91 protein-coding genes and 3 pseudogenes (2 of these 94 running past the window's edge) are annotated in these 115343 nt (G+C 68.3%); 53 read left to right on the top strand and 41 right to left on the bottom strand.

The features are described from left to right. Positions 1 to 240, bottom strand: the 5' portion of a protein-coding gene (locus tag NL1_RS00740) for a hypothetical protein (RefSeq protein WP_067832809.1). Its footprint begins 219 nt before the window's first position; 240 of the gene's 459 nt are visible here — the first part of the coding sequence; the start codon lies at positions 238 to 240; the stop codon falls past the left edge of the window. 69 nt (positions 241 to 309) lie between these two features. After that, positions 310 to 1092, bottom strand: a complete 783-nt coding sequence (locus NL1_RS00735; RefSeq protein ID WP_067832806.1) for a response regulator — start codon at positions 1090 to 1092, stop codon at positions 310 to 312. A 171-nt stretch (positions 1093 to 1263) separates the two neighbouring features. Between NL1_RS00735 and NL1_RS00730 the strand changes: the two genes are divergently transcribed. The 3 genes from NL1_RS00730 (at position 1264) to mgtE (ending at position 3795) form a co-directional block, all read left to right on the top strand. After that, the gene (locus NL1_RS00730) at positions 1264 to 1476 is read left to right on the top strand and encodes a type II toxin-antitoxin system VapB family antitoxin (protein WP_067832804.1); all 213 of its coding nucleotides are present in this window, start codon (positions 1264 to 1266) and stop codon (positions 1474 to 1476) included. A gap of 76 nt (positions 1477 to 1552) precedes the next feature. Beyond that, positions 1553 to 2071: a hypothetical protein gene (locus NL1_RS00725; RefSeq protein ID WP_156094584.1), complete on the top strand. Its 519-nt coding sequence runs from the start codon at positions 1553 to 1555 to the stop codon at positions 2069 to 2071. A gap of 359 nt (positions 2072 to 2430) precedes the next feature. Then, entirely contained in the window at positions 2431 to 3795 is a 1365-nt protein-coding gene (gene mgtE, locus NL1_RS00720; RefSeq protein WP_067832800.1) for a magnesium transporter, read from the top strand. Between the two features lie 3 nt (positions 3796 to 3798). On the opposite strand, the gene NL1_RS00715 is transcribed toward mgtE, so the two are convergent. The 3 genes from NL1_RS00715 to NL1_RS00705 all read right to left on the bottom strand — a co-directional run bounded on the left by NL1_RS00715 (position 3799) and on the right by NL1_RS00705 (position 7048). After that, positions 3799 to 4728, bottom strand: coding sequence for a DUF3558 domain-containing protein (locus NL1_RS00715; protein ID WP_067832797.1), 930 nt, complete (start codon positions 4726 to 4728; stop codon positions 3799 to 3801). 266 nt (positions 4729 to 4994) lie between these two features. Next, a complete protein-coding gene (locus NL1_RS00710; RefSeq protein ID WP_067832795.1) occupies positions 4995 to 5975 on the bottom strand; it encodes a hypothetical protein in 981 nt (326 codons plus the stop codon). A 116-nt stretch (positions 5976 to 6091) separates the two neighbouring features. Next, complete coding sequence (locus NL1_RS00705; RefSeq protein WP_067832792.1) at positions 6092 to 7048, bottom strand: hypothetical protein; 957 nt, start codon at positions 7046 to 7048, stop codon at positions 6092 to 6094. A gap of 470 nt (positions 7049 to 7518) precedes the next feature. Here NL1_RS00705 and nrdF point away from each other — a divergent pair, with 470 nt between their 5' ends. Then, positions 7519 to 8481: a class 1b ribonucleoside-diphosphate reductase subunit beta gene (gene nrdF, locus NL1_RS00700; RefSeq protein WP_067832791.1), complete on the top strand. Its 963-nt coding sequence runs from the start codon at positions 7519 to 7521 to the stop codon at positions 8479 to 8481. Between the two features lie 89 nt (positions 8482 to 8570). Here nrdF and NL1_RS00695 read toward each other — a convergent pair whose 3' ends face one another. The 5 genes from NL1_RS00695 to NL1_RS00675 all read right to left on the bottom strand — a co-directional run bounded on the left by NL1_RS00695 (position 8571) and on the right by NL1_RS00675 (position 12827). Continuing rightward, positions 8571 to 9419 carry a dioxygenase family protein gene (locus tag NL1_RS00695; protein WP_245673029.1) on the bottom strand — a complete coding sequence of 283 codons (849 nt, stop codon included), beginning with the start codon at positions 9417 to 9419 and terminating at the stop codon, positions 8571 to 8573. A gap of 356 nt (positions 9420 to 9775) precedes the next feature. Beyond that, positions 9776 to 10306 (bottom strand): GumC domain-containing protein, encoded by a 531-nt coding sequence (locus NL1_RS00690; RefSeq protein WP_067832786.1) that lies wholly within the window; start codon positions 10304 to 10306, stop codon positions 9776 to 9778. Next, positions 10303 to 10620: a hypothetical protein gene (locus tag NL1_RS00685; protein WP_156094583.1), complete on the bottom strand. Its 318-nt coding sequence runs from the start codon at positions 10618 to 10620 to the stop codon at positions 10303 to 10305. The genes NL1_RS00690 and NL1_RS00685 overlap by 4 nt, the downstream gene beginning before the upstream one ends. Positions 10621 to 10861: 241 nt before the next feature. Next, a complete protein-coding gene (locus NL1_RS00680; protein ID WP_067832975.1) occupies positions 10862 to 11950 on the bottom strand; it encodes an ABC transporter substrate-binding protein in 1089 nt (362 codons plus the stop codon). 79 nt (positions 11951 to 12029) lie between these two features. Next, positions 12030 to 12827 carry a VOC family protein gene (locus NL1_RS00675; protein WP_067832782.1) on the bottom strand — a complete coding sequence of 266 codons (798 nt, stop codon included), beginning with the start codon at positions 12825 to 12827 and terminating at the stop codon, positions 12030 to 12032. Positions 12828 to 13100: 273 nt separating this feature from the next. On the opposite strand from NL1_RS00675, the gene ctaD reads away from it, so the two are divergent. The 9 genes from ctaD to NL1_RS00630 all read left to right on the top strand — a co-directional run bounded on the left by ctaD (position 13101) and on the right by NL1_RS00630 (position 22984). Beyond that, entirely contained in the window at positions 13101 to 14843 is a 1743-nt protein-coding gene (gene ctaD / locus NL1_RS00670) for an aa3-type cytochrome oxidase subunit I (protein ID WP_084510188.1), read from the top strand. 99 nt (positions 14844 to 14942) lie between these two features. Further along, positions 14943 to 16169 (top strand): phosphoserine phosphatase SerB, encoded by a 1227-nt coding sequence (gene serB, locus NL1_RS00665; protein WP_156094586.1) that lies wholly within the window; start codon positions 14943 to 14945, stop codon positions 16167 to 16169. Between the two features lie 118 nt (positions 16170 to 16287). Then, a complete protein-coding gene (locus NL1_RS00660; protein WP_156094582.1) occupies positions 16288 to 16749 on the top strand; it encodes a protease inhibitor I42 family protein in 462 nt (153 codons plus the stop codon). Then, the gene (locus NL1_RS00655; protein WP_067832775.1) at positions 16750 to 17526 is read left to right on the top strand and encodes an aminoacyl-tRNA hydrolase; all 777 of its coding nucleotides are present in this window, start codon (positions 16750 to 16752) and stop codon (positions 17524 to 17526) included. A 349-nt stretch (positions 17527 to 17875) separates the two neighbouring features. Continuing rightward, positions 17876 to 18709 (top strand): ABC transporter ATP-binding protein, encoded by an 834-nt coding sequence (locus NL1_RS00650; protein WP_067832971.1) that lies wholly within the window; start codon positions 17876 to 17878, stop codon positions 18707 to 18709. 123 nt (positions 18710 to 18832) lie between these two features. Continuing rightward, complete coding sequence (locus NL1_RS00645) at positions 18833 to 19603, top strand: NUDIX hydrolase (RefSeq protein ID WP_067832773.1); 771 nt, start codon at positions 18833 to 18835, stop codon at positions 19601 to 19603. Positions 19604 to 19729: 126 nt separating this feature from the next. After that, on the top strand, positions 19730 to 20506 hold the full coding sequence (locus NL1_RS00640; protein WP_067832770.1) for an enoyl-CoA hydratase-related protein: 777 nt from the start codon (positions 19730 to 19732) through the stop codon (positions 20504 to 20506). Between the two features lie 282 nt (positions 20507 to 20788). Next, on the top strand, positions 20789 to 21766 hold the full coding sequence (locus NL1_RS00635; RefSeq protein ID WP_067832769.1) for a class I SAM-dependent methyltransferase: 978 nt from the start codon (positions 20789 to 20791) through the stop codon (positions 21764 to 21766). Further along, a complete protein-coding gene (locus NL1_RS00630; protein ID WP_067832767.1) occupies positions 21767 to 22984 on the top strand; it encodes a THUMP-like domain-containing protein in 1218 nt (405 codons plus the stop codon). It abuts the gene before it with no gap. Positions 22985 to 22996: 12 nt separating this feature from the next. On the opposite strand, the gene NL1_RS00625 is transcribed toward NL1_RS00630, so the two are convergent. Then, positions 22997 to 23536, bottom strand: coding sequence for a DUF1697 domain-containing protein (locus NL1_RS00625; protein ID WP_067832968.1), 540 nt, complete (start codon positions 23534 to 23536; stop codon positions 22997 to 22999). A 47-nt stretch (positions 23537 to 23583) separates the two neighbouring features. Then, positions 23584 to 24333 (bottom strand): acyltransferase, encoded by a 750-nt coding sequence (locus NL1_RS00620; protein WP_067832763.1) that lies wholly within the window; start codon positions 24331 to 24333, stop codon positions 23584 to 23586. Between the two features lie 348 nt (positions 24334 to 24681). On the opposite strand from NL1_RS00620, the gene NL1_RS00615 reads away from it, so the two are divergent. Further along, positions 24682 to 26013 (top strand): outer membrane protein assembly factor BamB family protein, encoded by a 1332-nt coding sequence (locus NL1_RS00615; RefSeq protein ID WP_245673024.1) that lies wholly within the window; start codon positions 24682 to 24684, stop codon positions 26011 to 26013. Positions 26014 to 26026: 13 nt separating this feature from the next. On the opposite strand, the gene NL1_RS00610 is transcribed toward NL1_RS00615, so the two are convergent. Genes NL1_RS00610 through NL1_RS00600 form a run of 3 tightly spaced genes read right to left on the bottom strand, consistent with a single transcriptional unit; the run spans position 26027 to position 29687 of the window. Then, entirely contained in the window at positions 26027 to 27289 is a 1263-nt protein-coding gene (locus NL1_RS00610) for a glycosyltransferase family 4 protein (protein WP_067832761.1), read from the bottom strand. An 11-nt stretch (positions 27290 to 27300) separates the two neighbouring features. After that, positions 27301 to 28881, bottom strand: coding sequence for a 1,4-alpha-glucan branching protein domain-containing protein (locus NL1_RS00605; protein ID WP_067832758.1), 1581 nt, complete (start codon positions 28879 to 28881; stop codon positions 27301 to 27303). Continuing rightward, positions 28878 to 29687, bottom strand: coding sequence for a class I SAM-dependent methyltransferase (locus NL1_RS00600; RefSeq protein WP_067832756.1), 810 nt, complete (start codon positions 29685 to 29687; stop codon positions 28878 to 28880). Before NL1_RS00600 ends, NL1_RS00605 begins: the two co-directional genes overlap by 4 nt. Before the next feature lie 193 nt (positions 29688 to 29880). Between NL1_RS00600 and NL1_RS00595 the strand changes: the two genes are divergently transcribed. Both NL1_RS00595 and NL1_RS00590 read left to right on the top strand, forming a co-directional pair. Further along, positions 29881 to 30666, top strand: a complete 786-nt coding sequence (locus tag NL1_RS00595; protein ID WP_067832754.1) for an electron transfer flavoprotein subunit beta/FixA family protein — start codon at positions 29881 to 29883, stop codon at positions 30664 to 30666. A gap of 38 nt (positions 30667 to 30704) precedes the next feature. Next, complete coding sequence (locus NL1_RS00590) at positions 30705 to 31661, top strand: electron transfer flavoprotein subunit alpha/FixB family protein (RefSeq protein WP_067832751.1); 957 nt, start codon at positions 30705 to 30707, stop codon at positions 31659 to 31661. A 175-nt stretch (positions 31662 to 31836) separates the two neighbouring features. On the opposite strand, the gene NL1_RS00585 is transcribed toward NL1_RS00590, so the two are convergent. After that, a complete protein-coding gene (locus NL1_RS00585; RefSeq protein ID WP_067832749.1) occupies positions 31837 to 32694 on the bottom strand; it encodes a LysR family transcriptional regulator in 858 nt (285 codons plus the stop codon). A 112-nt stretch (positions 32695 to 32806) separates the two neighbouring features. Between NL1_RS00585 and NL1_RS00580 the strand changes: the two genes are divergently transcribed. The 3 genes from NL1_RS00580 to NL1_RS00570 all read left to right on the top strand — a co-directional run bounded on the left by NL1_RS00580 (position 32807) and on the right by NL1_RS00570 (position 36259). Continuing rightward, a complete protein-coding gene (locus NL1_RS00580; RefSeq protein ID WP_067832747.1) occupies positions 32807 to 34078 on the top strand; it encodes an NAD(P)/FAD-dependent oxidoreductase in 1272 nt (423 codons plus the stop codon). A gap of 229 nt (positions 34079 to 34307) precedes the next feature. Next, positions 34308 to 35135, top strand: a complete 828-nt coding sequence (locus NL1_RS00575; protein ID WP_067832745.1) for a GNAT family N-acetyltransferase — start codon at positions 34308 to 34310, stop codon at positions 35133 to 35135. 5 nt (positions 35136 to 35140) lie between these two features. After that, positions 35141 to 36259: a lysophospholipid acyltransferase family protein gene (locus tag NL1_RS00570; RefSeq protein WP_245673023.1), complete on the top strand. Its 1119-nt coding sequence runs from the start codon at positions 35141 to 35143 to the stop codon at positions 36257 to 36259. 197 nt (positions 36260 to 36456) lie between these two features. Here the strand turns inward: NL1_RS00570 and NL1_RS00565 are convergent, their stop codons facing one another. Both NL1_RS00565 and NL1_RS00560 read right to left on the bottom strand, forming a co-directional pair. Next, positions 36457 to 37782 carry a family 1 glycosylhydrolase gene (locus NL1_RS00565; protein WP_067832741.1) on the bottom strand — a complete coding sequence of 442 codons (1326 nt, stop codon included), beginning with the start codon at positions 37780 to 37782 and terminating at the stop codon, positions 36457 to 36459. A 151-nt stretch (positions 37783 to 37933) separates the two neighbouring features. Continuing rightward, positions 37934 to 38977, bottom strand: coding sequence for an alpha/beta fold hydrolase (locus tag NL1_RS00560; protein ID WP_084510187.1), 1044 nt, complete (start codon positions 38975 to 38977; stop codon positions 37934 to 37936). A 651-nt stretch (positions 38978 to 39628) separates the two neighbouring features. Here NL1_RS00560 and NL1_RS00555 point away from each other — a divergent pair. The 6 genes from NL1_RS00555 (at position 39629) to NL1_RS00530 (ending at position 47391) form a co-directional block, all read left to right on the top strand. After that, positions 39629 to 40858: a cysteine desulfurase family protein gene (locus tag NL1_RS00555; protein ID WP_067832737.1), complete on the top strand. Its 1230-nt coding sequence runs from the start codon at positions 39629 to 39631 to the stop codon at positions 40856 to 40858. Continuing rightward, entirely contained in the window at positions 40858 to 41976 is a 1119-nt protein-coding gene (gene mnmA / locus NL1_RS00550) for a tRNA 2-thiouridine(34) synthase MnmA (protein WP_067832735.1), read from the top strand. The genes NL1_RS00555 and mnmA overlap by 1 nt, the downstream gene beginning before the upstream one ends. 192 nt (positions 41977 to 42168) lie before the next feature. Next, complete coding sequence (locus NL1_RS00545) at positions 42169 to 43227, top strand: methionine synthase (RefSeq protein WP_067832962.1); 1059 nt, start codon at positions 42169 to 42171, stop codon at positions 43225 to 43227. A gap of 70 nt (positions 43228 to 43297) precedes the next feature. Continuing rightward, complete coding sequence (gene ligA / locus NL1_RS00540) at positions 43298 to 45412, top strand: NAD-dependent DNA ligase LigA (RefSeq protein ID WP_067832732.1); 2115 nt, start codon at positions 43298 to 43300, stop codon at positions 45410 to 45412. A 100-nt stretch (positions 45413 to 45512) separates the two neighbouring features. Next, entirely contained in the window at positions 45513 to 46205 is a 693-nt protein-coding gene (locus NL1_RS00535; RefSeq protein WP_067832960.1) for an SDR family NAD(P)-dependent oxidoreductase, read from the top strand. Positions 46206 to 46269: 64 nt separating this feature from the next. Then, the gene (locus NL1_RS00530; RefSeq protein ID WP_084510196.1) at positions 46270 to 47391 is read left to right on the top strand and encodes an S-adenosylmethionine:tRNA ribosyltransferase-isomerase; all 1122 of its coding nucleotides are present in this window, start codon (positions 46270 to 46272) and stop codon (positions 47389 to 47391) included. A 142-nt stretch (positions 47392 to 47533) separates the two neighbouring features. On the opposite strand, the gene NL1_RS00525 is transcribed toward NL1_RS00530, so the two are convergent. Both NL1_RS00525 and NL1_RS00520 read right to left on the bottom strand, forming a co-directional pair. After that, a complete protein-coding gene (locus tag NL1_RS00525; RefSeq protein WP_156094581.1) occupies positions 47534 to 47887 on the bottom strand; it encodes a hypothetical protein in 354 nt (117 codons plus the stop codon). 116 nt (positions 47888 to 48003) lie between these two features. Further along, positions 48004 to 48552 carry a Uma2 family endonuclease gene (locus NL1_RS00520; RefSeq protein WP_067832728.1) on the bottom strand — a complete coding sequence of 183 codons (549 nt, stop codon included), beginning with the start codon at positions 48550 to 48552 and terminating at the stop codon, positions 48004 to 48006. Positions 48553 to 48732: 180 nt separating this feature from the next. Between NL1_RS00520 and NL1_RS00515 the strand changes: the two genes are divergently transcribed. From NL1_RS00515 to NL1_RS00505, 3 genes are all read left to right on the top strand, one after another. Next, positions 48733 to 49980 carry an AAA family ATPase gene (locus NL1_RS00515; protein WP_067832955.1) on the top strand — a complete coding sequence of 416 codons (1248 nt, stop codon included), beginning with the start codon at positions 48733 to 48735 and terminating at the stop codon, positions 49978 to 49980. Positions 49981 to 50046: 66 nt separating this feature from the next. Next, the gene (locus NL1_RS00510) at positions 50047 to 50391 is read left to right on the top strand and encodes a hypothetical protein (protein ID WP_067832726.1); all 345 of its coding nucleotides are present in this window, start codon (positions 50047 to 50049) and stop codon (positions 50389 to 50391) included. Positions 50392 to 50437: 46 nt separating this feature from the next. Next, positions 50438 to 50944, top strand: coding sequence for a GNAT family N-acetyltransferase (locus NL1_RS00505; RefSeq protein WP_067832724.1), 507 nt, complete (start codon positions 50438 to 50440; stop codon positions 50942 to 50944). Positions 50945 to 50983: 39 nt separating this feature from the next. On the opposite strand, the gene NL1_RS00500 is transcribed toward NL1_RS00505, so the two are convergent. Next, positions 50984 to 51634: an ACT domain-containing protein gene (locus NL1_RS00500; RefSeq protein ID WP_067832722.1), complete on the bottom strand. Its 651-nt coding sequence runs from the start codon at positions 51632 to 51634 to the stop codon at positions 50984 to 50986. Between the two features lie 363 nt (positions 51635 to 51997). Here NL1_RS00500 and gatC point away from each other — a divergent pair, with 363 nt between their 5' ends. Both gatC and gatA read left to right on the top strand, forming a co-directional pair. Continuing rightward, complete coding sequence (gene gatC / locus NL1_RS00495) at positions 51998 to 52297, top strand: Asp-tRNA(Asn)/Glu-tRNA(Gln) amidotransferase subunit GatC (protein ID WP_067832951.1); 300 nt, start codon at positions 51998 to 52000, stop codon at positions 52295 to 52297. Further along, positions 52294 to 53820 (top strand): Asp-tRNA(Asn)/Glu-tRNA(Gln) amidotransferase subunit GatA, encoded by a 1527-nt coding sequence (gene gatA / locus NL1_RS00490; protein WP_067832720.1) that lies wholly within the window; start codon positions 52294 to 52296, stop codon positions 53818 to 53820. The genes gatC and gatA overlap by 4 nt, the downstream gene beginning before the upstream one ends. A gap of 82 nt (positions 53821 to 53902) precedes the next feature. Here the strand turns inward: gatA and NL1_RS00485 are convergent, their stop codons facing one another. The 4 genes from NL1_RS00485 to NL1_RS00470 form a co-directional block, all read right to left on the bottom strand. Beyond that, positions 53903 to 55147 (bottom strand): SGNH/GDSL hydrolase family protein, encoded by a 1245-nt coding sequence (locus tag NL1_RS00485; protein ID WP_067832718.1) that lies wholly within the window; start codon positions 55145 to 55147, stop codon positions 53903 to 53905. Positions 55148 to 55238: 91 nt separating this feature from the next. Beyond that, positions 55239 to 55685, bottom strand: coding sequence for an SRPBCC domain-containing protein (locus NL1_RS00480; protein ID WP_067832715.1), 447 nt, complete (start codon positions 55683 to 55685; stop codon positions 55239 to 55241). An 88-nt stretch (positions 55686 to 55773) separates the two neighbouring features. Further along, the gene (locus NL1_RS00475; protein ID WP_084510186.1) at positions 55774 to 57198 is read right to left on the bottom strand and encodes an alpha/beta-hydrolase family protein; all 1425 of its coding nucleotides are present in this window, start codon (positions 57196 to 57198) and stop codon (positions 55774 to 55776) included. Then, entirely contained in the window at positions 57195 to 57965 is a 771-nt protein-coding gene (locus NL1_RS00470) for a hypothetical protein (RefSeq protein ID WP_067832713.1), read from the bottom strand. Before NL1_RS00470 ends, NL1_RS00475 begins: the two co-directional genes overlap by 4 nt. 169 nt (positions 57966 to 58134) lie before the next feature. On the opposite strand from NL1_RS00470, the gene NL1_RS00465 reads away from it, so the two are divergent. Both NL1_RS00465 and NL1_RS00460 read left to right on the top strand, forming a co-directional pair. Further along, positions 58135 to 59355 carry a sensor histidine kinase gene (locus NL1_RS00465; protein ID WP_067832711.1) on the top strand — a complete coding sequence of 407 codons (1221 nt, stop codon included), beginning with the start codon at positions 58135 to 58137 and terminating at the stop codon, positions 59353 to 59355. A 126-nt stretch (positions 59356 to 59481) separates the two neighbouring features. Beyond that, positions 59482 to 60147 carry a response regulator gene (locus NL1_RS00460; protein WP_067832709.1) on the top strand — a complete coding sequence of 222 codons (666 nt, stop codon included), beginning with the start codon at positions 59482 to 59484 and terminating at the stop codon, positions 60145 to 60147. Here NL1_RS00460 and NL1_RS00455 read toward each other — a convergent pair whose 3' ends face one another. Continuing rightward, positions 60148 to 61020 (bottom strand): serine hydrolase, encoded by an 873-nt coding sequence (locus NL1_RS00455; protein WP_245673020.1) that lies wholly within the window; start codon positions 61018 to 61020, stop codon positions 60148 to 60150. A gap of 452 nt (positions 61021 to 61472) precedes the next feature. Here NL1_RS00455 and NL1_RS38840 point away from each other — a divergent pair, with 452 nt between their 5' ends. Further along, a complete protein-coding gene (locus NL1_RS38840) occupies positions 61473 to 65006 on the top strand; it encodes a serine/threonine-protein kinase (protein ID WP_176580412.1) in 3534 nt (1177 codons plus the stop codon). Between the two features lie 450 nt (positions 65007 to 65456). On the opposite strand, the gene NL1_RS00435 is transcribed toward NL1_RS38840, so the two are convergent. The 3 genes from NL1_RS00435 to NL1_RS00425 are packed head-to-tail and all read right to left on the bottom strand — an operon-like array spanning position 65457 to position 69053. Next, on the bottom strand, positions 65457 to 67949 hold the full coding sequence (locus tag NL1_RS00435; RefSeq protein WP_067832700.1) for an FtsX-like permease family protein: 2493 nt from the start codon (positions 67947 to 67949) through the stop codon (positions 65457 to 65459). After that, entirely contained in the window at positions 67946 to 68698 is a 753-nt protein-coding gene (locus tag NL1_RS00430; RefSeq protein ID WP_067832698.1) for an ABC transporter ATP-binding protein, read from the bottom strand. The genes NL1_RS00435 and NL1_RS00430 overlap by 4 nt, the downstream gene beginning before the upstream one ends. A 34-nt stretch (positions 68699 to 68732) precedes the next feature. Then, positions 68733 to 69053 carry a hypothetical protein gene (locus NL1_RS00425; protein WP_067832942.1) on the bottom strand — a complete coding sequence of 107 codons (321 nt, stop codon included), beginning with the start codon at positions 69051 to 69053 and terminating at the stop codon, positions 68733 to 68735. A gap of 191 nt (positions 69054 to 69244) precedes the next feature. Between NL1_RS00425 and NL1_RS00420 the strand changes: the two genes are divergently transcribed. From NL1_RS00420 to gatB, 9 genes and pseudogenes are all read left to right on the top strand, one after another. Then, the gene (locus NL1_RS00420; protein ID WP_067832696.1) at positions 69245 to 70621 is read left to right on the top strand and encodes a sensor histidine kinase; all 1377 of its coding nucleotides are present in this window, start codon (positions 69245 to 69247) and stop codon (positions 70619 to 70621) included. Next, complete coding sequence (locus tag NL1_RS00415; RefSeq protein WP_067832939.1) at positions 70618 to 71307, top strand: response regulator; 690 nt, start codon at positions 70618 to 70620, stop codon at positions 71305 to 71307. Before NL1_RS00420 ends, NL1_RS00415 begins: the two co-directional genes overlap by 4 nt. Before the next feature lie 33 nt (positions 71308 to 71340). After that, a pseudogene (locus NL1_RS40365) lies at positions 71341 to 72192 on the top strand (serine/threonine-protein kinase); the annotation flags it as partial. A 1807-nt stretch (positions 72193 to 73999) separates the two neighbouring features. Beyond that, on the top strand, positions 74000 to 74425 hold the full coding sequence (locus NL1_RS00405; protein WP_156094580.1) for a hypothetical protein: 426 nt from the start codon (positions 74000 to 74002) through the stop codon (positions 74423 to 74425). A 525-nt stretch (positions 74426 to 74950) separates the two neighbouring features. Further along, the gene (locus NL1_RS00400; protein WP_067832690.1) at positions 74951 to 75835 is read left to right on the top strand and encodes a serine hydrolase; all 885 of its coding nucleotides are present in this window, start codon (positions 74951 to 74953) and stop codon (positions 75833 to 75835) included. Positions 75836 to 75984: 149 nt separating this feature from the next. Next, entirely contained in the window at positions 75985 to 77019 is a 1035-nt protein-coding gene (locus NL1_RS00395) for an ATP-dependent 6-phosphofructokinase (RefSeq protein ID WP_067832687.1), read from the top strand. 32 nt (positions 77020 to 77051) lie between these two features. Next, the gene (locus NL1_RS00390; RefSeq protein ID WP_067832685.1) at positions 77052 to 77480 is read left to right on the top strand and encodes a hypothetical protein; all 429 of its coding nucleotides are present in this window, start codon (positions 77052 to 77054) and stop codon (positions 77478 to 77480) included. Positions 77481 to 77583: 103 nt separating this feature from the next. Further along, the gene (locus NL1_RS00385; protein ID WP_067832683.1) at positions 77584 to 78963 is read left to right on the top strand and encodes an alpha/beta hydrolase family protein; all 1380 of its coding nucleotides are present in this window, start codon (positions 77584 to 77586) and stop codon (positions 78961 to 78963) included. 65 nt (positions 78964 to 79028) lie between these two features. Next, positions 79029 to 80534, top strand: a complete 1506-nt coding sequence (gene gatB, locus NL1_RS00380) for an Asp-tRNA(Asn)/Glu-tRNA(Gln) amidotransferase subunit GatB (RefSeq protein ID WP_067832681.1) — start codon at positions 79029 to 79031, stop codon at positions 80532 to 80534. 97 nt (positions 80535 to 80631) lie between these two features. Here the strand turns inward: gatB and NL1_RS00375 are convergent, their stop codons facing one another. Beyond that, positions 80632 to 81735, bottom strand: coding sequence for a PQQ-dependent sugar dehydrogenase (locus tag NL1_RS00375; RefSeq protein ID WP_067832679.1), 1104 nt, complete (start codon positions 81733 to 81735; stop codon positions 80632 to 80634). Positions 81736 to 81914: 179 nt separating this feature from the next. Between NL1_RS00375 and NL1_RS00370 the strand changes: the two genes are divergently transcribed. Further along, on the top strand, positions 81915 to 82754 hold the full coding sequence (locus NL1_RS00370; protein ID WP_067832936.1) for a DoxX family protein: 840 nt from the start codon (positions 81915 to 81917) through the stop codon (positions 82752 to 82754). 64 nt (positions 82755 to 82818) lie between these two features. Here the strand turns inward: NL1_RS00370 and ilvD are convergent, their stop codons facing one another. Together ilvD and NL1_RS00360 are read right to left on the bottom strand one after the other, a co-directional pair. Beyond that, positions 82819 to 84660: a dihydroxy-acid dehydratase gene (gene ilvD / locus NL1_RS00365; protein WP_067832677.1), complete on the bottom strand. Its 1842-nt coding sequence runs from the start codon at positions 84658 to 84660 to the stop codon at positions 82819 to 82821. Positions 84661 to 85147: 487 nt separating this feature from the next. Beyond that, positions 85148 to 85696 carry a PH domain-containing protein gene (locus NL1_RS00360; RefSeq protein ID WP_156094579.1) on the bottom strand — a complete coding sequence of 183 codons (549 nt, stop codon included), beginning with the start codon at positions 85694 to 85696 and terminating at the stop codon, positions 85148 to 85150. Between the two features lie 347 nt (positions 85697 to 86043). On the opposite strand from NL1_RS00360, the gene NL1_RS00355 reads away from it, so the two are divergent. From NL1_RS00355 to ilvC, 3 genes are all read left to right on the top strand, one after another. After that, a complete protein-coding gene (locus tag NL1_RS00355) occupies positions 86044 to 87978 on the top strand; it encodes an acetolactate synthase large subunit (RefSeq protein ID WP_067832674.1) in 1935 nt (644 codons plus the stop codon). Beyond that, complete coding sequence (gene ilvN / locus NL1_RS00350) at positions 87975 to 88478, top strand: acetolactate synthase small subunit (protein WP_067832673.1); 504 nt, start codon at positions 87975 to 87977, stop codon at positions 88476 to 88478. The genes NL1_RS00355 and ilvN overlap by 4 nt, the downstream gene beginning before the upstream one ends. A gap of 176 nt (positions 88479 to 88654) precedes the next feature. Next, a complete protein-coding gene (ilvC, locus tag NL1_RS00345) occupies positions 88655 to 89668 on the top strand; it encodes a ketol-acid reductoisomerase (RefSeq protein ID WP_067832930.1) in 1014 nt (337 codons plus the stop codon). A 53-nt stretch (positions 89669 to 89721) separates the two neighbouring features. Here the strand turns inward: ilvC and NL1_RS00340 are convergent, their stop codons facing one another. Beyond that, on the bottom strand, positions 89722 to 90027 hold the full coding sequence (locus NL1_RS00340; protein WP_156094578.1) for a hypothetical protein: 306 nt from the start codon (positions 90025 to 90027) through the stop codon (positions 89722 to 89724). A gap of 487 nt (positions 90028 to 90514) precedes the next feature. Here NL1_RS00340 and NL1_RS00335 point away from each other — a divergent pair, with 487 nt between their 5' ends. From NL1_RS00335 to NL1_RS00310, 6 genes are all read left to right on the top strand, one after another. Further along, positions 90515 to 91879, top strand: a complete 1365-nt coding sequence (locus NL1_RS00335) for a DUF2252 domain-containing protein (RefSeq protein ID WP_067832668.1) — start codon at positions 90515 to 90517, stop codon at positions 91877 to 91879. Positions 91880 to 91959: 80 nt separating this feature from the next. Next, on the top strand, positions 91960 to 92841 hold the full coding sequence (locus NL1_RS00330; RefSeq protein WP_067832666.1) for an AAA family ATPase: 882 nt from the start codon (positions 91960 to 91962) through the stop codon (positions 92839 to 92841). Continuing rightward, positions 92838 to 94265 (top strand): vWA domain-containing protein, encoded by a 1428-nt coding sequence (locus NL1_RS00325; protein ID WP_084510184.1) that lies wholly within the window; start codon positions 92838 to 92840, stop codon positions 94263 to 94265. The genes NL1_RS00330 and NL1_RS00325 overlap by 4 nt, the downstream gene beginning before the upstream one ends. A gap of 165 nt (positions 94266 to 94430) precedes the next feature. Further along, on the top strand, positions 94431 to 95906 hold the full coding sequence (locus tag NL1_RS00320) for an ATP-binding protein (RefSeq protein WP_245673019.1): 1476 nt from the start codon (positions 94431 to 94433) through the stop codon (positions 95904 to 95906). Positions 95907 to 96013: 107 nt separating this feature from the next. Continuing rightward, complete coding sequence (locus NL1_RS00315) at positions 96014 to 98851, top strand: Z1 domain-containing protein (protein ID WP_245673018.1); 2838 nt, start codon at positions 96014 to 96016, stop codon at positions 98849 to 98851. A 62-nt stretch (positions 98852 to 98913) separates the two neighbouring features. Next, entirely contained in the window at positions 98914 to 100086 is a 1173-nt protein-coding gene (locus tag NL1_RS00310) for a DNA cytosine methyltransferase (protein WP_067832659.1), read from the top strand. Positions 100087 to 100422: 336 nt separating this feature from the next. Here NL1_RS00310 and NL1_RS40360 read toward each other — a convergent pair. After that, a pseudogene (locus tag NL1_RS40360) lies at positions 100423 to 100949 on the bottom strand (IS1634 family transposase); the annotation flags it as partial. On the opposite strand from NL1_RS40360, the pseudogene NL1_RS36050 reads away from it, so the two are divergent. Further along, positions 100943 to 101183 (top strand): annotated as a pseudogene (locus NL1_RS36050) (IS3 family transposase); the annotation flags it as partial. The pseudogenes NL1_RS40360 and NL1_RS36050 overlap by 7 nt on opposite strands. 50 nt (positions 101184 to 101233) lie before the next feature. Here NL1_RS36050 and drmB read toward each other — a convergent pair. The 7 genes from drmB to NL1_RS00265 form a co-directional block, all read right to left on the bottom strand. Further along, the gene (gene drmB, locus NL1_RS00295) at positions 101234 to 103072 is read right to left on the bottom strand and encodes an MrfA Zn-binding domain-containing protein (RefSeq protein ID WP_067832651.1); all 1839 of its coding nucleotides are present in this window, start codon (positions 103070 to 103072) and stop codon (positions 101234 to 101236) included. Then, complete coding sequence (locus tag NL1_RS00290; RefSeq protein WP_067832648.1) at positions 103069 to 106308, bottom strand: helicase-related protein; 3240 nt, start codon at positions 106306 to 106308, stop codon at positions 103069 to 103071. The genes drmB and NL1_RS00290 overlap by 4 nt, the downstream gene beginning before the upstream one ends. Continuing rightward, the gene (locus NL1_RS00285) at positions 106305 to 108248 is read right to left on the bottom strand and encodes a UvrD-helicase domain-containing protein (protein ID WP_067832646.1); all 1944 of its coding nucleotides are present in this window, start codon (positions 108246 to 108248) and stop codon (positions 106305 to 106307) included. The genes NL1_RS00290 and NL1_RS00285 overlap by 4 nt, the downstream gene beginning before the upstream one ends. 5 nt (positions 108249 to 108253) lie before the next feature. Then, the gene (locus NL1_RS00280) at positions 108254 to 113044 is read right to left on the bottom strand and encodes a DEAD/DEAH box helicase (protein WP_067832643.1); all 4791 of its coding nucleotides are present in this window, start codon (positions 113042 to 113044) and stop codon (positions 108254 to 108256) included. 505 nt (positions 113045 to 113549) lie between these two features. Beyond that, on the bottom strand, positions 113550 to 113891 hold the full coding sequence (locus NL1_RS00275) for a hypothetical protein (RefSeq protein WP_067832641.1): 342 nt from the start codon (positions 113889 to 113891) through the stop codon (positions 113550 to 113552). A 135-nt stretch (positions 113892 to 114026) separates the two neighbouring features. Next, positions 114027 to 115040, bottom strand: a complete 1014-nt coding sequence (locus tag NL1_RS00270; RefSeq protein WP_067832638.1) for a Gfo/Idh/MocA family protein — start codon at positions 115038 to 115040, stop codon at positions 114027 to 114029. A 48-nt stretch (positions 115041 to 115088) separates the two neighbouring features. Beyond that, positions 115089 to 115343, bottom strand: partial view of a LacI family DNA-binding transcriptional regulator gene (locus tag NL1_RS00265; protein ID WP_067832924.1) — the end only. It continues 753 nt past the right edge of the window; only the last 255 of its 1008 coding nucleotides appear in the window; its start codon lies beyond the right edge, outside the window; it ends in the stop codon at positions 115089 to 115091.

Genomic DNA, 115343 nt, shown 5'->3' with positions numbered 1-115343 from the left:
CCAGGGGAACTCGTCGATGAGCGCTCGTGCGGCGACATCGTGGGGCAGGTGCACCAGCACGTTGCGCAGGGCGCGAGCGGCGGTGATCGACCCTTCCGACTCCGATTGCGCACGGTCCTCGCGGATCAGCAGCAGCGGGGCTCCGTCGCGGCGGCGGACGCGGACGGCTCCCTGATCGGCGAGCTGCGCCACCTGCTTGGGGTCGCGCTGTAGCTCGCTCCACTGCACCTCGGTAACCATGAAACTATTCTGAATTTTTTCAGAAGTTGGCGCAAGTGCCGGGAAGCGCGTGGCGGGCCGGGGTGCGCTCTACCGGGGGAGGAGGCCGAGGGTGGCGAGTTCGCCGGTGAGGTCGGTGGGGGAGGAGGTGACGGAGCGGGCGCCTGCGGCGAGGGCTCGGTCGCTGTTGTCACCGCAGGCGGTGTGGGCGCTGGTGAAGACGACGATGGGGGTGGTGAGGCCGCGGGCGCGGACGGTTTCAGTGAGGCGCAGGCCCGCGTCGGGCACGGCGGTGCCGTTTTCGGTGCGGCTCATGTCGGTGAGGATCGCAGCGTAGCGGCGGGTGGACAGCAGGTCGGTGGCGGCAACGGTGGTGAGGGCGGTGTCGACGCGAATTCCGTTGCGTTCCAACCGATCGATGAGAAACGCGTTGTTGGAGGGGTGGTCGTCCACCCACAGGATCGCGCTTGCGGCAGGTGATTCCGGAAGGGAGCGCGGCGGCGGGGCCGCGCCGAAGGCCGGGCCGGGGTCCACGGGACTGCCGACGTCCGCCGCGGCGCCGGATCGGGTGTCGTCCCCGACGCCGGGCAGGCCGTCGACCTGACTCACGCCGGGGCCGGGCGCACGTTCGGCGGTGAGCTGATCGACCTGTTCGCGCAGTCTGCGGACCTGGACCTGCAGATCCTCGATCATGTTCTCCTGCTGCTCGCTGACCTGCTTCATGTCCAGCTCTTGCCCGCCGATGCGCAATGTGAACTGCCTGCGCGCCGCCGAACTGATCACCCGCGCCAACGGGCCGCGAAACATACACAGCGCGGCCGCCGCAAGCAACGGCCACAGCAGCGCCGCGACAGCATCGATCGTCTCGTTCACAGCTCCCCCTTGTGACGTGTCCCCAACGAGCGCAACGTTTTTCGCCAGAACCCCGCCCGACTATAGGGTGCCCCCGCATCCCTCACAACCCGGACCACGGCGAATACCACTGTCCACGGCACGGGAATTCGGCCTACGATTCGAAGAGGGGCCGATTTGTGGGAGGTGCGCATGTCGCAGACATCGATCGATGTGGATGATGCCGCCCTGGCAGTGGTTGGTGTGCTGCTCGGTACGACGAACACCGAGGACACGGTGAACGCGGCACTGCACGAGGTGATCGCGCAACGCAAGCGACTGGCGATGCTGGAGCGGATGATGGTCCGTTCCCGCGAGAAGGTCGACCAGGCACCGGACCCGTGGCGCAAGGCCGCCTCCTGGTAACCGAAAACGTGGGAAAGCCCAGCGCTGGAACGAAATTCGGTGGCCGGGCTGCTCGGCCGAGGTCATGCTTGGTGCGATGAACAACGAACGACAGTATCGACTCGGCGTGGACTTCGGCCGGGTCATTCAGGGGGCTGCGCTGCCCTCCGGCGACGCCGACACCGTCTTCCTCGGCGGCGGCGACGCGGACGCCATGCGAACTCCGCCGAGCCCCAACGCTTTCGAGGTGCTCGCGCGATTGGTCACGCTGTTCGAGCGGCGCGCCTGGATCATCTCCAAATGTGGTCCGCGCGTGGAACAGCGCACCCAGCGATGGCTCGACCACCACGATTTCTACGAGCGGACCGGAATCCCGCGCGGCAACCTCCGCTTCTGCCGGGAACGCTCCGACAAGGCGATTCACTGCGCCGAACTCGGCATCACGCACATGATCGACGACCGTCTGGAAGTGCATCGTGCGCTGCGCGGTCTGGTGCCGCATCTGTACCTTTTCGGCGTGCAATCCGAACCGATCCCGGAATGGGTCGAACACGTGCCGACCTGGGCGGAAACGGAACCGGCCGTGGTGTCCTCGCTCACGCCTCCACCTCGCTGACGCTCGGCTCCGGCGTGCGCGAGGCGCGCTGGCACATGGTTCGCTCACTTCGTTCGCTCACGCCGCGACCCGCGGAAGGGTGACGACACGCCGCTCGCCGTGAAACATGGGGTTGAAACATGTATCCTTCACGAGGACGCATTCGCGTTCGAATTCTGTTGACCAGGTAGACGGCGCGCGACCGGTCGGTCGCGGCGGGGACGATCAGGAGGTGGGTTGCCATGCGCAGTGAACCTCCCAGTCGAAGGCCGCGCGGCGCCGCCCCTTCGCATACCTGGTAGGTCTGCGTCGCCCGGGTGGGCGCCTCGCGGTGTGAAACTTCGTGCACTTTTCACCCCACGCTGTGCTGAGGACCTCCCATGTCGCAGACCGATCTCATCGAAGCACGCCCGGTTCCGACCGAGTCCCTGCTGGACTTCGTCGCCGAGCACCGTGTCGACGCCGCACTCGACTGGCTCGACAAGCACCCGCCGCACTTCATCGCCGACCAGCTGGCCCGGATGGACGCCGTCCAAGCGGGCATGGCCTTCCGGCTGCTGGACAAGGATCTGGCGCTGGCCGTGTTCGAGGAACTCGAGCCGGTCGACCAGCAGCAAATCCTGCAGGGCCTGCGCGACCAGAGCTTCCGCGAACTGGTCGAGGGCATGGCCCCGGACGACCGCGCGCGCATGCTGCGCGAAGCGCCCGCCAAGGTCGCCAAGAAGGTGCTGGCCGGCCTGAGCCCGCGGGAGCGGCGGATGACCGCCGCGCTGCTCGGCTATCCCGAAGGCTCCGCGGGCCAGTACATGACGCCCGAGGTGGTCGCGCTGCCGCGCAACCTGACCGTCGCGGCGGCGCTGGCCACCGTGCGCGCCAAAGGCACTGGCGCGGAGACCGTGTACACGCTGCCCGTCGTCGACTCGGGCCGCAGGCTCACCGGCGTCGTCGAGTTGCGCGAACTGGTGCTGGCCGGGCCCGACACCATGGTGTCGGAGCTGGTCGTCACCGAGCCCGCGTTCGCCCGCGCGACCGACTCCGCGGAGAAGGCCGCCCGGTTGATGCGCGAGACCAACGACATCAACCTGCCGGTGGTGGACAGCGAGGACCGCCTCGTCGGCCTGCTCACCATCGACGACGCGGTCGAGGTCATCGAGGCCGCCGACAGCGAGGACGTCGCCCGCCAGGCCGGTTCCGCGCCGTGGGAGGGCCACTACATGGCCGCCGGGGTCTTCCAGCTGGCCCGCTACCGCGCGCTGTGGCTGATGCTGTTGCTCCTCGCGGCGACGCTCACGGTGAGTGTCACCGATTTCTTCGAAGGCACCCTGCAGCAGGCCGCGCATCTCGCGCTGTTCATCCCGTTGCTGATCGGCGCGGGTGGCAACGCTGGCGCCCAAGCCGCCACGGCCTGTGTGCGTGCGCTCGCCGTCGGCGAGGTGCGGGTCTCGGACCTGCTCCAGGTGATCTGGCGCGAATGCCGGGTCGGGCTGGTGCTCGGATCCCTTTTGGCCAGTGCGGGATTGGTGATCGGCGGGCTGTTCGTCGGTCCGCGCATCGCGGTGGTTGTCGCGATCACCCTGGTGCTGATCTGCGCCTGGGCCGCGACCATCGGCGGCACCATGCCGCTGCTCGCCAAGAAGCTGCGCATCGACCCGGCGGTGGTGTCGGCGCCGATGGTGACGACGCTGGTGGACGCCACCGGGCTGATCATCTACTTCACGACGGCAAAGCTGGTCCTCGGAATCTGACCGCTACCGCTCGGGGAACAGGGCGAGCACCTGGGCCGCGACCTCAGCGGCCACCTCGTCGGACGCCGCGGTGACCTCGACGACAGGTACCCGAGGACCGTGGGCGGTGCTTCCCGGTGGCAGTGCGGGGCCGACTTGGGCGGTGAAGATCGGAATGGTGTTGTCGTAGACCGAGACCGAGCGACGGACGGGGCGGCCATCGATGCGCACCTCGGTGCCCTGCTGAGCGAGGTAGTCGGGAATCCGGTACTCGTAGCCGACGGTGACGACTTCGTCCCGATAGCGGAACCGGCACGCGGTCAGGCGCGCTTCGCCGGTATCGGTGGTGCCGGACAGCCGGGTACGCACCGCGCAGGGGTCGGCGCCGAGCAGGACGGTGCGCACGGTGTCGGGTGACGTGCCCTGGACCGGCCCCGCCCGCCACCGGTCCAGCATCCCGGGAATGAGCCGCTCGGCGAGCGCGCAGGGATCGCTCGCCGTGACGCCGAAATAGAGGGCGGCGCCTGCCGGAAATCGGCTGGTTGTCCCGCACGCTTGCGCCGGTCCGGTCTCGCGGTCGGGGACGACGCGCACGCTCACATCACCGATCTGCTCGGTCGGGTCGATCTGCTCGGCCAGCAGCGTCGGTGACCAGTACGCCTTGACGACGTCCGCCTCCCCGTTTCGATCGACCTCGGCGGTGCACGAGTACAGGTCGGTCGTCACCGTGCGCACTTGGCCCAGGTCGGCCAGGACGTCGCGGGGGATCAGCGCGCACACGTCGATCTGACGGGCGCCGTTGGCGACCTCCTGCCGTTGCTGTTCGGTGTGCGCGGGCTGCGACCAGAATTCCGGGGAGTGCGCGGGCCGGACGGTGGGGGCTTCGTCGCTCGAACCGCCGCAGCCCGCCACGGCGAGCAGCGTGGCGGCGGTCAGGACGAGTGTGCGGTGCATCGGAGCCTCCGTCCGAGATGGCCGTCCTAGATCGAGTCTGCCGCCGGAGCAATCTTTGCGCAAACATCTCGTTGTTGCCTGACAAGGCAAACACCTGACTCGTCACGTCCTGGACGACCTCGCCGGTGTCCGCGAGGACGTCGACGGTGGGCGGGCCGATGGTGACGACGCTGGTGGACGCCACCGGGCCGATCATCTACTCCACGACAGCGAAGCTGGTTCTGGGAATCTGAGAAACGTTGCACCGCAACGTTTTCGGCTCCCGATCACGGAAACATCGGCAACAACCGCTGCAGTACGTCGTGGGCGGCCTCGGGCTTGCCCACCGCGGAGACGACGGGGATGCGGTTCGGCAGCGCCGGACCGGTCACGGCGGGGCGCAGCGGAGGACCGACCGGGGCCGTGTAGACCCGGGTCTCTCCGGCCGTCGCGACCTCGTGCACGGGGCGCGGGCCGACCATGAACGCGGGCTCGCCGGGGCCCGCGGGGCTGGCGTCCTGATACTCGTAGCTGATCACGACGGTGCTGCCGCGTTGGGTGACCTCGCACTTGTGCAGCTGCTGTTCGCCCGCGGGCACGGAGATGCCGAGAGCGGGCGCGACCGCGCACGGGTCGTGTCCGGTGAGCATGCTGCGGGCCGTGACCGGAGAGGTGCCGTGCGGTGGCTCGATACGCCACTCCGCCAATGCCGTGCGCACCAGCGAACGGGCCACCGCGCACGGCTCGCTGCCGATCGGGCTGTGTACGTCGAGCCAGAATTCGGCCGTGGCGGGGAAGCGCGCTTCGGCGTAGCAGGTGTGATTGCCCTGCTCGCGGATCTGCTCGTCGGTCATGAGGTTCCGGTCGTCGAGCAGTGAGACGGTGACGTCACCCAGCTGCTCGATCGTCGCGTCCCTGTCCTCCCACGGAATGCTCGTCGGGGGCGCCACCACGTGCCACAGCAAGGTCGTCCCCTGGCCCGGCTCGGCGGAACCGACGATCGCCTTGCAGGTGGACGGCTGCGTATTGTCCACGGACACCACCGCCCCGAACTCACCGAGCTTCCGATTCGGCAGCAGCGCACACGGGTCGATGTTGCGCGCCCTGCGCAGCATCTCCAGCCGCTGCCCGTCGGTCTGCGGCGCGGTGGACCAGAATCCGCCTGTCGCGGCCGAGTCCGTGGTCGCGGCGGAATCGGACGCCGGTGCGTTCTGGCAGCCCGCTGCGGTCAGCGCCAGTGCGGCCACGAGCAGTAGTCGACGCAGCATGAGTCCCCCTTCGTCACAACGGATCCGCGTGGGTACGGCTCGGCTCCCGCGAACTGTCGCCGCCGAGTGTGCCCTATCGCCGCGATGTGGCAAAACGGAGCGAATGCCGGGTGGCGTCACGCGGCAGGGAACAACGCGACCGCGCGGCGCAGGACCTCTTCCACTACCGCGGCGTCCCGGCCGAACACGTTGACGACCGGAAGGTTCGGTCCGAGGAACGACTCGGGTTTGGGCGACGGCACGACAGGTCCCACTATCGCGTTGTACGAAGCGAAATCGGTGGCGTCCGGATCGCCGTACCCGGGATGCCCGTTGATGGTGAAGATCGGCTCGCCCTCGACGACCAGCTTCTCCTGTTCGTAGGTGTACTCGACCTCGATGTCGTCGTCGCGGTAGCGGAAGGAGCACCGCCATCCCCTCTGTTCCGTCACCGTCGTGGTGACGCCGAGGTCGTTCGCCACGGCGCAGGGGTCGCGGCCGAGCAGGACGGTCCCGGGGGTGTCGGGCGAGGTGCCGTGCGCGGGTTCTTTGTCGAGCTGGGCGAACAAGGTCGGCAGAACCGCCTCGCCGACCGGGCACGGCTCGGTGCCCAGCGGGGTCGTGACGAAGAGCATCACGGCTGCGGTCGACGGGAAGCTCGCGCTCACGGTGCAATTGCGCTGTACGAGCTTGCCTTGGTGGTCCGGGTTGGCGTCGAGATCGCTGACGGTGCCGACCGTGATGGCGCCGATCTTCGTCGTCCGACCGCTCTCGTGCGGTGTGATACCACCGGGGGCGACGAACAGCGACCAGCTCAGGTCGGTTCCTTTTCCGGATTCGGTCGAACCCATCTGCGCTTCGCACCAGTCGGGCTCGCGGACGTCCACCCAGATCACGGTGTCGATCTTCGCCAGTTCGATGCGCGGGACGAGCGCGCACGGATCGATCGCGCGGACCTTGCGCAGCACTTCCCAGCGCTGATCATCGGTCTGCGGCGCGGTGGACCAGTATCCGCTGGAACCGGCAGGCGCGGTCGGTAGATCGTCCTGACAGGCCGTGACGCCCAGCAAGACGAGTACGGCGGCAACAGCCATGGTGAATCTGCGCAAAACAGCGAACCCCCTCCGTCGGCGCGCCGAATGCGACGTGCCGGTCGGTGCAGGAGTCTGCCCGCTCGCCGCGCTCGCCGCAAACGGCCTCGATGCGTTCTGCACCGCGGACGGATCGGTGGGGCGGTCCATGTCGGTCGGCGGCGTGCGGGCCGGCAAACGGTCGCCGACGAGCCGACCACTGTCCCTCCCGCGGGCGGCGCCGCCCGCTAACTGCTGGCGATGGCTAACTGCTGGCGATCGATCGGCGCTGGTCCGGTACCCGTGCGGTCGCGCGCGAGGCTGTGCCGCACAATAGGTGCCGCACGCGGTGGTCCCACGGCGAACGATCGTCCGTGACGTGCGCCGCAGTGACACAAGGTGTTGTGCTGCATGGAGTTCTGAGCCACTAGGAGTAGTGTTCGGTAGTAGGAACTCCGTGACGGCAGCGTGCTCGGGAAAGGTGTGGAGGCAGGATGAAACTGATCGATCGGGTGTCGGCCATCAACTGGAATCGGGTGCCCGACGAGAAGGATGCCGAAGTCTGGGACCGGCTGACCGGCAACTTCTGGCTGCCAGAGAAGGTCCCGGTGTCCAACGACATCCCCTCGTGGAACACGCTGACCGCCGACGAGAAGCAGCTGACCATGCGGGTCTTCACCGGCCTGACCCTGCTGGACACCATCCAGGGCACCGTCGGCGCGGTGAGCCTGATCCCGGACGCGCTGACCCCGCACGAGGAGGCGGTGCTCACCAACATCGCGTTCATGGAGTCGGTGCACGCGAAGAGCTACAGCTCCATCTTCTCCACGCTGTGCTCCACCAAGGAGATCGACGAGGCCTTCCGCTGGTCCGAGGAGAACCGGAACCTGCAGCGCAAGGCCGAGATCGTGCTGGCCTACTACAACGGTGACGACCCGCTCAAGCGCAAGGTGGCCTCCACCCTGCTGGAGAGCTTCCTGTTCTACTCCGGCTTCTACCTGCCGATGCACTGGTCCTCGCGCGCCAAGCTGACCAACACCGCCGACATGATCCGCCTGATCATTCGTGACGAGGCCGTGCACGGCTACTACATCGGCTACAAGTACCAGAAGGGCCTCGAGCTGGTCTCCCAGGCCGAGCGCGAGGAGCTGAAGAACTACACCTTCGAGCTGCTCTTCGAGCTCTACGACAACGAGGTCGAATACACCCAGGACCTCTACGACGAGGTCGGCCTCACCGAGGACGTCAAGAAGTTCCTGCGCTACAACGCCAACAAGGCGCTGATGAACCTCGGCTACGAAGGGCTGTTCCCGAAGGACGAGACCGACGTGAATCCGGCCATTCTCTCGGCCCTTTCGCCGAACGCGGACGAGAACCACGACTTCTTCTCGGGCTCCGGTTCGTCGTATGTGATCGGCAAGGCGGTCAACACCGAGGACGAGGACTGGGAGTTCTGAGCGTCCACGCGTGACCCGGGGCCCCGCCGATGCGGGGCCCCGCGTCGTTTCCAGGTTCGCGCGGCTCAGCTGGTTTCCGAGCTCGCGGCTCAGCGGCCGGGCGGCGGACCGCCGGGTCGGCCACCGGGCGGCGGGCCGAAACCGCCTCCGGGGGAAGCGTTCTCGGATTTCGCGGCGACGCCGATGGTGAGTGCGACCGTGAGGCCGGAGGCGGGTGTTCCGGTGACGGTGGCCAACTCGGCATCCCAGCCGTCGCCGAACACGTTGTCCGAGGCGAGCGAGACGCCGGACATGTTGCCGATGCTCTGGGCGTAGCCGGAGTCGTGCGCGAAGACGGCCTCGCACGCGTCCTGGGGGAGGGCGATCTGCGAGGTGAGGCGGGCGTTGCTGCCCGCGACCGCGGTCTCCAGCGAGTCGTAGACCTCGAAGTGGATGTGCGGCCAGCGGCCCGAGTAGCAGGCCGGGAAGATCGAGGTGAAGGTCACCGTTCCGGTCGAGTCGGCGACCTGAACGCCGCGCAGATAATTCTGGTCGGTGACGCCCGGGCTGTAGAGCGAGTACGCGCCGGACCGATCGCAGTGCCAGACGTAGACGGCCATGCCGGAGCCCGCGGCGCCGTTCTTCGTGAGATCTTGCAGCGAGAGCTTCAGCGTCATCGGAACACCCTCCGCGACACCGGAATACGAGCCGAAGCTGGTGGTGACGTCGGAGCGGACCACGCCGGACTCGATGAGGACGTTGGGTCCGTTCGAGCCGTCGCCCGGGTACGGGCCTGCCGTCTCCTGCGGCGCCGCGCCCACCGCGCCAGTGGTGCTGGCGGCCGCGCTCGTCGTACTCGTTGTGCTCGATGTGCCGGTCTGCGCCGCCGTCGCGCAGGCACTCGCGGCCGTCGCCGCCCCCGCGATCCCGAGAAAGGTCAGCGCCCGTTGCCGCGACATGACCCGCAGGTCGTGCGCCAGACCGAGATCGTGCTCGTGCACCTCACCATTCCTATCCACCACGCTTCTCCTCTGCTCGTTCGTCGACAGCGAAGGTATGGGGCGGTGCTCGGACAGCCCTGGGACATCGCTGGGAGTCCGCTGTGAGCAGCGGATTTCCCGGCTCTGCGTGAGCGCTCCGTCCGGCGGGAGCCCGTGTCGGGGATACCGACGGTGACCGTGATCGGCGACGACCAGCAGGTTGTCGAGGAGGTTGTCGCGGCGGTTCTCGCGCAGTTCGGCTGACGGATGCGAACTGCTCCGCCCAAGCCCGCCGCCGCGAATTTCGCGACGGCGGGGTCGCTCTTTCGACGGATCTACCGCCTGCCCTCCCGCAGTAACTGCAGAATCTGGCCGACACCGACGTTCAAGGTGGCAACCTCGGTCTTGAGCTCGGCGACGTCGGATTTCAGCTCGGCGACATCGGCTTTGAGGATCCGCACGTCGGTCTCGAGCGCGCTGACCTTGGCCTTCACCACCGCCATATCGGTCTTGAGTATCGCGACGTCCGTCTTGAGTGTGGCGACGTCGGCCTCCAGCGTGCCGACTCTCCCCTTGAGCTCGCTGACATCCGACTTCAGCGAGCCGATCTCCTCCGACATCTCGCGACGGAAGCTCTTCATCTCGACGTCCGCCGAGATGAGCCGAGAGATCACCGAACGCTTCTCGACGTCGCCGATGTCACCGCGAAGATTGGTCACCGCCCTGTGCGCGGCGAGGACGTTCGTATTGATCGTTGCCAACTTCGAGTTGAACTCGGTCACCATGACAGTATCGCGGATGATCTGAACGCTCTGCCAGCGTTCGAGCGCGACCAGCCGGCCTTCGACGTTGTTCCCGTACGTCATGCCCGATCGTGTTCCTTCTGGGTGAGCAGGTGGACCAGCCTGCCGACCTCGGAACTCAGTGTGGTGAGGGTGGATTCGACCGTGTCGAGTCGCCGAATCACCTGACCGTGGCTCTCCGTCAGCGCCGCGACGTTCTTGTCGGCCCCCTCTTGACTCTCCTGTACCAGCACCATCCGGGAGTCGGCGTGCTCGACTGCTATCTCGAGTCGCTGGAGCAATCGGCTCCACGACTCGAGTTCGAGCTGCCTCCTGACCTCGATCCAGTCCTCCATTCGGGTGATGCGCCGGTCCAGAGATCCTCCGCATTCGCTCATCGTCGACTACTCCTCCCGCGTAGTTGTTGCTCGAAAACGTGTTCGGAGATTAGTCGCGGACGGCTGGCTTATGCCATCGGGAAAAGCGGCACGCCCGGTCATCGCCAGCGTGTCGCGTGTGAACCGAATTCGTGTCGTGGACTTGGGGATTCGCGCGCAAGAGGTGGACGAATGCCCAGTGCGAACGGTCAGGGGCCGCCGAAGGTGTTGTGGCAGGCGGACCCGAGGGTTGGCCGTGTCCTCAGTCGGTGACGTACCCGTTGAGCGTCTTCTGCAGATCGATGAGCAGTGCGCGGGCGGCGGTGAGTCCGTCTCCGTGCCAGACGCTGTCCTCGACGGCGAAGACGCGGTGGTCGCTCGCGGCGCTGAGCTCCTTCCACTCGTCGCCGCGCATCACCTGCTCGCCCTGCTCCTTCCCGGATGCACCGGCCAGGACGACATAGATGATGTCCCCTTCGGCTCGGGTGTCGAAATCCTCAGGGGCGACGTCGAAGGAGGCGCTGCGCTGAGCGGTGGGCCGCTGGACGCCCGCATCGGCCAGGACCTGGCCCGCGAAGCTGTCGGAGCCCTGGACCTGGACGGCGTCGCCGGTGAAGCGAACGACCGACGCCTGACTCTGATTGGCGGCGATCACGGCCCCGGTGCCCGCGGCCTCGGCGCGGTAGTTCGCCAGCGCCGTGGTCGCCGCGCCGCGCCGGTCGAGACCCGCGGCGAAGGCACTGAACTCGGCCTGCCAGCCGCTGGGCGCGCCGACGAGCACGGTCGGCGCGATGGCCTTCAGCGCGTCGAAAGTGGCCGCGCCCGAGGGTTGTTCGCCGATGATGACGTCGGGGCGCAGTTCCGCGATCTTGGCGAGGTCGGGCGCCGCGGCGGTGCCGACGCTCGGGATCTTCAGCACGCCGGTGCCGAGGAAGTCGGGCTGCGGACGCTCGCCGTCCACGGTCACCGCGCCGACGACGCGCTCCCACAGGCCGAGCGCACAGGTGGCGTCGAGCGCGGAGGTGCTCAGCACGACGATGCGCTGCGGATCGGCGGGCACCTCGGAGACTCCGGCGGCGTGGGTGACGCTGTGCGTTCCCGAGGGCTGATCGGGTGCGCTGGGCAGGGCGCAGGCCCGCGTCGTGTCGCGCTCCAGGCCGATGACGCCCGCGCCGGCGATGTTGGTGGTGGTGCGGATGATCGAACTCGCGTCGTCGGTCTGGCTACCGCAGCCGACCAGCAGGGCGGCGCAGACGGCCGCGACGGCGACTGTGCCGTTACGGATGACGACAGCGCCGTAACGGGTGGCGACAACGCGATTTCGGGTGCGATCGAGGGCGCTCACCGGCATGCCGGAGAGGGTACAGGCGTCCGGCGCCGCCACCGAGGCGCGGGTGGCGGCCCGCGCGTCGGTGAACGAACTCGCTACCTCAGGCGACGTCGCCGCCGAGATGGAAGATCGCGCCGGTCGGATCGGCGACGGTGGCCATCCGTCCGTACGGGGTGTCCTGGGCCTCCGACACGATCTTGCCGCCGAGTGCGACCGCTTGTGCGACCGCCTTGTCCACGTCGTCGGCGCCGAAGTACACGCTCCAGCCCGCAGGCGCGCCCGCGGGCAGGAAGTCCGAGGCGTCCATCACACCGCCGAGCATCGGGCTGGTCGCGTGGATGGTGGTGTAGCGGAAGTCCGGTGCGCCGGGCATCTCGAAGGTGTCGGACCAGCCGAGCACGTCGCGATAGAACGCAAGAGACGCCTCATAAGTTCTGGTGTGCAGCTCGAACCAGGACGGCGCGCCCGCGTGATTGCGCCACTGGCCGCCCTCGACGATGGCCTCGGTCTCGAGTCCGCCGAACGTGCCCGCCTGCCAGATTCCGAAGGCCGCGCCGCCCGGATCGGCGAGCACCGCCATCACGCCCAGATCGCCCACGTCCATCGGCTCCGCGAGCACGGACCCGCCGTGCGCGGTCGCGGCCGCTGCGGTGGTCCTGGCGTCCGGTGCGGACAGGTAGACGGTCCACCGATCCGGTCCGGTGTCGCCGTCGTCCATCCGGCCCATCCCGCCCGCGACGGCCTTGCCGTCCTTACGGAAGGTGAGGTAGCCGCCGAATTCCGCGCCTGCGCGGTCGACGGTCCAGCCGAACAGCTCGCCGTAGAAGGCGATGCTGCGTTCGGGATCGGCGGTGTAGAGGTCGACCCAGACGGGGTCGCCCGGCTTCGGGGTGGTCATGAGCGGTCTCCTCGCAGGTGACGAACGGTTGTCATGGATAAAGACGCCCGCCGCGCCGGGAACTCATCGGCGTGCCACACGGGATATCGGGAGATGGACGCCGGATGACCGGTGACCAACGAAATACGACGCAGAGTAGGACCCGTGCTGTCCGCCGTGACGGCACCGTTTACGATCTCAGGAGCGCAAGCGAACTGTCCGCTGTCTCGGGAACGGGATGAAGGCGAGCAGCGGAGCTCGCGGAGCGACCTAAAGGCATCTTCAGGAGGATCAGTGACTGCGGTAGAGCCCAGACCAGTCCCTCAGTTGGAAGCGACTCGACCGTATCCGGCTCGGACCGGACCCAAGGGTTCTTTCCTCTACAAGATGGTCACCACCACGGACCCCAAGGTGCTCGGCACCATGTACCTGGTGACGGCGATCAGCTTCTTCATGGTCGGCGGTCTGATGGCGCTGCTGATGCGTGCCGAGCTGGCGCGCCCCGGCCTGCAGTTCCTCTCCCCGGAACAGTTCAACCAGCTGTTCACCATGCACGGCACGATCATGCTGCTGTTCTACGCGACCGCGATCGTGTTCGGCTTCGCCAACATCGTCCTGCCGCTGCAGATCGGCGCCCCTGACGTCGCCTTCCCGCGCCTGAACGCCTTCAGCTACTGGCTGTACCTGTTCGGCGGCTCGATGGCGACCGCGGGCTTCATCACCCCGGGCGGCGCGGCCGACTTCGGCTGGACCGCCTACGTCCCGCTGACCGACATCCTGCACTCGCCCGGCGTCGGCACCGACCTGTGGATCCTCGGCCTCGCCGTCTCGGGTCTCGGCACCATCCTCGGTGGCGTGAACATGCTGACCACCGTGGTCTGCCTCCGCGCGCCCGGCATGACCATGTTCCGGATGCCGATCTTCACCTGGAACATCGCCGTCACCAGCGTCCTGGTCCTGCTCGCCTTCCCGCTGCTCACCGCGGCGCTGTTCGGCCTGGCCTACGACCGCCACCTCGGCGGGCACATCTACGACCCGGCCACCGGCGGCATCCTGCTCTACCAGCACCTGTTCTGGTTCTTCGGTCACCCCGAGGTCTACATCATCGCGCTGCCGTTCTTCGGCATCGTCTCGGAGATCTTCCCGGTGTTCAGCCGCAAGCCGATCTTCGGTTACACCACCCTGGTGTACGCGACCCTCGGCATTGCCGCGCTGTCCATCGCGGTGTGGGCGCACCACATGTACGCGACCGGCGCCGTGCTGCTGCCGTACTTCTCGTTCATGACCTTCCTCATCGCGGTGCCCACCGGCGTGAAGTTCTTCAACTGGATCGGCACGATGTGGCGCGGTCAGCTGACCTTCGAGTCGCCGATGCTGTGGTCGATCGGCTTCCTCGTGACCTTCCTCTTCGGTGGTCTGTCGGGTGTCATCCTGGCCTCGCCGCCGATGGACTTCCACGTGTCCGACACCTACTTCGTGGTCGCGCACTTCCACTACGTGCTCTTCGGCACCATCGTGTTCGCCACCTTCGCGGGCATCTACTTCTGGTTCCCGAAGATGACCGGCCGCATGGTCGACGAGCGCCTGGCCAAGTGGCACTTCTGGGCCACCTTCGTCGGCTTCCACACCACGTTCCTCGTGCAGCACTGGCTGGGTAACGAGGGCATGCCGCGCCGGTACGCCGACTACCTGCCCTCGGACGGCTTCACCGCGCTGAACACCATCTCCACGATCGGCGCGTTCGTCCTCGGCGCCTCGATGCTGCCGTTCCTCTGGAACGTCTTCAAGAGCTACCGCTACGGCGAGGTCGTGACGGTGGACGACCCGTGGGGCTACGGCAACTCGCTGGAGTGGGCCACCACCTGCCCGCCGCCACGGCACAACTTCTACGAGCTGCCGCGCATCCGTTCCGAGCGTCCCGCGTTCGAGCTGCACTACCCGCACATGGTGGAGCGCATGCGCGCCGAGGCGCACGTGGGCTGGGGCTCCGGCAAGCACGCCACCGCCGTCCACGAGGGCGAGCTGGCAAAGCACTAGCATGCAACACGACGAATGTGCACCCGTTGGTCTCAGCGGGTGCACACTCGTTTGATGAGGAAGTAACGCCCCCGAACCGGGCACACAGACTTGGAGCGCATCGACTTGGCCGACACCACCGTTCTCGTCACTGTCACCGGACCCGACCGGCCCGGTGTGACGTCCGTGCTGCTCGCGGCGATGTCGCGGCACCAGGTGAGCCTGCTGGATGTGGAGCAGGTCGTCATCCGCGGCCGGCTCACCCTCGGTGTGCTGGTCACCTGCCCGAACGATCCCGAAGAGCTCCAGGACGAGCTCGAGGAGGCGATGAACACCGTCGGCATGACCGTCGACGTGGAGGTGGACGCCGCGATCGGGCGGGCGCCGATATCCACACACGCGGTGGTCATTCTCGGCGCGCCGGTCACCGCGCGGGCGTTCAGCGAGGTGTCGCGTCAGCTCGCGGCGCTCGGCGCAAACATCGACACCATCCGCGGCATCGCCGACTATCCGGTCACCGGCATGGAGCTGCTGGTCTCGGCGACCGACACGGGCGCGGACACCGACTCCAGGCTGCGCACGGCGCTGGCCGAGGTGGCGGTCGCCGAAGAGGTCGACGTGGCGGTGGAGCGGGCCGGTCTGGCGCGGCGGGCCAAGCGGCTCATCGTGTTCGACGTCGACTCGACCTTGATCCAGGGCGAGGTCATCGAGATGCTGGCCGCGCACGCCGGCGTGGAGGAGCAGGTCCGCCAGGTCACCGAGGCGGCCATGCGCGGCGAGATCGACTTCGCCGAATCGCTACGCCAGCGCGTCGCGACCCTGGAGGGTCTGGACGAATCGGTCATCGAGGAGGTGGCCGACCGGATCGAGCTGACCCCTGGCGCGCGCACCACCATCCGCACGCTGCGCCGCATCGGCTTCCGCTGCGGCGTGGTGTCCGGTGGCTTCCGCCAGGTCATCGAGCCGCTCGCGCACGAACTCGAACTCGACTTCGTGCAGGCGAACACGCTCGAGATCAAGGACGGCAAGCTGACCGGCCGCGTCGTCGGCGACATCGTCGACCGCGCCGCCAAGGCGACCGCGCTGCGCAAGTTCGCCGCCGAGGCCGGGGTGCCGATGGAGCAGACCGTCGCGGTCGGTGACGGCGCCAACGACATTGACATGCTCAACGCCGCCGGGCTCGGCGTCGCCTTCAATGCCAAGCCCGCGCTGCGCGAGGTCGCCGACACGGCGCTGTCGCACCCCTACCTGGACGCGGTCCTGTTCATCCTCGGCGTCACCCGGCACGAGGTGGAGGCCGCCGACGCGCGCGACGGGCTGATGCGCCGGGTGCCGCTGATCCAGTAGTCCGCGCGGCGCAACGTTTTTCGCGGTAGCAGTGTCGCTCCGGCCGGGCGCGGACTGCATTCGGCGGCGCCGATTAGGCTGAGCGCGGAGAGTGTTCATTCGGCGATCGGAGGATCCGGTGCGGAAGTCCCTGGTTGTGTTGCTGCTCGGAGTCATGGTCGCCGCGTGCGGGACCGACGACGGTCACGAGGGACACCCGCCCGCCACGTCCACGAACGCCGAGCCGACCGGGAATGTCGAACCTTCGGGAGATGCCGTGGACGTGACCGAGGCGGACAACGGGCAGAACCGCTCGCTACGCACCGGGCAGCAGTTGATCGTGACGCTGGCCGCCAACCCGTCGACCGGGTACGGCTGGCGGCTCGCTGCCTTGGACCAGAACGTGCTGCGGCCCGAGGGCGAGCCGGATTTCCGCCCGGATCCCGACCGGCCGATCGCACCCGGCTCCGGCGGCAGCGCGGTGTGGACTTTCGTCGGGAATGCCGCGGGCGTCACCGAGCTTGCACTGGAGTACGCGCGCCCGTGGGAGCACGGTGTCGAGCCCGCGCAGAAATTCAGGTTGAGGGTCGAGGTGGAGTGAATGAGCAGCCCGGACAGCGGCACCGTGGACGAATTGTCCACGGGGGAGGAGGGATTCCGCATCCGGCACGCGGAACTCGCGCTCGGCTACGGTGGCGCGGGCGATCCCGACGACCCCGACCAGGTACAGGCCATGCAGATGGTGCTGCACCTGCCGAAGGCGGATCCGCCGCCGCGCAGCGCGTTGCTCGCCGCCGCGGCGGCGTCGGCGGTCGCGCTGTGCCTGGACGAGCGGGTCGGCCCGGACGGACCGTGGGCGCAGCGGTATCTCGCGTGGAAGCGCTCCCGCATCCGCAAGGTGGCGCGGCGCGCCCGCGGCGCGCAGTGGCTGGCGGCGGGCGAAGTCGACGGTGTCACCGTGGAGATCGGCGGCGCGCAGGCGCGAGCCTTCGTGCCGAGCGCGGTCGGCGAGGTGGACCCGCGGATCAAGAAGCTCCAGATCGGCGGCACCGATCTCGAACACGACGATCCCGGCCCGCCGGACCCGACTCTGCCTGTGCTGTGGGTGAATTCGAAGCTGGGCATGACCCTGGGCAAGAGCGCTGCGCAGGTCGGCCATGCCAGCATGCTGCTCGCCGCCGCGTTGCGTCCCGAGGACGCCTACCGGTGGGCGCAGCGCGAATTTCATTGCGCGGTACGCGAAGCCGACCCGGCGCAGTGGCAGACTTGGACCGACCAGGTGGCGGCGGGCGGCGCGGTGGCCGTGCGCGACGCCGGTTTCACCGAGATTGCTCCGGGTTCGCTGACGGTGATCGCGGTGCCGCCCGAATCCTGGTGAGCCGCTCCGCGGAAGGACCGGAACCGCCGATCGGACGGCATCCAGCCCGGCGCGCAGGTGTGGGCGGTGGGTATTTGGGTATCAGTGACGGAACAGAGCCGCACCCCGACGTCTCCGGAGGATGTCATGACGACGCTGCTGTTGATTCTCGCCGGATGGGTGCTGCTGTCGCTGCCGCTGGCATTGATCGTCGCCAGGATGTTCCGCCCGATCGGTGGGCCGCCGTCGGCTCGACCGCGTTCCGCACGGGCCAGGCGGCGAGCCGCGGCCGCCCGCTCGACCGGCCGGAGGACCCGTTGGGAGCGACCGATGTGGGTCGGTCGGACAAACCCGGCGCATGTGGGCCAAGATGGAGCGCGTGCCGCAACCGGATCCCGATCTGCTCATTGATTTCACCGACGTGACCGTCCGACGCTCGGGGCACACCCTCGTCGGTCCGGTCACCTGGCAGGTCGAGCTAGACGAACGCTGGGTCGTGCTCGGCCCGAACGGCGCGGGCAAGACCTCCCTGCTGCGCATGGCCGCCGCCGAAATGCACCCGACCTCGGGAATCGCCCACCTGCTCGGCGAAGTGATCGGCAAGACCGACATCAACGAGCTACGGCCGCGCATCGGCCTGTCCTCGGCGGCGCTGGCCAATCGCGTGCCGCTGGACGAGAAGGTCAGCGACCTCGTGGTGTCCGCGGGTTACGCCGTGCTCGGCCGCTGGCGCGAACGCTATGACGACGTCGACACCGACCGGGCCATCGACATACTGGAAAGCCTGGGCGCCGAACATCTTTCCGATCGCACCTACGGCACCCTGTCGGAGGGGGAGCGCAAGCGGGTGCTGATCGCGCGCGCCTTGATGACCGATCCTGAGCTGCTGCTGCTCGACGAACCGGCGGCGGGCCTCGACCTCGGTGGTCGCGAGGAACTGGTCGAGCGCCTCGGCGATCTGGCGGCCGACCCGGACGCACCGGCGATGGTGCTGGTGACCCATCACGTGGAGGAGATCCCGCCCGGTTTCACCCACGGCCTGCTGCTCAACGAGGGCGAGGTGGTCGCCCAAGGCCTGCTGACCGACGTGCTCACCTCGGAGAACCTCAGCGATGCCTTCCGGCAATCCATCGCGCTGAACCGCGTCGACGGCCGCTACTTCGCCCGCCGTGCGCGGCGCGCGGGGAAGCACCGTTCCCGGTAGACCGAGTCGCCGCGGGGGACCGCACCGGGAGGCGCCGGTTATGGTGCAGGTGTGAGTGAGACAACGACGTCGCCCGGCGCCGAGCCGCAGGGACCCCCGCCGACCAAGGACGCGTCCACGGTGATGCTGGTACGCGACGGGGCGAACGGTCCCGAGGTGTTCCTGCAACGACGAGTCGGGGCGATGGCCTTCGCCGCGGGCATGACCGTGTTCCCCGGCGGCGGCGTCGATTCCGCCGACAGCACCGTCGAGATCGACTGGGCGGGACCGGATCCCGCCTGGTGGGCCGAGCGTTTCGCGACCACCGAACCGCGCGCCAAGGCGCTGGTGTGCGCGGCAGTGCGGGAGACCTTCGAGGAATGCGGCGTCCTGCTCGCGGGACCGACGGCCGACACCGTCGTCGGCGACACCGTCCCGTACCGCGAAGCCCGCGGCAAGCTCGAGCGCCGAGAGCTGTCCCTGGCCACCTTCCTGGCCGAGGAGAAGCTGGTGCTGCGCGCGGACCTGCTGCGCCCCTGGGCGAATTGGATCACCCCGGTGATCGAACCGCGCCGCTACGACACCCACTTCTTCGTCGCCGTCCTCCCGCAGGGCCAGCTGGCCGACGGCGCGACCACCGAGGCCGCCGACGTGCAGTGGCGCACCCCGGCCGAGGCTCTCGACCGCTGGCGTGCGGGCACCGACATCCTGCTCCCGCCGACCTGGTCCCAGCTCGACGCCCTCGGCCGCTTCGCCTCGACGGCGGAGATCTTCGCGGCGGAACCGGTGATCGACCCGATCATGCCGGAGTTCACCGAGGCGGACGGCGTCCAGATGCTGAGTTTCCCCGACAACGATCGCTACTTCGCCGACCTGCCCGAACCCACGAAACTCAAGGGTTCCGCTCGCCGGTAGCAGTGTTTCCACACGCCCGCCGCACGCCGCACAGGGCTACGAGCTTTGTGCGGCGTGCACGCGGTCTGTGGATGTGGTGCGTTGGTGATGCGGGCCGCGGCGAGGGCGGGAGGTAGCGTGCGTGGCATGGCCGAATTCGTGACCCTGGAGCTGCCGGAAGGGGATGGCGCGCGGGGCGTCGCCGTCCTGCGCATCGCTCGTCCGCCGATGAATCTGCTCAACGTTCAGGTGGTGCGGGAGGTGGCCGAGGCCGCGGCGACGGTGGCCGCGCATTCCGGTGTCGCCGCCCTGGTGGTCTACGGCGACGAGCGGGTGTTCTCGGCGGGCGACGACGTGGCAGAGCTGGCCGCGCTGAGCACCGACCAGGCCGCGGCCATGGCCGCCGACGTGCAGGCCGCGCTGGGGTGCCTGGCCAGGGTTCCGCAGCCGACCGTCGCCGCGATCAGCGGGTACTGCCTCGGCGCCGGGCTGGAACTGGCGCTCGGCGCCGATCGGCGCGTCATCGGCGACAACGTCAAGCTCGGGCTGCCGCAGATCCACGCGGGACTGATCCCGCTCGCGGGTATCCGGCGGCTGTCGCTGCTGATCGGTCCCGGCTCGGCCAAGGATCTCGTGTACACCGGGCGTTTCGTGGAGCCGGACGAGGCGCTGGCGCTCGGTCTGGTCGACGAGGTCGTCGCGCCCGACGATGTCTTCACCGCCGCGCTGCGCTGGGCCGAACGATTCACCGACGGACCGGGACGCGCGCTGGCCGCGGCCAAGGCGGTGTTCGAGGCGGGCCCGCACGGCCTGGATCGTGCGCGCGGCGAATGGGCGGGTCTGTTCGATACCGAGGACCGCCGAATCGGGACGGAATCCTACGGCGCCGACGGACCAGGATCCGCCGCCTTCGTCGGCCGCTGAATCCCTCTCGGCCGCCGCGCTGTGCGAGCCGCGACGCGGCGCCGAGGTGCCGTGCTGTGACGAGGTGCCGAAGTGCGCCACGACGCAGCGAGCCCGCGCCGAGCGCATCGCAACACCGGTCTGAAGGCGGCCGCCCGCACGCAGACCGGTCGGTCTGAAAGTGGTGTGCCAGGAGATTGCCCTGATGGGAACAGGTTCCTATTTGGCCATCGGTCCAGGGGCTCGTGGAATGCCCGGGCCGACAGCGGGCCTCATCTGGGGATTTATGTAGGCTAGGCGACCATGACGGTACGTCCCGACGACCCCGCGCCGAACCCGCATGCCACCGAGGCCGAGGTCGAAGCAGCGCTCAAGGATACGAAGCTCGCCCAGGTCCTCTATCACGACTGGGAGGCCGAGACCTACGACGACAAATGGTCCATCTCGTATGACGAGCGCTGTATCGAGTACGCCCGCGGCCGCTTCGACGCCGCGGTGGGCCCCGCGCCGCTGCCCTACGAGAAGGCGCTCGAACTCGGTTGCGGTACCGGCTTCTTCCTGCTGAACCTGATGCAGGGCGGCGTGGCCAAGTCCGGTTCGGTCACCGACCTCTCGCCGGGAATGGTGAAGGTCGCGCTGCGCAACGCCGAGAACCTGGGCCTGGACGTGGACGGCCGGGTCGCCGACGCCGAGACCATCCCGTACGACGACGACACCTTCGATCTGGTCGTCGGTCACGCGGTGCTGCACCACATCCCGGATGTGGAGCTGGCGCTGAAGGAATGCCTGCGGGTGCTCAAGCCGGGCGGCCGCTTCGTCTTCGCCGGTGAGCCGACCACCGTGGGCAACTTCTACGCCCGCTGGCTCGGCCGCATCACCTGGAAGGCCACCACGTCGGTCACCAAGCTGCCCGCGCTGGCGGGCTGGCGCCGTCCGCAGGAGGAGCTCGACGAGTCCTCGCGCGCCGCGGCGCTGGAGGCGGTCGTCGACCTGCACACCTTCGATCCGCGCGATCTCGAGGCGATGGCCCGTTCCGCGGGCGCGGTCGAGGTCAAGGCGAGCACCGAGGAATTCGCCGCCGCGCTGTGGGGCTGGCCGGTGCGCACCTTCGAGGCGGCCGTGCCCGCCGAGAAGCTCACCATGGGATACCGGATGGCGATGTACCGCGCGTGGCTCGGACTGAGCTGGGTGGACGAGAACGTCATGCGCCGCGTGGTGCCGCGCCAGTTCTTCTACAACGCCATGATCACCGGCGTGAAGCCGGGCGCGTCCGCCAAGTAGGTGGGCTACCGCTTCGGCCGCGCGGACATCGCCTTCCTCGCCAGCGCGGCAGGGCATGCCGCGCTGGCCGAGGTGGACCGGCTGGAGCTGACCCCCGCGACGCACCTGCACGATCTGGAGCGGGTGCGTCGCGACCACGGCGAGCACGCCGCCGCGCTCGTGGAAACCGTGCGGCTGCGACGCAAGGCCGTCGCCAAACTGCACGACGCGGGGGATTGGCTCTTCACCGACGACGCGCTCCAGCAGGCCACGCCGACGCCGGTCGCCCGGCACCGGGCGGCCCGGCTGGCCGGTCGGGCCGTGCACGACGTCACCTGCTCCATCGGCGCCGAACTCGTCGAACTGGCCGAGGTGTGCCCCGCCGTGGTCGGCAGCGACCTCGACGAGGTGCGGTTGGCGATCGCCGCGCACAACCTCGGATCGCGCTGGGCGCCGCTGTCCGGCGCCGATCCGGTCGAGCACCGAAATGTGCTGCTGGCCAAGGCCGATGCGGTCGTGCCGAGCAGCACCGGCACGGTGATCATCGCCGATCCGGCCCGCCGCGCGGACGGTCGCCGCACCCACGACCCGGCCAGACTGCAACCGCCGCTGCCCGATCTGCTCGACGCGTACGTGGGCCGCGATCTCGCCGTGAAGTGCGCGCCGGGACTGGATTTCGACCGCCTGGACTGGCGCGGCGAGATCGAGGTGGTCTCGCTCGACGGCGCGGTGCGCGAGGCATGTCTGTGGTCGGCGGGCCTGGCCGAACCCGGCGTCGCCCGCCGCGCCACCGTGCTGAGTTCGCGTGGCGGACCACAGGTTCTCACCGACGCCGAGCCGGACGAACTGCCCGAGCGCCCGCCGGGTGAGTGGATCATCGATCCCGACGGCGCCATCGTGCGGGCCGGGCTGGTCCGGCACTACGCCGTGAGACACGGCCTGTGGCAACTGGATCCGCACATCGCCTACCTCACCGGCGACGCGGTGCCCGAAGGCGTGCGCGGATTCCGTATCGAGGACCGGCTCGAACTGCGCGAGAAGACCCTGCGCCGAGAGCTGTCCCGCCGCGACTGCGGAGCGCTGGAGATTCTGGTGCGCGGCGTGGACGTCGATCCGGACGCGCTGCGCAAACGACTGAAGCTCAAAGGCAGCGTGCCCTACACCCTGGTGATCACTCGGATCGGCCGCGCCGCAGCGGTTTTCCTGTGCACCTCGCACGCCCCCGCTGCGGTGCGCTAGCCGCCGAGCGGCCTAGGACTCCAGCTTCTTCACGATCCGCTGCACCGTCAGCCAGGTGCGGGTGGTGATGTCCTTGCCGTAGGTCTTGTCCAGCCAGGCCATGAAGTCCGGCGTCTTCGGCGTGCTGTTGTCGGTGACGGTGAGAAAGGCGCGCGCCTCGGCGTCGTAGCCGATGATCCTGGTCAGCGCGTCGCCGGTCTCCGGATGCTCGACTTGCGGGCTCTGATCCTTGAAGAAGGTCACCGTGAGGTACGAGCCCCGCTCGTGGGTGAGACCCTCGAACGGGTCGCGATCCAGCAGCTCGCGCAGCTCCGCGTAGTCGCGCACGATGGTGCCGCCCGGAATCCCCAGCTCCCGGTTCAGCGCCTCCTGAATCCGGTCCTCCAGCGCCGCCGGGTCGGTGTCGTCGCACCGGAACACCACGTTGCCGCTGGACAGGATCGTCGCCACCTTCTCGAACCCGAGCCCCTCGAACACCGCGCGCAACTTCTCGTTGCGCATGTTCGGGTTCGTCGGCATGATTCCGCGCAGCAGCGCCGCGTACCTGTTCATGCCGACGACCGTACTCGAGCCGACCGACGACTTCCGGGCAGCGCGCACTACGCCTGCTGGGTGACGCCGTTCTTCTTGCGTTCGATGTCCTCCAGCGCGGCGATGTACTTCGCCCGCTCCTCGGCGCCCGCCTCCCAGGTGGCCTTGCGGTTCTTGACCACCTTGGCCGGTGCGCCGACGGCGATGCTGTAATCCGGGATCTCGCCCTTGACCACCGCGTGCGCGCCGAGCACGCAGCCGCGGCCGACACGGGTCTCGCGCAGCACCGTCACCTTGGCGGCGATCCACGTGTCGGGGCCGATCCGGACCGGGCTCTTCACGATGCCCTGATCCTTGATCGGCAACGTGATGTCGTCCATCTTGTGGTCGAAGTCGCAGATGTAGCACCAGTCGGCGACCAGGGTGGATTCGCCGATCTCGATGTCGAGGTAGGTGTTGACGACGTTGTCCTTGCCGAACACCACCTTGTCGCCGATCCGCAGCGAGCCTTCGTGGCAGCGGATGGCGTTGCCGTCGCCGATGTGCACCCAGCGACCGATCTCCATCCGGCCCAGCTCGGGGGTCGCGTGGATCTCGACCCGGCGGCCGAGGAACACCATGCCGCGCAGCACGATGTGCGGGTTGGACAGCTTGAACTTGAACAGCCGGTAATAGCGGACCAGATACCAGGGCGTGTAGGCGCGGTTGGCGAGCACCCAGCGCAACGACGCCATCGTCAGAAATCGCGCCTGCTGCGGATCCCGGCGGCGCGAACCCCGCCACCGCGAGCGCAACGGTGCGCCCCACATGCTCGTCACGAACCGTTCTCCCGTCGTGTTCCCCGGGCGGCGACCCGAGGGTCTGTCATTGGATACTCAGCGTACTTTCGTGCGCTATCACGTCCGGCCTTACCCTCACGTTCGCGGGCGAGACGTCCGCCGAGAAGCAACCTCATCGCAAGCCGACCGCCCCCCCGAGCGAGTCTTACGAGCGCCGTTCGCGGCCCGTCTCGCGCTCGAGCGGCCGCGGCGCACGCGACACCGTCGCCGGCAGCGGCCGCTCGAGCGCGAGACACCAGGGGGCCGCGAACACGCCGTGCCGCAGGCGCGGCAAATTCGACACCCGCTAGTCTTGCGAACGGCCACCGACCCGAGGGGAGACCAGCAGTGCGAACCGGTAGCGTGCGGGCTGTCGCGACACAGCCGCGATTCCGGGTGCGCGCGGTGGCCGCGCTGGCCGCCATGGGCGCGTTGGCCTTGACCGCCTGCGGCACCGATGTCGACGACATCACCGTCGGCCCGGGCACCGGGTGGCCCGCCGCCTACCACGACGGCCGCAACAGCGGCGTCAGCCCCGTGACCGGCGCGCGCTCGCTGACATTCAGCTGGTCCAGGCCCGCCGCGGGCCCCATCGAGCAGCCGGTGACCCTCGGCGCCGAGGGCCAGCTGTTCCTGACCACCCGAACCGCGAACGGGTGCGCCATCCTGTCGTTCCAGATGCTCACCGGCCGCAAGCGCTTCTGTGATGTGCTCGGCCCCAACGCGATCTCGTCGCCGACGGCGGTCGACGGTGTCAGCAATGTCTACGTCGGCGACGACGGCGCGGTCAGCTCCTTCAACTATCTCGGCCAGCCGCGCTGGCGCACACCCGTTGCCGGCGTTCCGGTTTCGGTGCAGTTCACCGGTGACAGCAGACTGCTCACCATCACCCAGTCCGGCCAGGTGGACGTGCTGGACCGGCAGACCGGTCTGCGGACGGCGCCGACCGTCCAGCTGCTCGGCGAACCCGACTTCCTCGACAACCCCGACCTGACCCGCCCGGCCTCGGGTCAGGGGCTCGACGACTGCGCCACCGGCGGCCCGCAGTGCCCGATCGCGAACATCTCGGCGATCGACGGGTCCACCGGCCGCTTCTACGTCACCGTGTGGCAGCCCGGCTCGCCCAGCGCCGCGCTGGCCGCTCTGCGCTACGCCGACAACAGGATTCAGCAGGAGTGGCGGGTGGAGCTGCTGACCGAGGGCAGCGCCACCGGCCCCGCCCTGTCCGCGGACGGCGGCACGGTCTACGTCGGCGACAACAGCGAGCGGCTGATCGCCGTCGACGCCGTCGACGGGCGCACCAAGTGGGTGCGGCCGCTGGGATTCACGCCGAGCGGCGGGATCTCGGTCTCCGGTGACGGTCTGATCATCCCGGCGGGCGACGAGGGCTATCTGCTCGCCCTGCGCGACACCGGTGAGAGCGCCGAAACCGTGTGGGAGCGCAAAGATCTTGCGCTGCGCGGCGTCCCGGTGCAGACCGCGGGCGACACCGGCTACACCGCCGCCGCCATCGGCGACGGCCTGAACCTGATCACCTTCGACACCGGCACCGGCGCCACCATCGATTCCGATGTGCTGCCCGGCGCGCAGGGCACCACCACCGGCACCTCGGTCGGCGCCCAGGGCGAGGTGGTGGTGGCCACGCGTATCGGTGAGGTCTTCGTCTTCAAGCCGGAGTGATGCGGCTGCCCTGTCAGAGCGGGTTGTTCGGATCCCGTTCCGGCAGTGGACGTTCCACGATGCTCGGCCTGCCGAGCGGGTTGCGCACGCGGCGTTTGGCGGCCGAGTACACCTGCGCGGTCTCGGCGGCGACGACGTCCCAGGCGAAGTCCGCGGTCAGGCGTTCCCGCGCGGCGTAGGCGCGGTCCTGGGTAGCGACGGGGTCGTCCAGCGTGGCGCGCACCGCCTCCACCAGACCGTCCACGTCGGCGGGTTCGAAGGAGGCGCCGGTGACGCCGTCGATGACGGCTTCGCCGAGCCCGCCCGCCGTGGAGGTGATCAGCGGGGTGCCCGCGGCGGCCGCCTCCAATGCCACGATGCCGAACGGCTCGTAGCGGCTGGGCAGCACGATGGCATCGGCGCCGTGCAGCCAGCCGAGCAGTTCCTGGTGGCCGAGCTGGCCCGCGAACGTCACCGCGCGCGCGACGCGGTGCACCCTGGCCCGTTCCCGCAGCCATTCGAACTGCGTGCCGACGCCCGCGACGGTCAGCGTCGTGCCGGGGTGGGCCCGGCGGATGCGGGGCAGCGCGGCAATGGCGTCCTGCACGCCCTTCTCGTATTCGAGCCTGCCGACGTAGAGCAGCCGGGGCGGCCCGGAGCGGGGGGCACGCGGCCGGAAGGTCCAGGCGCCCACGTCGATGCCGTTGCGGATGACCGTCATCGGGACGCGCTCGGGACCGTAGAGGCGTTCCACTTCGTCCTGCATCGAGGTCGAGCAGGTGATCAGCGCGTCGGACTCGTTGGCGAGCCACCACTCGACCGAGTGCACCTGCTTGTTGACCTTGCCCGCGACCCAGCCGCTGTGGCGGCCCGCCTCGGTGGCGTGGATGGTCGAGACCAGCGGCACGTCGTAGTACTCGGCCAAGGCGATGCCGGGGTGGGCGACCAGCCAGTCGTGCGCGTGCACGACATCGGGCGTCCAGCCGTCACCGATGCCGGGCTTGCCGAGGGCGACGCCCGCGCGCACCATCGCGTGGCCCATGGCCAGGGTCCACGCCAGCATGTCCTCGCCGAAGTCGAAGCACGGCGGATCCTCGGCGACCGCGACCACCAGCACGCCGTCCTCGATGAACGAGTGCGTCGGGTGGGTTGCCGAGTCGGTGCCGGAGGGGCGGCGGGACAGGACGACCACCTCATGGCCCGCCGCGGCGAGCTCGGTGGCCAGGTGATGTACGTGGCGACCCAGCCCACCGACCACAACCGGTGGGTACTCCCACGACACCATCAAGATTTTCATGCAAGTCCTTCTCAGGCAGGGCCTTGTCGGTCAGGGCCTTCTGCGGCTGGGCCGTCCGGGGCCGGATTCCCCGTGGGGTCGGTACTGGGGAGCCGTCGCGCATCCAATCCGGGAAAGAATCCGTCGGCCGCGTACCATCCTGCCGCCAACTGCCGTGCTTTGGCGACTTGACCCGCGCCGACCGCCGCCGCGATTTCCCGCACGGCGTGCGCGTGCTGGTGGGCCCGCTCCCGCGCGTAGCCCGCCGCGGAGTCCTTGCTGACCATGAACGCCCAGTCGCTGGACACCGTCAGGATCGCCTCGCGCAGCAATTGATCCGCGACCGGATCGCGCAGCGCGAACGAGGTTCCGGCACGCATCTTGTCCAGGGTGTCCAGCGCCAGCCGCACGACCTCGTCGTTGAGCTCGACCAAATCGCGCACCTGGTCACCGGCCCAGACTCGCCAGTCCTTGCCGGATCCCCAGGACGAGTCGGTCAACTGCACGGGCTCACCGACGAATCCGCGTTCCCGCGCGTCGGCCAGGGTGCCGACGGTGACGCCCGCCTCCGGCAGCGCGCGCAGCACCTGGGCCAGCCACTGCGGGCCCTCGTGCCACCAGTGCCCGAACAGCTCGGTGTCGAAGGCGGCCACGACGAGGGCCGGACGACCGATGCGTTCGGATTCGGCGACCAGCCGCTCGCGCACCGTCTGCACGAAGTCGTCGACGTCGCGGACCACCGCCGCGGACGCCAGCTCCGGGTCGTAGGGCGCCTTGTCGGGCCCGGCCACCGTTTTGCCGGTGACGCGGGCGGGTTTGAGACCCGTCGCATGGTCGTAGTGATGAAAGTCACGGTACGCGGCTTGGCCGGGATATCCGGACTTGGGTGACCAGACCCGGTAGCTCACCTGGAGGTCGCGCCCGAACGCCACCACGTCGGAGTCCCGCACCGGGCGTCCGAGGCTGCTGTCGCCGCGCAGCGCGGGACCGTCGACCATGAAATGCGTCACACCGGCGGCGGCGTAGCCGAGTTCCATGCCCGGGGTGTAACCGCACTCCGGCGCCCAGATGCCGGTCGGGGTGTGGCCCCAGCGCCGCTGGGCGTCGGCGAGGCCCTCGCGCAGCTGGAAGGCGCGTAGTCGCGGGTCGAGTAGCGGTTGGAACGGGTGCGCCAGCGGACCGCCGAGCAGCTCGATGGTCTGCGCGTCGACCAGTTCGCGCCAGACCGGCGCGGCGCCGTGCCGCCAGCGCTGCTCGAACTCGGTGAGCGCCGCGGCGGCGAGCCGGTGTTCGTGCCTGCCGAGTGCGGTGTTGCCCGCCATGGCGGCCTCGTCGGCGCGCAGCTGCCAGTTGCCGAGCCAGTGGTGCATGCCCGCCAGGCAGTGCGGGTCGTCCAGCTGGGCCGCGAGCACCGGGGTGATGCCCAGGCTCAGCAGATGTGAACGTCCTTCCGCCGCAAGGGTTCTCAGCACCTCGACGACGGGCAGATAGGAGGCGGCCCAGGACTGGTAGAGCCATTCCTCGCCGACCGGCCAGCGGCCGTGGTGGGCCAGCCAGGGCAAGTGGGAGTGCAGGACCAGGGTGAACTGGCCGGGTACCGCGTTGTCGGTCAAGGTTTCACCGCGATGGCCACGAGATCGAGGCTGGCGTCGATGTCTTCGGTGATCAGGTCGAAGTCGTCGATGGACACCGCAGCGACGTCGGCGGTGAGCTCGGCGGGCCACGGCTCGCCGGCCAGTGCCCGCTCGATCTGCGCATCGATGAACGAGCCACCGTGCTTGGCGTCCAACGCTTTCAGCGTCGCTCCGTGATGCACGCCGGTCATCAGCGCGACCTCGAAACCGGCGTCGACCAGCAGCTCGGTGAGCTCGTCGGCGTTCAGCTCACGGGTGTGGAACGGATTGAGCGGGGTGTCGCGGCCGGGCGAGAAGGTGATCCGGTTGGGCGTGCTGATCAGCAGCTCGCCGCCGGGCCGCAGCACGCGCAGGCATTCCCGCAGGAACTGGCTCTGATCCCAAAGGTGCTCGATGACTTGGAAATTCACCACGACGTCGACCGCGTCGTCGTCGAGCGGCAGGGCGGCGAGGTTGCCCTGGATCATCTCCACGCGCGGGTAGCGCGCCCGCACGTGCGCGACCGCGCTCGCGTCGTAGTCGAGGCCGATCACCTTGGTGGCCACGCCCGCGATCATGTCGGCGCCGTAGCCTTCGCCGGAACCGGCCTCCAGCACGGTCTTTCCGGTGCACCGGTCGAGCAGCCGGGTGTAGGCGATCTCGTGCCTGCGAAACCAGTAGTTCTCCTCGGCGATGCCGGGTACGGTGCGCTCTCCGGTCAGTGGAAGCGGTTCGACGGCACCGGCATTTTCCGTAGTTATGACCCTCGGGTCGCCCACTGCGGCAGGGATCACAGCCTCGCTCATCACACCGACGTTACTGGTAAGGGTCGCGCACGATATCGCCCGGACCGGTGTAGTGAGAGAGAAGCCACTAAGTTACCCATGAGTAACTTAGCGTAGGGTAGTGTCACGCCCTGAGCTACCTCAACAGGACGTACGGCACAGCTCGTGCGACCGCCAGATACACGCCCCCAGAACAGGAGGTCGACGAAGACCGATGCCGAACATCGTCGTACTCATCAAGCAGGTTCCCGACACCTGGTCCGAGCGCAAGCTTTCCGATGGTGACTACACCTTGGACCGCGAGGCCGCGGACGCCGTCCTCGACGAGATCAACGAGCGCGCCGTCGAAGAGGCGCTGCTGATCAAGGAGGCCCAGGGCGGTGAGGTCACCGTGCTGGCCGCCGGTCCGGACCGTGCCAACGAGGCCATCCGCAAGGCGCTGTCCATGGGCGCCGACAAGGCCATCCACATCAACGACCCGGCGATCCACGGCTCCGACGCCGTGCAGACCGCGTGGGTGCTGGCCAGCGCGCTCGGCCAGGTCGAGGGTGTCGAGCTGGTCATCGCCGGTAACGAGGCGACCGACGGCCGCGCAGGCGCGGTGCCCGCGATCATCGCGGAGTACCTTGGCCTGCCGCAGCTGACCCACCTGCGCAAGCTGACCGTCGACGGCGACAAGATCACCGGCGAGCGCGAGACCGACGAAGGCGTCTTCAAGCTGGAGGCCACCCTCCCCGCCATCGTCTCGGTCACCGAGAAGATCAACGAGCCGCGCTTCCCGTCCTTCAAGGGCATCATGGCGGCCAAGAAGAAGGAAGTTCAGGTCTTCACGCTGGCCGATCTGGGCGTCGACCCGTCGACCGTGGGTGTCGCGAACGCGGGCACCACCGTCACCGCGTCCACCCCGAAGCCTGCTCGCACCGCGGGCGAGAAGATCGCGGACGAGGGCGACGGCGGCAGCAAGATCGCCCAGTACCTCATCGGTCAGAAGATCATCTGATCCGCCCGGCTGACGAGACTTCCTAGGAGAGAACACAAATGGCTGAAGTACTTGTGCTCGTCGAGCACGCCGACGGTGCGATCAAGAAGGTCAGCACCGAACTGCTCACCGCCGCCCGCACCCTGGGCACCCCGGCCGCCGTCGTGCTCGGCGCCGCGGGTACCGGCGAGAAGCTGGCCGACGCGCTGGCCGCCGCGGGCGCCGAGAAGATCTACATCGCCGAGTCCGACGATGTGGAGAACTTCCTGGTGACCCCGAAGGTCGACGTGCTGGCCGGTCTGGTGGAGTCGGTGTCCCCGGCCGCCGTGATCGTCGCCGCCTCCGCCGAGGGCAAGGAGGTGTCGGGTCGCCTCGCCGCCCGCATCGGCTCCGGCCTGCTGGTGGACGTCATCGGCCTGAACGCCGACGGCTCCGTCGTCCACTCCATCTTCGGTGGCGCCTTCACCGTCGACGCCAAGGCGACCGGCGACGTGCCGGTCATCTCGGTCCGCCCGGGTGCGGTCGAGGCCGTCGCGCAGGCGGGTGCGGGCGAGAAGGTGACCGTCGAGGTCCCCGCGCAGGAAGAGGGCGTCGTCAAGGTGACCTCGCGCGAGCCGGTCGTCGCCGGTGACCGTCCGGAGCTCACCGAGGCGAACATCGTCGTCTCCGGTGGTCGCGGTGTCGGCTCGGCCGACAACTTCGCGGTCGTCGAGGCGCTGGCCGACTCGCTCGGCGCGGCCGTCGGCGCTTCGCGTGCCGCCGTCGACTCGGGCTACTACCCGGGCCAGTTCCAGGTCGGTCAGACCGGTAAGACGGTCTCCCCGCAGCTGTACATCGCCCTCGGCATCTCCGGCGCCATCCAGCACCGCGCCGGTATGCAGACCTCGAAGACCATCGTCGCGGTCAACAAGGACGAAGAGGCCCCGATCTTCGAGATCGCGGACTACGGCATCGTGGGCGACCTGTTCAACGTCGCCCCGCAGCTCACCGAAGCGGTCAAGACCCACAAGGGCTAGCTAGTCCGCCTCTCCGCGCCTAAGGCGGCTGCTTTGGGTGCGGGGCTGGGTTCCGCTGCCGTCCTGCGTTGGACAGTAGCGGGCTAAGCCCGTACCCGGTGAGTTACCCGGACCTCGCCAGATCTGTTGTTGCGTTGTGTAGCAGCAGGTTTGGCGAGGTCTTTTTGTTGGTGCCTCAGCTGCGCTGCAGGGTGGCGAGGAGGGTGCTGAGGATGGGGGAGCGGCGGGAGTCGTCGCGGAGGACGGCCGAGACCGGGATGCGCAGGCGGTGTTCGGCGAGTTGCAGGACGACGAGTCCTTCGGTGGGGCTCTGGGCGTAGAGGACGGTCCACGCCTCGGGGCGGTTGATCAGTTCCATGGTGGCGGTGTGGTCGGGCGGGATCGGCGGGCCGAAGGTGGGGCCGACGGGCAGATCCGCGAAGGCGCTGCGAATGATGTTGTGCAGCAGCACCTGTTCCTGCTCGGGCGGCAGCAGCAGGGGGTAGGGGCTGAGGTCGTTGAGGGTGACGGTGTCGCGGGTGGCCAGCGGATGCCCGCTGGTGGTGGCGATCACGAGGTCTTCGACCCAGAGTTGTTCCACCATCAGGCCGGGCTGGTCGACGCGCCCGCGGATCAGCGCGAGATCGCAGTCGCCGTCCGCGACGGCCGTGATGCGTTGGCGGAAGGGCTTGATCACGAATTCGATTTCCGCGTCGGGGTGCGCGGCGCGCGCGGCGGCGATGGCGGACAGCGAGCGGCTCGCGAAGGACATGTTGGCCGCCAACCGGATTCGCGGGCCGGAGGCGCGGACCGCGGCGCGGATAGCGGATTCCAGGCTCAGCATTTGTTTCGCAAGCGGAAGTAGCCGTGTGGTCGCGTCGGTGGGGACGACGGCCCTGGTAGAGCGCTCGAACAGCGGCACGCCCAAGTCCCGTTCGAGCCGGGCGATCTGGTGACTGATCGCCGATTGCGAGATGAAGCACCGAGTGGCGGCCCTGCTGAAGCTCAGTTCCTCGCAGACCGCGACGAAGTATGCCAGCTGGCGAAGCTCCACGACAAGCTCCTATTCATGAGCGATCCAGATAAGAGTCATCTTCATTATGCGCCTCAACGCCTGAAATATCTGCGTTCCCGATAACGGTTGCTAATGAGAGAAGGAGGCTGTCATGGAACACGCAGATGTGGTCGTCGTCGGATCGGGATTCGGGGGGCTGGCCGCCGCCAAGCAACTTGCCAAGTCGGGAATCAACTACGTATTGATCTCCAGCACACCGGAACACCTGTTCCAGCCGTTGCTCTACCAGGTCGCGACGGGTGTGCTGGCATCGCATGAAATCGCGCCGCCCATCAAGTCGGTGCTGCGCAGGCACAAGGAAGCCGACGTACGCATCGGCAAGGTGGTCGCCATCGATCCCGACCGGGCGATCGTGACCTACGTCACCGACGGTGTGCGCCAAGAGATTCGGTACGGGTCGCTGATCGCAGCGACCGGCGCTTCGCAGTCCTATTTCGGCCGTGACGATTTCGCCGAGAAGACCTTCGCGCTCAAGACCATCGACGACGCGAAACTGCTTCGCGCGCAGATCGAACGGGTCTTCGCCGAGGCCGCGACCGCGGACGCCGAGACCAAGCGCAGGCTGCTCAGCTTCGTGGTGGTCGGCGCAGGCGCGACAGGCGTGGAAGTCGCCGGTCAGCTCAAAGAACTCGCGAAAAGGTACTACCACCAGGAGGTTTCGGTCAGCCTGGTGGAGGGTGCCGGAGAGGTGTTGCCGCCCTTCGGCGGTGGGCTCTCGGAGTACGCGAAGAAGTCGTTGACCGGAAGCGGCGTCGAGGTGCTCGTCGACACCTTCGTCACCGACATCGAGCCGGGCAAGGTGACCGTCAAGGACAAGGCGGGCGTGGAGCGCAAGATCGCCGCCGAGACCGTGGTCTGGTCGGCGGGCGTGCAGGCGGGCGGGTTCGCGAAGATCCTGGCCGAGGCCACCGGCGTCGAGACCGACCGCGCCGGACGGCTGCTGATCAACCCGGATCTCACCGTTGCCGGCTACGCCGACATCTACGCGATCGGCGACATGACCTCGCTCAACGGCTACCCCGGCCAGTCGCCGGTGGCCATGCAGGAGGGCAGGCACGCCGCCGACATCATCCGCCGCAAGAAGCGACCCGGTACCCCGTTCAAGTACTGGGACAAGGGCAGCATGGCGGTGATCAGCCGGTTCAGCGCGGTGGTGAAGCTCAACGAGAAGATCACCTTCCGTGGCGTGATCGCCTGGGTCATGTGGCTCGCGGTGCACCTGCTGTACCTGGTGGGCTTCCGCAACCGCTTCGCCGCGGTGGCCTCGTGGCTGGTCGCCTTCATCGGCACCGGACGCCCCGGTTTCGACGAGGTGGAACCGGCAACGACGCGGGACCGCGTACCGGAACGCGTCGCCGCCTGAGCGCACCCGAACGAATCGCACCGATGCCCGCGCATCGGTGCGATTGCCGTTTCTAGGCGATGAAACGTTGATTGAGCAGGGGAAAGGCGACTCCACGACGCGTTGATGCTAACGGTGCGCATCGGGTCGGTGAACGTTGGGTGTGACCGGCGTCTCGTTAACCTAGCCTGCATCGGCACGCAACTTCGAGGTTGCCCCGGCGCAGTGTCGGACTGGCTTCATCACGGATATGACTATTTCGTCCGTGCTGACAGCCCCGGCTCGACCGACGGACTCGGGGGTGGAACGGTCGCGCTATTCGCTGGTCGTCTCGTCCGACGCCGACCATCGGGAGGCGGCGCAGCGGCTGCGCTACGGCGTGTTCGCCAACGAGCCCGGCTTTCACATCCCCGACAACGGCACCGGACTCGACGCCGATCGCTTCGACGAACACTGCGATCACCTGCTGGTTCGTGACGACGTCACCGAGCAGTTCGTCGGCTGCTACCGGATGCTGCCGCCGGACAAGGTCGCCGCGGCGGGCGGGTACTACACGGCCACCGAATTCGACCTCGCCCAGCTGGACCCCGAGGGGCAGCGGATCGTCGAGATGGGCCGGGCCTGCGTGGTCCCCGATCACCGCAACGGTTCGGTGCTCACCCTGATGTGGGCGGGCATCCTGCACTACATCCAGCTCACCGGATACGAGTGGGTGATGGGCTGCGTGTCGGTGCCGATGCAGGACACCCCGCAGGATCCGGCGGGCGTGAACGTGCGCGGCGTGCGGGACATGCTGCTCGGCAGGCACGCCTCCGACCCGGAGCGGCGGGTGCACCCGCACCGTCCGGTGGTCGTCGACGGCAAGACGCTCGACGAGCTCACCCCGCCCTCGCGCCCCAAGCTGCCCCCGCTGCTGCGCGGCTACCTGCGGCTCGGCGCGGAGATCTGCGGCGAACCGGCACACGATCCCGACTTCGCTGTCGCCGACTTCGTCGCGCTGCTCGGCCTGGACACCATCAACACGCGATATCTGGACCGACTACAGGGCGCTGCCGCGGCCCTCGACGGGGGACGGTGAGGACCGTGGTGTTCGAGGCGCCGCCCGCGCAGGCCGTGCACGCGTGGATGCCGTCGAGCCCCTGCGGGCCCGGCTGCATGGAGCCGATCGGTGAGATCGGCACGGCGCGGGTGGTCGCCCGCGCGCTCGGTATCGCCGGGCTGCTGCTGACCTATCCGGTGTGCCACCTCGCGATCCCCGCGGGACGGCGGGCGGACGTGCAGCGCGGATACGCGCGCGTGCTGCTGCGCTGTCTCGGCATGCGGCTTCGGGTGGTGGACAACCGGATTCCCACCGACCCGGTGCCCGCCGAACGCGCCATCGCCTCGCGCGTCGGCGCCGAACGCGCTGCCGCCGCGGCCGCGGCCGCCGATGTCCGCTACGCCGATCCCGGCACCGGCGTGCTCGTGGTGACCGGGCACATCGGCTGGACCGACGTGGTCGCGCTGGCCGCAGTGCAGCCGCTCGGGTTCGTCGCGCGGGCGGATCTGATCGACTGGCCGCTGATCGGCGGGCTCGCCAAGCTCATGGGCGTCCTCCCGATCGAACGCGAGCGGCTGCGTGAGCTGCCCGAGATCATCGCGCAGATCGGCGCTCGCCTCACCGCGGGCGAACGAGTCGCGTTCTTCCCCGAGGGCACCACCTGGTGCGGACGCGCCTACGGCACCATGCGGCCCGCCCTCTTCCAGGCCGCGATCGACACCGGCACCTTCGTGCAGCCCGTGCGGCTGCGCTACCTGGACGGCCACGGCGATCGCTGCACCGTGCCCAGTTTCGTCGGCGAGGACACCTTCGGCGACTCGGCCCTGCGCGTGCTGCGTTCGCGCGGCATGATCGCCGAGATCACCCTGGAAACGCCGGAGTACCCGGGCCTCGACCGCAAGGATCTGGCTCGCCGCTGCGAACTCGCCGTGCGCGGCGCTGAGCTCCCGCGCCACTCGTCGACCGACACCGAATGGATCGAGGCCACCGCGACCCGCGTGCAGGACCCGGCTCCGGCGCAGCAGGATTCGGCGCGATCCGGCGGGGCGGGCGAGCATCACGGCGTCGGCCCCCGCGGCCTGCGCAGCAGGGCGGTCGCGCTCTTCCGCGGCCGGGATCGGTCGGCGCATCCGCGTCAGACCACCGACGGCACGCGCGCCTGAATCCTGAGTCGGCCGCGATAGACGAGATCTGCCGCTGTCGTGAGCAGGGGCTTGGCCGGCGTTGCTAGATTTCAGATCGCTACCGCGGGATCGCGCTCGGATCAGCAAGCTGCGCATGCGCTGGTGAATGGCGCGCGCCGGCATCTGCGCGGCACACAGCTACTCCCTCGACACCGGGCAGTCGGAGTGCTCGCGGTCTAATCAGGGAGGCCGACCGTTTGATCGCAGCTTTCGGGCGGGTCTACCAGTGCGCATTCGGCGGGCGGACGAGTCGGTCGGTAGTTCGCGGGGACCCCGCCGGATCGGATGATCGTGCGGTAGGTCTCGACGGCGTCCGTCGGTTGGCGGGCCAGGGTGGGGTCGGTGCGGACGTCGACGGTGTAGAGGCCGAAACGGGGTGTGTAACTGCCCCATTCGTAGTTGTCGGTCAGGCTCCAGTAGTTGTAGCCGACCACGTCGATGCCATCGGCCTTGGCGCGCTGCAGCCAGTAGACGGTGTCGCGGAGGTGTTCGGAGCGGGTGTAACCGTCCGCCCGCGGGAGGTCGTTCTCGGTGGGCATCCCGTTCTCGACGACGTACAGCGGGCGGTCCGGGAATAGGCGCGAATAGTGCCGCAGCGCGTAATAGATGCCCTCGGTGCGAATCGGCAGTTCCCAAATCGCGGGGCCCTGGATCGAACCGCCCTGTACCGACTGACCGGATTCCGGCAGCACCGCGAAATAGTAGTCGACGCCGATGAAGTCGAGCTTGTCGGCGATCCGGTCGACCATCGGCTGGTTGACCTCGGTCTCGGCCCCCGCAACGTAACCGAAGTTGCTGGTGACCTGTGCGTTGGGCGTGGCGCGGTGGATGGTGTCGTAAATCGTGTTGTGGGCCTGAGCCATTCGGTCCAGCATCGCGGGAGCCTCGTCGACGGTGATGGCGCCGATACGCAGCTCGGTTCCGACATATGCGGCGGGCTCGTTGAAAGTGACCCACAGCGGGTTGCGAGAGGCATAGCGGTTGACCACCTTTCGCATATTGACCAGCCAATCCTCGACCATGCCCGGATTGCGCCAGCCGCCGCGATCACTCGCCCAACCCGGGTACACCCAGTGGTCCAGGGTGAGCATCGGCCGCATCCCTGCCGCGACGATACGGGCGATCACGTCGTCGTAGAACCTGAATGCCGCGGCGTCCCAGATTCCCGGTTCCGGCTGCAATCGAGCCCATTCGATCCCGATCCGATACACCCGAACCCCGAGCCGCGCGGCCAGATCGATATCGGAGGCATAGTGGTTGGTGAAGTCGACCGAATTCCCATACTCGTCCCCGGCTGCGCCCGAATCGATGTAGCGGGTCCAGTTGCTCTCGGGCGCGTACCCCTCCGACTGGAACCCGGACGACGCGACACCCCAGAGAAACTCGTTGCCGAACGGCACGACGGTCGCGTTCGCCGAGGGGGCCGCGACGCCAGGCAGGAGCAGTGCCGTCGCGATCGTAACGAGTGCGACCAGGGTGTGCCAGCGCTTTGGTGTACGCATCGAACTCCCGTCCCGTCCGGCTCTACTCGGTCGTGCGCGCGCCGCCCGGAGCTCGATCGCCGCCGGGTCCGCACGATGATCGCCAACCGTAACTGTCGGATTGCTGAATCTTTCGAGCCACATCGACCGGCGCTCGATACCCGGTCCTGAGTCAGTTGTCGGCCGGTCGCCACTGCCGGATCGCGGCGACGATTTCGTCGGCGGCGTCTTCCTGGATGTAGTGGCCGGCGCCATTGAGAAGAACCGTCCGATGGTCGGCGAACAGTTCCTCCCAGTGACGGCGTTCGGGGGCGCGGAAGGCGACATCCTTGGTGCCCCACACGATCAGTGCCTGCCGGTCCCGCACCGCGTCGAGGCCGCGCTCGACTGCGGCGAGAAACGGTCGGCTCGCCAGGATTTCGCGGGGGAACACATGGACCGGCTCGCGCGATTCCGGTGTCAGGAAGGGGCCGCGGTAGGCGTCCATTACCACCTTGTCCAGTTTCTTGCGCCGCACGCCCACGGGGATGATCCGCTCGACGAAGAAGTTGTGCCGCCGGATCAGCCAACCGCCGACCGGGCCGCCCAGAAACCGAGAGAAGGCCTGCGTGCTCGGGTCGGATTTCGGCCAGGCCCAAGTGTTCCCGATGACGAAGGCCACGAAGCGATCCGGGTGCCTCACTGCCGCGGCGAATCCGATCGGTCCACCCCAATCCTGCACCATCAGCGTAGCCTCGCGCAGGTCGAGCCGGGAGATCAGTTCCGCCACGACCCGGGCATGCTCGGCGGGTGTGAAGCCGTAGCCGGGTGCCGCCCTGGACAGCCCGAAGCCGGGATAGTCCACCGCGATGCAGCGGAATCGGTCACGCAGACCGGCGATGATGTCGCGGTAGAGGAACGACCAGGTCGGATTGCCGTGCAGCAGGACCAGCGGTGGCCCGCTGCCTTCGTCGAGGTAGTGCACACGCGAGCCGTCGATCTCGGCGAAATGACTGGAATACGGGTACAGCTTTTCCGGTACCCAGGTCGGGCGGATGGGAGTGCTGGCTTCCTCGCTCACGCTACTACCTCCGATCGCCTGAACTTCATCGTCGACCAAGCATGGACGACAATGAACGCGACGCGGAGCAAATCGGCAGCAAATACTTGAATCGTAGAAACCGGTCGAGAACCTGTCGTGGCGTTCACCGCAGTGCGGTCCCGTTCCGTGCGGCATGCAGTTCACGGCGGATCGTCGCCGCGACCCCCGTCTCTGGCCGAGACGGTGCAGACAGTTCGCCCAGCCCACGCAACTGTTGACGGGAGATCTTGCCGGTGCGAGTCGTCGGGAACCCCGACGTCACTCATACGCAGCCATTGTGAGGCCGCTCTCCCCGATCTGACGTCCGCGTTATGTAGCTGCAGCGAGCGCGGTGATGTCGACGCCGCACCGTCAACTCTGATGAAGAGATGTTCGATCGGTTCGCCAGCCAGGTCGAGGCGGACGACTTCCCGGGGGCATATCGACCATCGCCTCGGCGTCGGCAGGCCTCGCGCATCTCACCGAGAGCGCTCGAACCCTCGGCTTGTCGGCACCGTCGCCGCCCGACCCGCGGCCTGATCGGACGTGGTGACGACCCGCGTGCCGTACGCCCGTCCTCCGACGGCTCGCGGGACCTCGGGCACTTCCCGGTTGTGCGTTTCCCTGCGCGAACTGGTCGTCGTCATAGGCGAGAGGAGCCACAAACTTCACATCCGAAGGGCCCGCTCCGCCGCGCGTGCGCTGGTGTGGACCACGGACGGGAAGGTCGCAGTTCACGGCAGGTGCCGTCGGCCCACACTCGGCCGGGAATAACGGCGCACTCGCTGCGGCTATCCTTTACTGGTCATGAAGTCGGCTTTTTCGGGTCCGGTCACCGGTGCTGCGCCCCAGACGGTCTACCTCGATCATGCGGCGACCACACCGATGCTGCCTGCCGCGATCGAGGCGATGACGGCTGCCATGGCGCGGCCGGGGAATGCCTCGTCGGTGCACGGATCGGGTCGCGCCGCGCGCCGGTTGCTCGAGGAGGCGCGCGAGTCGATCGCCGCGAATCTGGGCGCCCGGCCGTCCGAGGTGATCTTCACCTCCGGTGGCACCGAGAGCGACAATCTGGCGGTCAAGGGCATCTACTGGGCACGCAGGGACGCCGAGCCGCGCCGCACCAGGATCATCGCCAGCTCGATCGAGCATCACGCGGTCATCGACGCGGTGGAGTGGCTGGAGCAGCACGAGGGGGCGCAGGCCACCTGGCTGCCGGTGGACGCCGACGGCGTGGTGTCGCCGCGCATGCTGCGGGCGGTGCTGGCCGAGCACCCCGACGAGGTCGCCCTTGTCACCGTCATGTGGGCCAACAACGAGGTCGGCGCGATTCAGCCGATCGCCGAATTGGCCGCGGTGGCACAGGAATTCGGCGTTCCCATGCACAGCGACGCGATCCAGGCCGCGGCCCAGCTGCCGATCGATTTCGCCGCGAGCGGCCTTTCCGCTGCGAGCTTCGCAGGGCACAAGGTCGGCGGGCCGCACGGTGTCGGCGTGCTGCTGCTCGGCAGGCAGGTGGCATGTGTGCCGCTGCTGCACGGCGGCGGGCACGAGCGCGATCTGCGCTCCGGCACCTCGGACACCGCGGCCGCGGTCGGCCTGGCCACCGCGCTGGAGGCCACCATCGCCGAACTGCCTACGCGCACCGCCGAATTGGCCGCGCTGCGGGACGCGCTCATCGCGGGCGTGACCGCGGCGGTGCCGGAGGCCGTGCTGAACGGTCCGGCCGGCGCGCAGCGTCTGCCAGGCAACGCGCACTTCACGTTCCCCGGCTGCGAGGGCGATTCGCTGCTGATGCTGCTGGACGCCGCCGGGATCGAATGCTCGACCGGCTCCGCCTGCAACGCGGGCGTTGCCACGCCGAGTCACGTGCTGATCGCCATGGGCGTCGAGCCCTGGGTGGCGCGCGGCTCGCTGCGATTCTCCTTGGGGCACACGTCGACCCGCGCCGACGTGGACGCCCTCCTCGATGTCTTGCCCCAGGTGGTGGAGCGGGCCAGGGCCGCTGGCCTTGCCGGTGCGAAAGGTGGTGTGTGATGCGGGTACTCGCGGCGATGAGCGGTGGTGTCGACTCGGCCGTCGCGGCGGCGCGCGCCGTCGACGCCGGGCACGAGGTGGTCGGCGTGCATCTGGCGCTCTCGGCCACCCCCGGCACGCTGCGCACCGGTTCGCGCGGCTGCTGCTCGAAGGAGGACGCGGGCGACGCCCGCCGCGCCGCCGACGTGCTCGGAATCCCTTTCTACGTCTGGGATTTCGCGGATCGCTTCAAGGAAGACGTGATCGACGACTTCGTGGCGGCCTACGCGGCGGGCGAGACGCCCAACCCGTGCCTGCGCTGCAACGAGAAGATCAAGTTCTCGGCGCTGGCCGACCGCGCGGTGGCGCTCGGCTTCGACGCTGTCGTCACCGGCCACTACGCCCGGCTCGAGGACGGCGTGCTGCGCCGCGCGGTGGACGCCGACAAGGACCAGTCCTACGTGCTGGCCGTGCTCACCGCCGAGCAGCTCTCCCGCGCCATGTTCCCGGTGGGCGACACCCCGAAGCCGCAGATCAGGACCGAGGCCGCCGAGCGCGGACTCGCGGTGGCGAACAAGCCGGACAGCCACGACATCTGCTTCATCCCTTCCGGTGACACCCGCGCCTTCCTCGGCGCCAAGATCGGCATCCGCCCGGGCGCCGTGGTGGACGCCGACGGCACCGTGCTCGCCGAGCACGAGGGTGTGCACGGCTTCACCATCGGCCAGCGCAAGGGTCTCGGACTGGGGGGCCCGGCGGCCGACGGCAAGCCGCGTTACGTCACCGGTATCGACCCCGATTCCGGCACCGTGCGGGTCGGCTCGGCCGAGGACCTGCGGGTCTGGACGGTGCGCGCCGAGCGCGCGATCTGGACCTCGGGCTCGGCGCCGGACGGTCCGATCGAGTGCGTCGCGCAGGTGCGCGCGCACGGCGGCACCGCGCCCGCGCTCGCCGAGGCGGTGGGCGGCGGCCTCGAGGTGCGGCTGCGTGAACCGCTGACCGGCGTCGCCAGGGGACAGGCCGTCGTGCTGTATCGACCGGACGCGCTCGGCGACGAGGTGATCGGCAGCGGCACCATCAGCGGCACCTCGCACGCGGAGCACCCGGCCGACGACACGACGAGCGTCGAGGCGCGGTAGGCCGAGCGCTCGACGCGCACTCCGCACGCTCGGTGCGCGGTAGTGTCACGAGGCCGCGTCCGGGCGCACCCCGGCGGAGGTCGGCGCGCCGTCGACACCGGCGGCATCCATCACACATCGAATGGGTAGGACGTGGTGAGCGAAACCGGTACTGGCGCTGCGGATTCCACCGAGCGCGGCGCGGTCGACCCGCTGTCCGGCGGCATCGCGACGGCCGTGGGGTCGTGGCCGGGCACCGATCCGCGCGAAGCCGCGAACACCGTGCTCGGCGAGCTGGCCGAGCTGACCCACCTGCCCGAGCTTCCGGGACGCGGTCTCGGCGCCGACATGATCGGCCGTGTGTCGGCCCTGCTGGTGGACATGCGCTTCGACACGAGCACTCGCGGCTACCGGCTCGCCGCGCGTCCCGGCGCGGTCTCCCGCCGCGCCCGCGATCTGCTGCGCGCCGACCTGGACGCGCTCGAAGAGGCATGGGAGACATCGGGTTCGGTGGGCACCGGACGCGTCGTCAAGGTCCAGGCCACCGGACCGCTGACGCTGGCCGCCGAGGTCGAGCTGCCCGGCGGGCACCGCGCGCTCACCGATTCCGGTGCGCTGCGCGACCTTTCGGAATCCCTCGCGGAGGGCCTCGCCCAGCACGTCGCCGAGGTGGGTAAACGGCTCGGCGCGCGGGTCGTATTGCAGCTCGACGAGCCGTCGCTGACCGATGTGCTGAACGGTTCGCTGCGCGGCGTCAGCGTGCTGAACACCGTGCGCGCGATGCCGGGACCCGAGGCGCTCGCCGTGCTCGACGGGGTCATCGAGGCGCAATCGGCCCCGGTGCTGGTGCACAGCTGCGCCGAGCCGCCCGCGCTGGCCTTTTTGCGCCGCAGCGCGGCCGCCGCGGTCGGCTTCGATGTCGCGACGATCGGCACCCGCGATCTCGACAGCATCGGCGAGACGCTCGATGCCGGGAAGCGACTGGTGCTCGGGCTCGTGCCGACCACCGACCCCGCGACCAGGACCGCAGCGCAGGCGACCAGGAGTACCGCGGCACCGACACCGGTGACCTGGCGCGAGATCGCGGAACCCGGCGTACGGCTCATCGATCGGCTCGGCTTTCCGCGCACCGCGCTCGCCGAGAGTGTGCTCGTCGCCCCGGCATGCGGGCTGGCGGGCGCGCCGCTGTCCTGGGCCCGGCGCGCGCTGAGCCTGGCGAACGAGACGGCCCGCGCCTTCGCCGAAGACCCGGAGTCGCTCACCTTCTCCTGACCGGTCCCGGCCGGGCAACAGGGCGTCGACGTGCGGGAATGTGTCGGTGCGCTCGACTACTGTGCCTCTCGTGAGTGACAGCGACAGTGCGGTGGTTCCGGCGACGGCAGAGCAGCGGGTGCAGTGGCAGCAGCTCGCGGACGAGGTGCGCGAACACCAGTTCCGCTACTACGTGCGCGACGCGCCGATCATCTCCGACGGGGAGTTCGACGAGCTGCTGCGGCGGTTGCAGGCCATGGAGGAGGAGCACCCGGATCTGCGGACCCCCGATTCGCCGACCCAGCTGGTCGGCGGCGGCTTCGCGACCGATTTCACCCCGGTCGACCATCTGCAGCGGATGCTCTCACTGGACAACGTGTTCAGCTACGACGAACTACGCGCCTGGGCCGCGCGCGTGGAGGCCGAGACCGGCCCGAACCTGCACTACCTGTGCGAGGTGAAGATCGACGGCGTCGCGCTCAACCTGGTCTACGAGAAGGGCAGGCTGGTACGGGCCGCGACCCGCGGCGACGGCCGCACCGGCGAGGACGTCACCCTCAACGCGCGCACCATCGACGACGTCCCGGCCGAGCTATCCGCCACCGACGAGTTTCCCGTCCCGGACCTGCTGGAGGTGCGCGGCGAGGTGTACATGCGGCTGGAGGATTTCGAGACGCTCAACGCCTCCATCGTGGCCGAGGGCAAGCCGCCGTACGCGAACCCGCGCAACACCGCGGCCGGTTCGCTGCGGCAGAAGGACCCGTCGGTCACCGCGCGCAGGCGGCTGCGGATGATCTGTCACGGCTTCGGCCGCATCGAGGGCTACACCCCCGCCTCGCAGTACGAGGCGTACCGCGCGCTGGCGGCCTGGGGACTGCCGGTCTCCGAGCACACCCGGCGGGTGCAGGGTGTGGAGGCGGTGATCGAGCGGGTGGCCTACTGGGGCGAGCACCGGCACGACATCGAGCACGAGATCGACGGCCAAGTTATCAAGATCGACGAGATGTCACTGCAGCGTCGCCTCGGTGCCACGTCGCGCGCGCCGCGCTGGGCGATCGCCTACAAGTACCCGCCCGAGGAGGCCACGACCAAGCTGATCAATATCGAGGTCAATGTGGGGCGCACCGGGCGGGTCACCCCGTTCGCGGTGATGGAGCCGGTGTCCATCGCGGGATCGACCGTGGCGATGGCGACGCTGCACAACGCCTCGGAGGTCAAGCGCAAGGGCGTGCTCATCGGTGACACCGTCACCATCCGCAAGGCGGGCGACGTGATCCCCGAGGTGCTCGGCCCGGTGGTGGACGCACGCACCGGCGAGGAACGCGAGTTCGTCATGCCGTCGCACTGTCCGGAGTGCGGCACCGAGCTGGCGCCGGAGAAGGAGGGCGACGCCGACATCCGCTGCCCGAACCAGCGTTCCTGCCCCGCGCAGCTGCGGGAGCGGGTGTACCACGTGGCCAGCCGCAACGCCTTCGACATCGAGGCGCTCGGCTACGAGGCCGCCATCGACCTGCTGAAGTCCGGCGCCATCACCGACGAGGGCGACCTGTTCGACCTCGACGAGCCGCGCCTGCTCACCACCTCGCTGTTCGCCAACAAGGACGGCAGCCTCTCGGCGAACGGCAAACGGCTGCTGGACAATTTGAACTCCGCCAAGGACCGTCCGCTGTGGCGCGTGCTGGTCGGCCTGTCGATCCGGCACGTCGGGCCCACCGCCGCCAGGGCGCTGGCCGCCGAGTTCGCCAGCATGGAGCGGATCGAGTCGGCCACCGTCGAGGAGCTGGGCGCCGCCGACGGCGTCGGCCCGACCATCGCCGCCGCGGCGGCCGAGTGGTTCACCGTCGACTGGCACCGCGCGATCGTCGAGAAGTGGCGCGCCGCCGGCGTGCGGATGGAGGACGAGCGCGACGAGTCCATCGAACGCACGCTGGAAGGCCTGTCGATCGTCGTCACCGGTTCGCTGCAAGGCTTTTCGCGCGACGGTGCGAAGGAAGCAATCCTGGTGCGTGGCGGCAAGGCGGCGGGCTCGGTCTCCAAGAAGACCGCGTTCGTGGTGATCGGCGAGGCGCCGGGTTCGAAGGCGGCCAAGGCCGAGGAGCTCGGGGTGCCGATCCTGGACGAAGACGGTTTCCGGCTGCTGCTCGAGCACGGGCCGGAGGCGGTGACGCCCGCGGCGTCCGAGGTAGAAGAGGGCGCCGAGGAGTAGCCCCGCGGCCGGTGATTGCGCGCGGTGGTGAACGGCACTTGACCTGAACCATGCTTCAGGTATGACGATCGGTCGGGTAGGCAACTATCAGGAGACCGTCATGACTCACCGTCCCACCGCCCTGATCACCGGCGCCTCGGCCGGGCTCGGCCTCGCACTCTCCCGCGCGCTGGCCGGGCGCGGCTGGCGGGTGATCGGCACCGCCCGCCGCGGCGACCGGCTCGACCGGGTCCGTGCCGAGCTCGGCGCCGCGTTCATCGCCGTCACCGGCGATGTCACCGATCCCGCACACCGCGCCAGGCTGACCGAAATCGCCGAAGGGGCCGGACCGCTCGATCTCGTGGTGAACAACGCCAGCAGGCTCGGGCCCAGCCCGCTGCCCCGGCTGGCCGACTATCCGCTCGATGAACTCGAGGCCGTCTATCGCACGAACGTCGTGGCCCCGCTGGCGATCCTCCAGGCGGTGCTGCCGCTGCTCGATCTCGGCGGCGTCGTCATCGACATCAGCTCCGACGCCGCCGTGGAACCGTATCCGGGATGGGGTGGATACGGTTCGGCCAAGGCGGCGCTGGATCAGCTCACCGCGATCCTCGCGGCCGAGCACCCGGAGCTGGCGATCTACTCGTTCGATCCGGGCGATATGCGCACCGAGATGCACCAGGCCGCGTTCCCCGGCGAGGACATCTCCGATCGGCCCGAGCCGGACACCGTTGTGCCCGCGTTGCTTCGGCTGCTCGACGAACGGCCGAAGAACGGCCGCTACACCGCGGCGGATTTCGCGGTGGCGCGATGAGTGAGCGAATCATGTGCCAGTGCGCATCGCGCACGCCGGAGCCGAGCGCTGGCGAGGTGGAGGCATGAGTGGCGAAGCGTCGACCGTGCCCGCGCGGGGCGAGCCGCGGCACCGTCCATTGTCGAAACACGGAAATATCGGGGCCGCAACGGGTTCCGGCGGATGGGCACGGTCCTTCGAGCTGCCGGACCGGTACAACGCCGATGCCCCGCCGGAGACACGCGGCACGGCGCGGGACGGTGTCCGGCTGCTGGTCGCCGGAGATCGGCTGACACACGCGCGGTTTCGAGAACTTCCGCGTTACCTGCGGCCGGGTGACCTTGTGGTGGTGAACAATTCGGCGACCACCTCCGCCGGAGTCGACGCCGCCATTGCGGACCTGCCGATCACTCTGCACTTCGCCACCTGGCTGGACGACGGCGGCTGGGTGGTCGAGGCGCGGACCCGCGAGCGCACCCCACTGCCGAGCCGGAAACTGCGGGCGGGCACCGTGATCGAGCTGCCGGACGGAGCACGCGCGACACTGCGCGGGACGTGGCTGCCGGGGGCGCGCAGGCTGTGGATCGCCGACGTCACCGTGGATCCGCGAGTTCTCATGAGCGAGCACGGGCGACCGATCACCTACTCCTACGTGCCGCGGCGATGGTCGCCCTCGTACTACACGACGGTGTTCGGGCGCGTCCCTGGCAGCGCGGAAATGCCGAGCGCCGCACGACCGTTCACGCACGACGTGGTGCTGGACCTGGTCAGCTCCGGGGTCGCCCTCGCTCCGATCACCTTGCACACGGGCGTCTCCTCGCCGGAAGCCGGAGAACCTCCGAGCCCGGAGCGCTTCGCCGTGCCCCCGGCCACGGCACGTCTGGTGAACGACACCAGAGCCGCGAACGGCCGGGTCGTCGCGGTCGGTACCACGGTCACCAGGGCGCTCGAATCCGCCGCCGACACGGACGGACGGGTGCGCCCCGAGAGCGGGTGGACCGAACTCGTCCTCGGCGCGGATCGTCCCGCCCGGGTGGTCGACGGGCTGATCACCGGCTGGCACGCGCCCGGAGCGTCGCATCTGGACCTGCTGGTCGCGGTCGCCGGGGACTCCACCGTGCGCCGCGCGTACGCCGAAGCGCTCGATACCGGCTACCTATGGCACGAGTTCGGCGACAGCGCACTGCTGTGGCGCGGCGGCGGCTAGCGAAGCGTGATCGGCACTGCGGCGCTTCAGGTCTCCCATGGCGCTGAGGTCTTGCACGGCGCTGGGGTCTCCTACGGCGCCGGAGCTCTCCTAGCGCATCGGTCGGAGACGCGGCGCTCGCCGAGTTCGGAAGCGGCGGCGATCAGGCGGGCTGGACCTGCACGGTGGCGCTTTCCTGGCCCTCGATCTCGAGGCGCGCGCAGTGCCCGCCTGGCTCGAGTTCGATGTGCCGCCGGTTGACCCGGCGCGGACCGGTGGTCTCCACCACGACCGTGGTGCCTCCCGTCGAACACACCTTGCTCACCGCCGGTCGAGCGGTATAGGTCGCGCTGCCGCTCTGGCACACGTTGGTGGCGTCGTTGAGGAACACCCTCGCGGTACCGTCCGGGCACGGCGCGTCGGCGATCGCCGTCTGCGGCACCGCGACCACCGCACCGGCGGCGATCGCCCCGATCACCGCACCGCGGATCACGAGCCGACGAAGCATTCGTGTCATCGCTGGACCTCATCCCTTGGAGACGCTCGGACAGCCACGCCCCCACAGGAGCTAGCGCCAGCATGCTAACCCCGATCGCCCCCGCTGTCCCCACGTCCGCCCGAGACGCCCGCCGACTACTCCTCGAACAGAATGTCTTCGACGGCGACCGCGGTGTCGGCGAAATGCAGCGGAATGAGCTCGCCGGGAAGGAACTTGCGAACGTTCGCATAGCCCCTCGGCGTGGGCTCGGTGTGTTCGTAGATCAGTTCCCTGGTGACGACCCAATAGACCGGGTACCCGCCCCGGCTGTAGAGATTGGCCTTGACGTTGAGGTCCGGCACCACCGTTTCGTCGGAAACCTCTACAACCAGCGAGATGTCCTCCGGTGCCCACACCGGGATCTTCTTGCCGACAACATCAATGGGTTCGGCATCGACCCGGCGGACCCAGCAGTCGGGATCCGGCAGTGAATCCTCGGTCGGCAGCGTCGCTCCGCTGACCTTGAACTGGCTCGACCGCAAAGCCGCCGCGACGCGGAATACCGCCTCTCCGTGCCAGCCCCCGATGACCACCGACCAAACCTCCCCCTCGACGAGTTCGACCCGACGGTCGAACGCACCCGCTTGCCACGCGCGCAAGAACTCGTCGCGGCTCCAGTGGTAGGCGATCGAGGCCTCGGTCATGGAGCCAAGCGTACCGTGTCGTGCTCCGACCGAGAGCGGATGCGCGTCGCATCCGGCCAGGTTGGGGCTAGGAAATCGAACTTATCCACAACGACGGACGGTGGCGGGCGTCGAGTGCTGATTCGTGCGGCGACGCGGGTTGGTGTCGCACAGGGGCGGGTGGGACGGAAGTATGGCGGCATGCTGCGGAGTTTTCAGGTGACCAACCACAGATCGCTGGCCGACCGGCAGGAGCTGCGGCTGACCAAGGGGAGTGGGCCGGTGGCGGTGCCGGTGACCGCGGTGCACGGGGGGACCGCGGCGGGGAAGACCAGCCTGATCGATGCGCTCGGGCACATGCGTGACGCGGTGCTGCATTCGGTCACCGGGTGGGATCCGTACGCGGGCCCGGTTCGTGCGCCGCACTTGGGTTTTCCGGATCGACCGACCGAGTTCGTTGCGGGGTTCGTCGCGGAGGGCTGCCCGTTCACCTACGGCTTCCGGCTGGACAATGCCGAGGTGACCGCCGAATGGTTGTACAGCCATCCGCGCTCGCGCAAGCGAATCGTGTTCGAGCGCAACGGCGAACAAATCAAAATCGGTCCCATGTTCGAGGCCGCCCGCTACGGCATCGCCGCGCTGGTGCCGCTGGCGCGTCCGAACGCGCTGCTGCTCAGCCTCGCCGGGCAGATGTACGCCGAGGCGCTGGTGCCCGCCTACCGCTGGTTCTCCTCGATGCTGGAGGTGCAGCGCGGCGCGGCCGAGCCGGACGCGGTGGCGCACCGGCTGGGCGGCCACATCTCGCGGTCCCCGGACAACGCGGCCCGGCTGCTGCTGTTGCTGCGCGCCGCCGAACTGGGCATCACGGATCTGCTGATCGCCGAGAACGACCCGCTCTACGCCGACTATCTGCGTGAACTCGACGCCGACATCGAAGGCACCGCCAAACAGGCCGAGCTGTGCGCCAACTCGCCCGCCCACGCCGACCGCCTGCTGCTGCAGGACAACGGGATCACCCCGCTGATGCTGGAACGGGAGCTGACGAATCTGCGCGCCGCCCGTGACGCGCTCTACACCCGTATGGTGGCCCGGCGCGGCGTCGGCCTCGGCTTGGTGCACGCGGGCATCGACGCCCCGTTCGACATCACCGACGAATCCGCCGCGACGCTCTCGCTGCTGCGGTTGCTGCCCACCATGCTCGACGCCCTCGACAACGGACGGGTGCTCGCTGTCGACGACATCGGCGCACATCTGCCCGCCGAGCAGGCCGATCGGCTGATCCAGCTGTTCCAGAACCCGGAGACCAATGCCCATGGCGCCCAGCTGGTTTTCACCACCGACAACCGCTCGCTGATCGATCGGGGCAACGGTCGTTCGCAGCGCACCCGCACGGCGGTCTGGCAGGTCCGCCGCACCGAGCGCGGTGCGAGCGAACTCGCGGCGCTCTGAAACCCACAGGGGACCGCACGGGCCGCGCGCCGAGGACGCGTGCGGCCCGCGCCATACGATGGGTGCATGCTGGAATTCGCAATGCTGGTGATCATGGTCACCACGCTGGTGGCGCTGCTCGTGGCCTATCGCCGGGGACGGCAGGGCTTCCAGATGGCACAACCGGAGTCCGGCTCGCTGTACGTCACGGGCGTGAGCCCGCGCCCGGAGGCCATGGGTGAGCAGTACGTCACCATCACCGGCAACTTGACCGGTCCGTCGGTGCCGGAGACCGTGGTCTACGGTCGCTTCGCTTGGGACGTGAATCAGTGGCCCGCGATCGGTGACTACATCCCGGTCGTCTACCCGCAGGGCAAGCCGGACCGGTGGCAGATTGCGCATCCGGGTAGCCGTCCGCCCCTGGGTTCCTGAACTGGTCGGATGTCAAGGTCGCCCGCGGCGGTGGCAGGATGCCGGTATGGGCGTGCACGAGATGGTCATCCGGACGGCGACTCCGGAGGAGTACGCCGCAGTCGGCGAGCTGACCGTCGACGTCTACGTGGGTGAGGGTTACGTCCCGCCAAGCAGCTCGTACGTCACCGAGCTCGCCGACACCGAGCGCAGGGCCGCCGCGGCGCAGATCCTGGTCGCGGTGCACGACGATCGCGTGGTCGGCTCGCTCACCGTCGCCCGGTACGGCTTGCCCTACGCGGAGATCGCCCGTCCCGGTGAGCTGGAGTTCCGCATGCTCGCGGTCGACAAGCGGGCCCGCGGACTCGGCGCGGGAACGGCGCTGGTGCGCACCGTGATCGAGACCGCGACCGCGGAATCGTGCGAGGCGGTGGCGCTGACCACCATGCCCGCGATGGTCGACGCCCGCCGCATCTACGATCGCTTAGGTTTCGTCGCTGTGCCGGAACGGGATTGGACGACGCCTGCGGGCGAGTTGCTCACCGTCTTGCGCTTGCCCCTGCCCCTACGCTGACCGCGCGGCAGGTCCGCTCAGGACTCGCGGAACGCGGGTTCAGCCGAGAACGGTCGCGACGATGCCCGCCAGGTAACCGAGCCGCGCCACCTCCGACGGACGGAAGTCCGGTCCGCCCGGCCTGCCGAGCAGCAGCACCCTGCCGGTGTTGCCCAGCGGCGCGGCGGCCAGCTTGGTATCCATGTCCCGCCAGATCTGCGGCACCCACTCGGCCTCCGGATCGAGCACGGCGGGCTTCTCGAGCGGCATCCACGGCGCCGAACCGGCCTGCGTCTGCGGCGCGCTCTGGCTGCCGACCACCCGGTAGGCGCCGTGCGGGCCCAGGTCGATCACGGTGCTCCAGCCGACCCGCAGCACGCGGGGCACACCGTCGACGAGCACTTGCAGCCGGTCGTCGCGTGCGCTGGCCACCTGGTCGATGAGCTCGAGTTCGCGGTGGGTGTCCAGCACGCCCGAATACGGGCGGATGGAGTCCACGTGGACGTCGCCGATCGATTCCGCGGCGGTGATGAGAGTGTCCGGGAGTGCGTTGGGTGGAACTTCCACGACGAGATCGTCCACGGCGAAGCCTGCCCCGCGTTCGACCACATCCAGCGAGAGGATGTCGGCGCCGACGGAACCCAATGCGAGCGCGAGTGCGCCGAGGCTTCCCGGGCGATCCGGAAGTTGCACGCGGAGCAGGTATGACACGCGCGTTCCTTTCCTCTGGCCGGCCGAGCCTGGTGGTCGGATACCCGGGTCTGGCAATACTTACACCCCTAACGGCCTGTTATCGACTCGAAGAGCGTCCAGTGACGAACACCACGCGGCAATTTCGCGCCATCGCGGCGTGTCGCTCTAGATTTCGGGGTGTGTCGTCGCGGTTCGTGCTGTTGGACGGGTGTTGAGTCGCGCGGCGTACTGTCGATGTGTCCACCGCAGCCCGGCGACGACCGGGTGGGCGGAGCGATCCCGGTCGCGGACTAACATCTTCCGTGCACGATGTGAGCCGAGCGCCAGCGCGGTCGTCGTGCACGGCCACCCATGCACAACCATGCCGAAAGGGGTCCCGCGGTGCCCGCCATCTCCCGCGACGAGGTCGCACACCTCGCCCGGCTGTCCCGGCTCGCGCTGTCCGACGCCGAACTGGATCAGTTCGCCGGTCAGCTGGATTCGATCCTGAGCCACGTGCGGACCATTTCCGAGGTCGCCGCCGCCGACGTCCCGGCCACGTCCTCGCCGAATCCGGCGACCAACGTCACGCGCCCCGACGAGCTGGTGCCCGGCCTGACGCCGCACCAGGCCTTGGCGGCCGCGCCCGCGGTCGACGAGCAGCGCTTCCTGGTGCCGCAGATTCTGGGAGAGGGCGAATGAGTACAGCATCGCAGGGCGATTCCGTGAGGGGCGGCGGCCGGGAGACGGGTGGGCCGGAGCTGACCACCCTCAGCGCGGCCGAACTGGCCGCGAAGATCCACGCCCGCGAGGTGTCCTCGGCCGAGGTCACCCAGGCGCACCTGGATCGGATCGCCGAGGTGGACGGCGAGCTCAACGCGTTCCTGCACGTCGCGGGCGAGCACGCGCTCGCGGCCGCGACCGCGGTGGATGCGGCGCTGGCCGAGGGCCAGGCGCCCGCCTCGCCGCTGGCCGGAGTTCCGTTGGCACTCAAGGACGTGTTCACCACCACGGACATGCCGACCACCTGCGCCTCGAAGATTCTCGAGGGCTGGATGTCGCCGTACGACGCGACGCTGACCACCAAGCTGCGCGCGGCGGGCATCCCGATCCTCGGCAAGACCAACATGGACGAGTTCGCCATGGGCTCGTCCACCGAGAACTCCGCCTACGGCCCGACCCGCAACCCGTGGGACACCACGCGCGTCCCGGGCGGCTCCGGCGGCGGCTCGGCGGCCGCGCTGGCCTCGCACCAGGCGCCGCTGGCCATCGGCACCGACACCGGTGGCTCGATCCGGCAGCCCGCCGCGGTGACCGCGACCGTCGGCACCAAGCCGACCTACGGCACGGTCTCGCGCTTCGGCCTGGTCGCCTGCGCGTCCTCGCTGGATCAGGGCGGGCCCTGCGGCCGCACGGTGCTCGACACCGCGCTGCTGCACGAGGTGATCGCCGGGTACGACCCGAAGGACTCCACCTCGCGCAACGTGCCGGTGCCGCCCGTGGTGGCCGCCGCGCGCGCGGGTGCCGCGGGCGATCTGCGCGGCGTGAAGATCGGCGTGGTCAAGGAACTGCACTCCGACAGCTACCAGCCGGGTGTGCTCGCCTCCTTCGACGCCGCGGTCGGCGTGCTGAAGGAGCTGGGCGCCGAGGTCGTCGAGGTGTCCTGCCCGCACTTCGAATACGGCCTGCCGTCCTACTACCTGGTGATGCCCTCGGAGGTGTCGTCGAACCTGGCGCGCTTCGACGCCATGCGCTACGGCCTGCGCGTCGGCGACGACGGCACGCACAGCGCCGAGCAGGTCATGGCGCTGACCCGCGCGGCGGGCTTCGGCCCCGAGGTCAAGCGCCGCATCATGATCGGCACCTACGCGCTCTCGGCGGGCTACTACGACGCCTACTACGGTCAGGCGCTCAAGGTTCGCACCCTGATCGCGCGCGACTTCGACGCCGCCTACGAGCAGGTCGACGTGCTGGTCTCGCCGACGAGCCCGTTCACCCCGTGGAAGCTGGGCGAGAAGGTCGACGACCCGCTGGCCATGTACCTGTCGGACTTGTGCACGCTGCCGACCAACCTGGCGGGCCACCCGGCCATGTCGGTGCCGTCGGGGCTGAGCAAGGACGACGGCATGCCGGTGGGGCTGCAGATCATGGCGCCCGCGCTGGCCGACGACCGGCTGTACCGGGTCGGCGCGGCCTACGAGGCCGCCCGCGGACCCATCGCCTGACGGCAGTCCGGACAACGGCGAGCGGGCCGGGGTGCGATACCCCGGCCCGCTCGCCGTTTCGGTGCTCGGTCGGTCTTACGCCTCAGCGCAGGTCGGCGAGGTTCACGGCCTGCGCCATCGCGCGGTAGCCCGCGTCGTTGGGGTGCAAGCGATCTCCGCTGTCGAAGGCGGGGTGCAACCGGCTCGGGTCCGCCGGATCGGCGAGCGCGGCGGCGGTGTCGACGACCGCGTCGTACTCGCCGGAGGTGCGGATCCACTCGTTGACGGCCGAGCGCTTGATCTCGCCCTCCGGCGTGTCGTATGGCGAACCGCCGAACGGCAGGATGGTCGCGCCGATGACGCGAAGTCCAGCGGCGCGGGCCCGCGCGATCAGCTCCCGGTGCGCGGCGATCAGCTGGTCCGCCGAGACCGGCGTCGGCGGCTCACCCAGGTTGGCCGCGCCCGCGCTGAGGCCGATGTCGTTGGCGCCCTCCAGGATGATCACCGTGCCGACGCCCGGCTGGTCGAGGACGTCGCGCTGGAAGCGGCGCAGCGCGCTGTCGCCGAGCCAGTCGGAGTCGACGGTCACCCGATTGCCGCCGATGCCCTGGTTCAGCACTGCGCGCGGGGCGCCCGCCGCGGCGAGGCGTTCGGCGAGTTCGTCGGGAAAGCGGTTGTCCGCGTCGGTGATCGACCCGACGCCGTCGGTGATGGAGTCGCCGAAGGCCACCACGGCTGGTGGGTTCGGTGCGAGATCGGCCACTTCGACGCCCGCCAGGTAGTACCAGGTCGGGGTGGACTCGGTGAATGCCGCGGCGGTCGGGTCGGTGCGGTGATCGCCCGCGGCGCGGTAGGTGGTGGCGATGGCCTGCGAGTGCTGCGTGGCGGGGCCGGTCGGCTCGGCGAAGTACAGCGTGATGGTGACCGAGTCGAAGGCATTGAGCGGCAACGCGATCGGATCGGTGACGAGGTCGGCGCCCGGCGCGATCACGAAGGTCGGTGACAGCCCGACGGTCAGGTGCGACAGAGTCTCGGGCCGGATGGCGCCCGCGCCGGCGGTCCGCGCGATGGTCGCGCCGGTGATCGTCAGCGGCGCGGCGCCGTAGCGGTTGGTTAGCCGCACCCGGGTGGTGAGCCCGCCCTCGCTGACCCGAACCACTTGGCGCAGCGTCTGATTCGCGAAGCCCTCCTGCGCCCAGTTGGTCACGAACGCGCGGCTCGGCCAATGCGGCGACGTTGCCCACGCCGCGGTCCACCCCGGCGGCTCCGCGGGGCGAGCGCCCGCGGACGCGGCGGTGAACGGTAGCAGGATCAGCAGCAGAGCCAGCAGGGCTCGAACGATGCGCACGACGTAATCCGTTCTCTCGTGGTCGAACTCGGCGTATCGCCGAACACCGACGACACAACCACGAGAGCGCCGGGACGATTCCCGGCGTGTGTCAGGCAGTGCGCAACGTCTCGGCGCGGCGCTGGACGCCCGCTGTCATGCCCTCGAAACCGCGGCGCAGATTCGCGCCGAGCACCGCGGCCACCACCGGATGGAACCAGCCGCCGAGCTCGAAATGCGATTCGTACCGGGTGCGGTCGGGGCTCACCGCGGTGACGGTGTGCGAGCGCAGGCTGTGCAGCGCGCCCAGTGGCACCGGCCTCATCGAGTAACTGAGCTCGCGGCCCGGGGTGTGGCTGCGAATCCACTCGCGCTGGCGTCGCGGGGTGGAGCCGTAGACCTGCACGAGCATGTCGATCGGCTCGCCGGGCGTCAGCGTGCTCTCGCATTCGCTGACGAAGGGGTTCCACTCGCCGTAGCGGGGGAGGTCCGTGATCACCTGCCACACCAGGTCGGCCGGTGCGTCGATGTACACGGCCGCGTCGATGACAAAGCTCATGGGAGGAAATTAGAACAAGTTCTATTGCCGCGTCAATGGATGGCGCGCTCAGCGGCGCTCGGCAGAAGCCCGGCGCTGAGCGGTGCGCTCAGCAGAAGCCGAGCGCCGTGCCCTGATCGGTGCCGTAGCGGTGGCCGTGGCCCGGCGGTGCGTCCAGCGCGGCGAGCAAGTCCGCGGCGGTCTGGAGGAAGCTCACCACCGGCAGCCAGCGCGGGACAGGCGCGTCCACCCGCGCGCCGGCCAGGTCGGGCGCGCGCCACAGCAGGGCGGGCGACCAGTGCACGACCGGGTCGGAGCTGTTGGCCAGCACGGTCGCGCCTGCGCGGTGCACCTCGCCCGCGGGCGGGCCAGCCCAGAGCGCGGCGCAGGTGCGGCGGTCCTGCTCGGCGTCATCGGCGAAGATCGCGCTGCCGCCGAGCGCGCCGAGGCTCTGGCCGTAGACGAACAGTCGTGGCGGCTCGGGCATGGCGCGCAGGCGTTGCTCCACGGCATCGAAGAGTGCGTTGGCGGCCCGCACCGCGTCGGCGCGGCCGAAGAGAAACGTCACCCAGCTCGGCGCGTAGGAGTACTGGAGTCCGACCACCGCCACGTCACCGCCGAAGCGTTCGGTGAACCCGGTTACCGCGTTGGCGTCGATCCAGCCGGATCCTGTCGGCAGCGCGACCACGATATTGGACCGATGCAGCCCGCCCGAGCGCTCCAGCTCCCGGATCGCCAGTGCTACACGGGAATCGAGGTCCGGCGCGGAATCGACGCCGACGTACACGCGCACCGGTCCTTCGGGCTGCCCGCTGACGAACTTGCGCCCCTGCGCGCCCAGCGAAGGCCAGCTCACCGCCGACTCGGCGCTGCCCGACCTGGTGCGCGAAACGGGTTGCGTCAGCGCCGGATCCATCGCGACATTGGCGGCCGCGTAGACCTGCTGACGCCACCCCACCACCGCGGGCGTAAGCACCAGGTAGCCCACCGCCGCGGTGACCAGGCCCAGCACCAGTCCGCGCAGCAGGCCGAGCTTGCGCAGTGCCCAGCCCAGCGCCTTGGCCACCCCGACGATCAGGCCGGTGAGCACCGCGGCACCGAACGCGTAGCGCAGCCAGTAGCCGGGGCCGATCGGCGGCGTGCCCATGGCGGCGCGCAGGTCGTTCTGCCAGTGTCCGGCGCGCCAGGCGGCGAATATCACGGCCGCGCCGACCGCCATGAGCAGCGCCCGGCGGTAGCGACCGAAGCGCTCGTCGACGTCGAAGTGCAAGCGGCCGAGCAAGAATCGCAGTGCCACGGCGAATCCGAGCGCGCCCGAGATCAGGAGGGCGGTGAGCACCGCCTGCGCGCCGGGCGTGCGGGGGAGGAGATTCGGCGCGAGCGAGATGAGTGTTCCGGCACCGACTCCCAGCGTCGTCCCAATGCGTGGTGCAGTCCAGGCGGTGGCGAGCCGTGCCCATCTCGGGTGATGTGGTTGCGGTGCCGTCGGTGTGCGTCGAGGGGTTTCGGCGATTCGCCGCGTCGTGATGGTCATGCCGAAACTCGCACAGCAGCAGCACTGTTCGTGAGAAAGGTGTGGCCCGATCGACCGTCGGGCGCTTGCCGAAGTGCGCCGAGGAGCAGCGCGAGGAGTGCGCCGAGGCCCAGTGTCCCGAGCCCGGCGAGACCGACCAGCCATCCGCTGAGCCCGGACGCCGCACCGCCCGCGCCGAGCAGCGTCTCCACGACCGGTGCGCCGTAGTGCTGGCGGCGCGAGTTCAGGTCCACCACGGTGTCGGCGATGTCGGCCATCGCGTAGCACCGGGCCCGCGCCCACGACTCGGTGCGGTCGTCGCAGGCCTCCTGCATCCGGCGGTCGAGCGCCGCGTCGACGGCCTGCCTCGCCCACGGGCCGAGCGGTTCGCCGCGCAGATCCGCGTAGCGCAGCAGGTCGTAGCCGAGATCGTGTGCCTTGCAAGCGGTGTCGAACTCGGCGGGCAGCGGGACGGGCGAGGAGCAGTCGCCGCCCGGGTTGGTCAGCAGGCCGTGCACCGGCACCGGCCGGTAGCCGAGCGCGGCCGTGAAATCGTCGGGAAGGTTTGTGGCCGAGCCATTTTCGCCCGCGGTGAGCGCGGCGACCGCAGTGGCGGCCGCGACGTTCTCGACGACGGGCGGCGCGGCGATGGCCGCCTGCGCGGCGGGGGCCATGGCGACGGTGGCCGACATCGTGGTCAGCGCCGCGGCCGTCAGCGCCGCGACCCGGCGCAGCCCGAGGGGGGCGGCAGGGCGGCGGTCGGTGGCGGTGATGGTCTCGGTCCTCATGGGCCTCGACGCTAAGAACGGCGCACGCTCACCGGCCTCCCGCCGAAGTGGGGTTTGCGCCGCCGTGCCGTCGGGGGATCGGGTGGATCGGCTCACCCCGGGGTACGGGGTCCGAATTCACCCGTGGGTATGAGGCACGGGCCCGGCCGGGGTTTCTAGGGTCTTAACCATGAAGGAGAAGACCCGTGGCCTGGCGAAGCGGATGGACGCGCGCCTCTGGTTCGACGCGTTCGTCGTGCTCAGCGCGCTCATCCTCTACTCCGTCGCGTGGCCGACGCTGCACGTGACGCACGCCGTGTCGCCGGGAGCGCAGCCGTTCATCGCCGCGCTTGCCGCGTTCCCGATCCTGCTCGTGCGGGTCAACCCGGCGCTGGGCTGGGCCATCTCCGCGGGCTCGGCGCTGCTCATCGCGCTCGCCATCCCGCACCAGCCGAACAACGACCTGCCGTTCCAGGTGGTGCAGGTGATCGTGCTGATCGCGCTGCTGTTCGCGGTGGGACTGCGCGCTCCGGTGCAGACGGTGGCGGTCGTGTGGGGCGCGACCTCGCTGTTGTTCGGCACGACCATGCCGGGCGAGGGCGAGGCGTTCGCCAACGCGGCGTGGGGCTGGCCCATCGCGCTGGCGGCGGTGGTGCTGTTCGCCCTGCTCGTCCGGTGGCTGGCACTCTCGCGCAAGGAACTGGTGCGTCGCGAGGAGGAGAACGAGCTGGAGCGGGCCCGCCGTGCCATCCTCGAGGAGAAGGCGCGCATCGCCCGCGACCTGCACGACGTGGTGGCCCACCACATGTCCCTCGTGGTGGTGCAGGCGCAGACCGCGCCGTACCGGGTGGAGGGCGTGACCCCGGCCGCGCGCGCCGAATTCGAATCGATCGGCGCCACCGCCCGCGAGGCGCTCAACGAGATCCGCGGCATGCTCGGCGTGCTGCGCAGCGACGGTCAGCTGCCCGAGCACGCGCCCCAGCCGAAGGCTCAGGACGTGCTCGCGCTGTTCGAGGGCGCCCGGCGCGCAGGCGTGACGATCGATTGGACGATCGAGGGCGACGTCGGCTCGGTCCCCGAGACCACCGGGCTCGCGCTGTACCGGATCGTGCAGGAGTCGCTGTCGAATGCCTCGCGGCACGCACCGGGGGCGCCGGTGCGGGTGGAGATCGCCTGCGGTGCGGAACTGGCTCTGCGCGTCGTCAACGGGCCCGGCGCGACGCCCGCGCGGCCGGTAGGCAACGGCGGACACGGCATCGCGGGCATGCGGGCCAGAGCGTTGGCCGTCGGCGGCGAGGTGACCGCCGGTCCGCGCGCCGATGGTGGGTTCGAGGTGCAGGCCCGGCTCCCGCTGGGCGCCGTGCTCGCGGCTCCCGCGGCGGTGCCGGTCGCGACGCCGCCGGTGCAGTAAGGCGCACCTCCGCTCCGGCCATGCGCGGCTTACGCCGGACTTCGCCTGGCGGCGTCCATGAGGGCGTACCTCGGGGGCGTACCTCCGCGATCGGACGTGTGCGGGCGCGGCAATTAGGGTAGGCGCGTGGCAATAACGGTTTTGATCGCCGACGACCAAGCGATGGTGCGCCAGGGTTTCGGCGCGCTGCTCGCCGCCCAACCGGACATCAGCGTCGTCGGCGACGCCCCCGACGGCAAGGTCGCGGTGGCCGAGGCCAAACGGCTGCGCCCGGACGTCGTGCTGATGGACGTGCGCATGCCGGAGATGAACGGGCTGGACGCGGCGCGCGCCATCCTCGCGGCGGGCTTCGACCCGCCGGTGCGGGTGCTCATGCTGACCACCTTCGACATCGACGACTACGTGTACGAGGCACTCAGCCTGGGCGCCAGCGGGTTCCTCCTCAAAGACGCGCCCGCCGAAGAGCTGGTGCGCGCGGTGCGGGTGGTCGCCGACGGGCAAGCGCTGCTCGCGCCGACCGTCACCCGCAGGCTCATCGCCGACGTCACCAGCCGCAGGGCCGCGACGCGCGCCAAACCCGCGCCGCAACTGGCCACCCTCACGCCGCGAGAGCGGGAGGTGCTGGAGCTGATCGCGAAAGGCATGTCCAACACCGAGATCGCCGAGGCGCTGTTCGTGGCCGAGCAGACCGTGAAAACCCATGTCTCCAAGGTCTTCTCGAAGCTGAACCTGCGCGACCGTGCGCAGGCCGTCGTGCTCGCCTACGAATCCGGGCTGGTCACGCCCGGCTGATCAGTCCGTGCACTTGCCGCCGCGCAGCTCGTCCACGTGGCGGCCCAGCAGCGCAGCCAGGCTGTCCAGCAGCGCGGTCGCGTCCGTGAAGCCGCCCGAATCCGCCTGTGCCGCAAGGGCGATCGCCACCAGACCGGACCGGCTCGGCAGCAACCCGAACTGGCGCGCCGTGTAGACCCCGGTCTCGTCGTCGGGGCCCCAGCCGCCCTTGAACTCGGTGCCCTCCAAGGTTCCGAGACCCCAGGCCTGGTCGGGGATGATCTCGCCCATCAGCCGGGTCACCGTCTCGGTCTGCGGCAGGCACGGCAGGCGCGAGGCGAAGCGGACCTGATCGGTCAGGGTCCACTCGGTCGCGCCGAAAGCCTTGTAGTCCAGCCGGGTCCGCGGGCCCGCCACGCCGGTGACCGCGTCGCCCGCCTCGTCGAGGACCTGCTGCACGGCCTGCGCCGCCTCCAGCCCGTTGCCGAGCGAATTCCACAGCGCGTCGGCGGCGGCGTTGTCGGAGACGGTGATCGCCGCCTCGGCGTCGGGCATGGCGCCCTCGGGGTCGTGGCGCAGCGCCGCGATCGCCAGCGGAACCTTGATCGTGGACCAGGCGATGCCGGTGGTCCAATCCCCGAAGACGGTGATCCGGTTACCACCTACCGGCATGATCGCCAAGCCGACCTGTCCCCGCAGGGTGGGGTGCAGCTGGGTGAAATCGGCCGCGAGCGAGTTCGGCAGGCTCACCGTGCGTCCCGCGGCCCAGGTGCCCGCCGTCTGCGCGGCCACGGTCGCGGTGGTGTGCTTCTCCGCCCGCTCCGGCCCCAGGCCGCACGACACCATGGCCAGCAGTGTCGCCGCGACGGCTCCGCGTAGCAGCGGACGAGACACGGAAACGATTCGAGCCGACTTCACCACCGTCAAACCTCCCCACCGCCCGCGCGTGCGTGCCGCGCTGCCCTCGGCGGTGCCAACTACCCGTCCAACCCGTCCGGGCGAATCACCGGCCGAGAACCCACCACCGTTCTCGCTCGTGGGAAGTGACGCGATGATGATGTGCTGTACATAGTTTTGCCGATCCGCGCGCAGAACTCGAAACCGCGTGCTCCGACGGGGTTCCGACCAGGGACTTTCGGCCTTCGTTGTGGCCCGTGCGTGGGGATGTCGATGGCCGTTGTCCGGCTGCGTCTATCAGTGTCTTCTCGCTATGACCGTGCGCTGGGCTGTCGACGGACTCGTCCGGCGGCATACCTCCGCCTTCGCTTCGGTCTGCGCAGGCCATCGACGGACCTGGTCCGGCGGCGTCCATTAGGCTGGCTGTTCTGGACCGAAAGGGGGTCGCCTTGCTCACTAGCGGTGAGGTGTTCGCGGGGTTCACCGTGGAACGGCTGCTCGGGCAGGGTGGAATGGGCTTGGTCTACCTCGCCCGGCATCCCAGACTGTCCCGGCTCACCGCACTCAAGCTCCTCAACCGCGATCTGTTTCTGGACGCCGAGGTGCGAGCTCGCTTCGACCGCGAGGCCGACCTGGCCGCGCAGCTGGACCACCCGAGCATCGTGGCGGTCTACGACCGTGGCTCCGAGGACGGGCAGCTGTGGATCTCCATGCAGTACGTCGACGGGGTCGACGCCGCCGCGGTGAACCCGTTGGCGCTGCCGCCCGAGAAGGCCGTGCAGATCATCGAAGGCGTCGCGGACGCACTGGATTACGCGCACGGCATGGGGGTGCTGCACCGGGACGTGAAGCCGGCCAACATCATGCTGGCCCGGTCCAGCGGCGGGCAGGGGGAGCGGGTCTTCCTCACCGATTTCGGCATCGCCAGGCTGCGCGAGGACTCCGCTCACCTCACCCAGACCGGCATGTTCACCGCCACCCTGGCCTACGCCTCGCCGGAACAGATGACCGGCGCGCCCCTCGGCAACCGCTCCGATCAATACTCACTGGCCTGCGCGCTGTACTGGCTGCTGGCCGGCGTCGGGCCGTTCGATGCCGACAACCCCGCCGACATCATCCACGGCCACCTCCAACTCCCGTTGCCTTCGGTCCGGCTGCGCAGGCCCAGCCTGAATCCCGCCCTGGACGCGGTGCTCGCGGCGGGCATGGCGAAACGCCCGGAACACCGCTACCGCTCGTGCGCCGAATTCGCCTCCGCCGCCCGCAAGGCCCTCACCGCGGTCGGACCGCCCCCGCTACCGGTCCTCCCCCCACCCGCCTACGCGCCCCAGCCGTACCCGGCGCCACCCGGCTACCCCCAACCCTTGCCGATGCACCCGGCACGGCCGATGCCACCGCAACCGATGCCACCGCAACCGATTCCGCCGCAACCGGTTCCGATGCAGGTCCCTCCTCCGCCGATTCCGCCGCCACATCATCCGGCTGCGATTCCGGTCCCGCCGAATGTGCCGCCGGGTCGCCCGGGAGTAGTGCAACCGCCGGCCATGCCTGTACAACAGTCGCCGGTTCCGCCGCATCCTGGGCCGATACCGGTGCCGCCGAACGCTTCTCCGCCTGGTTCAGGCCAACCACCCGTCGCGCAACCGGTGCCGCCGAACGCATCTCCGTCTGGAGTAGGCCAACCTGCTGCGGCGGAGCCGTTGGCTGCCCCATCGTCGCAGCAGCCGGGTTTGCCGCATCCTGCGCCGGTGCCGCCGAACGCACCGTCGCCTGGAGCGGGTCAGCCTGCCGCGGTGCAATCGTCGGCTGCCCCGGCGGCGCAATCGCAGGTTCCGCAACCTGCGCCGATGCCGGTGCCGCCCAGTGCATCTCCGCCTGGAGCGGGCCAGCGCGGGGTGGAGCCGTTGGCTGGTCCTTCGTCGCAGCCGCCCGTTCCACCGCAGCCGGCTCCGATTCCGTCGCCGCCGAAAGGACCTGCCCCCGGACCGGGCCAACCTGCCGCCGTACAGTCGTCGCCGCAGCTGCCAGCGCCACTGCAATCTGCGCCGGTAACTATGCCGCCCAATGCGCCTTCGCCTGGTTCGGGCCAACCAGCCCCGGCGCAGCCGTTGGCTGAGCTGGTGCCACCGCAGCCTGCCCCGATTTCGGTTCCGCCGAACGCATCGCAGTCTGGATCGGCCCAAGACTTCGCGGCGCAGCGGTCGGCCGACCCGATGCAGCAGCCGCTGCCGCAGCCGCCGGGGCAGCCGCAACCAGCGCCGGTACCGTTGCCGCCCAATGTATCTCAGCCCAGCTCGGGCCAACCTGCCGCCGCGCAGCCATTGGCCGACTGGGCGTCGCAGCCGCCAGTTCCTCGGCAATCGGCTCCGATGCCGTTGCCGCCGAACGCTTCTCCGCCCGGAGTTGGTCAGCCTGCTGCGGCGGAGCCGTTAGCCGCCCCAGTGCCGCAGCCGCCGGTTCCGCCGCAGTCTGCTCCGATATCGGTGTCGCCGAACGCTTTCGAAGAGAGCATTCTGCCGTCAGTTCCGGGAGCATCGCAGCCGGTCGAGGTGGCGACGGCCGATTCGGGTGGCGCTCCGTCGATGCACGGCGAGGCCGCGGTAGGCGCACCCGAGGGTGCGTCCGTGCGAAGCGGTGAAGTAGCCGGGGCGCAGGCCGGTGGGGCGGCGTCTGGTTCAGACATGCCGCCCGAGCAGGAAGGCATGGCGAGGGGGCAGGAATCATCGACGCTGGGAGGCCATTCGGAGCCGCCGCAACCGTCTTCGCAGGATGCTGCCGCGCCGGGCCAGGGTGATGCGTTGTCGCAGTCGGCGGCCGCGGGTTCATCCGAGTCGCCTCGGCCGGGAGCGGAAGCCGTTGGCGGCGAAGAGAAGCCGTCGTCTGCGAGCCATCGTCCCGAACCTGCGGGAGCATCGCAGGTAGAGAGCGAGGAGTCCGGCGGAGCCGAGGGCGGTGCGCAGCGGCGGGACTCTGCTGCAACGCCGTCACCGAGTCTCGTCGGGCCGCCGGTCGTACCGCCGATGCCCGGAGCAGAAGCCATTGGCGGCGAAGAGAAGTCGTGGCCTGCGGGCGGTCATCTCGAAGCTCCGGGTGTATCGCCGATGGGGAGTGCGCAGTCCGGCGCGGTTGCGGGCGGTGCGCAGCGGCGGGGCTCCGCGGTTGCGCCCTCACCGGGCCGCGCCGCGCCGCCGCCGGTCGTGCCGCCGATGCCGGGGCCGGTAAACGGGGCATCCGGTCCACCTCCCGGATATCCACCGCACGGGCCGAATCACCCAGGGGTCCAGCCGGTGCCGCCGCGCCGCGGGCTCGCCGGGGTGTTCGGTGTGCTCGCGCTGGGGCTGGTGGTGGTCGTCGCGCTCGCGGTTGGGGCGGTCGTCGTGCTCGTGTCACGGTCCGATTCGGGGCAGGAGACCGCGGCGGCCCCGGCGACAGCCCTACCGAAGGCGGCTTCGCCCGCGCCTGCCCCGGATCCGCTGGCGGCGAGCAGGCGAGCGTTCCCGACGTTGCTGCCGCAGGAGGAGGGCAGCATTGGCGAGGGCTACGACGAAGCCACCTGCTACGCCGAGAAGCGCGGGGATCGGTTGAACATCGACGAGGAGGCGCTCACCTCCAGCCCGTGGATCCTCGCCTGGGAATGCCGTCGCGACGTCGGCAACCCGTTCGGCATGAGCTACACCGTGCTGGAGTACCAGTCCGCTGCCGCGGCGCGCTCGGTCGTCGAGAAGCTGCCCGCCAACGCCGCGACGCCGGGGCGCAAGTCGGGTGTGCCCTTCACCCAGCACCTGTGGATCAGGGCGGATCCGCCGGGACCAGTGCCGTCCTACTACTACACGGCGAGACTCGTGGTCGGCTTCCCCTCCGAGACGACTCACGCGAATTACCTTGTGTACGCGAGCCATCGGGGCCCCGCCCGAAATCCCCAGGTACCGCTGCCCCCTGCCGAGGACGAGCTCGCGGAGTGGTGGACGACAGCGCCACTGTGATGACGGGGGTGGCGGCACTCCATGCCGCCGCAACGAATCGCACTCCGCTTCCAGTACGCAGCCCTGGATCCCCCATGCCTTCGATCCACAGACTCTCGACATGCTTCACATAGGCACCGACGCTGTGATGCGTATGAAACCTGTGTGACGACAGACTCTCTCGCCTCGTATCGACTTCCACGCCGCCGACGACATCACGCTCAGTCGACCGCATCGCCCTCACAATCGGCATCCGCGCCGCACGCAATGCGGGCGGGTTGGAGCCGAGCAGGGCGAGTCCGAATCCCCAGCTGCCGTTGCTGTCTACCGCGGACGAGCTGGCGGAGTGGTGAACGACGGCGCCATTTCGGCGGCGCTGCGAGGGTTGCGGCGGCGCCGCGTGGATGTCCGGCGGTGCCGGGATGATGTCGGCGCCGCGGCGATAGCGCAGCGCCGCCGACATCATCCCGCTCAGTCGACCGCCAACGCCTCCACGATCGGCATCCGCGCCGCACGCAATGCGGGCGGGATGGAGCCGAGCAGGGCGAGGCCGAGGGCGGCGGTGCCGTAGACCAGCAGCATCGGGCTCGGCTCGTAGACGATGTCGATGGTCATGGCGTGGCCGATGGCGACGGTGGCCAGATACTGGACCGCCGCGCCCACCGCGAGACCTATTGTCGCGCCGATGAGTCCGATGCCCGCCGCCTCGGCGAGCACCGAGCGCAGCAGGAATTTGCGGCTGGTTCCCATGGCGCGCAGCACGCCGAGTTCGCGGCGACGTTCGAGCACCGAGAGCATCAGGGTGTTCAGCAGCGCGATGGTCGCCACCAGCACGACGATCCACAGGATCGCCCGGCTCATCACCGAACCCTGCCGCATGCTGGACGAGATCGCGGTCACGGCGTCCGCGCCCGAGGTCACGTGGATCTGCTCCGGCACGGCGGCGCGGACGGCCGCCTGCACCGCGTCCGCGTCCGCGCCCGGCTCGGTCTCGATGGCCAGGAGGGTCTCGCCCGGTCGCTGATACCACTGCCGCAGGTATTCCACGTCCATCATGACGATGCCCGAGATCGCGGACATGTACGGGATCACCTGCAACACCTCGACCCGGTGCGGACCGGTCGGGGTCTGCAGGGTCAGCTCCGACCCGGTACTCACGTCGAGTGAGCGCGCCACGTCGCGAGAGATCACCACGCCCTCGCCGGTCGTCATGCGCGGCACCACATTCCGGTCGACGGAGCTCGAGCGCACCTCGCCCCGCACGGTCGGATAGCCCTGCAGCATGACGCGCCCGGTGCCGAGGGTGGCGAAGGCCATCTGCACGGGATTCACCTGTTCGACGCCGGGCACCTTCGCGATGGCGTCCTTCAGTTCGGCGGGCAGTACCGGTCCGGTCGGGAACTGCTCCATCGCCGTAGGACTCACATAGACGTCGGTGTTGCCGAGGTCCTCGAAGCTGGCGGTGGCCGAGTCGACCATGTTGGTGGACGCGCCGCCCATCGCCACGGTGGCGGACACGCCGATCAGCACGGTCATCGCCGTCGCCCAGACCCGGCGCGGCGCCCGTTCCAGGGTGGTCGAGCCGAGTGCGCCGGGTGCGCCGAAGCGGCGGGCGATCGCCGCGGCGGTGCGCACGATGGGTCCGGTGGCCGCGAAGCAGACGAGCACCGCCGCCGCGAACGACATCGTGATGGACCCGAGCGAAAGCCTGCCCAGGTCGGCCCTGGCGACGAGGACGGCAGCCACCGCCAGCCCGATGCCCACGATCGCCGCGGCCCAGCGCAGCAGCGGGCGAACCGAATCGGACTGGCCGACGCCGACCGGCGCCAGCGCCTCGATCGGCTGCACCTTGTAGACCTGCCTGGCGGCGAGAGCGGCGGCGATGACACTGGCCAGCACGCAGGCCGCCACCGCGGCCGGAATCGCGTAGCTCGGCACCATGTACTCGGTGCGCGCCTCCACCGACTGCACCATGGCGGCGGGCAGGCGGTCGATCGCAACGCGGCCCATGAACATACCGACGACCGCGCCGAACGCGCTGCCGAGCACGCCGAGCAACGCGGCTTCGGCCAGCAGATCGCGCACCATCGGGCCGCGCTTGCCGCCGATGGCGCGCAGCAGCGACAGCGTCGGCCTGCGTTGGGCGACCGCCATGCTCATCGCGTTGTAGATCAGGAACGCCGAGACGATCAGCGCGGCGGCCGAGGACATCAGTGTCGAGTAGCGGACGATCTGGATCGCCCCGCTAGCCTGCGCGGTGCGCAGATCCGGATCGGCGACGACGGCGCGCCCGTCCACCGCCGCGGTGAGCGCGGCGCGTAGCTCGTCGACGTCGGCGCCGTCGGCCGCGATGATCTGCACCGAGTCCAGCTTGCCGGCCCGGTCGGTCAGCTGCTGCGCCAATCCCAGTGGGGCGGCGATGATGTGGCCGCCGTTGAGCTTGTCCGACGCCTCGGCGTCGAGCACCCCCGCCACCGTGACGGTGCCCGTGCCGAGCGGGAACCGGTCACCCTCGGCGTGGCCCATCGCGGCGCCGACCAGCACGCCGTTGGGCGTGGTGACCAGTTTGCCTGCCTGTGCGCTCATCGGCCCGGTGAGTTCGCTGCCGAGCGCCGTGATGCTCGTGTCGGCGCCGAGCAGCAGCGCGCGATCCTCGCCCGCGCCGAGCTGTGCGCGCAGCATCGGCACCGCCGTGCCGACGCCAGGGGTCGCGGTGATGTGCGGCAGCAGTTGCTGATCGAAGCCCGCGTCGGTGATGCCGGTGATCTCCAGCACCGCCTTCCCGCCGAGCGCCTTGGCGAGCTGGTCCACCGACCCGGTCACCGAACCGGAGATGCTCAGCACCGCGACCAGCAGCGAGGCGGACACGCCCATCACCGTCAGGGACATGACGGTGCGCCCGCGATGTGCGAGCAGTTCGCCGATGTTGAACAGCCGCAGCCGATCCCATCCGGCCCGGATCATGCGTGCACCGAGCCCTCGTCCAGCGCCGAGCCCTCGTCCGGCTTGCTGCGGGCGTCGCGCTCGACCCGGTCGTTGGAGCCGATCTTGCCGTCGCGCAACGTGATCACCCGGTCGCAGTACTCCACCGCGCCCATGTCGTGGGTGACCATGACCACCGAATTGCCGTTGCTCGCAATGTCACCCAGCAGTTCCAGGATCGCCGCGCCGGTCTTGGAGTCCAGGTTGCCGGTCGGTTCGTCGGCCAGGATGAGCGGCGGATCCATGATCAACGCCCTGGCCACCGCGACCCGCTGCATCTGGCCGCCGGACAGTTCGGCGGGACGGTGCTCGGCCCGGTCGCTCAAACCGACGCGCTCGAGCAGTTCCAGCGCCTTCGGCTTGGCCTTGCGTAATCCCGTGCCGTCCAGCAACTTCGGGATCGCGACGTTCTCCCAGGCGGAAAGCGTCGGCAGCAGATTGAAGAACTGGAAGATGAAACCCACTTGGTGGCGACGGAACTCGGACTGCTGTTCCTCGTTCAGCGCGCCGATCTCGTTGCCCTGGAAGCGGATCGATCCGGCATCGGGACTGTCCAGTGCGCCGAGCAGATGCAGCAGCGTGCTCTTGCCGGAGCCGGACGGTCCGATGATGGACGTGAATTCGCCTGTCTCGATACGCAATCCGACCCCGTCGAGCGCACGCACCGTCTGGTCACCGACCCGGTACTGCTTGACGATGTGCGACAGTTCCAGCATGGCCGGTTCCGACATAGCCGGTCCCCCACTTTCTTTCGTCTCTCGGGTGCTATCGTGCCAGCGCCTCGGACATCAGATGGCGGCGACGATACTGGCAATCGAGCACCGCGCGCAGCGCAGGCTGTTCCGCAGCGAGCTCGAGATAGGCCTCGACCGCGGATTGCCCCTGCGTCAATGCCTGCTCCATTTTGACGTCCAAGTGCAGTTGCCACCGGTATCTCAGGGTGAGCAGCACACCCTCCGGGCCGCCGAACAGTCGATCCAGCCCCTCGATCCCCGCGAACAGGTCGGGGCTTTCGGGATCGACCGCGGCGCGGGCGAGCACGGTGTGCACGATTTCGGTCCGAGCGTGTTGATCTTCCCAGGACATGACATCGGCCTTTCGTGATGCGTCCGCCGCACCGCCGATCAGGCCGTACGGCGAGGATGCGGCCAACGCTACGGAGCGCGGGCCAGGGTGTCGTCGTGCCGCGGACGAGAATCGAACTCCTACCGTGGTAGGAGAGGCGGACCGTTCCCGGAACGATGCGTCCGCGTCGTTCGGCCGACTAGCCTGGCAGCATGGATGTGACGCAGGCCATCCCTTCGCCGGCGGGCGCCCGGCAGGCGGCTCCGTCGCGACAGCGCGGGCGTCCGCGAGATCGTGTCCGCGCGTTCGTGCGCGATCCGGTCGGAACGTTCCACCGCGCTGTGACGGAGCTGCCGTTCGACTATCCGCCGAAGGTGATCATCATCGCCGACATCATGACCTTCGTGATCGGCGTCGCGGCGACCGTGCAGCGGCACGACTACTTCCCGACCGCGTTGCCGTTGGTGGCCATGTTGCTGCTGTTCATCTCGCTCCCGGCGTTCTGCCTGTTCGGCGTCGTGCCCAATCCCGCAACCCTCGGCGTGTGTGGGATGGCCGCGGCGGCACTGTTCCTGCTCCAACCGGTCTCGACGGATTTCGCGCCGTTCGTGCTCGTCATTGTCGTCGGCGAGGTGGCGGCGATCGCGTCGGTGCGGGTCGGGGTCGCGGTGGCGGTCGCGGCGGTAGCCGAACTGGTGGCCTTCGACCTGTTCGGCCACGTGCTGTGGAGCGCCGACACCGAACGCTTCGAAGGACTGCCGATGTACAGCATCGGCATCTTGCTCGGGCTCCTGTGCGGACTGATGCTGCAGTACCAGCGCCGCTTCCTCTACCAGGAACGCCACTATCAGGACATGCGCGCGGCCCAGGCGGCCGAGGAGGAGCGCCGCCGGATCGCCCGCGAGGTGCACGACGTGATCGCGCATTCGCTGAGCATCACGCTGCTGCACCTCACCGCGGCCAGGCACGCGCTGGAAACCGACCGCGATGTGGACGAGGCGGTGGAGGCCCTTGTCGACGCCGAACGCCTCGGCCGCCAGGCGATGGCCGACATCCGGCGCACCGTGGGGGTGCTGGACAAGCGGCCCTCGAAGCTGGTCCCGGAACCGAGCGTCGGCGACATCGAAGACCTGGTCGGCGATTTCGTCCGTGCCGGACTCGACGTGCGGTACCGGTGCACCGACGATCTGTCCCCGGTGTCGGCGGCGGTGGGTCTTGCGCTGTATCGCATCGGTCAGGAGTCACTGGCCAACGTGGTCAAGCACGCGCCGGGCGCGACGGCGACCGTCCTGCTCGCGGTGGACGATGCCACGGCCGCGCTCACCGTGAGCAACACACTGCCCGGCGGACTGCCCGCCCAGCGTGGGCACGGCATGGGTCTGTCCGGCATGTGGCAGCGCGCGGAGCTGCTCGGCGGACGGCTGACCGCGGGACCCACCGAGGACGGCTGGTCGGTGCGCGCGGAGTTTCCGCTGGTCGCGACCAAGGCGTGGACGTCGTGTTCGCTGCCGGGGTTGTTCGTCGACGCCGTCGGCGTGCCACCGCCCGCCGGCTTCCGTGCGTGGAACGCCATGCGGGAGGGCGCGTGACAGCCGCAGCGCCGGACGCCGACGTCATCGCCGTCCTCGTCGTCGACGATCAGGAGCTGGTGCGCGGCGGACTGCGCCGCATCCTGCGCCGTCGCGACGGTTTCCTGGTGACCGAATGCGCCGACGGCGACGAGGTGCCCGCCGCGGTGGCCGCCGCCAAACCGGACGTGGTGCTGATGGATCTGCGGATGAAACGCGTCGGCGGCATCGACGCCACCCGGCTGCTACGCACCGTCGAGGGCGCGCCGCCGGTGCTGGTGCTCACCACGTTCGACGACGACCAGCTGCTGTCCGGCGCGCTGCGTGCGGGCGCCGCCGGGTTCATCCTCAAGGATTCACCCGCCGAGGACCTGATCCGCGCGGTGCGGATGGTAGCCACCGGCGGTGCGTGGCTCGATCCCTCGGTGACCGGCCGGGTGCTGTCGACCTATCGAACGGTCCGTCCGGTCAGCACCCGCGCCGACAGCAGGCTCGCGGACTTGACCGCGCGCGAGTACGAGGTGCTCGAACTCATCGGCCGCGGCCGCGCGAACGCGGAAATCGCCAGGCAGCTGGGGATCTCGGAAGTCACCGTGAAAAGCCATGTCGGACACATATTCGGCAAGCTCGACCTGCGAGATCGGGCGGCCGCGATCGTCTTTGCGTTTGACCACGGGGTGGTCGCACCCGGAGAATCCACTCTTTGACGGGCAGCCCGCAGCGATGGGTCGCCGCCTGGGATGTGGAGGTTGCACGGGGTGGTCGGACCGGGATGGCGAGTCGGTAGTCGGTTCGGGTCGTACGAGTTGCGCTCGCTGCTGGGCAAGGGCGGCATGGGCGAGGTCTACGAGGCCTACGACACGGTGAAGGACCGGGTGGTCGCGGTCAAGCTGCTGTCCGAGGAACTCGCCAAAGACCCGGTGTACCAGGTGCGTTTCCGCAGGGAATCGCAGGCCGCTGCCCGGCTCGCCGAGCCGCACGTCATCCCGATCCACGACTGGGGCGTGATCGACGGCGTCCTGTTCATCGACATGCGGTTGGTCAACGGGGTCGACCTACGCTCGATCCTGCGCGGGCAGGGGCCGTTGAGCCCGGAACGCGCCGTCTTCATCATCGAACAGATCGCCGCCGCGCTGGATGCCGCGCACGCCGACGGTTTGGTGCACCGCGACGTCAAACCCGCCAACATTCTCGTCACCGACGCCGACTTCGCCTACCTGGTCGATTTCGGCATCGCCCACACCGAGGGCGACTCGGCGGTGACCCAGGTCGGCATGGCGGTCGGCTCCTACATCTACATGGCGCCGGAGCGTTTCGACGTCGGTCCGGTGACCGGTCGCGCCGACATCTACTCGCTGGCCTGCGTACTGCACGAATGCCTCACCGGGGCAACGCCGTTCCCGGCGGCGAGCATGAGCGTGCTGATCAAGTCCCATCTGTCCGATCCGCCGCCGCGGCCGAGCGCCGAACGCGCGGGAATCACGCCCGGCCTGGACGACGTGATCGCCCGCGGCATGGCGAAGGATCCCGCGGACCGTTTCGCGTCCGCGAGCGAGCTGGCGCGCGCGGCCCGCGCGGTGGTGGGATCGCCGTCGCCCGCCGCGCCCGGACCGACCTTCGTCGTGCGCGCGCCCGATCCCGCCAGGTTCGGGAAATCGGATCCGACCGGGCGCGGGGCGGTGCCGCCGGAAGCCACCGGGGAGTTGTCGGTTCCCGCGATCATCCATCCGACCGCACCGACCGAGATCCGTCCCGCCGACATCCAGTTCACCCCGCTGCCGCCCCAGCAGACCCCGGCGCCGCCGACCGGACCGCTGCCGCAGGTGCGGCCGTTCCCCGACGCGCACCTGTACCCGGAGTCCCAGCGGTACGCCGAACCCCAGTACACCGAGAACCAGTACGCCGAAACCCAGTACAACGAAACCCAGTACAACGAACCCCGGTACGCGGATCAGTACCCGGCGTCCGAGCCCGCGCAGTTCACCGCGCCGGAGACCCAGCGCTACGCGTCCCCGGTCCCCGAAATACCGCAGGCCGCGCCGGAGACCCAGCGCTACGCGTCCCCCGTCCCCGAAATACCGCAGGCCGCGCCGGAGACCCAGCGCTACGCGTCCCCCGTCCCCGACGTGCCGCAAGCCGCACCGGAGACTCAGCGCTACCCGGAATCGCCGTTCGCCCCGCCGCCCCAGCCGCGGCACGGCGCGCAACCCGTCCCGCAGCCGACCTACGCGGATTACGCCGCGCAGGGACCGGGCGGCGAACAGTATCCGCCGCACGGGTACGACGCCTACGGCGAACGCTACGACCCCTACTCCCCGTCGGAGCCGCGGCGGTCCGTCGTGCTGCCCCTGCTGTTCGCGGTGCTGGTGATCGTCGTGGTCACCGTCTCGGGCGCGGTCGTCTGGCAGACGATGAGCTCCCGTGATGCGCCGGCCAACACCGCCTCCGAAGGCAAGGCGGGCGCGTCCCTGACCTCGGCGCGCGTGCCCGCGGCCTCGGCCGCGCCGACGACGACCGCCCGGACCTCGACGTCGGCGACCTCGGCCACCCTCCCCGCCGGCGCGACACCCTGCGGCGCGGGACAAGCATCCGGCGCCTTCTCCAGGGCCGCCATCGGCAACTCGGTCACCAGCTGCCCGTTCGCCGAGGAAGTGCGCAAGGCCTACACCGCGGCGGGCAGCACGGGCGGATCGCGGTCGGTGGTGGCCACGAGCCCGGTCACCGGCCGGGCCTACACGATGACCTGCGCGGCCGACGGCCAGGTCGTGACCTGCACCGGCGGTGAGAACGCGGTGGTCTACGTCTACTGAAGCCGTCCGCGCCGACGGACAACGAGCGAATCAGCGCAAGGGCGGCAAACTTCGATCGCCGTGGGCCGTGATGAGCCGCGGGAATGCCGCTGCCGATCAGGCGTTCGAGCCGTGACCGGACCGGTTCGACTGGACCGGAATCTGTCGACACCGTTCACAGCTACCTGGCAGCGACGCGCATATCGGGATGCTCGCTGCCGACGGAAGTCTGTGTAGCTCGCAGGCTGGCTCAGACTGCGGAGGCCGAGAACGGGGATCGTCCGAGGCCGAGGAAGTACGGGGATCGTCCGAGGCCGAGAAGGGAGAACATGCCTCCGGCCGGGATCGTCGGCGTGCGAGGCATGCCTGCCGCGGTCGAGGTCGTTAGGCGTGGAGACCCGCGGGAGTCGTCGCTCTCCGGCCGACGGAGGACACGGCAATCGGTAACGGCGTAATGTTGCCAGACGCCGCAGCGATCGATTGGTTAACTTCCAGCGACCCTCCAGGAGGTGCGATGTCCGCCCTCTCGTCGATCGTCCGCTCTCTGTCCTCCGGCTCGGGGCATCGACCCCCGAGGCGGCCAGGCGGCGCTCCGTCGAGGGTGTCGGACGTGTGGACCGTCGTACTGGGAGCGGCGCTGGCCCTCGCGGCCTGTCTCGTTCTGTTCGGCTTTGCCGGACCGCGGACGTCGTCGGGCGATCGTCCGGACCGTACCGCCGCGTCGCTCAGTGACCCGGCCGATCTCGTCCTAGAGTCCGAACTCGCGGGCGCCGATCTCGTCGCCGCGGCGAGCCAGGATGATCTCGGGCGATATCGAACGGCTCTCGATCTCGCCGACGCCGCCTGCGTGGAGGATCGGCGCGCGACGGCGGGTCTCGCGATCCACGGCACCCGATTGGTGGAGCAACGCGGCGGCCGCACGACGGCGCTGGAGGTGTTACGCCGCGTCGCGATGACGATTCCCGCGGAACTCGCGCCGTTGCGGTGCGCGCCGATCGTCGGGTCGTTGGCGGTGCTGATGACCTATGGTCCATGACGTGTCGACGAATTCCGTTGGCGGCCAGCCGTCGAGTGTCATAGGCCCTGTGCTGCGGTGATGTCGGCAGGGTATCGACGGGCATTGCGAAAAGTGAAATTTCGAGGGATCACAACGGGCGAGTTCCAGGTAGGATCGGCCGCCAGCAATACGCGCGTGTCGGTACCGATTCCGACCGCCCGGCGAAGCCTGGCTGGAAGGTGAAGGTGCTCCGACCTGTTTGTCCCGATGTCCCTGCCTGGTTCGGACACCGCGAGCATGCTCGCGCGTCCGTGTCCGCGCGGCCGCGTGTCGTGTGCCGCGCCCAGCGGGCCCGAAACCGTCTGGTCCCCAACCTCGCTGGTCCGCGCCCCGAGTGCCGGGGAGATGTCCCACGGCCCGATGGTTTGTGGAATCGGCGGCAGCAGTACGTCATAGGCCTCCCTCCGGCGAAAATGGGTGATCGACACGAGCTCCCAGTACGGTGTCGAGACGCCCTGCTGACACCGAGACCGGGCGTAGTTCGCAACGAGGATGTGCCGAAAGATGTCTACTGATCGATGCGGGCGCCTCGGCAAGGCGCTGGGTGCCGGCTTGCTCGCCGTGGCGATGCTGACCTCGTGCAGCGCAGGATCCAGCGGCGACTCCGCCGAGGCGACGACCATCACCGAGGCCGCCTCGCGCAGCGACCAGATGAACCTGGAGTTCACGCTGCCGGGCACGCTGGCGGCGGACTTCCTGGAATTGCGTGCCGAGCTGCGCGGCCATTTCGGCATGGTGGCCATGCCCGTGGGTGGCGATCGGATATTGACCTTCGGCGACTGGACCACCGGACCCGCCTGGTCGACCATGAAGGTGCCGCTGGTCATCGCCGCGCAGCGCCGCAATCCCGACGTTTCGAGCTACGCCATGACGCTCGCCATCACTTCCTCCGACAATGCCGCGGCCGACACGCTGTGGCAGGGCCTCGGCAGTCCGCAGGAGGCGGCCAAGGCCGTCGAGGCGGTGCTGCGCGAGGGCGGCGACAGCAAGACCGCGGTGCCCGCGACGCGCAGCCGCGCCGAGCATTCGGCGTTCGGCCAGGCGGAATGGTCGCTGATCGAGCAGGCCCGTTTCGCCTCACGGCTGCCCTGCCTGCCGGAGTCGGACACCGTGGTGGACCTGATGGCCGAGATCGTCCCGAACCACCGCTGGGGCCTCGGCGCCTTCCGCGGCGCGGAGTTCAAGGGCGGCTGGGGACCCGACGCCTCCGGCAACTACCTGGTGCGTCAGTTCGGCATCATCGACGGTCCCACCGGGAAGATCGCCATCGCCTTTGCCGCCCAACCCGAATCGGGCTCGTTCTCGGAAGGCATGAGTGCGCTGGACAAGATGGCCACGCTGATCTCCGACCACCTCGACGAACTGACCGGCGGCAAGTGCCGTCCCTGAGTGGCGCGCCGAACCACAGCCATCGAAGCACCGCCCAAAGGCGCAGGTACTCCCGACACACGCGGTGAATGCCGTGCTGAGCGGGACGTAACCCAGGGTTCACGGGGGCGGGGCTGCCGGATGCCGCCGAGCGGTGCAAGATAGCGGCCATGCGCATCGGAGTCTTGACCGGAGGCGGGGACTGTCCAGGACTGAACGCGGTCATCCGTGCCGTCGTTCGCACCGCGAACGGACGGTACGGGGACGCGATCGTGGGCTTCCAAGACGGCTGGCGCGGCCTATTGGAAGACCGGAAGACCAACATCCTCAACGACGACCGCACCGACCGGCTGCTCACCAAGGGCGGCACCATGCTCGGCACCGCACGCACCAATCCCGACGTTCTGCTGGCCGGGCTCGGCCAGATCAAACAGACGCTCGACGACAACGGCATCGAAGCACTCATACCCATCGGCGGCGAAGGCACCCTCACCGCCGCCAGCTGGCTGTCCGAAGAGGGCGTCCCCGTGGTCGGCGTGCCCAAGACCATCGACAACGACATCGACTGCACCGATGTCACATTCGGCCACGACACCGCACTGTCCATCGCCACCGAGGCGATCGACCGCTTGCACACCACCGCCGAATCGCACCAGCGCGTGATGCTGGTCGAGGTGATGGGCAGGCACGCGGGCTGGATCGCGATCAACTCCGGCATGGCCGCGGGCGCGCACCTGACCTTGGTTCCCGAGGTCCCGTTCGACGTGGACGAGGTCTGCGCCATGATCAAGCGCCGCTTCCAGCGCGGGGACAAGCACTTCATCTGCGTCGTGGCCGAAGGTTCGCATCCGGCGCCGGACTCCGGCTTCGCGCTGCGCGAAGGCGGCATCGACGAGTTCGGGCACGAGCGATTCACCGGCGTCGCCCAGCAGCTCGGCGCCGAGATCGAACGCCGCATCGGCAAGGAGGTGCGCACCACCGTGCTCGGCCACGTCCAGCGCGGCGGCAGCCCGACCCCCTACGACCGGGTGCTGGCCACCCGGTTCGGCCTGCACGCCGCCGAGGCGGTGCACGCGGGGCGGTTCGGTCAGATGGTCGCCCTGCACGGCACCGCCATCGAGCTGGTGCCGCTCGCGGAGGCCACCAAACAGCTCAAGCGGGTGCCCGCCGACCGCTACCGCGAAGCGGAGGCGTTCTTCGGCTGACACCCGCTCCGGCGGCAATTACGCTGGCCGCCATGGGTCTTGCCATCGACGATCTGCCCGCCGACACCGCCGCCGTGCTGCGCCGCCGGGCCCGCGCCGCGGAACTTCCCGTCGCCGAGTACCTGCGCGCGGAGCTCGTCGCGCGGGCCACGATGCGCGCACCGGAGGACGCGGTCGTCGAGTTCCTGGAGTCGGAGGGGCGCGATATCACGCCCGAGATCGACCGGGACTCGTCGGCGCTCGTGACGGTCTACAACCTGCCCGCCGAGACGCTGACCGTGCTCGGCAGGCGGGCTCGCGCCGCCGGATACCCGCTCGGCGACTACGCCCGGCGCGAGCTGATCGCGTCGGGGCGGCGCCGCACGGTCGAGGACGCGATGCTCGAGTTCGAAGAGGTCGCGGACCCGGGCATGGATATGGCGGCGGTCGCGGACGCGGTGCGGTACGCGCGCGGGGAGTGATCGTCCTCCGGGATCTTCTGGACGCCAGATCATTCCCGCGGCGTACGGTCCGTGCGACTAGCGGTTGATCCGGATCGAGCCTGGTCGTGGGTACTGTCGCTGCATGCGTACCGGTCGAGTGCTCGCAGTGGTCGTGTTCGTGGTCGCCGCGCTGGTGGCGAGCTGTACGGAGGAATCGAACCCGCCGGAACCGACCACCGGTGACTGGCACGGTGCGATCGAGATCCCCGGCCAGCCACTCGACATCGGGGTGACCTTCGCGGGTGACGGCACCGCTACCATCGACATTCCGCTGCAGGGCGTGCAGGACGAACCGCTGAAGGACGTGAAATCCGATCGCGGCGGCGTCGCCTTCGCCATTCCGAATATTCCCGGCGACCCCGCGTTCAAGGGCAACTACGACGCGGGCTCCGACCGGATCACCGGTGATTTCACCCAGTTCGGACAGCGGTTCCCACTGACACTCGAGCGTGGCGCCGTGGCGCAGCTCGCCCGGCCGCAGGAACCGAAACCGCCGTTCCCGTACCGCTCGGAGGACGTGAGCTACCCCAGCGGCGACATCACCATCGCGGGCACCCTCACCGAACCCGAAGGCGCCGGGCCGTTTCCCGCGGTGCTGCTGGTCACCGGCAGCGGCCCGCAGGACCGCAACGAAGAACTGATGGGCCACAAGCCCTTCCTGCTGCTTGCCGACACCCTCACCCGCGCGGGCTACGCGGTATTGCGCACCGACGACCGCGGCGTCGGCGGCACCGGCGGCAAGCTGGACGTGGCGAACTACACCGACCTGTCCAACGACGTCGCCGCGGGCGTGCGCTTCCTGCGTGCCCGCCCCGACATCGACCCGGCGCGCGTCGGGCTGCTCGGCCACAGCGAGGGCGGCTACCTCGCGCCGATGGTCGCCGCGCGCCCCGACAGCGGCGTGGCCTTCGTGATCCTGATGGCGGGTCCCACGGTGCCCGGCGGCGAGGTATTGATCGAACAGACCAGGGCGCTGCTGGCCGCCAACGGCGCGTCCCCCGAAGAGATCGATGAGCAGGTGCGCGGGACCGCCGAGATGGTTGCGTTGCTGAAGGCCGGTGACCTCGAAGGGGCCAAGGCCTTGGCGAAGCGCAACAACGCCGAGCTGCCCGAGGACCAGCGTGTGCCGGACGACCAGGTCGGCGCGGAGATCACCCCGTATTTCGCCGCGCTCGTCGCCCACGATCCCGCGCCCGCGCTGTCCGCGCTGCGGATCCCGGTGCTTGCGTTCTTCGGCGACAAGGACCTTCAGGTGCTCGCCACGCAGAACGAGCCGCCCGCCCGCCCGCTGCTCGCCGGTGATCCGGATGCCACCGTGCACGTCTTCCCCGGCCTCAACCATCTGATGCAGCCCACCCAGACGGGCCTGCCCAGCGAGTACACCGCCATCGAGACGACGATCGATCCGCAGGTCCTCACCTATGTGACGAACTGGCTCACCCAGCGGTTCCCGACGAAGTAATTCACCCAGCCCGAACCGCGGAGGTCGGCGCGGTGCCGACCGGACGCTTACCTAGACTGATCGGCATGAGCACAACCACCGTCGAGCTGATGGACTACACCGACGTCATCGCCCGGTACGAGCCGGTGCTCGGCATGGAGGTCCACGTCGAGCTGTCCACCGCGACCAAGATGTTCTGTGGCTGCGCCACCGAATTCGGCGCGCAGCCCAACACCCAGGTGTGCCCGGTGTGCCTCGGCCTGCCCGGTTCACTGCCGGTGGTGAACCGGCAGGCCGTGGAATCGGCGATCCGCATCGGCCTGGCGCTGAACTGCTCGATCACCCCGTGGGGCCGGTTCGCGCGGAAGAACTACTTCTACCCCGACCAGCCGAAGAACTACCAGATCAGCCAGTACGACGAGCCGATCGCCACCAACGGCCACCTGGACGTGGTGCTCGACGACGGCAGCATCTTCCGCGTGGACATCGAGCGCGCCCACATGGAGGAGGACACCGGCAAGTCCGTGCACATCGGCGGCGCCACCGGCCGCATCCACGGTGCGAGCCACTCGCTGCTCGACTACAACCGGGCGGGCGTGCCGCTCATCGAGATCGTCACCAAGCCGATCACCGGCGCGGGGGAGCGGGCGCCGGAGGTGGCTCGCGCCTACGTCACCGCGCTGCGGGATCTGCTGAAGGCACTGGACGTTTCGGACGTCAAGATGGAGCAGGGTTCGCTGCGCTGCGACGCCAACGTCTCGCTGATGCCGATCGGGGCCACCGAATTCGGCACCCGCACCGAGACCAAGAACGTCAACTCGCTCAAGAGCGTCGAGGTCGCGGTGCGCTTCGAGATGCGCCGCCAGGCCGCCGTGCTGGCCGAGGGCGGCAGCATCGTGCAGGAGACCCGGCACTTCCACGAGACCGACGGCAGCACCTCACCGGGCCGTCGCAAGGAAACCGCGGAAGACTACCGCTACTTCCCCGAGCCCGACCTCGAACCCGTCGCGCCCGACGCGGCATGGGTCGAGGAACTGCGCACCACCATCCCCGAATACCCGTGGCTGCGCCGGGCCAGGATCCAGGCCGACTGGGGCTGGTCGGACGAGGTCATGCGCGACGTGGTGAACGCGGGCGCGCTCGACGCCATCATCGCCACCGTCGAGGCGGGCGCCCCGGCCAACGAGGCGCGCTCCTGGTGGGTCAACTACCTCACCGAGAAGGCCAAGGAACGCGAGGTCGGTCTCGAGGACCTGCCCATCACCCCGGAGCAGGTGGCCGAGGTGACCAAGCTGGTCGAGGCCAAGACCGTCAACAGCAAGGTCGCCAAGCAGGTCGTCGATTTCGTGCTCGCCGGTGAAGGCGAGCCCGCCGCGATCGTCGAGGCCAAGGGCCTCGGCATGGTCAGCGACGACAGCGCCCTGCAGGCCGAGGTCGAGAAGGCGCTCGCCGCCAACCCCGACATCGCCGAGAAGATCCGCTCCGGCAAGGTGCAGGCCGCGGGCAAGATCGTCGGCGACGTCATGAAGGCGACCCGCGGCCAAGCCGACGCCGCGCGCGTCCGCGAACTCGTCCTCGCCGCCTGCTCCTGACCCGACACGACGCGCCGCCCGCAACCTCTTCGGTCGCGGGCGGCGCGTTCGTCTGCGGGGACGCCGGGCCCGCGTAGCGGTCGGCGCGAGAACTGATCTAGTCCGGTCCGGTGCCGCCCGCGCTCTGCGGCGGAATGCGGACGACGCGGTCGTCGTTGGGGCCGGGCTGCCCGTCGGTCTTGTTGACAGTGCCGACCCAGACGTTGCCGTCGGGGCCGATGGTCGCGCCGCCGAGCTGGCCGTAGCGGTCCTGGGCGAGCAGGGTGGGGGCCGTGGTCACCGCGCGGGTGTTCTCGTCGGCCGCCGCGATCGCGAGCGCCTTGGCGTTGGTCAGCGAGACCGCCACACCGTCGGCTGCGGCGGCGCAGCCCGCGACGCCCGGCCGGTCCGGCCAGGTCCACGCGATGCCGACCGAGCCGTCCGGACCCAGCCGTTGCAGCCGGTCCTCGACGGGGGTGCGGTCGGTGAACCAGATGCTGTCCTTGCCGTCGCGGCACAGATCACCCGCAATACCGATGCCCGAGACCGCGACCTCCGGCGCCGCCGCACCGCCGGGCGCGGGCGAGTTCACCCGTAGCAGCTTGCCCGCCAGGGAGGACGGGGTCGAGGCCAGTCCGGGGTTGCCCGCGTCGCCGGTCAGCACCAGCAGCTGGCTGGGGCTCGCCCATTCGATCGCGCCGTGATTACCGCTGGCGCCCTTGGGGATTCCGGTGAGGATGTCCTTGGGCGGGCCGCCCTCCGCGATGCGGACGACGCGGTTGTCGCTTGCGGTGGTGATGTACGCGTAGAGCAGACCGTCCTCGCGGTAGGTGGGCGAGAGCGCGATATCGCTGAGTCCGCCGTCGGCCGAGCCGTCCACGTCCAAGCGTGCGATCTCGACCGGCGGCTGATCCGGATCGATCACCCGCAGGATGCGGCCGGTGCGCCGCTCGGCGACCAGCGCACCCTCGGCGACGCCGACCATCCCGGCGGTGGTGTCCAGGCAGGTCGCGACCACGGCCGGGTCGGGGTCGATGCAGGGTCCGCTCGGGCGGGTCGTCGACGGTGGCCCCTGCTTCGGCGGCTTGGGGTCCGCGGGACTGAACGTCGGCTCGGGGGTGAACGGGCTCGACGCGGAATCGTCGAACCGGGCGCACCCGGCGAGCAGAGCGGATCCGAGCGCCAGACTCAAGGCGAGACGCCCCACGACAACCAACCTCATGCCCCAGACGTTACGGAAATACCGTCGCCGCCGCCGCTCCCGGGTGCGTGTTGACACGCCACAATCACGTCGACTCCCGCCGCCGCGTGGTGCGACATAGGGTGTACACCCATGAGCGAGCGAAGTATCGGCACCGCGCATTCACCGAACACGGCGCCGAGGGGCAGCGAGGCCCGGCCGTGACCGACAAGCCGAATCAGACTCCCACCGCCCCGGTCACGGGCGAGCAGCCCGCCACGGGGCGTACGGTCACCAGTCCGTTCGATTCGCCGACCCAGCAGCTCCCCGTGGTGGACATGACCAAGCCGCGCCCGGGCGATGTGCCCCGCACCGACGACGAACTCGGCCTCGACCCCGACGTGCCGAGCGTCCAGCAGGTCGAATCCGGCGAGTCCGCGTACTCCTACGCCAGCATCCCGCCCGCCGCCAACCCGCCCGGCGAGCCGAGCAAGGTGGCGCTGCGCCGCGCCGCCGAAAACCGGCGCGGCACCCTCGATCTCGGCCTGCTCCTGCTGCGGCTGGTGGTCGGCGCCACCTTCGTCTACCACGGTCTGCAGAAGCTCACCGGCTGGTTCCACGGCTCCGGCCTGGACGGCACCCGCGACATGTTGGCCGACGGCGGCTGGGACCACTCGATCGTCGCCACGCTGCTGCTCGTCGCGGGCGAGATCGGCGGCGGCGCGCTGCTGATCCTCGGCCTGGCCACCCCGCTCGCCGCGGGCGCGGTGCTCGCCGTGATCCTCGACGCCTGGGCGTGGAAGCAGGGCATTCTCCCTGGCTTCCAGTACAAGGGCTCGGTCCCCACGGGCGTCGAACTCGAGACGATCCTCGCGGGCGCGGCCGCCGCCGTCATCCTCACCGGTCCCGGCCGCTGGTCCCTCGACCGCAGCCGCAGCTGGGCCACCCGCCCCGCCTACGGCTCCTTCGCCGCCTTGGCGCTCGCCATCGCAGCCGCCGCAGTCACCTACTGGTACCTGCACGGCGGCAACCCCCTCACCGGCATCGGCCCCTTCGACTGACCTCCGTCCCGAACAACGCGAAGGCCCCCGATGCGGAACCGGGGGCCTTCGTCGTGTGGGTCGATCAGGGCACGTGGCGGACGGCGCCCTTGTCGGCCGAGGTGGCCAGGGCGGCGTAGGCGCGCAGGGCGGTGGTGACGGGGCGGTCGCGGTCGACGGGCTGCCAGGGGCGCTCGGAGGCGTCCATCTTGGCGCGGCGCTCGGCGAGGACGGCGTCGTCGACGAGCACCTCGAGGGTGCGGGTGGCGACGTCGATGCGGATCTGGTCGCCGTTCTCGATGAGTCCGATCACGCCGCCGCTGGCCGCCTCGGGGGAGATGTGGCCGATCGACAGACCCGAGGTGCCGCCGGAGAAGCGGCCGTCGGTGATCAGCGCGCACTGCTTGCCGAGGCCCGAGCCCTTCAGGAATGCGGTGGGGTGCAGCATTTCCTGCATGCCGGGGCCGCCCGCGGGACCCTCGTAGCGCACGACGATCACATCGCCCGGCTTGATCTGCTTGGCGAGGATGACCGACACGGCCTCCTCCTGCGATTCCACGACGACGGCCGGGCCCTGGAAGGTGAAGAGGTCTTCATCTATGCCCGCGGTCTTGAGGATCGCGCCGTCCGGTGCGATGTTGCCGCGCAGCACGACAAGACCGCCCTCGACGGTGTAGGCGTGCTCCTTGTCGCGGATGCAGCCGCCCGCGGCGTCGGTGTCCAGCGAGGACCACCGGTTCTCCGTGGAGAACGGCTCGGTGGTGCGGACACCGCCGGGCGCTGCGTGGAACAGCTCGATGGCCTCGTCGGATGCCTTGCCGGAGCGGATGTCCCAGGTGTCGAGCCATTCGTCGAAGCTCGCGGTGTGCACGGTGGTCACGTCGGGATCGAGCAGTCCGGCGCGGCGCAGCTCGCCGAGGAGAGCGGGGATGCCGCCCGCCCGGTGCACGTCCTCCATGTGGTAGTCGGAGTTCGGCGACACCTTGGACAGGCAGGGCACCTTGCGGCTGATCTCGTCGATGGTGCTCAGATCGAAATCGATCTCGCCCTCCTGGGCGGCGGCGAGGGTGTGCAGCACCGTGTTGGTGGAACCGCCCATCGCCACGTCGAGCGCCATCGCGTTGTGGAACGCCTTCTCGTTGGCCACGTTTCGCGGCAGCACCGAGGCGTCGTCCTCGCGGTACCAGCGGTTGGCGATGTCGACGATCACCCGGCCCGCCTTCTCGAACAGCGCGCGACGGGCGGCATGCGTGGCGAGCGTGGAGCCGTTGCCGGGCAGCGCGAGACCCAGCGCCTCGGTGAGGCAGTTCATCGAGTTGGCGGTGAACATGCCCGAGCAGGAGCCGCAGGTCGGGCAGGCGCTGCGCTCGACCTCGTCCAGCCCCTCCTCGCTGACGTTGCTGTTGGCGCTGGCCGAGATCGCGGTGATCAGGTCCGTCGGCGCCTGCGCGACACCGCCGACCACGACGGCCTTACCGGCCTCCATCGGACCGCCGGAGACGAACACGGCCGGGATGTTGAGCCGCATGGCGGCATTCAGCATGCCCGGAGTGATCTTGTCGCAGTTGGAGATACACACCAGCGCGTCGGCGGTGTGCGCGTTGGCCATGTATTCCACGGAGTCGGCGATGATCTCGCGGGAGGGCAGCGAGTAGAGCATGCCGCCGTGGCCCATGGCGATACCGTCGTCCACGGCGATGGTGTGGAATTCGCGCGGCACGCCACCCGCGGCGCGGACCGCCTCGGCCACGATCTCGCCGACGTCCTTCAAATGCACGTGGCCGGGCACGAACTGGGTGTAGGAGTTCGCGATCGCGACGATCGGCTTGCCGAAGTCGGAGTCGGTGAGACCGGTGGCCCGCCACAGCGCGCGTGCGCCTGCGGCGTTGCGTCCGGCGGTGGTGGTGCGTGAACGAAGCGGTGGCATGAGTGGTCCTCGAGGGGGTCGCGGGGGCTGTCGTGCGACTGCGCGGAGTTCGCTCGGCGTGCGCAGAGCTTGTTCGGCGGCTGCTCCACGGTACTCCCGGGGGTGCCGGGCCGATTTCGCCGGTCGCGGTAGCCGATCCGCCGTGGCGGTGACCGCTCGCGCGTCGCGTGTTCGTGGGTTCGCCGCGGGTGGTGGTCGCCGGCGCCGACGGTGTCATCGAGTGTGTGTCGGTACCCGAACCGTCCAGCCGCGCGGGCGGGTGTCCACCGTTGGCGCAGCTACGTCCAAGACTAGCGCCGCGCGTCCAGCCGATATTCCGTCGCGCGGGAGGCTCTTGTGCGCGAGCGGGTTTCGTCCCCGGGCTGAGAGCACCTCGTATCGCGGACGCGAGGACAGGTCTGGATGCACCTGCGCCTTCGCTCCGGCCAGGCGCGATCTGCGGACCTTCGGCTGCCAGCGCCTTTCGCCGCCGGACTCGCGTAGGCCTCTAGTCGCCGTCGGACTCGCGATCCGTCTCCGGGGTGTCCCGCGCGGCCGGCTCCTCGGCGGCGCGCTCTTCGGCGTCCCGTTCGGCCTCGGCCGCCGCGGCCGCGCCGAACACGTCGGGCAGCCGCCCCTTGGACGCGGTGATCAGCGTGCGCAGCTGGTCGTAGCTCACCGCGGGCAGCTTCACCTCCGACTCGTCGGCTAGGTGCGCGCGCACGAACCCGCGCTTGGGAATGCTCACGCCCTTGATCTGGTCCCAATCGAGGTGCCGCGACCCGAAGAGGGTGCGCAGGTCGAGACCGGCGTCGGACACGACGGTCCGGGTGCGCGCCACCCAGGCGGCCACCACCGCGGGGAGCGGCAGCAGCCACCACAGGCCCGCGGGCCAGCCGACGAAGAAGAGGAACACGCACAGCGCGAGCACCACCACGCCGAGGTAGGCGAGTGGCTGAATGCGGATGACCTTCGCCTCCGGCCGACCCGTATCCGATCCCGCGTCGGAGGTGTGGGACGATTTAGCCGGTGGCACGGACTGATGCGGTGATGACACACCACCATCCTCGCATCCTGGTAATCGGACACAAGCAACCACTGGAGTCCCACATAATGGGATGCACTGGGTCATCTGTTTGACTCTTCGGTTCATAGCCGCTTAACGTCGTGCGCGTGAATCGAAACGAGTTGCTCGTACTCGGCCGGCGCGTCCAGCGTTGAGCCTGACTACCTAGGTCGAATACGTCAGCTCGCGTTGCGACGCGCCACCCTCGAACAGCTATGCGCTGGTCGGGGGCTTTTTTGTGTTCGGGCATTTTCCGGCGCGGCGGGTCGCGAAGACCGGTCGTGTCAAGCACAGCAGTGTTGTCCGGGGTCAAGAACGACAAGTTAGGAACGAAGACGGTGAGCGCACCAACCGCACGGCCCGGGCCCTCGGCCCGCAGGTCAGCGCCTTCGGCTACTCAGCAGGCATCGCCCGCTGGCCACCCGACGACCACGGCGAACCGCCGCCAGGTCCCGCCCGAGCGGGTCACCGGCGCGCAGTCCGTCGTCCGGTCGCTCGAGGAGCTCGGCGTCGACACCGTATTCGGCATTCCCGGCGGCGCGATTCTCCCGGTGTACGACCCGCTCTTCGACTCCACCAAGGTCCGCCACGTGCTGGTGCGCCACGAGCAGGGCGCGGGTCACGCGGCCACCGGTTACGCGCAGGCGACCGGCAAGGTCGGTGTGTGTATGGCCACATCCGGCCCCGGCGCGACCAACCTGGTGACGCCGATCGCCGACGCCCAGATGGACTCGGTGCCGATCGTCGCGATCACCGGACAGGTCGGCCGCAGCCTCATCGGCACCGACGCCTTCCAGGAAGCCGATATCTCCGGCATCACCATGCCGATCACCAAGCACAACTTCCTGATCACCGACGGCACCGACATCCCGCGCATGATCGCCGAGGCGTTCTACCTGGCCGCTTCCGGCAGGCCGGGCGCCGTGCTCGTCGACATCCCGAAGGACGTGCTCCAGGCGCAGACCACCTTCAGCTGGCCGCCGGAGATGCGGCTGCCCGGCTACCGTCCGGTCACCAAGCCGCACGGCAAGCAGGTGCGCGAGGCCGCGCGAATGATCCTCGAGTCGAAGGCCCCCGTGCTGTACGTGGGCGGCGGCGTGATCAAGGCCGACGCCTCGGCCGAGCTGCTGGAACTGGCCGAACTGACCGGCATTCCGGTGGTCACCACCCTGATGGCGCGCGGCGCGTTCCCGGACAGCCACCAGCTGAACATGGGCATGCCCGGCATGCACGGCACCGTCGGCGCGGTCGCGGCGCTGCAGCGGTCCGACCTGCTGATCACCCTCGGCGCCCGCTTCGACGACCGCGTCACCGGTCAGCTGGACTCCTTCGCGCCCGGCGCCAAGGTGATCCACGCCGACATCGACCCGGCCGAGATCGGCAAGAACCGGCACGCCGACGTCCCGATCGTCGGCGACTGCCGCGAGGTCATCACCGAGCTGATCGAGACCCTCAAGGCCGACCCGGCCGCGGGCGAGGCTCCGCTGCTCGACATCTCCGACTGGTGGTCCTACCTGGACGGCGTGCGCAAGTCTTACCCGCTCGGCTGGACCCCGCCGAAGGACGGCTCGCTGTCGCCGGAGTTCGTCATCGAGGCGCTCGGCCGGCTGGCCGGACCCGAAGCGATCTACTGCGCGGGCGTCGGCCAGCACCAGATGTGGGCCGCCCAGTTCATCAAGTACGAGAAGCCGCGCACCTGGCTGAATTCCGGTGGTCTCGGCACCATGGGCTACGCCGTCCCGGCCGCCATGGGCGCCAAGATGGGCGCGCCGGGCAAGGAAGTGTGGGCGGTCGACGGTGACGGCTGCTTCCAGATGACCAACCAGGAGCTGGCCACCTGCGCCGTCGAGGGCGTGCCGATCAAGGTCGCGCTGATCAACAACGGCAACCTGGGCATGGTCCGGCAGTGGCAGACCCTCTTCTACGAAGAGCGCTACTCCAACACCGACCTGGGCACCCACACCCTGCGCATCCCCGACTTCGTCAAGCTCGCCGAGGCGCTGGGCTGCCACGGCATTCGCGTGGAGAAGGAAGAGGACGTCGAGGCCGCGATCCGCGAGGCGCAGTCCATCAACGACCGTCCGGTCGTGATCGACTTCATCGTCGGCAAGGACGCCCAGGTGTGGCCGATGGTCGCCGCGGGTACCAGCAACGACGAAATCATGGCCGCGCGCGGTATCCGGCCGCTGTTCGACGAGGACGAGCAGGCCGCCGAGCCCGCCGTCATCCACGAGGCGATGGTGCACGAGAAGAGCAAGGGGACCGAAGCATGAGTAGCACCCACACCCTGAGCGTTCTCGTGGAGGACAAGCCGGGCGTGTTGGCGCGGGTCGCGAGCCTGTTCTCGCGCCGCGGGTTCAACATCGAATCGCTCGCGGTCGGCGGCACCGAGATCCCCGAGATCTCGCGCATGACGATCGTCGTGACGGTCGAGGACCTCCCGCTCGAGCAGGTCACCAAGCAGCTCAACAAGCTGGTGAACGTCATCAAGATCGTCGAGCAGGACGCCGACGCCTCGGTGGCCCGCGAGCTGATCCTGGTGAAGGTGCGCGCCGACGCCAGCGTGCGCACCCAGGTGATCGAGGCGGTGCAGCTGTTCCGCGCGAAGGTGATCGACGTCTCGCCGGACGCGCTGACCGTCGAGGCGACCGGAACCCGGTCGAAGCTGGACGCGCTGCTGCGCATGCTCGAGCCGTACGGCATCCGCGAGATCGTGCAGTCGGGCGTGGTGGCCGTGGGGCGCGGGCCGAAATCGATTACGGCGACGCGCTAGGGGTCCGATCGGCCGACCGCGACGACCCGGCTAACCTTGCTGCGATCGACGGTCGGCGGACCACCCCGTCCCCGCCTGGGCGGGGAACCGAGTTGATCTGAAATTTCACATCCAGCACCTGCGCGAGCACGGTGCTCCCCGCCGCGGCGGGGATGATCCTCCAGAAGGGAACCAAAGTGGCAGTCGAGATGTTCTACGACGACGACGCCGACCTGTCGATCATCCAGGGCCGCAAGGTCGCTGTCATCGGCTACGGCAGCCAGGGTCACGCGCACTCGCTGAGCCTGCGCGACTCCGGCGTGGACGTCCGCGTCGGTCTCGCCGAGGGTTCGAAGTCGCGCCCGAAGGCCGAGGAGGCGGGCCTGACCGTCGGCACCCCGGCCGAGGTTTCGGAGTGGGCCGACGTGATCATGGTGCTGGCGCCCGACACCGCGCAGGCGTCGATCTTCACCAACGACATCGAGCCGAACCTGAAGGACGGCGACGCGCTGTTCTTCGGCCACGGCCTGAACATCCACTTCGGCCTGATCAAGCCCCCGGCCGAGGTGACCATCGGCATGGTCGCGCCGAAGGGCCCCGGCCACCTGGTGCGTCGTCAGTTCGTCGACGGCAAGGGCGTTCCCGCCCTGATCGCCATCGACCAGGACCCGAAGGGCGAGGGCCAGGCGCTGGCGCTGTCCTACGCCAAGGGCATCGGCGGCACCCGCGCGGGCGTCATCAAGACCACCTTCAAGGAAGAGACCGAGACCGACCTGTTCGGTGAGCAGGCTGTGCTGTGCGGTGGCACCGAGGAACTGGTGAAGACCGGTTTCGAGGTCATGGTCGAGGCCGGTTACGCGCCGGAGATGGCCTACTTCGAGGTGCTGCACGAGCTGAAGCTGATCGTCGACCTGATGTACGAGGGCGGCATCGCGCGGATGAACTACTCGGTGTCCGACACCGCGGAGTTCGGTGGCTACCTGTCGGGTCCGCGGGTCATCGACGCCGACACCAAGGAGCGCATGAAGGCGATCCTGAAGGACATCCAGGACGGCACCTTCGTCAAGCGCCTGGTCGCCAACGTCGAGGGCGGCAACAAGGAGCTCGAGGGTCTGCGCAAGAAGAACGCCGAGCACCCGATCGAGGTCACCGGCGCCAAGCTGCGCGGCCTGATGAGCTGGGTCGACCGGCCGATCACCGAGACCGCGTAAGCGTTGTCGCGCAAAACGGCCCGGCACCCGAGGGGTGCCGGGCCGTTTCGTTTCTAGCTGCTGCCGAAGGAGCCGCGCGGCCAGCCCCAGTGGCCGTTGCCGGGCCAGCCGTTACCGGGCCAGCCGTCGCAGCGATCCCACTGGTTCCAACCGTTCCAGTCGTTGTCCCAGAGATCCCAGCCCCAGTTCCCGTGGCAATTCCTGGGGTGGTGGTGACGGACCTCGGTGACAGTGGGGGCGCCCGGCTCGGCCGTTGCGGGTACGGCCAAGGCGGCCAAGGGTATTGCGGCGACCGCGCCTGCGACAGCCACGCGGGCCAGCATCCGTCCGGTCGCGGACTTGCTTGTGATGGACAACATGAATCCTTTCACTCTGCGGCGAACTGCCCGTTCGCCATCCCCTCGCGGAGATCCGTTCGCCTGAGCTGGGCGAACGGGTCGGGATAGGACGTGCCGTCGTCGTCGCCGGAATGCGACCCCCTGGACATGCCGCCGTACGGGCGACCGCACGCCTACACTCTGCACCACTCGGGCCGAAAGGTCACTGGGAGATCGGCATTCGAGAAAACTTTCAGTCCGAAGTATTACCCCGATGGGGGGATCCCCTGAGTGCGACGCCGGGGTTCCACCGGACCGCCCTGGCGTACTCGTTGCGCGGCAATCGTATCCGCCGCCCGGCCGGTCGTCCCCTCCGTTCGGAGAGGCCACCGCAGCCCGCGGCCGCGCGCCGCGAAGAGCAAATCTCAGGCAATAGCACCAGCGTCCGGGGGTCCCGCGAACGGCTTCCGACTCGCCGCGATGTTTCCCGAGCCTTGCCCCAGCGGTCGCGACGCGCCAGACTGGGCAAATGACGACTCCGTCCGCGGTGTCACCCGGTTCGACCGCCGCCGAGCTCGGACGCGCGGCGCGCAAAAGGATCTCGCGTTCCGCACTCGGCGAGTGGCGTCCTGCGGCCGACCGCATCGATCCGGTTACCACCCTGGAGCGCCAGGCCGCCACCCGCATCCCCGAGCTGGTTCCCCTCCGCTACGCGCGGATGGCCGCCGCGCCGTTCCCGTTCCTGCGCGGCGCGCCCGCCATCATGGCCGCCGATCTGGCCGCGTCCCCGAACACCGGGTTGATCGTGCAACTGTGCGGCGACGCGCACCTGTCGAACTTCGGCCTGTTCGCCTCGCCGGAACGCTCGCTGGTGTTCGACCTCAACGATTTCGACGAGACCCTGCCCGGTCCGTTCGAATGGGATGTGAAGCGCCTGGCCGCCAGCGTCGCGGTCGCAGCGCGGGCCAACGGCCGCCCCGACGCCGACGCGGAGCAGGCCGTGCTCGCCGCGGCTCGCGGCTACCGCGAAGCGATGCTCCGGTTCGCCGCGCTCGACGGCATGACGGTCTGGTACCAGCAGATCAACGCCGATGCGGTCGCGGAGGTGGTGCACAATCCCAAGCGGCGCAAGGGCGTCGAACGGACGATGGCGGCGGCGCGCGCCCGCACCAGCCTGCAGGCGCTGGGAAAGCTCACCGAGCCCGGCGCCGACGGCGGCCTCCGGATCCGGCCGCGTCCGCCATTGCTGACGCCCCTCGAACCGGAGGAAGCGGGCGCGGTCTCGTCGGTGTTCGCCGCCTACCGTCGAAGTCTGCCGGAGGAACGCCGGATCTTGCTCGACCGGCACCGGTTGATCGAGGCCGCCCGCAAGGTGGTGGGCGTCGGCAGCGTCGGCACCAGATGCTTCATCGCCCTGCTCGTCGACCGCGACACTGCCAGTCCGCTGTTTCTCCAGGTCAAAGAGGCCCAAGAATCGGTGCTGAGCCCACATCTCACGCCGAGCCACTTCCGGCACCAAGGCCACCGGGTGGTGCACGGGCAGCGGCTCATGCAGGCCGCCAGCGATATCTTCCTCGGCTGGGCCAGTGGGCCGGAGGGTCGCCACTACTACTGGCGCCAGCTGCGAGACATGAAGGGCTCCGCGGTGATCGAGGACATGTCCTTCGCGGCGCTGACCGAATACGCCACGCTGTGCGGGTACAGCCTGGCGCGCGCCCACGCCCGCTCCGGCGATCGTGTCGCCATCGCCGCCTACCTCGGGACCGGTGACGCGTTCGATCGCGCGATGGCCGCGTTCGCCGTCGCGTACGCGGATCAGACCCTCGACGACCACAAGGCGTTGCTCGCGGCGATCGAGACCGGACGCGTCATCGCCGCCGAACCGGGTGCGTGAACCGGACAGAGCCTGTGGCGTAGTGCGCGGCCCGGCGGTCGCGTGAGCGGGGCCGAAGCCTCCTTCTACACTGGCTACCGATGAGTAAGTTCTTCGATTCGGTCGACCAGGTGACCAGGCGTCTCACCGCCGCGGGCTACCTGCCGTCGATGGACATCGCCACGGCCGTGTTCCTCGCCGGACACCTCGGCAAGCCGCTGCTGATCGAGGGTCCCGCGGGCGTCGGCAAGACCGAACTGGCCAAGGCCGTCGCCGCGGCGACCGCGGCCGACCTGATTCGCCTGCAGTGCTACGAGGGCATCGACGAGGCGCGCGCCCTCTACGAGTGGAACCACGCCAAGCAGCTGCTGCGTATCACCGCGGCCGACAGCGAGGACTGGAACCGGACCCGCGACCACGTCTTCACCGAAGAGTTCCTGCTCGACCGTCCGCTGCTGGCCGCCATCCGCAACCCGGAACCCACCGTCCTGCTCATCGACGAACTCGACAAGGCCGACGTCGAGCTCGAAGGTCTGCTGCTCGAGGTGCTCGGCGACTTTCAGGTGAGCATCCCCGAACTCGGCACCGTGACCGCGGTGCGCAAGCCCTTCGTCATCGTCACGTCCAACGCCAACCGCGACCTGTCCGAGGCGCTGAAGCGACGCTGCCTGTACCTGCACATCGACTATCCGACGGCCGAGCTCGAGCGCGCGATCGTCCGGATGAAGGTGCCCGAGCTGGACGACGCGCTCGGCGAACCGGTGGTGCGGGTGGTCGGCGCGTTGCGCGAACTACCGCTGCGCAAAGCACCGTCGATCGCCGAAACCGTCGACTGGGCGAAGACTCTCGTCGCGCTGGGGGCGCGGAATCTGACCAACGGGGTGGTGCGTTCGACGCTGGGTGTGTTGCTGAAGTATCAGTCGGACCATCGTGTGGCGGTCGAGCGGTTGGCGTTGTCGGACGCGGAGAACGACGGACGATGAGAGTGGGCAAGGTGAGCGCGTCCCGCCGCGACTGGCGGCCCGATTCCGACGAGACGCTGACCGACCGTCTCGTCGACTTCGTCGGCCTGCTGCGCGAACACGGCATCCACGCGGGACCCAGCGAAACCGTCGACGCCGCCTCGGCGATCGTCGCGCTCGGCATCGAGAACCGCGACCGCCTGCGTTCGGGACTGGCCGCCTGCCTGCTCCGCCGCAACGGCCAGCGCGCCGTGTTCGACCAACTCTTCGACCTCTACTTCCTGACCGCCGAACGACCAACGCCCGCAACGGTTCCCGAATCCGTCGACACGCTGCGCGAGCGACTCACTGCCGCATTGGCCGCCGACGATCAGGCGGCCCTCGCCGAACTTGCCCGCCAAACCCTCACCGAGCTAGGCGGTTACGGCGGTGTGGGCGGCGCTGGTCAACCCTCCCGGCCGGTCACCACCGCCTCCGGTGCGGGCTGGTCCTCCTACCAGACCATGAAAGCCCTTCGCCCGGAAGAACTCCTGGAGCGGATCGTCGCGGGCATGAACGGCGCGGGTGAACTCGACTCCGCCGTCCAGACCATCGAGGCGCAACGTCGGCTGCGCACCTTCCGCAGCGCCGTCCAAACCGAGGCACGCCTGCGCTCGGCCGACCTGCGCGGCACCGACTACATCGCCCGCCGCGGCGTCGACACCGCCACCGACCGGATCGATTTCCTCGGCGCCCGCGAACAAGACCTCGCCGAAATGCGCCGCCTCGTCAACCCGTTGGCCCGCAAACTCGCCACCCGCCTCGCCGCCCGCCGCCGCAAGGCCGTCCGCGGCCAGATCGACATGCGCCGCACCCTGCGCCGCTCCATGGCCACCGGCGGCGTCCCCGTCGACCCCGTTCTGCGCGCACGCAAACACGGCCGCCCCGACCTCGTCGTGCTCGCCGACCTCTCCGGTTCCGTCACCGGATTCGCCGAATTCACCCTCCAACTCGTCCAAGCGCTGCAAGACCAATTCAGCAAGGTCCGCAGCTTCGGCTTCATCGACACCTGCGACGAGATCACCGGCTTCTTCACCCCCGGCGAACCACCCGTGCCCGGCCTGTCCGCCCGAATCATCCGCGAAGCCAACGTCTCCCGCTTCGGCAGCAGCAACTACGGCGAAGCCCTCCGCACCTTCGCCGACACCCACCTCGACACCCTTGGCCCCCGCACCTCCCTCCTCATCCTCGGCGACGCCCGCACCAACCGCACCGACCCCAACCTCCCCGCCCTCCAAGCCATGACCGACCGAGCCAAACACGCCTACTGGCTCAACCCCGAACCCGCGCGGTCCTGGTCAACAGGAGACTCCGCGGCATCGACCTACGCGGACCACGTGACCATGCATGAATGCCGCAATGTGCGTCAGCTGACGGAAGTGATCAGCCGCCTCCTGCCCGCGTGAAGCCGGGGAGACATTCCTGTAACACGCGCCACCCGATTGCTGATCTTTCACTAGAGTTTTCCTTCGAATTGTTGGCGTGGGTGACCTGGGGTGGCGATGACGGCTGAGTGGGAGTTCGAGGTACCAACGGCGGGAACGAAGTACCTACCGCCGGACGCGCGGTACATGGACGCGCTGACCAGCCAGGGCTACGGCTTCGAAGCTGCGATCGCGGACCTGATCGATAATTCGATCGATGCAGGCGCCCACGATGTGGTCGTTCATTTTCTGCGAGAAGGTGACACGCTCGTCAGCCTGCTAATCATCGATGACGGTCACGGCATGACCGACGAAGAACTCGACGTCGCCATGACGGTCGGCGGCCGTCGCGGCTATGCCGCAAACGCGCTCGGCATGTTCGGAACCGGTCTGAAGTCAGCGTCGCTGAGCCAGGCCGCTGCCGTGACAGTCACCAGCCGTACCCGCAAGACTCGACCCGCGGGTCGGCGTTGGGTGATGGAGAGGGCGCGCGAGGGATTCCAATGCGACATCGTCGACCCGCGCTACGCCCAGTCGCTCATCGACCGCTACAACGGCTGCCCGATCACCTGGCAGGGCACGGTGATTCGTTGGGACGGAGTCAAGAACTTCCCACAGCACGGTGGTGGCGGGCAGACCGACCGCTACCTGCACCGAACCATCAACAAGTTGGGCCTGCACCTGGGCCTCCAACTGCATCGCTTTCTGCTGCGCGACGACTTCAACATCACCATCGCTGTCGAGGACATTCGGACCGGCGACGTGTACATGAACTTCGGTGTGGTGCCGTTGAATCCGTTCGGATACCCGGTCACCGGTCACCCCGACTATCCGCGTACCTTCGTCGCCGATGTCCCGTCGATTGGTCGCGTGCCTTTGACGGCGCACATCTGGCCCGCAAAATCATCACTCGACGAGTACAAATCTGTGGGCACGGTGCTCGACCGGCAAGGCTTCTACTTCTATCGGAACGGACGCATTGTGCAGGCCGGTGGCTGGAACAACTTCCGCCAACCCGAGCAGCACCTTGCGCTGGCTCGGATCGACGTCGATCTACCGGCGGACTCCGCGGATGTCTTCCGCCTCAGTGTCAAAAAAGAAGGAGTCGAGTCTACCCCGGTATTCGCAGCGGCACTCGAGGAAGCCAGAGACGACGATGGCAGGCTGTTCACGGAGTACATCTCGGATGCGCAGATCACCTACCGCGAGGCAAGGAAGCGATCGGGAACCACGCGTAAGGCTGTCATCGCAGCGGGTATCGGATTCGCGCCGACGGTGCGTGAGACGATCGAGGAGGAGTTGCCGCTGATTCCGGGCGAGCAGCCCATCGCCATCCACTGGCGCAAGCTCGCAGGCGATGTCTTCTTCGACCTCGATCGTGAGCAGCGAGTGATCTCGCTGAATCGGCGTTTCCGGACCGCGATTCTGGGAGGTCGCCGCGGAAGCTTGAACGACGCACCAGTCTTGAAGTCACTGCTGTATCTGCTGCTCTACCAGGTCTTCGAATCCGAGTTCAGCGGTCCGAGGGTGAAGGACAATCTGCAACTCTGGCAGGCCATTCTGCTCGCGGCCGCACGCGCCGAGATGACCGATCCCGACGACGAGACCGGAGACAGCGAATGACGACGTCCCAAGCACTCCGGCTCGCCTTGCACAGTGCGGTGCTTTCCGACCTAGCGGGTAGCAGGCCGAAGCGGCTTGTCCGTGCAATGCGGTATCAGGCTGAGGATATGCCTGCGGACGCGGAGTCCCACGCGACCGAAGACGACTTCCGGCAAGCTCTGTTTCAAGCTCTACCGGGGGACCCGCTCATCGACATGTGGCGCAAGCAATTGACGCGCTGGGACTTCGTGGAAAACCCCGCGTGGTCGACCAACCCGGCTCGCACCGAGGAACGCCGCGCCGACATCTACCGCCTGCTCGCCCTCGATTCGGCGACGGTGAAGCTGGTCGAGGCCGTCATTCCGGTCGTCAAAGCCGTTCCGCCAGTTGTCATCAGCGAGACATTCGTACCGTGGTACACCCCTGCCTCACAGCAGGGTAGACCCTGGTATTGGCCGTCCTATCGTGGTGTTCTTGCCCGCAACGGCTGGTCGGAAGAGTCGATCGCAGGTCTCGACATCGCCACCGATAGTGTCGTCGAACGCTTGGCCGATCCCACACGAGCCGACGCGTACCAGTCGAAGGGGCTGGTCGTTGGCTATGTCCAGTCCGGGAAGACAGCCAATTTCACAGGCGTCATCGCAAAGGCTGTCGACGCGGGCTATCGCCTGGTCATCGTGCTCGGTGGCACGCTCAACCTCCTGCGCGCGCAGACTCAGCGTCGTCTCGACATGGAACTGGTCGGCCGAGAGAACATCTTGCGCGGCGCAGGCGAGTACGAATCCGACTATGCCGATGACCCGGCATGGAGCAAGGGGAGGTTCGTGCGATTCGGCGGCTTGCCTTCTGCTCTGGGTGCCTTCGACATCGTGCGCATGACCACCCGCGACGACGACTACAAGAGCCTGCTACAAGGCATCGTCGCCCTTGAGTTCGAGAAGCAGCAGCCTGCATACCCGCTCTACGACCCGCGGAACTTGCATCGTGCGTCCGCTCGGCTCATGGTGGTCAAGAAGAACAAGACCGTTCTGAGCAAGCTTGTCAAAGACCTCAACAAAATCAAGACACCACTCTCCGAGATCCCTGTCCTGATCATCGATGACGAATCGGATGAGGCCTCCGTCAACACCTCTCGTCCGAAGCCCGATGCAGATCGAACCGCAATCAACCAGAAGATTTCGGAACTCCTGACCATGCTGCCGCGGGCACAATATGTTGGCTACACGGCGACCCCCTACGCCAACGTCTTCATCGATCCCAGCGACACCGCCGACATCTTCCCCAAGGACTTCATCATCTCGCTCCCGAGACCCGATGGCTACATGGGTGCGGGCGACTTCCACGATCTCGACTCGGAGGTTCCGGACGACGAACGAACGTACGCGAATTCGAACGAGAAGGCCCATGTTCGCGATGTGGTTGTAAGGGATGACGACGACACCGAGTGTCTCCAGCAGGCTATGGACATGTTCGTCCTCAGCGCTGCATTGAAGCTGTACCGCGAGGACCACGGACTAACCGAGGGCTATTTCGAGCACCACACGATGCTTATCCACGAGTCGAGTTGGCTCAACGATCATCGTGAACTTCTGGGGCGAGTCACCGGGCTTTGGTGGAATGGAGGCTATTCCGGCGCGGCCGGACATGCGCGGCTCCGTCGACTGTTCGAGGAAGACGTCGCGACCGTCTCCGCTGCCCGAGCTGAGGGCCACGCCGTCCCCCCTTCTTATGACGAGCTCATGCTGTATGTGGGACCCGCAGCTTTCCGCATCAGCGGTGACCAGAAACCGATCATCGTGGTTAATGGTGACAAGGACCTCGAGACGGGCGAGGCCGACTTCGACAAGCGATCCATCTGGAAGATCTTGATCGGTGGTCAGAAGTTGTCGCGCGGATTCACGGTCGAGGGACTGACCGTGACGTACTTCCGCAGGCGTGCTACGAACATGTCCGCGTTGATGCAGATGGGCCGCTGGTTCGGATTTCGTCGGGGTTACCGCGATCTGGTGCGGCTGTACATCGGACGGGATGAAAGTGGTGCTGCGAAGAAGGGGGTCGACCTTTACAAGGCGTTCGAGGCGATCTGCTTGGACGAGGACAGCTTTCGTCGAGAGCTTTCGCAGTACGCAGTCCTTGTAGATGGCGAACCTCAGGTGACACCCGCGCAGGTGCCGCCGCTGGTATCGCAACACCTGCCGTGGCTCAAACCGACTAGCCCCAACAAGATGTACAACTCGCGGCTAGTGGAGATCCAATCCGCAGGCCGGTGGGAGGAACCGACGGCCTATCCGACGTCTGTTCCAGATCTCCGGCTCAACACGCGACTGTGGCTGCCGATACTCGATGCACTGTCCACGGAACCTGTCACACTTTCCTACAACTTCGACAGCGGGACGAAGCCGCACACGTTCCCAGCTTTCGTCGGTACCCGCGATGCGGCCGAGGTGCTGAGTCTGGTCGAGTCGCTGTGTTGGCGAGCACCCTCCCAATTCGCTCCCCATTTCGAGTACCTGCAGCAGATCACCAAGGCGGGCACCCCGCTTGTTAACGACTGGGCAGTCTTGGCACCTCAACACCTCAAAACCGGGCCACGGATCGCATTCGGCTCCGGCGGACGCCAGTTTTCGTGGTTCGCGCGTGACCGCCGACGTGATCCGTTGTTCGGTGCGATCAGCGACCCGAAGCACCGTGCGGTCGCGCTTCGAATTGCCGGGGCGCTGGCCGACTCGGGCGACCACAACACCGAGAAGTTGGTCAACGACAAGCGAGGTGCCCTGGTCATCTATCCGGTCATCGAGCCCGGCCACCGTGAGGAAGCATCGACGACAGGTGTAATGGATCCCGGCCGAGTGGTGATCGCGTTCGCGTTCGTGGCGCCATCGTCGGCGCAGCACGGCGGGGACCGAGTGGTCCGATTTGTCACGATCGACTCATCGCAGGAAGGGGCGATCGTCGATGCTAGGTGATCTTCTCCAGGTATTCGGGGCACCTCGGCCCGCCTTCGACCCGGCTGGCTAGGATCATTGACATGTCGACCGGTGCCGTAGATTTCACGCGTGCCGAGATGGTCGATCTCTTCGCCGGGCCTGGTGGTCTCGATGTTGCGGCCAAATGGCTCGGCATACCCGCAGTCGGTATCGAACTGGATGACAACGCATGTGCCACGAGGAGGGCGGCCGAGCTCGAAACCCTGCAAGGCGATGTAAGCAAATGCAGTGTCGAAGAGTTTCCGAACGCGAGGATTCTGACCGCCGGGCCGCCGTGCCAGACCTTCTCGGTTGCAGGGGCGGGTGCGGGCAGGCGCGCCCTGGATCAGGTCGTGGCATTCACCCGGCGAATGAACGCCGGTGACAAGAACGTCTGGCAGGACCTCGCGCAGCTGGACGATCCACGAACTCGGCTCGTTCTCGAGCCGCTGCGTTGGGCAATCGAAGCCATCGAACTGCGCAAGCAGCCGTTCGAGACGATTGTTCTGGAGCAGGTGCCCACGGTCCGTCCGGTGTGGCAGGAGGTCGGCCAAGCTCTCCGGTCTCGTGGCTATAAAGTAGTGGTCGACATTCTGCACGCCGAAGAGTACGGCGTCCCTCAAACCAGAAGACGAGCTATCCTGATCGCGCATCGTGATCGTGCCCCTCGCCGACCAGAAGCGACACATCATCGTTTCCGCAAGGGAACGCGGCACGGTATGCATGAACGGGATCGGCTGAACTGCCGCACCATGGCAGATGCGTTGGACCGTCCGTATCCCTTTGTCGTCGTGTCGAATTACGGGACGGGCGGAGACCCGAAGGCGCGCGGTCGGCGGACCTCCGACCAGCCCGGATTCACTGTGACCGGCAAAGTCTCCCGTAACCGAGTCGAGAATCTCGACGGCGCCGACATCCATCGTCTGACTCACTCGGAGATGGGGCGCCTGCAAACCTTCCCGCATGACTACCCATGGGAAGGCAAGGACATAGCCCAACAAATCGGCAACGCGATTCCACCGCGGCTGTCGTCGCACATCCTGTGCGAAGCGGTCTTCGGATGCCCACCGGATGCCGATGCGCTCACCGCCGCGGTCAACGACGTATGGGTGTATCCGGATCCTGGTCGGAACAGATTGCTGCCGCACGCCGCGGAAGTTGCTCCCGCGGCGGCGTACGGGGACCACCAGAACGATGCGGTCTTGTTCGACGTGGATTCGGCTGTGCCGGTCTAACTCTTCGCCCGCTCATTCGGATCGGGTAGCAGCGGCGACCGTGCGATCGTCCACGACAGCGCCCGACGTTCGCGGGCGCCGAGCCCGCGACGTACAGGACGCAACGTAGGCGATGTTCTTCCTGACACCGTTGGAGACTCGTCTGGAGTGTTCCCGGTTTTGTGGACTCGGGATCAAGCCGCGATCTGACTGATTTCTCTGAACCCTAACTCGAATTATCATGCCGGGGTTCCGCAGAATTCCGGGTGTCTGGAGCCATGATTTATGTCCTCAGCTGCGGTGGCATGGAGATGTGCGCCTGGAGAGCGTGTCTCTAGGCGTGGGTATCGGTGCTGGTCAGGGCGTTGGGGTGAGTTCGATGATCTGCTTGGGTGTGGGGGCGCTGTGGCGGGTGAGCAGGTCGCGTTGAGACTTGGTCGGGTAGGTGAGGCGGCGGAAGGTGCCAGCGGGGCCGGCGAAGGTTCCGATGTGGAGACGGTCGAGTTCGCGGCGGATGGCCAGCCAGGCGGTGCCGGTGCGGGTTTCGGCGATGCGAACCAGCAGCAATGTCAGCCAGCACAAGATGACATGGGCGCGGATGTGTTCTTCGAGTCGGTGGTAGACCGGTCGCAGGTCGAGGACGGATTCATGTCGCGCCAGCCTCATTCCACTTCCAGGAGCTGCTTGCAACCGACCGCGATGTCCTCGCTCGATAGCTTCGGATCCGACGATCGCGGTAGGTATTTGCCGTCGTAGTTGGCTTTGGTCTTGATCTTCGCGGCATCGACGCGCAGCTTCCCACCGGCGGTGACACGCAGGAACCGGTTCAACCCGGGCTTGGCGGCGATACGGCCGCGCAACTCTTGCCCACGGCTAACACGCGATGATCGGATCGATGGGCCGGGTCGGCGCGTGCCCCTTATCCGCCATGGAATCGTTCTTCGCGCTCCTGGAGAAGAACGTCCTCGACCGCGGCCCGTGGGCCACCCGCTACGACCTCCGGATCGCAATCGTCACCTGGATCGAACGCACCTACACCGTCGTCGGCGCCAAGCTGGCCTCGGCAAGTTGACCCCGTCGAATTCGAGACCATCATGACCACACCATCCACTCAGGCTCCGTTACTGAACCTGTCACTCGATCGTGCAGCAGTCCTCCGCCCCCCGGATCATGGATGAGACAGATCGAAGTACCCGGGCAATCCGGAGTCCGACTCTCCCACCAGCAGACCTCGATCGAGAAAACTGTTCATCGATTCGCAGCTGGTCTCGGGCAGCAGCACACACGCGTGACACGCCGCCAAGTTCAGGCTCTCGGCACCACTAGCATCCGACTCCATACACAGCGGGTCGTTCGAGCACCAGTGCGCCCGCGACAACGCCGATCGTACGGACAGTTCGAGCTTCTCGGGTTCGCCCTGCGCCACCAGCCCACCGAGGCTGCCCGCAGAATCGGTGGTGGCGGTGTAGATCAGAACGCCCGCCATGTCATGATCCGAATAGATCCGTTCGCGTAGTGCGGACGCGGAGTATCCGCAGTCGAGACTCCATTCGATGATCAGCGCGTGGGCGAGTGTGTGCAGCAACAACTGTCGTGGCGTTACGTGCGATTCCGGCACCGCTCCGGACCGCGACTTCTTCCGTGCCCGAGCGTGCAGCACCTCTCGATGATGCCGACGAACCCGCTCGGCACGGTGGAGAACAATGGTTTCGTTCTCCCACTGCTGCAGTCGCGACTCGGAGAGTCGGAGAAACACGCCTTCGCCGATGACTTCAATCGCAGGCAACCACTCGGTGGATTGATCCCGAAGTTCACAGCGACGGCTGTCCGGATCGGCTTCGGTCGGCAATTCGCCGCGAACGAACGCGGACAACGCCCGGACTTCACGGAGACGTTTCACCAGCATCGGTCGCTCGATGTGCAGAGGAGCGAGGATGGACTCGTCGCCCAGTGGGCGCTCACAGACGAACGGCTGCCAGTCTGCCGAATGCCTCTCGGGATTGCCCCGGACCAGCTCTTCGTACTCCTGCCTGCGCAGCGCACTGGTGCGCTGGACGGCGGGGAGTTCCTCGCTCACAGTCGAGTCGGCCTCATCTGCGTCTGCGATCGCCTCGAGAACGTCTTCGACAGTCGCTCCCACATGCTCCAACACACCGGGACGATCTGCCAGATAGGTGCGAACGTATCCCTCCTCCTTTCCGAGCAGCCGGTGCTTTTCGACAAGCGCGTGGATACCGTGCCCCCTCGGCGGGATGGACAAGGCGCTCTGGACGATCGGGTGCCACACCGAGGACGAACCACGCTGCATGGTTTTCGGTTCCTCGTCGCACTCTTCGGAACTACCGCCTGCCAACCACGGTCGCCGACCGGTGCACGCGTAGCCGATCTCCTGGAGAGCGCGTTTGCTGAAAGCGCCCTCCATCGATACCTCGGGCACACCACAGCTGCACTTGATACGGATCGCGCGCAGCGATGCGCTCGCACCCACTGTGCGCATGCTCAATGCACATCTGCCGGTGCCGCCTTCGCGATCGGCGCCGCGGTGCACCCATTGCCAGTACGGAAAGTCGTCGATGTGCCCGTCGTCGCAGACCACGACGAATCGCGAGGGAACCAGCTTCTCCTTGCCGCAATCGACGCAGACGGCTTCCTCTCTGGGGGAATTGAAGGCACGAAAGCGCAGGAGCTGCTCGCATTTCGGGCAGGTGTAGTAGTCCGGAAATCGATGGACCCTGACTCCGTCGTACGCCTCATCGGGATCTTTCGCGGGCGGCAGTCGGAAGTGATCGACGCCGAGCAGCTGAGCGAGCCTGCGCTCGAAGATCTTCGGCGCATCGTGGGCGCCCCACGAATCGTGACCGGCAACAATGAACGACTCGTTCTCGACGGCGATCATCGCCCCGACTCCGTAGGTGGTTACGAGTTGGGAACGTCGCGCCTGACCCAGTCTTCGCAGCGCCCCACCCGTGGCGCCACCGGTCCTCTTGCGTCGTGTCGGCGGAGTCATCGCCAGGTGCCTCCCGTCTTCAGGAACAGTGTGGAGTCGGCATCGACATCACGCAGACTCCACGGCGTCGGCCAGCCTTGTTCGTCGTCGTACTCGTTGCCGTCGATCTCGTCGCCGAAGCCTGCCAACAGGGCCGGGCTGCCCTTCTTGGCCCTGTATCGCAACTCCGGATATTCCTCGGCCTGGTCGCACCACCAGTCGAGGAACTCGTCGCACGCCCGTCGGGTGGCCGGGGCTTCTTCCGGCGCGACCACTTCGACTCGGTCGATGATCTCGGGGATGACGGTCCGCTTTATGGCGTCGACGAAGTCCACCACATCTGCTGCGGAGCTGTCGTCGCGGGCCCCGGGCACCATCAACCGCGTCAGGGCGACGATCACCGCGTGGAGCGCGCGGTCACGCGCACGAGCCGAGAAAGGTGTCACGCTGGTCGATTCGACCTCGCGGTACAGCGCGGAATGGAAGGTCTGGAACGACTCGTAGTGTGACCGGTCCCGGGAGCGGGCGGAGTTCAACACGATCGCCACCAGCCCCGGGTACCTGCGCCCGACACGGCTGGTCGCCTGGATGTATTCGGCTGTCGTCTGCGGCTGACCCATGACCGCCATGAGTCCGAGCCGATCGATGTCGACGCCGACCGAAATCATGTTCGTCGCAAGCAAGACGTCGACGACGGTGTCGTTCGGCACTTCGCGCTCCAGCGCCTTCAGGTACTCGCTGATCTTCGTAGAGTCGGCCCGACTGCTCAGTTCGAGCACCTCGGGCCCGACTGCTCGATCGCTCGACGCACCGGCTCCGTCGGCGAGGGCCTTGATGCGCTCGGCGACGTCACCGTAGACCTGCAGCTCGGCTGCCGACAGCAGACGCAGGCTGTTGAAATAGCCGACGAGAGTCCAGTACGCGTCGAGTGTCTTGTCGTCTACGACACCACGAGCCTGGAACGCACGGAACAGCATCGCGGCGTATGTACGGACCAGCAGCGTCGCCTGACTCGCGTGCGCCGAGAACAACCCCACATACTGTCGGCTGGCTTTCACCTCGCGCGGCGACTCCACGGCGAACCACGAGTCGCGCGAGTCCAGCCCTGCGGGCGGGAACTGCGCGACACGTCGATCGAACAATGCGCCGACCTGCTTGGAGGCTCGGCGGATCGTCGCCGTCGAGGCGATGACCTTCGGCTTGGCGGCTAGGATGTCGATGGCGGTCTCGTAGAGTCCGGTGAGCGTACCCAGCGGTCCCGAGATGAGGTGCAGCTCGTCCTGAACGATGAGTTCCGGCGGTGGTGCCAGCTGCCGGTCCCGATTGAACAGATTGAGCGTACTCGGATTCCACGGCAGTGCCGCGAACTTGTCGACCGTCGAAATGATCAATGTGGGATGGGCGTCGTAGACGGCCTCATCGATGAGATGCACTGGCAGTCCGGATCCACCGTGGAAGTCACACAGCGCCGACGGGCATCGGACCTCCATGCGCACGGCGTCTTCGTCGACCGTGTAGTCGCCTGCGTCCAGTGGCTCGCCGCACCATGGACAGGAGCGCAACTGCACCGGATTGTTCTTCTTGAGCGATGCGCCCGGACTGTCCTGCAGCTCTTTCAGCTTCTGGGCGGCGATCTTCAGCAGATTGGGGGTCGCCGACTGGCCCACCCACATGCCGATGGAGATCGGCTCACTGCCGAGCGCGGTGTCCTGCGTGCGAAGCAATTCCATGGCACAGATCAGAGTTGTCGCGCGTTCGAACTGCTGCAGGGTGAGCAACCGCAGTGTGTAACGCATGATCACGGTGACACCGGCACCCGCGTCACCGAGACGAAGTCGGCGCAGGAAGGTGGTGAAGGTGATGAGACCGAGGTAGGCCTCGGTCTTGCCACCGCCGGTCGGGAACCACAGCAGATCCGCGATTTCACGGTCCGCGTGGTCGGGATTGACGATGCCGCGCAGGCTCAACAGCATGAACGCGATCTGGAATGGACGCCATTTCCCGACCGTCAGATCGATGTCACCCTTGCGGCCGTTCTTCACCCACACCGTGCGGGCGCGCTGCATCGCCATGGCACGGTTGGCGGCGCGGAATGCTTTGAAGACCTGATCGTTGCCGGGTTCTTCCAGCACTGCTACCCCGTCCCGCATTCGTGCCAGCGCTACAGCGCAGAGACGAAGCTGGTCGGAACCGGTAGCCCGCAAGTCGCCGTCCGCCACCGCGGCGAGTTCGCGATGCCGATCCTCGATCCACTGTTCGTAGCCGTCGAGCACGGCCAGCAGATCGGCGACGACCTGCCCGCGTTCGCGAGTGGCCAGACCCAGCATGCCGAGGGCTCGGTCGTCGATCTCTGGATTCGAATCGGTCAGCAGAACTTCGTGACTCGGCATGAAGTCGGTGCGCACCTCGGCCACTGCCGCCCGCTCGCGAGGTTCCTCGGTCCGAATCGGGGGCGGGGTCCAGTCCCAGACAGCGGAACAGCCGTGGCCGACCGCGAACGAAGGAGCGTGCCGGTGCAACAGCCGACTCAGTTGTAGCTCCGGGTCGTGGGATTCACGATTGGGTGTCCGCTCCACGAAGGGTCGGGTTCCCTCCGGTCCATGCACCCGGATCGTCGGCTGGAAGAAGCAAAATGCGTCTTTGAGGTCGTACTCGCCGATGCGGTGTGCGTTGACGAGTGTGATTGTGACGCTGACCGATCCGTCGACACCCGGCCTTCTGACTCTGGTCCGTAGCTCGAGTCCGTCGGCGAGCGGCACCCGCGCGAGTATGCCGGGGTGGCGGATATCGATCGGCACGTCGGCACAGACGAGCTGTTCACGGCGCCAGCGCTCATCCTGCTGCTCGACCGAGCGCGCCTGACCCCGTTTGGGATCGACAGGACCGCCTTGCGCATCCTGGGGCAGATAGCGGGCTGCGGTGACCGACACGAATATTGCATCCGCCGCAGCGGGGTCGACAGCGAAGGTCAAACCGATCGAGGACGGTTGACGTGTGTTGGCCAAGGCCACACCCGACTCGGTGCCTTGCTCGACACTGTCCCCCTTCACGACATCGGGTGCTAACTCGTCGTTGTCGACGGTCTCGGTCACGGCTCCGCCGAGGGGGAACAGCACACCGGTCAGGTAGGCGGTCACCGGCGCATCGTGCTCAAGGATTTCGGTCTCACCGCCATAAGGGCCGAGCAGATCCCGGCGCAATGCGTCTGTCAGCTCGCTGCGGAACCCGTAGTGATTGTCGAATATCGATGTCGTCATTCCTCCCCCTGATCGCCAAAGTCCTTGTCTGCCTTCGCCCATACGAACGACCCGAGACCGCACAGACGTGGCGCAAGCCAGACTCCGTGCGAGCCGAGGCCGGCGCGGGCCGTTTCCGCGCTGGAACCACCCACCGTCTCCACGCAATCGATCTGCACCCGTTCGATGGCATCCGGCCAGCGCCGAACCGTCTGCTTGGGGTACTTTCTCCGCGATCTCGCCAGATCGTCGAGAAACCGCTCCGAGACCTGGCCGATGCGGACCTCACCATGCCAGATCCCATAACTCGGCGGCACGTTGTCCTCTGCGAAAAGTGGTGGCTCGCAAACCAAGCGCACCAGGTCACCTCGTTGCACCGAGGACGCCAGGTACTCCTGCACCAGCGCTGCCGAAACCTCCGGGGTCTGCGCTGGCCGTTCCGCGGCGACATCCTGGTCGCCGAATTCGAGGCCGCTCGCCTTACTGTAGCGGTCCGGTTTGTACCACCGGTTGAACCGCACTTTGCGATTTCGACCGGCGAAGACGAACGAGCGGAATGCATCCAACCGGTAGTTGTCGTCCCGTGCTCTGGTCATCGCGACATACAACAGACGAGCATTGCTCGCAATGTCCTGGTCGTCCTGCCGGTCCTGATCCCGCTCCTCGAGCACGAGAACGCGGTCGAACTCGAGGCCTTTGGCGCGGCGGACCGTCGAAATCAGTATTCCTCGTCGGTCGGTCTCGACGAGATCGTCGGGCACCCGCTGCTCGACGATCACCCGATGCAGGCGCACAAGGTCCACCACACTGCCTGCTCGTCCACCCGCGATCGCTCGCAGCGACCTCCATGCCTTGTGCGGTTCATCGATCAGGCCTGCGACGACGACCTGGAATCGCTGTTCGGAAATGGTCGGTCTGCCGTCTGCTGCCTGGAACAGGGAGACCATCCACCGGGGCGCGGGCCGTGACCGTGGCGATCGTTGAATCGTGTGTTCGATGCCGTCCTTACAGAAACTCTCCGAGAGCTGGAGTACCTGACCGTTCGTCGCGCACAGAATTGCGGTCGACCCGGAGGCGTCCCGTAGGGAAGCGAGAGCGAAGTCGTCGCGTTCCTTACCGATCAGCGCACCGAACCTCGGCATCCGATCTAGGGTGGCGCGCAGATCGCGATAGATCGAGTTTGCGGCGTCGTTGGCCGCGGCTCGTTCGGCCGGAATCGACTGCAACAGAGGGCCGTATCTCAGGGCTGCCTTGGCTTCGTCAGACCGAGCACGGAAGTTCTCGTCCAGATGCGCCTCGGCGAGGTCGTTCGCGAACTCTGACCGCAGCCAGCCGAAGAACCGGTTCGTCTCCGCAGCGCGTTCATTGAGGTCCTCGATCTGAAACCCGTAGACGGATTGCGCGGCATCACCCACCACCGTGAAACCGGCACAGTCCCGCGTCGATTCGAGCACCGCTTCGACCATGAGCCTGCGCACACCGACAAGGTCCTGGACCTCATCGATGACAACGTGGCTCGGCGGCTCGACAACTGGCCCGTCGGGGCCGTCATCGAAGATGCCGCCGCGGATCGCGTTGGTGGCGGCGACAATGATGTCGTCGAACGACAGACCGGTGAGATCTCGCTCCGGCTCGCATTCGTGCAGGATCGACCGGGCCCACCCGTCGAAGGTGTACGCCCGGACACGCCTGGCCGATTCGGCGATCCGGTCGATGCGATCGCGCAACGAACGTACCGCGGCTCGCGAGAAACTCAGCACAAGAATCTCGGCCGCCTCGAGCGGCTCGTCACCGTCCGCACTCTCCGTACTGGTCAGGTGCTCCAGCCGATAGGTCAGCGTGGTCGTCTTGCCCGCGCCGGCGCCCGCCGTGACCAGGACTCGCGCGTTCCAATCCAGTTCGACAATCGCCTGTTGCGCGGCGGTGAGCGCGAGACGCTGCCGGGGTGAAACCGAAATCATCGCACCTACCTCCAGAGGTATTCGAACTCGGTGAACGCCAGCTTCGCGTCGAAGTTGGTGATGTTGTCGCGAACATCGAGGATCATGCACTCGGCCTCACCACCATTGGCGATACCGCGAAGGCCCCGACCGATCATCTGCTGGTACAGGTTCGCGCTGTACACCGGGCGGGCGATCACCACCGCGCGTGTGGCGGGTGCGTCGAAGCCTTGGGAGAGCACACCGTAGTTGGTAATCACACGAATGCGTCCCGCACGAAATTCCTCTACTCTTCTTCGGCGGTCGGCGGGTGCCGTCATCGCATCGATCGACACCGAGCGAATATTCTTGCCCTGCAGTCGTGCAGCCAGAATCTTCGCGTGGTCGACCGAGGTCGCGAAGACCAGCACCGGCCAGTCCGCGGGGAGATCGGTGATCGCTCGCACCAAGGCGTCGTTTCGGCCTTCGTGGTCGGCCAGTTTACGTTCGGCGCTCCTGGGCAGAACGCCGGCAGCGGCGAAGTTGCCGACCTGGTTAACCTCGCGGAGCTCGATGGCATCCAGCTCGATCTCGGCACCCGCGAGTTCGCGATGTTCGACCTTGGCGAGAATGCGCAGCTTCTGCAACGCCTCGATCGGATTGCGGTCCCCGAACACGCCACGATCCAGCCGAAAGTCGCCGAACCGCTGGGCCAGCAGTCTGGTTCGTTCCTCGTCGGTGCGGAACGGGGTGGCCGACAATCCGAGCAGGTGCCGTGAGGTCATCGTGTGAGTCAGGCCCATCAACCGGAGGATGTCGGTGTATCGGGGTGATCCGGCACCGTGTGCTTCGTCGACGATGACCAAGGCCGCGTTGCGCAACCAGGAGTACTCGTCCTCGGACAGGTTCAGCGCCAGTTTGGCATCGGTGGCAACAACGAGATGTGTCCGATCACGGACCGCGGTAGAGGAATTCGAGCTCCAGAATCGATCGATGACAAGGGGTCGGTCCGGACCGACCTTTTCCCACACGAACCGCCACGACTGGACGGCTTGCTCGCACAGCTCCTCCGTTTGTGCGATCCACAGGATCGGGCCCCGCGGTACACCTGACTCCCGCACCCACCGGATCACTCCTTCGGCCGCCACACGAGTCTTGCCCGCGCCGGTCGGGAGGCTCATCATTCCGCGACGGGGGGATTCCGCGCACAGCATCTGGACCAGTCGATCGGCGATGATCTCCTGGTAAGGGTGCAGTGCGGGGAAATCCTTCGGACCGTCGACCTCCTCCCGCGGATCGAGTTTCGGCGGCTGCGACCCGGCGAAATCCACCGGAATCCCCAAGCCGTCGACGAACTGCCGGGCACGCTCACCGCCGTTGAAGGACGCCGGACAGCCGGGCAGCCACGCGACATGTTTCGCGTAGGTCTTCAGCACCAGGTCGTCGAACGCGTTCAACGCCAACTGGGCCAGCCGATCGATGTCGTTCTTCTCTCCCTCGCCGACCAGGCCGGCGGGCAGGTTCGCGAGAAGTTGTTCGGCCGTCAACATCAAGGCGAGTTTTGCAACCATCGTCGGTGCCTGCGTGATCGCCTCGAGCTTCCGGCGGATAGCTTCGTCAGCTGCCCGCTTCTCCTGCTCTGCGATGACCTGACGGCATCCGTCCGGGCCGAGGCCTAGATCGAGTTCGGCATCGGCAAGGACGAGTGCCTCCAGAAGGCCGACGTCCTTCGGAACCAGCACAGCGGAGTCTTCGCGGCCCGAACGGAGCGGCACTGACCGAGCGCCGTTCGGGGTGCGGGTGACCTGCTCGAGCTCCTCACATCGCTGCAGCTGGACACCCCTGACTCGCGCTCCGAATCGTTGCCGCAGCAGCGGGTATTCGTCGATGAGGGCTACGGGCGCGCCGGAAGGCGCAAACCGTATCCGTTGTTCGATCACGTCGGACACCCGCCGCATGCCCCACACAGCGATCATCGCTTCCGCCTGTTCGGCGTCTTCGGCGCGGTCGACCAGCAAGGCCGGATGGCCTTCTTCGATCAGATCTCGATACTCGGCCTGTGTTGTCGCGACGGCGATTTCGCTATCGGCGAGGTTCGCCCATCCGTCGGCGACTCGACAGCGGACATCGGTCTCCTCGGACACGAGGTCGTACGCCACACGCATCAGCAAGGCATAGTTGCGTCCGACGAAGGCGTCGTCCTCGCTGGTCCGCACGGCCTCGAGGAGTTTCGCCCACCGTGCGGGCGGCACCTCCTCGACCGTATTCGGCATCCGCAGTTTCAGCGCCTTCGCCTCGCTGATCTCGGCGACAGGGAGAACTGCGGCGTACTCTCGCAAGCCGGGGCCCAAGGCGTTGCGTACCCTGAGCAAGCCTTGTGAGGTTCGCACAAAGCCCTCTTCGGTGAGCAGCCATCGAATCGGCGACATCACCTGGGCCCGGGAGTTTGTTTGCTTCCCGACCTGGCGCGTCCAGGTCTCCACGATGTCCGACTCGGAAAGGTGTTCCAGGAACGCGGCTCGTCCCTCCGGCGACAGACGTTTGAACAGGTGCAGTGGACCCGCAGTCGGCCCGCCGTGGAATTGCAGGGTTCGCGACTGAACCTTGGGCGCCGTCGGCGGCAGCCCCGCGCAATACTGTGCATACATCGCGTCTCGATATCGCTCGAACCACCCGTCCGATTCCGGGTGATGCCCGGAATCAGGGCGATCGGGTACACCGAACTCGCGCAGGATCGATCGATCGTTGGCGTGGAAACTCATGTCCACTGCCAGCGCTGCGTCGCGCGAACCATCAGGTGGCACGAGCATCCCGGGCAGGATGAGGCTCTTGATCGGAACGAACCGACCTTCCATATTCCGCGCGTGGAGGACGCTCGACACATCATCGACCCGATTGCGGATCTCGTGCGCCTGCACCGCACCACCGGAGCTGTTGAGCAGTTCCCAGAACCGCATCCAATCGGCGTCTTTGTAGCCGGTGAACCCCTGATCGAGGACGCTGTGGAATCGCCCCTCTGTATCTGCTTCCCGCACACCCAGTTCGTTCAGCAGGGAGGCGATGGTCTGATCGTTCGCCAGATCCGAGTGCACATAAACCATGTCGTCGCGCAGCCCGTCATCATTCGTGCGCCGAAACACGGTGCCCACGATCGGCGCAACGAATCTTCCGTCCTCGGTCAGTAGCACCCTCGATCGCCGGAGTTCCTCTGCCGCTTCGGCGTGCTTGGGACCGGTAAACTCACTGCGTAGCAGATGCACGAGCAGTCGAATCGCTGCGGCGGACGCTTCGACGGTCCGGTCCTCGACCAACGCTTCGACCCACGCGCGTGGCGAAGCCGGACCTTCGTGTTTGGATTCCTGGATGACGTGAGAGACCTTGCCGCGACGTGAATTCGGTCCCTCGACCGAGTGGTGCACCCAGTTGCGCGGCCGGCCTGGATAGGAGGCCCACATCTGCAGCGCAAGCGTGGTCACCGGCGCTTCCGGGTGGACACGAAGCTCGGACGGCAGCCGCAAAATTCCGTCCTGATCAGGGAGGGACGGGTTTGTCGCCATCAACTGCCAGACCTGTTCGGTCAGGTATCGGCAGGCCCAGTTCGGTGATTCCTTTGGACGACCGGGAAGCAACGGCAGGTAGGCACCGGGGTCGTCGGCGGGCGACAGTTCCTCTAGGGATCCGACGACGAGCCGGGCGGCGACTCGCATCAGCTCGGTGTTGAGTTCACTACTGTCCAGCAGATTCTGCCGATCCTCGTTCGTCTTCCACGCTGAGTTCAGCGCTCCGCTCAGCGTGGTCGGGTACTTGGTCGGGAAGAACGACCAGAACACGCCACGGTCGTTGGGCACGAGGAGAAACCCTGTCTCCGGCGACCGGGTGTATTCGGGTACCGCCCACGAGACATCGATGGTGACACGATCGTGCAATTCGCCCGCCCGACCACGCGCTTCGTCACTGACCTGGTGTGGCATGGTGAAGACACGAAAGCTTTCCGAGGTCGCGTGGGCACCGCTGCGCTGCTGGCGGATACTGCGCCGGGTACCGCTGTGGTCGACCGTGATATCCCGGCGGGTGATGGGCATGTTCGTACGGTCATCGAGCGAAAGCCTCCCGACGTGCGGCGAGAAGAGCTGGAACAGGTGCGGAAACTCTCGTGACGGACCGACTTCACCGGTGCGCTGGGTATGGATGTCGCGAGAAAGCTTCTCCTCGGCACCGGGTTCCAGCGGCAGACGAACCACAGTCGTCGCCCAGCACAACAGTTCGTCGAGGACTCTGTCGAGGCGACGTTCCGTATTCGGGTCCAGCCTGCGCGCCAGGCGCAGCACCGGAGTCTCACCGACAGTGGCGAGCGGTGGCAATCCTTCCGCTCGACGAGCATCGTTGACAGCGCGGAGAATCTCCTGCGCCGCCCAGTCCGCGTCGAAGCCGAACGATCCTGTCGTGCTGAAGAACTGCGGCGTCCGCGTCACCGACAGGACCGACTTCACCCCGACACCGAACCGACCGATCTGTCCACCGCGCTTCTTCGACACCCCCATCCGCAGAATCGTATCGACACCGGCGGCGGTGATCGGTGAACCCTCGTTCGCGCAGTAGAGGTACCCGGTGGTTAGCACCACATCGATTCGTCCACCGGAGAACTCGGTAGCACGCAACTCGTCCGCGGCATTCTGGACGAGTTCGAAGATCTGACGATCGCCGTAGCCACCCTGGTGAATGCGACGCTCGCCATTGGCGTCTTCTTCGATGCGAGCCGGGTTGACCTGATAGGTACGCAATGCCAGCCCGGTCAGCTCGTCGACTATGGCAGGCACATCCAGTTCGGTCGATGTCATTCTCACTCTTCATTCCCCGTGGCCGCAGCGGCGGCCGATCGAATCGATTCCCTAGATGTCCGGCTGCAGTGGCCGGTAGCCGGACATACGGGCGAGCCAGGCGCCGCGGCCGACCGAACGGCCGATGCTCGTCCCGCGGCGATACTGCTCAGTGCTTCCCGAGCAACCTCGGCCGTGTTTCGTTTGTAGCCGTACGTGCGCCGACAGTTCGCTGTCGACGCCCGCCCACCCTGCTGCCATCTCTCGCCCCACTCTCGAAACCATTTGCTGATCCGTGTCTGCGATCGGAGTCGCCGGCGATTTGTCGTGACCCGGATACCGATTGTTACATCACGATGGAAGTATCCGCAGGCGGTCTCGATACCCCAAACGTTACCGACAAGTACACGCTACCAAGGTCATTCGAATCACTTGCAGCATGGTTGAAGCGGTAGCCTCCGTCGGGTTGCACTACCACTTCCGGTAACGGGCAATCGGTTTACCAGGCAGCTGCTGGATGAGCATCTCAGAATGAGATTTTCAAATTCGATACCCGATAGAGGGGCTGCGGGGCCCTGTCAACGCCCCGCGTGTTCGAACTGCCATGCCACCACCCCGAGCACCACAATCCCATCACTAAAGTCCCCAACCCACCCATCATCAACCGCACCGTGATCCGGTGCAGCCTCTCGTATCTCTGGCGGTTCTCGAAGAACTTGTCGGTGGGGACGGTGTCGCCGATGAAGCAGGATTCGGAGGCTTTGATGGCGCGGGCGGCGAGGGAGTCGGCGATGCCGCCTGCGGTGAGGGCGAGGAGGGCGGTGGCGATGCAGGTGATGGAGACAGCCGTGAGCAGGATGTGGAACATGGGACCCCCGGGTGATCCATGCCGCCGCGTGGCGAGCTGTGGTGTGTTCGGTACCAACAGTGTGGCGGTGGGGTCCGACAGGTTTCGGTTCCGTTTCTCGATCGTTGTGCCTGCGTGGGCGGGTGGTGGGGGGACTCAGCGGCGCACTTCGGTGAGGGCGACCGGCCGGTGCACAGCGCGGGAGAGTTCGCAGGCTTCGGCGATGTAGAACGCTTCGAGTGCGTCGGCCACCGTGCATGGGCTCGGGGCGGCGCCGGTTGCGACGGTGACGAAAGTAGCGAGTTCCTCGGTGTAGGCGCGGCGGAACCGTTCCATGAAGCCGGGATACGCGGGGTAGGGGGAGGCGGGGTGGTCGGGTTCGACGGAGCGGAGCGGGGAGCGGTCGTCGAGGCCGACGATGGCGTTGCCGCGAGAGCCGAGGACTTCGAGTCGGACGTCGTAGCCCGCGCCGTTGTAGCGGCCGAGCCCGACCGTGGCGATGGTGCCGTCGTCGAGGGTGAGCAGGGCGGCGGCCGTGTCGATATCGCCTGCGGCGGTGAAGAATTGGTCGCCGCGGTTGGCGCCATAGGCGTAGACCTCGGTGACTTCGCGGCCGGTGACCCAGCGGATGATGTCGAAATCGTGGACGCCGCAGTCGCGGAACAGTCCACCGGAGCGGCGGATGTAGTCGGCGGGCGGTGGCGCCGGGTCCAGGGTGGTGGCGCGCAGGGTGTGCAGCCATCCGAGCTCGCCGCTCGCGACGGCGGCGCGGGCGGCGCGGTAGCCGGCGTCGAAGCGGCGTTGGAAGCCGATCTGCACGGGGACCGTGGCGCCGCGCAGGTGGTCGAGAACGGCCAGGGTGCCGTCGATGTCGGCGGCGACGGGCTTCTCGCAGAAGACGGGGATGCCGCGGTCGACGGCGGCGGCGATCAGCGCGGGGTGGGAATCGGTGGCGGTGGCGATGACGAGGCCGGTGAGGTCGGCGGCGAGCAGCGTCTCGATATCGGGGACGGCTTCGACGCCGAGCTTGGCCGCGGCGGTATGCGCGCGGGTGGCGTCGATGTCGGCGACCAGGACGCGGTCGACCTCGGGGAGCCCGTGCAGTGTTTCGGCATGGGCCGTTCCGATGCGGCCGGTTCCCGCGAGACCCAGTGTGACGGTGGTGCTCATCGATCCTCCTGGTCTGGTAAGAATTCGATTGCGTGCCTTGGTATTTCGCTACGTGCAGCCGGGCACGGCGGTGGTGCCGCGGACGACAAGCTCGGGGTGGAGCCTGCGGCGGACCGGGGCGGTGCGGTCGCCGCGCAGACGTTCGGCGAGCGCCTCCACGGCGAGCCCGCCCATCCGGACGCGCGGTTGATCGATGGTGGTGAGCGAGATGTGGCGCAGCGCGGCCAGTGACGTGTTGTCGTAGCCGACGACCGAGACGTCGTCCGGTACCCGCAACCCGGCTTCCTCGAGCGCCGACATCGC

Source organism: Nocardia lijiangensis NBRC 108240 (genome assembly GCF_001613045.1).
GTDB lineage: Bacteria > Actinomycetota > Actinomycetes > Mycobacteriales > Mycobacteriaceae > Nocardia > Nocardia lijiangensis.
The sequence above is the reverse complement of the archived record's forward strand: the minus strand, read 5'-3'. Positions and strand labels throughout refer to the sequence as shown.

Bases quoted from the DNA above. Each gene is read 5' to 3' on its own strand.
- NL1_RS00430 (WP_067832698.1), bottom strand. From the start codon at position 68,698: ATGTCGGAACCGGCCATGCTGGAACTGTCGCACATCGTCAAGCAGTAC.
- NL1_RS00600 (WP_067832756.1), bottom strand. From the start codon at position 29,687: ATGAGCGAGGCTGTGATCCCTGCCGCAGTGGGCGACCCGAGGGTCATA.
- NL1_RS00270 (WP_067832638.1), bottom strand. From the start codon at position 115,040: ATGAGCACCACCGTCACACTGGGTCTCGCGGGAACCGGCCGCATCGGA.
- NL1_RS00285 (WP_067832646.1), bottom strand. From the start codon at position 108,248: ATGATTTCGGTTTCACCCCGGCAGCGTCTCGCGCTCACCGCCGCGCAA.
- NL1_RS00275 (WP_067832641.1), bottom strand. From the start codon at position 113,891: ATGTTCCACATCCTGCTCACGGCTGTCTCCATCACCTGCATCGCCACC.
- NL1_RS00655 (WP_067832775.1), top strand. From the start codon at position 16,750: ATGAGCAGCCCGGACAGCGGCACCGTGGACGAATTGTCCACGGGGGAG.
- mgtE (WP_067832800.1), top strand. From the start codon at position 2,431: ATGTCGCAGACCGATCTCATCGAAGCACGCCCGGTTCCGACCGAGTCC.
- NL1_RS00640 (WP_067832770.1), top strand. From the start codon at position 19,730: ATGGCCGAATTCGTGACCCTGGAGCTGCCGGAAGGGGATGGCGCGCGG.
- NL1_RS00520 (WP_067832728.1), bottom strand. From the start codon at position 48,552: ATGACCGAGGCCTCGATCGCCTACCACTGGAGCCGCGACGAGTTCTTG.
- NL1_RS00330 (WP_067832666.1), top strand. From the start codon at position 91,960: ATGAGTAAGTTCTTCGATTCGGTCGACCAGGTGACCAGGCGTCTCACC.
- NL1_RS00690 (WP_067832786.1), bottom strand. From the start codon at position 10,306: ATGACGTACGGGAACAACGTCGAAGGCCGGCTGGTCGCGCTCGAACGC.
- NL1_RS00680 (WP_067832975.1), bottom strand. From the start codon at position 11,950: ATGCCGGTGAGCGCCCTCGATCGCACCCGAAATCGCGTTGTCGCCACC.
- NL1_RS00715 (WP_067832797.1), bottom strand. From the start codon at position 4,728: ATGCACCGCACACTCGTCCTGACCGCCGCCACGCTGCTCGCCGTGGCG.
- NL1_RS00480 (WP_067832715.1), bottom strand. From the start codon at position 55,685: ATGAGCTTTGTCATCGACGCGGCCGTGTACATCGACGCACCGGCCGAC.
- NL1_RS00340 (WP_156094578.1), bottom strand. From the start codon at position 90,027: ATGTTGTCCATCACAAGCAAGTCCGCGACCGGACGGATGCTGGCCCGC.
- drmB (WP_067832651.1), bottom strand. From the start codon at position 103,072: ATGACTCCGCCGACACGACGCAAGAGGACCGGTGGCGCCACGGGTGGG.
- NL1_RS00420 (WP_067832696.1), top strand. From the start codon at position 69,245: ATGGATGTGACGCAGGCCATCCCTTCGCCGGCGGGCGCCCGGCAGGCG.
- NL1_RS00510 (WP_067832726.1), top strand. From the start codon at position 50,047: ATGCTGGAATTCGCAATGCTGGTGATCATGGTCACCACGCTGGTGGCG.
- NL1_RS00725 (WP_156094584.1), top strand. From the start codon at position 1,553: ATGAACAACGAACGACAGTATCGACTCGGCGTGGACTTCGGCCGGGTC.
- NL1_RS00560 (WP_084510187.1), bottom strand. From the start codon at position 38,977: ATGCCGCACGGAACGGGACCGCACTGCGGTGAACGCCACGACAGGTTC.
- NL1_RS00610 (WP_067832761.1), bottom strand. From the start codon at position 27,289: ATGAAAATCTTGATGGTGTCGTGGGAGTACCCACCGGTTGTGGTCGGT.
- NL1_RS00525 (WP_156094581.1), bottom strand. From the start codon at position 47,887: ATGACACGAATGCTTCGTCGGCTCGTGATCCGCGGTGCGGTGATCGGG.
- NL1_RS00290 (WP_067832648.1), bottom strand. From the start codon at position 106,308: ATGACGACATCGATATTCGACAATCACTACGGGTTCCGCAGCGAGCTG.
- NL1_RS00590 (WP_067832751.1), top strand. From the start codon at position 30,705: ATGGCTGAAGTACTTGTGCTCGTCGAGCACGCCGACGGTGCGATCAAG.
- NL1_RS00580 (WP_067832747.1), top strand. From the start codon at position 32,807: ATGGAACACGCAGATGTGGTCGTCGTCGGATCGGGATTCGGGGGGCTG.
- ilvN (WP_067832673.1), top strand. From the start codon at position 87,975: ATGAGTAGCACCCACACCCTGAGCGTTCTCGTGGAGGACAAGCCGGGC.
- NL1_RS00325 (WP_084510184.1), top strand. From the start codon at position 92,838: ATGAGAGTGGGCAAGGTGAGCGCGTCCCGCCGCGACTGGCGGCCCGAT.
- NL1_RS00705 (WP_067832792.1), bottom strand. From the start codon at position 7,048: ATGGCTGTTGCCGCCGTACTCGTCTTGCTGGGCGTCACGGCCTGTCAG.
- NL1_RS00575 (WP_067832745.1), top strand. From the start codon at position 34,308: ATGACTATTTCGTCCGTGCTGACAGCCCCGGCTCGACCGACGGACTCG.
- mnmA (WP_067832735.1), top strand. From the start codon at position 40,858: ATGCGGGTACTCGCGGCGATGAGCGGTGGTGTCGACTCGGCCGTCGCG.
- NL1_RS00555 (WP_067832737.1), top strand. From the start codon at position 39,629: ATGAAGTCGGCTTTTTCGGGTCCGGTCACCGGTGCTGCGCCCCAGACG.
- nrdF (WP_067832791.1), top strand. From the start codon at position 7,519: ATGAAACTGATCGATCGGGTGTCGGCCATCAACTGGAATCGGGTGCCC.
- NL1_RS00565 (WP_067832741.1), bottom strand. From the start codon at position 37,782: ATGCGTACACCAAAGCGCTGGCACACCCTGGTCGCACTCGTTACGATC.
- NL1_RS00425 (WP_067832942.1), bottom strand. From the start codon at position 69,053: ATGTCCTGGGAAGATCAACACGCTCGGACCGAAATCGTGCACACCGTG.
- NL1_RS00595 (WP_067832754.1), top strand. From the start codon at position 29,881: ATGCCGAACATCGTCGTACTCATCAAGCAGGTTCCCGACACCTGGTCC.
- NL1_RS00335 (WP_067832668.1), top strand. From the start codon at position 90,515: ATGACGACTCCGTCCGCGGTGTCACCCGGTTCGACCGCCGCCGAGCTC.
- NL1_RS00390 (WP_067832685.1), top strand. From the start codon at position 77,052: ATGGGTCTTGCCATCGACGATCTGCCCGCCGACACCGCCGCCGTGCTG.
- NL1_RS00685 (WP_156094583.1), bottom strand. From the start codon at position 10,620: ATGAGCGAATGCGGAGGATCTCTGGACCGGCGCATCACCCGAATGGAG.
- NL1_RS00400 (WP_067832690.1), top strand. From the start codon at position 74,951: ATGTCTACTGATCGATGCGGGCGCCTCGGCAAGGCGCTGGGTGCCGGC.
- NL1_RS00385 (WP_067832683.1), top strand. From the start codon at position 77,584: ATGCGTACCGGTCGAGTGCTCGCAGTGGTCGTGTTCGTGGTCGCCGCG.
- NL1_RS00395 (WP_067832687.1), top strand. From the start codon at position 75,985: ATGCGCATCGGAGTCTTGACCGGAGGCGGGGACTGTCCAGGACTGAAC.
- NL1_RS00320 (WP_245673019.1), top strand. From the start codon at position 94,431: ATGGACGCGCTGACCAGCCAGGGCTACGGCTTCGAAGCTGCGATCGCG.
- NL1_RS00315 (WP_245673018.1), top strand. From the start codon at position 96,014: ATGCCTGCGGACGCGGAGTCCCACGCGACCGAAGACGACTTCCGGCAA.
- NL1_RS00475 (WP_084510186.1), bottom strand. From the start codon at position 57,198: ATGACCATCACGACGCGGCGAATCGCCGAAACCCCTCGACGCACACCG.
- NL1_RS00530 (WP_084510196.1), top strand. From the start codon at position 46,270: ATGAGTGGCGAAGCGTCGACCGTGCCCGCGCGGGGCGAGCCGCGGCAC.
- NL1_RS00625 (WP_067832968.1), bottom strand. From the start codon at position 23,536: ATGAACAGGTACGCGGCGCTGCTGCGCGGAATCATGCCGACGAACCCG.
- NL1_RS00645 (WP_067832773.1), top strand. From the start codon at position 18,833: ATGCTGGTACGCGACGGGGCGAACGGTCCCGAGGTGTTCCTGCAACGA.
- NL1_RS00675 (WP_067832782.1), bottom strand. From the start codon at position 12,827: ATGACCACCCCGAAGCCGGGCGACCCCGTCTGGGTCGACCTCTACACC.
- NL1_RS00470 (WP_067832713.1), bottom strand. From the start codon at position 57,965: ATGAGGACCGAGACCATCACCGCCACCGACCGCCGCCCTGCCGCCCCC.
- NL1_RS00695 (WP_245673029.1), bottom strand. From the start codon at position 9,419: ATGTCGCGGCAACGGGCGCTGACCTTTCTCGGGATCGCGGGGGCGGCG.
- NL1_RS00435 (WP_067832700.1), bottom strand. From the start codon at position 67,949: ATGATCCGGGCCGGATGGGATCGGCTGCGGCTGTTCAACATCGGCGAA.
- NL1_RS00635 (WP_067832769.1), top strand. From the start codon at position 20,789: ATGACGGTACGTCCCGACGACCCCGCGCCGAACCCGCATGCCACCGAG.
- NL1_RS00710 (WP_067832795.1), bottom strand. From the start codon at position 5,975: ATGCTGCGTCGACTACTGCTCGTGGCCGCACTGGCGCTGACCGCAGCG.
- gatA (WP_067832720.1), top strand. From the start codon at position 52,294: ATGAGTACAGCATCGCAGGGCGATTCCGTGAGGGGCGGCGGCCGGGAG.
- ilvD (WP_067832677.1), bottom strand. From the start codon at position 84,660: ATGCCACCGCTTCGTTCACGCACCACCACCGCCGGACGCAACGCCGCA.
- NL1_RS00650 (WP_067832971.1), top strand. From the start codon at position 17,876: ATGGAGCGCGTGCCGCAACCGGATCCCGATCTGCTCATTGATTTCACC.
- NL1_RS00535 (WP_067832960.1), top strand. From the start codon at position 45,513: ATGACTCACCGTCCCACCGCCCTGATCACCGGCGCCTCGGCCGGGCTC.
- NL1_RS00465 (WP_067832711.1), top strand. From the start codon at position 58,135: ATGAAGGAGAAGACCCGTGGCCTGGCGAAGCGGATGGACGCGCGCCTC.
- NL1_RS00515 (WP_067832955.1), top strand. From the start codon at position 48,733: ATGCTGCGGAGTTTTCAGGTGACCAACCACAGATCGCTGGCCGACCGG.
- NL1_RS00280 (WP_067832643.1), bottom strand. From the start codon at position 113,044: ATGACATCGACCGAACTGGATGTGCCTGCCATAGTCGACGAGCTGACC.
- NL1_RS00505 (WP_067832724.1), top strand. From the start codon at position 50,438: ATGGGCGTGCACGAGATGGTCATCCGGACGGCGACTCCGGAGGAGTAC.
- NL1_RS00375 (WP_067832679.1), bottom strand. From the start codon at position 81,735: ATGAGGTTGGTTGTCGTGGGGCGTCTCGCCTTGAGTCTGGCGCTCGGA.
- gatB (WP_067832681.1), top strand. From the start codon at position 79,029: ATGAGCACAACCACCGTCGAGCTGATGGACTACACCGACGTCATCGCC.
- NL1_RS00730 (WP_067832804.1), top strand. From the start codon at position 1,264: ATGTCGCAGACATCGATCGATGTGGATGATGCCGCCCTGGCAGTGGTT.
- NL1_RS00310 (WP_067832659.1), top strand. From the start codon at position 98,914: ATGTCGACCGGTGCCGTAGATTTCACGCGTGCCGAGATGGTCGATCTC.